Genomic DNA, 115,343 nt, shown 5'->3' on the forward strand with positions numbered 1-115,343 from the left:
AGGCATGCTCTCTCTCTTTTTCTTCCGGCGCTTTTTCACTCGCCAGTTTTATCTATGGAAATTGATTTCTATCATCAAGCTCTGTTTCATTTTTATAAAGGAACTGTACCTTGCCAATGTCAGTGTGATGAAATCAGTCTTATCTCCAAAACTGAATATCAGACCGGGTATTTTTGCTTTTAAAACTGAACTGACGAAGGACTGGGAAATCACCCTGCTTTCTCTGCTCATTACATTAACGCCGGGAACCTTGGTGATGGATATTTCAGATGACAAAACAATACTTTATATTCATGCAATGGATATCGAGGATGCGGAAAAAGCGATTTTTGACATTCGGGAGTCATTTGAAAAAGCCATACAGGAGGTGAGCCGGTGATGTTTACGCTGATCCTGCAAATCGCGCTCGGCATTATGGCAGTGTCTACCTTTTTGTATGTCATTCGTGTCATTAAAGGGCCGACTGTGCCTGACCGGGTGGTGGCTCTGGATGCAATCGGCATCAATCTGATCGCAATCACGGCGCTTGTCTCCATTTTGCTGAAAACAAGTGCGTTTTTGGATATTATTTTGCTGCTGGGGATTTTATCGTTTATCGGAACGATCGCATTTTCCAAGTTCCTGGAGAAAGGAGAGATTATCGAAAATGATCGAAATCGCTAAGGTTGTTGTGGCTGTATTCATTTTGCTGGGTGCTCTTATATGCCTCATTGCTTCATTTGGCGTACTTCGCCTTCCCGATGTGTTTACACGCGCTCATGCTGCTTCTAAAGGCTCAACATTAGGTGTCAATATGATTCTGCTCGGTGTCTTCTTCTATTTGTGGTTTGTGACGGGGGAGCTCTCCGCTAAAATCCTGCTTGGGATTCTCTTTATCTTTATTACGTCGCCTATCGGCGGGCACTTGATCTGCCGTGCTGCGTATAACTCCGGCGTCAAGCTTGATGAGAGAAGTGTGCAAGATGACTATAACGGAATCAGAAACTTTGTGATTAAACGAAAAGAGGATTCTTATTTATAAAAATAAGCAGCCGGACAGGCAGAGTTCCGGCTGTTTTTTTATTTCTTGATGACAGCCAGCGTGCATCTGGATATACAGATCAGCCTCTCTTGCTCGTCATATATGTGAATATGATAGACAATCGTCGTTCTGCCTATATGAACGGGCTCGGCTATCGCCTTTACCGTTCCTTCCTTTACAGATTTTAAATGGTTGGCGTTAATCTCCAAACCAACACAAGCTTGCGTTGTATGATCAATCAGGTTCTGTGCACCTGCGCTCGCCGCGGTTTCCGCCAGGGCCACTGAAGCGCCTCCATGCAAATATCCGAACGGCTGTACCGTCCGATGATCCACCGGCATGACCGCAACGCATCGTTCCGCTGTGTTTTCAACAATCTCAATACCAAGCGCTTCAAGCAATGTGTGCTTCATATCCATCTCTACACCCCCCAACATTTAAAGTACACCGTCTGATTTCGCAATCAAAACCGCTTCCGTCCGTGAACCGACATTCAGCTTATTGAAAATCGATGTCAAGCTGTATTCAATGGACCGCTTGCTTAAATGAAGGGCATCTGCGATTTCTTGGTTTGTAAATCCCTTTTCAACTTCTTGAAGAATCAGGCATTCTCTAGGTGTGAGCACATCTTGTTCTTTTTGAGAGGAAGGAGCCGGCTTTGTTTTTTGCTGAGTCATCAGCTGTTTAAAGTAAGCAAAATCGACTAAAATTTCTCCGTTGAGTACGTGGTATATGTATTGGGTGATCTTTTCTTTAGATTCCGTTTTGCTGATGGCACCGTGCAGACCCGCACGAATCGCTTCCTCGAAATAATCCTCGACCTCATAACCGGTATACACGATAATTTTACAATGAGGATTCTCTTGTAAAATCTGTTTAGAAAGCTCCATCCCATTGACCTCGCCGCCTAGATTCAGATCCATTAAAATGAGATCATATGACGAGAAATCATGCTGCTTGATAAACTGTTCGCTCGGTTCAGGACTGAGACAATCAACAGACAAATTCGAATCCGTTTCCAAAATTGTCTTGGTGCCTTCCATGACAGCCGGATGGTCATCAATCACTAGTATCTTTTTCATGTTTTCCTCCCTTTTACTCACTCTTTTCCATTTTATAAAAAAGACTTGGCCTGTGCCAAGTCGTTTCCGTTATAAATCCATTACAATTCGATTTCAATATCAGCCTTAAAGCCCTTTCCTTCACTTGTTTCAATCCGAAGGCGCCCATCTAAAGCCCTGACTCTCTCCTTAATGCCAGAAAGCCCCATGCTCATGGAATGCTCAGTATTCTTTTCCTGATCAAACCCAACGCCATCGTCCTCATAATGAAGAACGATTTTGTTTTGAATACTGATGAGCATAATCAGCACATCCGTCGCCTGAGAGTGCTTGACCGCATTAGACAGAAACTCTTGAATGATCCGGTACAAATTCAGCTGCGAATCCAGATCAAGGGAAGCCGTAAATCTCCCGGTATTTAAACGGATATGAAACGGAACCCGCTCCTGCTGCTGCGCCACCAGCTTCGACAGCGCCTTCACCAATCCAAGATCATACAGAAGCTGCGGCCGCAGCTCATGACACGTCTCCCTCGTCATCGAAATCACATCAGACATCTGCTCATTCATCTGTACAAGCTTGTCCTGCACCTCTTCACGGCACGGATTATCATCCTTCTTGAAATCACCCAAAAACAGCTCACACTGGCGTTTTAAGGAAATCAAATCCTGAAGAACCGAATCGTGGAGATCGCGGGCGAGATCAGAGCGTTGTTTTTCCTCGATCGTATACATGAGTTTTTTGAGCCATACGGGGTTGGATTCTTGTTGTTTTATTTCTTCTAAATGACTCATCAGTTCTTCGATTTTCATGACGTTTTCGATCGATACGTTTGTATAAAAAGCCAAAGTTTTCAGCCAAGAAAGTTCTTCGAGTGTGAGACGAGGCGTATTCATTTTAGATAAACAAAGGATCACAAATGATTTACCACCGCGTTCACCAATCTTCATGACAAAACCTTTATTAAATTCAACGATTTTCCCTATTTCGGATGTTACTTTTCTAAATTCTTTTTCATAGACTTTTTCAAATGAATTTTGATTAAGTTCTTCATAGAGTTTAATACTTCCATCAACTGAAACCTCATAAATATGGGCTCGGCTTACAAGCGAAACCTCAAGTATCTTGGTTTTCAGTTCCTCAAATACTTGGGTCAAAGAAGTTGAATCTCTAATCAACTGCGTAAATTTATATATACTGTCTTGATAATTGAATTTTTCCGAAACCCTTTTTAATCTAAATCTGAAATCAAGTACTTCTTTATAATAAAAGACCGCCACCATAATAATATACATAAGAATCGCCAGTCTGAAATAATAGAAATCTCCAGCTGGATTTCCTATTAACTCGAATACCGTAACTAAAATAATTGTGGGCGTTAATGCTAATATTCCATAATATTTTAACCTACTTAAAATAAAATCCACATTATAAATTTTATTTGTCATAAATTGATAAACCAAAGAAAATGGTATTAGGAACATAAATGAAGCAGCTACAAAAGAAGAAATCCCATCAGTGCTTAAGAATACATAAGGTATTATATATAAAAACAAAAACGGCGAAAAAGATAAGATATTAATTATGGTAAGAACTTTTATAATATGTGCTTGTTCAGTATCCTTACTTTTAATTAAAATAGATCCAAAATATACGCTCACGATTATAAATGAAATAAAGAACGAAAGTAAATTTATTTTAGGCACATAATGTCTAAAGAAAAGTTGAGTTCGCAACAATTCAAAAACTAGATTTAGTACTGGAATTGCATATAATATAAAAACTTTTTTGTTGAATAACACAGTGCCTAGTTCTTTAAAATACTGATACAAGAAAAGAAGATAATTAAACATTACAGAAGTTAAAGTGAATACCATTATACATCTGCTTAACCAATCTCCCTTTGCAGATCCACCCGCACTTAAGTATGCTAAAGAAGCAGATAACAAGAAAATGATTAAAATCAAAGCAGAGAGTAGTTTTTTCGATTCATTTATTTTTAGAATGAAGAAACAACAAAATAGACAGGCTATATAAAATATTAATGGGATCACAAAAGTAGTAAAATTCCCATCATTCATTAAATCAGGCTTAATTTTAACCTTTTCTCCATCTCTCTCGACGACTATAGAACTCACATGGTTTGAATTATATTTTTGAACTTCAAGAGGACGCTTAACTTTATGATTATTGATACTTTTGATGACGTCCCCTTTTTGTATGCCTGAGTAATAAGCCGTAGAAAATTCCTCAATATTTGTTATTACAACTTCATTGTCTTGATTTTCAGCTACTGCTGCACCAACTAAAAGTTTACTCGAACTTATATACGTTAAATAAGTTACATAGACTAAACTAACTAAAATCAAAAAAATTGAAACTTTGTTGTACCATGCCTTCATTTATTAAAGCCTCACGAAGGAACCCAATTACCATTAGTATAAATTTGCAGCCCTCTAAAGGCATCAACTATACTTTTCAATTGATCCTTATCTATATTTAATAAAGAGGCTCTGCCTTCCATGACCTCATCTAAAACTTCTGGATTTTTTACTAAGTATCCGACTATTTCCTGCATATAAATCCTCCTTTATTTTATGATTCCTGTTATTAATTTTTTTATTTTATTCTCTTGCAATTCTAATCTAGCAATTTCTTTCTTTAGTTTTTGTAATGACAAGTGTTTCATTACAAGTAAATATTGCACTACGCCTGCCTCAGTTAATTTTTCTTTTATTTGTTTGGAATTCAATGATAAGAACAACTCAGTATTTTCATACCAACTCAAGATTTCTGCAGAAGCTGCATTAAAACGTTTATTTAAGTATAAGTATGCCAATGTGTTTTTCTTCTGAATAAAATCGTTATTTAGATAATATAAACCTCGGTAATCATTTTCGATTTGTGCAATAATCCCAAGTTCATAAGAATAAGAAGCTACAATGGGATGGTATTTGCCTGTTGCCAGCATTACTCCCATTACACAGGGCAATGCCGTTAGCGCTCCTGATTTATTTTTGATCATTTCAAGACAGGCTTCTTCAGTTTGCGGCGCATTCACAATATCATCATGCTGGCCTTGAATTGATTGTAACGCAAAATTCAATATCTCTTGTGAAAATTCTGGTTCATGACTAGCTTGACACATCACTTGTATACTTAGGGTGTAAAGAGCTGTAACTGCATTTAAAGCGATTGACGAGTCAATCTTCATCCAGACAGCACTTCCATTATCTTGATCCTCTAAGTCATCATAAATATCGAATGAGAGTATAAGCAATTCAATTCCGGCAGCTAGCAATTCGATTGCTTTTTGGTCCTGACCGTTAAAAGCTAAATAATGATGAAGAGCCAAATCGGCAAACTCAAACGTATCCTTAGACTCAATAAAATTCTGAAGATATCGTTCCAAGTCCTGATTCATTATTTTTTGGCTTACAATCTCCTTCATTTTCTCCTTGATCCGGACAGAATCTAAACATATCTGCTCAATAACGACTTCCCCCCTCCCATTCCATTTTACTAAATGGGACATTTAAAGGACAGCAGGTTTTTCGTTTTTTAACAATCATATAATACTTTATCCATTTATTGTATCGGTAGAACGAAAAAAAGACTTGTTTCCAAGTCTTTTTCACGAAATTTTCATTGCATAATTGTATTTATCGAGTTGATCAATGCTTTTGTTAATGTTTCGTAATGAATCTGTCGTTTCTTTAATATCAAGTTCGAGTCGGAATAACAATTGTTTTACTTCTTCAAGTTTCTTTTCCATCGTTTCCACACTCCTTTTTTTGAAAGATCAATGAATTGTGTATGGTGAACGAGTCCTAGGTATTTGATCTGTTACTAATAGTGTATCTGCTTTCGGCTCATTTTTCACCGAAAAGTATGCAAAAAGATCCTGCGTGACACCGCAAATATCAATAGGTCCTTATACTCAAAGGAATCACAACAAGAACGGGACTATCTTTCTATGCGAAAGAGCGTTTATATGTGCTCAAATTGAGAAAGATTCTTAATTCCCTTGATTTTAACGTGTTTCGCATTTTTACTAAGTAAGACTATAGTCCTTCATACCGTATTTTCAAAATTGAATATGCGATTCTTGGCGTTTCCTGACCGACAAACACCGAAAAAGACCGCAACGCTAAAGTTGTGGCCTTTTCGCTTTGTCATATTCGGCAATTAGGGATCTATACATATAGAAACATCCTTTTTTTTGTGAGGTGCTCCCATGAGATATCGTTATCCCTGGTTTTACGTGTATCCGTATGAGGTACGCCGTCCGCCCGTTCCTGCCAACAATATTGATACCTTTATCCGTTCAGCGAAGCAGGCCGCAGGGATATTTGCGGATGCCCAGCTCGTTCTCGGCCGCATTGCGGGCTCGCGGGAGCTCTCGCGCCGCATTCTGACCGCAGCCGAGCAGTCCGATAAACAAACCATCAAGCGCCTGATCAAACAAATGGGCGTCCGGCATGAAGTGGATACGGTCTTTAATCCCGACGGCATCTATATCAGTCTTATCGGAACGCAAAGCCGAATGATTCTTGCTTTGCGGTGGTCAGAGGACCGCAATCATTTTGCGTCCATAAGATTATGACACCATTCCAGAGCCTCAAGATAACATTCATACGCTTCTTCTTTGTCGAGTTGATTGCCTAATTCCGAGCAAGTGTCCCAGTTGTTGCTTTCAATTAATTTCACAAGCTCAAGCATTTGGTAGTAGTCGTTTTGATGGCCTAATAATGCTTGCCCGACTTCATCTTTTAAAGGCAATTCTTGAACAATTTCCTCTATTTCTCTATGCAGGAGGGTGTCTATGAGAGAAAACATTCCGATCAGCATATAAGAAGCAGGCTGCGGCCGGGATGTCTTTCTCGCCAGCAGTTCGCAAAGCTTTGCTCTTATCAAAGAAATCTTAATGATTTCGTGCTTGCTGGAATGCCCTTTCCTGCTTAAATCCTTAAAGGAAAGAATATATATCCACCGTTTGATTTCATTAAATCCCAACAGCATAATGGCCTGTTGAATGCTTTCAATTTTCTGGCTCAAACGGCTGTGGGATGAGTTTAAAAATTTTAAAATCTGATAGGACAGTGATAAATCCCAAATCCCGCTCTATGTACTCTGTCACACGCTTTATGTTAGGCTGCTCTTTACTCAGTTCGTTAAGCAGTTCATAGTAAGAATAGAAATGAGTCGATAGGTCATGCCCGCTGATGATGCGCGGCTCGCTGAAAAAGTAGCCTTGGAATAATTGAAAGCCGTCTTGGACCGCCTGTTTATATTCTTTTCGGGTCTCTACTTTTTCCGCTAAAAAAATCAGGCCGCGGCAGCCGTAGGTTTGCAAAATTGTTCTGCGTTCCATTCGTGTTGTTTTGAGAAAATCAATTTTCAATATATCAATATAGCTCATGAGTTTTTCCAGTAAGTCCTCATCTTGCGGGTTTATTGCATAAAAATCATCAAGCGCCAGCATATACCCCATTTTTTTCAATTCTTTGCATCTAGAAATGAGGGCCGGCGTGATCGGTATATCTTCAAGGATTTCAATGACAAGCTGTTTCGGATTGAAGGAGGTGGGAAGATTCGAAAACATCAGGCTTTCCGTAAAATTAACAAAACAGCGTTTCCCTTCCGTCAGCTTCTCAATTCCGATGTTTAAAAAGCTGTTGATCACCAAATCTGTTGTTGCCTGATCGCCGTCTTTAGCGCTATACACGTTCTCTTCGCTTTCTCTATACAGCAGTTCATAAGCAACAACCTGTTCTTTTCTATTAAAAATAGGCTGTCTTGCAACAAACACCCTCATTGATTTATCCCCCTTACAATACGCGCGGCTTTCACCCCTAAGTATATCAAATAATTTGACGAAAATTGTCTAAACATGAAAAATAATATATACATAAAGAAAACTGGCCCCTCGCGAACGAAAGGCCAGTTTTTCTTTATTCTTCCTCAAGCTCTTCTTCAATTCTGCTTTTCACTTCGTGGATCCGCTGCATTTTATTGCTCCAGCAGTCCTCGCTTAAATCAACCGGGTATTCCTCCGGCTTGCTGATTCTCTTATATTCCTCCCAAAGCAGGCTGAGGTTATCCTGCACATACTGCTGTATGTCTGAAATCTCAGGGTTTTGGTAGCAAAGAATACCCTTCTCAAAAATCAGCTCATGAAGATCCTTCGCATAAAAATTCGTGACAAATTTGCTGATGAATGTATGAACCGGGTGGAACATTCTGAGCCGCTTCTGATCATTCACCTGCTCATCATAAAGCGCAATATAGTCGCCTTCAGAATGATGGTTGGACTGATTAATAATGCGGTAGACTTTCTTTCTGCCCGGTGTCGTCACTTTTTCAGGATTGGACGAAATTTTGATCGTGTCAACCATTTTCCCATCTTCTTCAATGGCAACGAGTTTATAAACTGCGCCGAGAGCCGGCTGGTCATAGGCAGTGATCAGCTTCGTACCGACACCCCAGACATCAATGCGCGCTCCCTGAGCCTTTAAATTCATAATGGTGTGCTCATCCAAATCGCTTGAAGCAATCACCTTCGCATCTGTAAATCCTGCTTCATCAAGCATTTTCCGGGCTTTTTTTGACAGGTACGCCAAATCGCCGCTGTCCAGACGGATGCCAATGAAATTAATGCGGTCGCCGAATTCCTTGGCAACCCTAATCGCGTTCGGCATGCCTGAACGAAGCGTGTCATACGTGTCAACTAAGAAAACGCAATCCTTATGTGTTTCCGCGTATTTTTTGAAAGCTGTATATTCATCGCGGTAAGCCTGCACAAGCGCATGCGCATGTGTGCCGGAAACCGGGATATTAAAGCGCTTTCCGGCTCTTACATTGCTTGTCGCGCTAAAGCCGCCGATTAAGGCTGCTCTTGCTCCCCACATGGCCGCATCCATTTCGTGCGCCCGTCTTGTTCCGAATTCAAGCGCAACTTCATCACCAATGACGCCTTTAATCCGGGCAGCCTTTGTTGCGATTAATGTTTGATAGTTCACAATGTTGAGCAAAGCTGTTTCAATCAGCTGCGCTTCTACCAGGGGTGCCTCCACCCTCATAATCGGCTCATTGTTAAAAACGAGCTCTCCTTCTTTCATGGAGTAAAGTGAACCTGTAAAAGATAAGCCGCGCAAATATTCAATAAAATCTTCATGATACCCGAGTTCATCCTGTAAATAACTCAAATCGCTATCCGTAAACTTGAAATTTTCCAAGTATTCAATGGCTTTTTCCAAGCCCGCAAATACGGCATAGCCATTTTCAAACGGAAGCCTTCTGAAAAACAGCTCAAAAATCGCTTTCTTTTCATGAATGCCGTCTCTCCAGTACGTTTCCGCCATATTGATCTGATAAAGGTCTGTATGTAATGACAGGCTGTCATCTTTAAATCCGTACTCTAACACTGTTTTTCCCCTTCCTTACTCTGCCACTTGCGCTCCGATGCTGTTTGCAAAATGGGAAAGAGCCCATGCGTGCCCCTCCTGATTAAAGCTGGCTACAGCTTGTTTATGCACAACAATCCGAAAACCTTTGTTATATGCGTCAACAGCTGTATGCAACACACAAATATCTGTGCAGACACCGGCAAGGTGCAGTTCGCCAATCTGCCGCTCTCTGAGTTTGAGCTCTAAATCAGTTCCCGCAAAAGCAGAATATCTCGTTTTTTCCATGTAGTAAACATTAGGCTCATGTTCATGTTTCTGATATAGAGACAAAAGCTTTCCGTACAGATCTTTTCCTTCCGTGCCTTTTATATTATGCGGAGGAAAAAGACGGGTTTCAGGGTGATATTGATCCCCTTCATCATGAGAATCTACTGCTAATACGACGTAATCACCGTTTGTGAAGAATTCTTCAGTTAAATTGACGATCGCCTCTTCAATCATTCTGCCGGGCTCCCCGCAGGTCAATTTTCCGTCACTCGCCACAAAATCATTCGTATAATCAATACAAATAAGTGCTTTTTTCATAGCCGGCCTCCCCGCCATCAGTATGAGAACATTATATCTTATCTCCAGTTGTAAGTGAATTGCCATGAACAAAAAGACAAACGGTCCGTTTGTCTCTTAAGATTTCAGCACTGACCGATTATAAATGTCGTCCTGAATATATATCAATTCACGATTCACAGCGATGTCAGCCGCAATAACGAGGCCTAAAGGCGTATGAAACTGAAGATCAGATACAATCTTGAAGGGCACTCCGTACCGGTTCGCCATTTGGATATAAGGAGAGTAAGACTGATACTGAAGCTCTCCATTAACCAAAAGGGTGACGTCATGGCTGTTTTTCAGCTCGTGCTCCGCCTCTTTATACGGTTTACTTCTAAGCACCTGTCCTTTCGTCAGTGCCAAAACGACTCTTTCTCTTAAAGAGCCTAAAAACAAATGGCGCTCGTCAGGCTTTGTCTCCAAAGGCCCATACATTCCTTGCTGCAAATAGAGATCCATTTTATCTTCACTCAAAAGCCTGTCCTCCCGTCTTGTTTGTCTTCATTATCACCTGATCAGGCAGGAGCTAAACTTTCAAGCGCCGCTTACATTTCTGTTACCCAATGAATGATTTTTTTGGCCAGCTCACCAGCAGGGGTTTCCTCTGTATGCCGGCGCAACGACGCTTCCAGCCGTTCAGGCAGAGTTGCTTTATCTTCTTCATAGGAAATGATCGTGCTCCACTCCAGCTGCGGTACCGCTACAAGCGTGCGCAGTTCTTTTCTGTTTTCATGCAGATACACGTCCATGATCATTCCGGTTTGCGTATTGATATTTGCTTTTCTGATTTTCATAACATGACCTCTCTATTTAAAGACTACCCATATTATACAATAAAAAAGCAACAGCCTCTTGTGAAAAGGCTGTTACCCGTTAAACGAAACTGTTTCATCAGTGATATCGGCATCTTTGAAGAGAGTTTTACTCGTTTGGTTGTTAATCTTCACAAAATCACCAAGCTGAAATGTGCCTGACCCCGCCCCTGAATGAGCGACGCTTTTGGGCGAAATCGCAAATACGTCTCCAAAGCTTGCCGCGGCATTACCCGTAACTGACATGATATAAATCGGCCCCACAATTGCAGGCATTTCCCCACCTCCGCATTGATTTACAGCATCATATGCAAGGAGCCGATAATGGTGCCCGCCTATTCAGCTGGCTTTGCGTTTTCCTCGAGTCGTGACCGCTGGCGCAGCTTGATCAAGCGGACAATATTCAGGAAGAACGCCTTCACTACCGCATAAACCGGCACCGCTAAAATCATGCCGAGAATTCCGCCGAAGCTTCCCGCTCCGATTAATAGCAAAATAATCGTAAGCGGATGGGTATTCAGCCGCTTTCCGATCACAAGAGGAGACAGCAGGTTTCCGTCCAGCTGCTGAACGATGACGACCACAATAATCGCAAACAGCGCTTTGGCCGGCGAGTCCATAAAACCGACAATGACAGCCGGCGCGGCACCGAGAAAAGGCCCGACATAGGGAATGATATTGGTAATCGCCATGACAATCCCAAGAATCAGGGCATACGGCAGTCCGGCAATTAAATAGCCGATAAAACACGCTGTTCCGACAAAAAGACAGATTAACAGCTGCCCCTGGAAATATGCCGCAAGCGTATCGGATAAATCTTTAAAAATCTTTAAGCCTTCTGTCCGATAAGAAGCCGGTAGAATTTTTACTGCCAAATGCGGAAAGCGGTGTCCGTCTTTCAGCATGTAAAAAAGGATAAATGGAACAGTAATAATAACAAGCGTGATGTTTGTCACGACACCAAACACCGCAGATAAACTGGACGTGATATTTTGCGGCAGGTTTTGGAGAAAACTTGTCAATGACTGTTCAATTTTTGATATCGATACATAATCCTGGTTCATCATCCAGGTAAACCATTGAGAATGGGACAAATCCTTTGTCAGCGCCTGAATCTGTTTTATATAATCAGGAAGGTTGTTAAACAGCCCTGTCACCTGTGAGGTGATGATAGGTCCGACTGACGCTGAAATAAAGGCAAGCAAACCGATAAACAGTAAATAGATCAATAGAATCGATAATGTCCGCGGAATTTTTTTCTCAAGCAGGCGGACGACCGGATTAAATATGAAATACAAAATTCCCGCAATCAGCATCGGGAAAAACAATGTCGAGATAAAAACAATAAACGGCTGAAATACAAATGAAACTTTTGTTGCTACAAAAATAATCAGCAAAACAAATAAAATCTGCAATGTCCAAAAATGGACTTTTGATTTCAACAAGCTTTGTTCCTCCTAGTTTTTCTTTGTCTGTCAGATAAAAGAACTTATACCCCATCATTGTAACAAAAATGAACTCATATCAGAACTCTTAATATAATGAAAGGAGTGTTGGTGATGAAGGCCGTGACATACGATACAGATTCAGAACTGGCTTATATCTATGTTCTTCCTCCGAAAAAGAACAGGAATGTACGGACTGAGGAGCTCAGAGTCAATGATTGTCTCCTGCTGGATATCAGCCATGACGGCAAAATCGCCGGATTCGAATGTTTTGGTGAGGCAGCACACCTCTGTGCCCCATTTGCCGGGAAATCCCGGCTGTATGTAAAAGATTCAGACGGTTATCATTTTCGGGTCTGCCAGCATGCTTCAGTCCGTTCCTGCTATACGGTGTACGGTGTCACTTTCTGTTTTTCAGATGGTGACTATCAGGAATTTGCCGGCTTTGACCTTGATGGAACAATGTATCTTAGTGCGTTTTTACAGCGCTTAACTGAAAAATAGGACGTCCCGGTGTACGCCTATTTTTCATGCGCAAGCACTGTTAGACCCGCTCACTGTAATCTGGGGTGACGGAAATCATGTGCTGGATTCTGATCAAACAAACAGAATTTCGGGCTCCTTCAATTGTGATATGGTCAGGTTTTACATCGATCAGTCTGCCTCTGACCGTATCTCGTACTGTCTGTATAACGAACCTCGAGCCGATGAGCTTTTTAATAGTCTGATAGACATAAGGATCGACTAAAGAGACCAGTTGCGGACTACCTTGGTTGACCATACTTTTATCCCCTTTGTGTGTTTTATCTCAGCTTATGCCGCGCTTATGGATAATGACACAGGCTTACCTGATAAAACAAAGGGGTGCGGAGATTTTAGGAGAATACGTTTGGAAGCGGGTGTAAAGGAAGTATCGATGAAGCGGAGACAGCGAAGAAAGCTGGGCGCTGTTCCGTACTTATACAGGCTTTATCACGGATGCCTGGGCTTGGTCGATTAATTGGTCCAGCTTTTCTATTTTTTTTCGTGCGGTTGAAGGATCAATTTGGCGGTAATGATGGTGGCCGCCCGGCTCTTCATCCAGTTCGTCCGCTTTTTTGACAATCTGCTGCAGCGTGTTTTTATCTAATTCGCCTTCAGGCAAATAGGAATCTGTATGAAGCAAAATGGCTAGTGCAATCTCTTTTGCCGCTTTCGGTTCCTCGCCAAGCCGAATCAGAAGCTTATGCGCCCGTTCCGCCCCTTTAATGGCATGAATGTCATTTCTTTTGTATTTCTCATAATCCCACTTTCCGTCTGTATACCATTCATAATGGCCAATGTCATGAAGCAGTGCCGCTTTTGCTGCTAAATCAGGATTAATGTCAGCCTTCACAGACAGCCTGTATGCATGATAAGCGCAGGCAATCGCATGTGCCACGCCGGAACGCTGAAGATATTTTTGTGCAATTGGATGGGTGAAAACATCCATTAATGTAACCTTTCTCATGGAAACCCCTCCTTTAGATATTTTTAGAATCCTAACATAATTTGCAGAGAAACTCAATTCTTATGTCACATCATTTTGATCTTCTTATCATCATTGTTATACCCTAAAAGCAACGTTTCAGTCAGTATATGCGGCTGTTCAATAAAATGCGCTGGCTGTAGCCTTTTGTATAAAAAAAAGAGCAGAAAATATCTGCTCTACAAAAACTCTTTAATATCATAAATGCGGCCGTTTTCCGTCCCTTTTTCTAGTAAAGAAAGCAGCGTGCCGGCAATAAAGTCCGGACTGCGAAGGCTTCCTGTTTCATTTAATTTCCGGAATCGTTCAATGTGGTGGAAATCCTTTTTCGATGAAGAACGGATGACGGCCTGCATCTCAGTGTCCATCACTCCAGGTGAGAACGAAATCATGCTCACCGGCAGCTCTTCATCCTCCTGTTCAAATCCGAATGTCCTCGTAAACATGTCGAGCCCGGCTTTTGAACTGCAATACGCGCTCCATCCCTTATATGGATTTTTGGCGGCTCCTGAAGTAATGTTGACAACCGTCTTTTTGCCGCTGTATGAAGCAAACCGTTTTGTAAACAGCTGACTCAAAAGCACGGGCGCAGTCAGGTTCAGCTGATAATGGCGCTGAAGCTCGTCAAGAGACGCTTCGCCGGCACGTTTGATCGGCGTTACCATTCCGGCGTTATTAATAAGGGTAATACCAGAATAACGATCTGAATCGATGGATGAGAGCAATGTTTCAAATTGCTGTTCAGCTTCTTCGAGATTGATGAGGTCTATTTGATGCTGCGTTAGTTTTTTGTGAGAGACATCCGTTTTCGTTCTGGATAAGGCATGGACTTCATGCCCCTTTTCTAAAGCCTGTAATGCAATGGCTTGACCCAGCCCTTTTGACGCTCCGGTGATGATATAAAGTTCCATTGGAAACCTCCTTTTCCGTTATTATTGTACGGCACCGCTTTTACACAACACAAGCACGCGGCCTACGCCTTCTTGTTTTCCTGCGCTGTGACTTTTGGGATGAGGAACACGATGCCTGCAATTCCGAACAGGATCAGTACGACATAGATCATCGGCAGCAGCAATGATGATGTTTCTTGTTCATCTTCTGTTTCCGTTGATGATGTCTTTGTTATTGGTTTTTCTGCAAATGTAATTCCAAGCTGTTTCGACTGGGCCGCAATCGTGTTGGAATCCTCGGCATTTGTTGATGTAAACAAATCTTTTATCAGCTCGGCGTCCTTGTCCTTCGGTTTATCAAAAGTGATATCCTTTTGTTCCTCAGGCAGTTCTGTTTTTTCTTCATAGTAGGTATCTTCATGCAAATAATTCGTATCGATTTCGATGTCTTTTTTCTCATACTGGTTTGGCGCGACATCTGTATTTTCTTCAGTTTGGGCAGCCGCTGCAGAGGGTATGAAAAGGGAAAAGGAGAGCATACAAATCATGATCCCCTTTTCCATGCTGCGATCACGCTTCATACGTTTCATCGCTTTCTGCTGTGTGTTCAGCCATCAGCCGGATAATCAGCGGCAGAGCCGCGGCAATCACCGTAATGATCAGCAGAACTGTTATTCCCATTGTAAACAAGTGCCCAGTACCGTACTGGATGTCGATATATACTTTCGAAACCGGATCTTCAAATGTAAAGTTCGGCATGATCAAATCAATAAGCGGTGCGACATAGAATAGAATCATTGCCGCTGAAGCAACCCAGCCAGGGATTGATCCGAATCTGAATGCCGTCCGGATGAAGGCAGAGCTTGCGACCAGCAATAGAATCGTAAACACCGACCACTTAATCGTCTGATCGTCCGGCAATGAATAAATATTCAAGCCGAACAAGCTGATCATAAGTCCGACAAGGATATTCAGAATTCCGAATAACGCTCCTTTGACGAGAAGCGGTGCGTTTTGGTAATACGAGCTGAAATAGCCGATTAACAGACTGCTGATCAACACAATGACAAGGATGACAACCGGAGGTACCGTCTGAATTTTTTCTTCCGGAACCTCTCCGCTGATTTTAAGCGGATTCGCTAAGTAATCATATACATAGCCATTGTTTTGCCCGTCTACTAATGTATTTCCGAGTATGCCGTATACGTCATTTCGCACGAGTTTCGTGGAGGCTACATTTTTCCCCCAGTTGTTGTTTAAGGTGTCGGCTTTCGCTTGAACATCATTGACGCTTTGCTGCATGTTGGTTGTGTAATCAATGATGCCTGACTGGCGATCAGACAATGAACCCATCATGTCTGACATTTGCAGCACTTCCTGGCCGACCGTATCTTGGACACTCAGTGCCATGGTGCCAGACAGCCCATCGTTGCTGAACGTCGCAGATTCCTGTGTTGCGCCCGTTACAAGCTGTTCTGACGCTTTTGCGGCACTTTCAGAGATTTTCGTCAGTTCGTCGAGAACACCTGCTTGAGAGTCACGGATAAAGCCGCTGTAGTCGTCCGCAAATTTGGTCATGCCGTCGATGAAGCTGTTAATATCCTCATCTGTTTGCATCGTGTTGTTTTTGAGAGCTTCCCAGCTGGCTGATTCTTCCGGCTTGATGGCTAGGACTGATTTGACGTTGCTATCTTGTTCTTGGATGACTTCTCCGCTTAAGATAGACATAGAACCGATATCGAGGGAGTCATTAAGCGCTGCCTCGTACAAATATAAATAATTGTAGTATCTCATTAAATTAGAAATATTCTCTGTACTGATTTTGCTTGCAAAGAAAGGCTTTAATTTTTCTCCTCGGCCTGAATCCCCTTTATTCAGTAAGGTTTGTATTATCCTTTCTTCCATTTTATATATCAGACTATAAGAGGCATCAAGTTCCCTATTGAGATCATTCAACTTCCTTGACAAGTTTTTAATTTGGTTATTTAAATCTTTAACTGTACCCTCTAGTTCTTTAATTTCCTCATTTAGCTCTTTAATACGTTTGTCAAGCTTAGTGTTATGATCCTGTTCTTTCTCTTGAAGTTGCTTCTCAATATTCTGGATTTTTTCGGCAGCTTCATTCAGACGTTTCTTGGCTTTTGAAATATCTGTTTCATTTTCATCATCAGCATCGTGTGATCCATCATTTTCATTTGAACTGTCGTTTTCATCAGCGAGTTGAATCAGACGGAGAGCAGTTTTAGATGCTGATGTGGTTTCCGCATTTGCACCTTGATCATTAGTTTCCACTGAAGGAACTTGCTGATTTTGGTCTGTTTTTTCATTGGTTTGATCATCATCTTGGGACCCATTATCTGAAGAGCCACTATCTTGACTTTCATCTGATGATCCATTTTCTCCGTTTTCGGGCTGGTCGTCAGTTGTTGGATTCTCAGCACTAGGATTTTCACCATTTGTTGGTTCTTCGCCTCCCGGCGTTGTTGGGTCTACGTGTTCAGGCTCTTTTAATCCTTCAGAGATGTCTTTGATTTCAACTGCAACATCTTTAAGTTCGTCACGTTGCTGTTCTAAATCCAGCTCTATATCTTCAGTTGTGACTTCTTTCTCCTTATCCCGATCATCTGTTTCATCTGAATTGTCTACATTAGACTCATCCTGTGTGTTATCGGGTTGTAAAGTAGGACGCAGCTGCGCAATATTGTATTGCAATTGATTTAAATTTTCGTTTTTAACTGCTTCATATTGATTTTTATATCGTGCCAGAAAAGTTTTGAACATGTCATTTTCAATTTTTTTCATGCCCATTTCCTGAAGTGGAACTTGACCTTCCCTTGTTTTCTCGGTGTTCTCCAAGGCTAGACTTGTCAGATTAAACTGTGTCTTCGCTTGGCCGATCCCGGTTGCCAATCCGCTCATGCGTTCGCTGAACTGATTCGCCTTTTGCTGTGCCTGGATGGAATCCAGACCTGTCCGGATTTGCTGCTGTGTTGAATCCTGGGCTGCCAAAAGCAGCTTTTTCTGATTCTCTTGATATTCTTTGTACCTTTCAACTGTATCAATGAATTCTTTCAGCGTGTTTTTGGCTTCCTCCGCCGTAGAAGCTTTTTCTTTTGTCGTGCCTTGCGCTTCATTCATTGATTTCTTCAGCTCATCGATTAAGTCTTTTTGCTGTTTGATTTCACCTGCTAAATCATTAGAGCTTGGTTTGTAAAAGTTGTACATGACATTCTGGAATTCAGATTCTTTATTGACGATCTTGTCAAATTCTCCTCTGATGTTGTCCACTTTTTGCGAAACAAAGTTCCAGTATAAGGCCGACATTTTTTTGTTCATTGTCTTTTGGGCATCCTCAAGCTCCCGCTGAACTTTTTCTTTGTTAACCGCATTCAGGTTATCTTGAATGCTGAATTCGAGCGTTGCTTTTTGAGGATGGTCTTTGTCATAGCTCAAAATGTTTTTTGAGAAGTCTGAGGGAATGTAGACAATCGCATCGTATTTCTTTGAAGCGAGACCGGTCTCGGCCGCGCTTCGGTTTACGACCGTCCACGAGTAATCAGGACGTTCACCCAGAACGGCCGCTACTTCCTTGCCGAACTGGGCGGATTTGTCCTCTTCATCAGACTTTACCTCATCACTCAATACGCCTGTGTCTTCATTCACCACCGCGATTTGCCGGGTGGAATTGACTGCTTTTTTCGTTGGGTCGTCTCCGATAAATCGGAAAAACAACACCGGCAGCAGCAAAATGATGATGACGGCGGATATTAACTTGATCAAGCTTTTTCGTTGTTCTGTCATCTAGCACTCTCCCTTTCAGCAGAACATAAAGGAATTTGAACTTTTTGCTCCTTCCCGTTTTCCACAACATATCCGAAGCCCGGCTGAATCTCCGGCTCCTGTCTTTGGTACGGGAGAGGAATGACATTTTGCTCAGACTTTTTCATCAGCAGAATCGCGTGGCGGATTTGCTTCATCTCAGTCGTCAAGGAGTCATAGCCTTTTGAGAATTCGCTGTGGTTACCACCCGGGATAAAACTGAAGCCAAGATGAGCGTATGATTTCATGAAGTTAGCGAGACGGTCTTGTATTCTCGTATCAATCGTCTGCTGGAATCTCGTTATCCCGTCAATCATCAGCACCACTTGTGAGAATCGAAGATTTTGCGCGTCTCCTTGGCGGACGGCTTCTACATACATGGCTTCTCTTGTTTTGAAAATGTCTTCTGCTGTTTCAATCCACTGCTCAATATCTTCTTTCGTTTCCAAATATGAAACATCTGATTCCTTCGCATAATGAGATAAGCCGCGATCAATCGAGTCAAACAGGCCGATCATTTCGGTTTCATCATCAATCAGATGTTCGAGCATGACTTTTAGGACGTTTGTTTTCCCGCGCTGAGTCTGGCCTAAAATCAGGCAGTGCTTATGCTTGCCCAAATCAAAATAGACTGGGCTGACTGTTTCTTCATGAAGTCCGATCGGTACAGATAAAGGCTTGCGTTCCAGCTTGAAGCGGAGAGACAATTCTCTCGTAGACAAGCTCTCAGGCAGCATCGGAATCGGTGCCGGCTGCTCCATTGAAGCAAATCGCCCTTGAAGTTTCTGTACGTCTGATTTCAGCTCGTTGAACATGCCGATATCATCATCGGCGTCAACAGGCAGGAACATTTGCGCGAAATAAAGCTCTTCCTTTTGAATGATGACGCGTCCCGGAATCGGCTCAAGATTGAATTTCGGACGGCCGTAAATGGAATATCCTTCTGATTGATCCATGAGATAATGGACAACCTTTGTTTTCAAGTTATTTAACAATGACTGGCGGACAGCATTCACCCGCGTTGCTGTCAGCATAAAGTAGATACCCAAGCTTTGTCCGTCTCTGGAAAGCTGGACAAATTCCGATTCAAGCTCATGCATCTCATCCTTGACAATGTCAAAGTTGTCAATGGTGATAAAAATGAACGGAAGCTCTTCTTCGCTCAGCGCATTGTACATTTTGATGTGGCTGATTTCTTTTTCCCGGAACAAACGTTTACGGCGGTCAATTTCTTCTTTGATGCGAATCATGAACTTTTCAATTTTTCTTGACTGGTCCATCAGGAAGTAATCCGCGGTATGCGGGAGCTTCGCTAATGGCAGCAGCGTTCCGTTTCCGAAATCAAAGATATAGACATGAAGCTCTTCAGGTGTGTATACGTCCGCAAAACTCATCAGGAACGTTGCGGCTGCAATCGATTTTCCGTAGCCCGAAGAGCCGAAGATGCCGATATTTCCATCTTCCATCATCTTATAAGCAATTGGCGCCTGTCTTTGCAGATCAGGTTCATCGACATACGCAAAGTGGAAATGGTCTTTTTCGTTTGAAGGGAAAAGAGTGCGCGGAATACGTTCCGCAAGCGGCGGCAGCCAAGGGCTTGGCAGCTTCTCGATTCCCATTTCATCTTGGATGCGTTCAATTTCGTCAACTACAGCTTCGATTTCGGTTTGAACGTCTTTTTTCGCGTTATCTTCGGTATCAACCTCAGAAAGCGGGATCAGACCCGTATCTGTGACAATCGCGATTTCATCCTCAGTACCGTAGACTTCCTCTAAGTAAGGCGCCCCGCTCCATGCAGATTGGAACAGCTCATACACTTCATTGTTTCCGACCTGCAAATAGCCGCGGCCTGTTACGGTAATGTTTGCGGCATCGCTGTTTTTCAAAATTTCTTTACTGTCGGTGGCATCCTGGACCTTGAGCGCTACTTTAAAGCGCGAGTTACTCCAGATCTGGTCGTCGATGATGCCGCCTGGCTTCTGTGTCGCCAAAATCAAATGAACGCCGAGGCTTCGTCCGATACGCGCGGCACTGACAAGCTCCCTGATAAAATCAGGCTCCTCGCTTTTCAGCTCGGCAAACTCATCAGAGATTAAGAACAAGTGAGGCATCGCCACTTCTGCTTTCCCTTGCTTGTACAGCTTTGTATAGTCATTGATGTGATTGACTTGATACTGGTCAAACAGGCGCTGCCTTTTTTTCAGCTCGCTTTTAATGGAAGCAAGCGCACGCATACTGAAGTTTTTGCTTCCTTCAATATTTGTGATCGTGCCGAGGAGGTGGGGAATGTTGCGGAACGGCTGCGCCATTCCTCCGCCTTTATAGTCAATTAGTAAGAAAGCCGCTTCATGCGGATGAAAATGCACTGCAAGTGACAAGATGTAGGTCTGGAGAAATTCACTTTTCCCTGATCCCGTTGTCCCCGCAAGCAAGCCGTGCGGACCGTGTGCTTTTTCGTGAAGGTTCAGATACACAATGTCATCTTTCCCTTTATAGCCGATCGGCACTGACAGCGACTTCGACGATTCACTTGTCAGCCATCTTTGCTGAATGCCGATTTCTTTTACTTCCTTCGCATGAAAAAGCTCCAGGAACGATACCGTTTCCGGAATGGAATTCGTAATGCCGACCTGGTGGTTCAGCGTCCGCAGTGTGCGTGAAAACCGTTCGTTGTCCTCACGCTGATGATGATCGAGACGGAACGGAATTCTTACCGCTTTTTTCTTTTGTATTAAAATGTCGCCTTCATGCTCATTAATGTAGCGGACAAGAGTCGTAATGTTTTCCGACAAGCTTTCCTTTGTTTCCGCAGCGACAATTGTCGAGATGCCCAGATGCTCATGCTGTCCTTCTAAATATTCGAGAATGACATGCTCAGAGATCAGCTGCTGATTCGTGATGACAAATACAAAATGCGGTTTGAACTGCAGTTTTTCTTTGTCATCTTCGAGATCACGCTCTCTGATCAATTCGTAAAGTGAAGACAGAAGCTGATCTCGGGTTTGCTCATTATAAATAAATCCTTTTGCATAAATATGGGGCATTTGAAATTGCGGAAGCCACTTCATCCACTCCCAGTCTTTATACTCTTCTTCATGAAAAATAAATACAAAACGCAAATCGTGATAGCTGTTAAAGAACGACAGCTGTCCGATCAGCTGGTGAATCTCATTTTTCACAATTTGCGATTTACCGACAAGCCCCATCGGACCTTCTGCCAAATCGACCGTCACCGGCGCATTGCGGATATCTTTATAGACGCGCTGCATGTGCTGCGATTTCTCCATGAGGTCATCGATATCACGATTCGCCAAGTCTCCGCCGCTCATATTGATTTCATAGCTTGACGGAACTGTTCCCGTCCCAAGCCGCAGCTGGAGATAATCCTTGCTTTCAAGTGATTTTTCCCAGATCCGGTCACTGATTTCACTTGTTAAGTATTTCATTTGTTCAAATGAAGGAAAGTGAAATTCAAGAACCTGCTTTTGCTTTTCAGCAAGTGCCTGAAGCTCTTTCCGCTTATTGTCTAAGTAAAGCTTATATACACGCTCCCGTTTTTCCTCGCGTTTTTTCCGCTGGTTTTTATCCCGGAAATATTGCACTGTCGAGGTAATGAGAGTCATCATAAACATCGCCAAAGAAACGAGTATAAATATGCCGCGCGGCTGGATGATGGCAACTACGCCCATCACGATCAGCATCACAAGCGGAGGCAGGATGACGAGCCACAGCCCTCTGTTGGTTTGATCGCTCTCCTGAGAGGGAAAACTGAAAGAAACGCGGTCATCCGGCAGATCGTATACCATCCGCGGCGTTCTTCTGTACTGCGGATATTTTTTCTGCATCTCTGTACTCGGTTTGACCGTTTCTGTTAACGCTGTTTCAAACTGGGCATAATGAACAATTTCTAAAAGGTCTTGTTCCGTCACCCTCATTTGCGTGAAGTTCCAGAATATTTCATCCCCCGGCTTGAGCGGCGTATTGGCGTTGATTTTCTCTCCGTTCAAGAAGATCGTTCCGCTTTCAGGGCGGACCGACCAGCTGCCGCCTGCACGAAGCAAAGAAAACGTGCTTTGTTCTGCAAATGCAAAATCTTGCGGATTCAGATAAATATCTGCATTCGTTTTTTCTGAGGAACATACAATTTCATCCCGATTTCCCGTAAAATAAACGGATTTCTCAGGTTCACTGCCCGTCAATATCAAGCGTATATCCTGCTGATCCGTTTGGAGAGTAAATGATATATCCGTCTCAATTGTGCCGAGACAATCATTTCCCAGGAAAACTTCGTATTGGCCGCCGGATTCCTTTCTTTTAAGAGAAACCACGCCGCTATTAAATGGAATGGTGCTGATCGTAACAGAATCCTTCACATCAGGCCCTATGGTCACCGGATGAGACGACGGGAGGTTAGACAGATTTAATTTTTGAACGTTATTTTGGTAAAAAACCCATAATAGACTCAAATGGCGAACCCCCTTACGGCCGAATGGCAGCATGCGATGACCTGCGCTTCATGTCTCACGTTATTTGTCATCTTTTTTCTCATCTTTCTTTTCTGTTTCTTTTTTCTCGTCTTCTTTTTTCTTCTGTTCTTCTTTTTTCGCTTTTTCCTCGGCTGCGGCTTTTTCTTCTGCCGCTTTCTCTTCTGCTTGTTTTTCTTCGTCTGTTTGTGTCTGTTCTTCGCTTGTATCGACTAACGATGTTTCAGAATTAGACTGTTTATTTTCTTGACGTTCTTTTTGGGCTTTTTCAAGCTCACTATTTACTGAGTCAAGTTCTTTTTGTATGTCTTCATCATTTGTATCCTCAGATAAAAGCTGCTGTTTATATTTAGCTAGGGCAAAGTAAATATAATCATTGTATTCAAGCTTACGGCCGATACTGATCGCTTCTTTGTATTCTCCTCGACCATAATCAATCCAATATAAGAAATGCTGAGGGTCTGATTGAAGGGTGACTAAATTATTTTCTATATTTTTGGTTTTTGCACTCCCCAGGTTTTCGACCTCAACATAGGACGTCGCCAGCTGATACTGCACCGATTCAGGCAGGCTTTCCGCATCGTACTTGGACAGTGTGCTGATGACTTCACTGTACTGCTTGTTTAAGAACGCACGGTTGCTGTCCACTATCGCCTGGTGCTTTGGCTGCGCGAAAAATAAGGCGTACATCGAATAAATAAGTGCCGGTACAAGCAAAACAATGAGCCCCAGGCCGATATATCGCTGGATGTTCCACTTCTTTCTCGGGATATGTATGTATGTTTTTGCTTTGGCTTCGAGCTCATCAATATGGGTTTGAATCAGCTCGAGCAAATCATCATAGGATTCAGCATCTAATATCGCCTTTGCCTCTGCGGAGAACGTCAGCGTTTCATTGAATTTCAGGTAGTCTTCAAACGCAAAAGCGCCGTCAACTGCCAAAGCCGCTGCCGCTTTCAGCTCCTGCCATACTCTTTCCTCATCACGCTCGTAAGGAGGAATGCTTTCTTTTACTCCATAATGGAGAAAATAAGGCGTAAGCCCTTTATCGAATACAATGTTTTCAGGAGCGACAATCAAATTCAGCCTCGACAGATTGTGCTGCTGTACGGCTTGAACAAGCTGATAGGCAAACTGCCATTTACTTTTTTTATCCTTAGCTTTCATGAAGCGGAATGCTTTATAGGAGGAGGGAGGTTGGATTGTGATGATTACTTCATCATCCGTCACATCGATTTCTTTATGAAAAAATGGATTTATATCTTTGATCACGTTAGCTTCAAGACCGTCGAGAAGCTTTATTTTTTCCCGTTGAAAGGTAAATGTATAGCCGGCATCTGTTTTCTCGGCAACAGCTTCTAATTGGTTTTCTAAATATGATTTTTGTTCACCTGACATTCAACCAGATCCTTTCATAATATTTCAAGCCGGTCTCCGTTTGTAATGCCGCAATCAGACAGCTTGCATTCTCCGGAAAACACCTTATCCTTGTTCACCACTCTGATCCAGTGCCCTTCGCGCGGAGGCATAGATACGCTTTGGGCCTGCCAAGCAATATCAATTACTTTTTTCACCGGGTGGTAATCTGACAATCTGAGATCAAAGACACTGCCGTTATAATGTTTCAAATCTATTGTAATATCAATATACATTTAGGATCACCCTTACATAGAAAGAGCGCCGTCTTCTTTTGAATCAGGCGCTCCTTCCCTTTCATACTGTTATCCGCGGATTTGATTTGCGATGTCTTGGTCAGTAGACTCAAGTGTATTTGCTGTTTGATCAAGCTGCTGATTCACATCTTGAAGCAAATCTGACATTTTGATAAATGAAGGTTTGAGCTGCTCGTATTGATCTGCGAACGCTTCGCTTGAAGCACCTTCCCACATGCTTTTCAAATCAGAGATCATTCGGTTTAAACGATCAACCTGATTTAATACTTCTTGGCTTTCAACGCCGTATTGCTTCGCCATCGCTCTTAGCTCTTCGGGTGTGACACGAATTAATCCTGCCATATTCCTCATTACCTCCTGTGCCATCAGCCTAAATATGGGCTAATTCACTTATTTTTAGAACGTCATTATTATAAAAACAGTTTTTCGGCATAGTCAAACAAATATGTTTTAATTTTACAAAATGAGTCCAATGGTTTACCCCGAATCACTTAAAAATGACATATACTGTAAAGTAAATAGGTTTATTTTCTTAATCTTCTCTTCATTCTCCGAATAATCCAAAAGACCCAAATAACTCCCCAACTCCCAAAAAAAACCTTTCAGAAAATTTGATGCTACAGCACCATTTCTGAAAGGTTCAGTTTTTTCTTTCCTTAATTAGTCTTGCCTCCGATGACTTTCTTAGAAGATTAATAGGATAAGCTGTCGTATTATATGAGGCATACACTGTCCTGCAAAAAGGCGATTACACCGCCAAATGTATATAGAACGTTTCTCTCATGAAATTGTTTTTTTGCTTCTGTTCTTTGTTGTTGATTTTCACAAACAACAACAATCATAATAAAAGGAAGGGGATGAGATGTCAAAGAGAAATCAAGCACGAAAAGTAGGGAGATTTATGACCATGCCGAATGATCCGTTTAAATATAGTTTTGACAGACTTGAAGATGTGGCTGATCATATCAGCGACGTTCTGCGGTGCCCGATCACCATAGAGGATGTTAACCACAAGCTGCTTGCCTACAGTACACACAGCGACTGCACAGACCCTGCCCGGACGTCTACCATTATTGGCAGAAGGGTACCGGAAAAGGTGATTAACAAGTTGTGGAAAGATGGGACAATTCCAGCTCTCTTAAAAACGGACCAGCCGATCAGAGTCAAGCAAATTGATGAAGTCGGGCTGAGCAATCGCGTCGCTATTTCGATTTGGAAAAACAAGCAAGTACTTGGCTTCATATGGGCGCTTGAGATCCAAAAAACATTGTCCGATGAAGATCTGCTGACATTGCAAATGGCAGCAAAAGCAGTGAAAAACAAGCTTCTCAAACTTCAAATCAGAAAAACGAAAAATGAAGAACGCAGCCAAGAATTTTTCTGGAAAATGCTGACCGGACACATCCATCAGGAGGATGATATGGCGGATGGGTTCCATAAGCTTGGAATGGCCGCTCCTTCAGAGTTTTCCGTTATGATCATCCGCATAAATGGCGAGCTGACTGAAAAAATCGAACAGCAGCTGCAATATTTACAGGAAACGACCCAGCAGGTTTACGTGCTGCTGGCGACCGTAGATTCCAATGAACTTATTATATTAACCTCACCCAAAACAGATCATCCTTTTCAAGATTTAAAACAGTTTGCTTTAAGTACGCAAAAACAGCTGAAGGAGCGGTATAAAATAGAAGACGTTTCTATCGCTTTTGGCGGAATATACAACTCTATTTCTTTTGTCTCCCGCTCCTATCAGGAAGCATTGTCCGTCTTAAAAACGAAGGAACGGTTCGCTGAAGAGACCAAACATCTTTTCAGCTTTTCTGAGTTAGGCATTTATCAATACTTAGATGTCTTAAATGAAAAACGGAAACAGGCGGGCCATTATAATTACTCGCTTTCCAAACTGGAACAATATGACCGGGATCACCAGTCAAATCTGGTAGAGACGCTAGAGCGCTTTATTGAAGCGGACAGCAACGTGAATACCGCTTCCAAGCTGTTAAATATACACGTTAATACGTTGAATTACCGACTCAAGCGGATCAGCCAGATCGCTGAAATTGATTTGAAAAATGTGAATCAAAAATTCACCATCTATTTAGATATCAAACTTCGGCACATGGATTTGTGAAATTTCACAAATCCATGTTTTTTTATTTTCTTAATCAAACAAAGAATTTTCCAAAATATCAAGCTACACTAAAAATATCACAGATACAGGAGGAGACAGATATGATCATAGGGGTTCCTAAAGAGATAAAAAACAATGAAAACCGTGTCGCATTAACACCCGGGGGCGTTTCTCAGCTCATTTCAAACGGCCACCGGGTGCTGGTTGAAACAGGCGCGGGCCTTGGAAGCGGATTTGAAAATGAAGCCTATGAGTCAGCAGGAGCGGAAATCATTGCTGATCCGAAACAGGTCTGGGACGCCGAAATGGTCATGAAGGTAAAAGAACCGCTGCCGGAAGAATATGTTTATTTCCGCAAAGGACTTGTGCTGTTTACGTACCTTCATTTAGCAGCTGAGCCTGAGCTTGCACAGGCCTTGAAGGATAAAGGAGTAACTGCCATCGCATATGAAACGGTCAGTGAAGGCCGGACATTGCCTCTTCTGACACCTATGTCAGAGGTTGCGGGCAGAATGGCGGCGCAAATCGGCGCTCAATTCTTAGAAAAGCCTAAAGGCGGAAAAGGCATTCTGCTTGCCGGGGTGCCTGGCGTTTCCCGCGGAAAAGTAACAATTATCGGAGGAGGCGTTGTCGGCACAAACGCGGCCAAAATGGCTGTCGGACTCGGTGCAGATGTGACGATCATTGACTTAAACGCAGACCGCTTGCGCCAGCTTGATGACATCTTCGGCCATCAGATTAAAACGTTAATTTCTAATCCGGTCAATATTGCTGATGCTGTGGCGGAAGCGGATCTCCTCATTTGCGCGGTATTAATTCCGGGTGCTAAAGCTCCGACTCTTGTCACTGAGGAAATGGTAAAACAAATGAAACCCGGTTCAGTCATTGTTGATGTAGCGATCGACCAAGGCGGCATCGTCGAAACTGTCGACCATATCACAACACATGATCAGCCAACATATGAAAAGCACGGGGTTGTGCATTATGCTGTAGCGAACATGCCGGGTGCTGTCCCTCGTACATCAACAATCGCCCTGACTAACGTTACTGTTCCATACGCGCTGCAAATCGCGAACAAAGGGGCAGTAAAAGCGCTCACAGACAATGCGGCACTGAGAGCGGGTTTAAACACCGCAAACGGACACGTGACCTATGAAGCTGTAGCAAGAGATCTAGGCTATGAGTATGTTCCTGCCGAAAAAGCTTTACAGGATGAATCATCTGTGGCGGGTGCTTAATTCACAATGAGCTTGCAGAAAGATTTCTGCAGGCTTTTTTATTTTTTAAAAGGAAAAAAGAGACCATTTCACGAATTATGACTATGAAGTTGATCATAAAGGAGGATTCATATGGCTGTTCAGCAATATGGCGTGTTAAAAGGCATAGTCTTAGACATGAAGCGGGAAACAGATGATGACAGTCCTCATTTCCAAGTCAAAATGCTCGGTGAAGAGAATACGTATTACAGGTGCGCCATCAATGTGATGTCCAGTTCTGAGGAATCTGAAGTATTGTATTTGGCTGACGATCAGTTTGATTCGGGCTCAATTACCATCCTTCCGAACATGCCGTATGGATATACAAGGATCAATGAAGCAAACCGTGAAGTGGCACTGGATTATGTGCGGGGCAATTTGTTTGACCCGCGGGAAATGAAGCCTTTGCCTCATGAAATCACAGGACCTGATAATGATTTAAATGATTTTATTGAAACCTATATGAAGAAAGCACAAGATGAGAAAGCGCCGGTTTATATATTCGGTTCAAAATTCGGCCCTGAACAGGCTGCAGATAAAATATTCGGCTTTACCCCGACTAACGGAATGCACAATATCCATATGAATCAAGGGAATGCAATGGATACGCGCTGGAAAAAAGACAACGGCTCTTGGCATGACGGGGGTATTCTGATTCAGTTTGCAGATCAGTGGGCCGCTGTGTTTTTAGCGTTTTTATCCCAATCTTGGTGTACCGATGAAAACGGAAACCCGGTCAGAGATTGTGATCATACCCAAACGTCTGCGTAAGATTAGAAAAAGAGACTGCGGCGAGCAGTCTCTTTTTGATACGATTACACATTTTCAACAGTCTTTAGGCTGTTTGGCCTCATATCGCTCCAATGCGATTGGATATAGTCCAAACAAGCTTCACGCCCTTTTTGCTCATGAACGACTGTCCAGCCGCTCGGCACATCTATAAAACCGGGCCATAGGGAATATTGGCCTTCTTCATTGATCAGCACCAAATACGTGCCATCCGCATTTTCAAAAGGATTTGCCACTCTATTTCTCCTCCCTTATTTATTCAACTCTTCCAATTTGACAGCGAGAACCTTGCCGATTTGAGCCAGAGGTTCCGGCTGACATAAATCTTTATGACGGCAGTCGATGTCGATTTGTTCAATCTGTCCGTTAATATAAGGCTTCCACGAGTCAGGTTCAATCGGGTCAAACCATTCAGGAATGATTGTTGATCTGAAAAACAAAACATTTCCACGGAAGGTTTTCGGCTTATAGGAACCTAAAATGCCGACAGAATTGACATACGTATTCTTCAAATTTAAAATGACCGTTTCATCCAGGCTCGCAAGCGCACTGCCGTCACGGCGAAGAATCTCAATCGCCGCTTCAAAATCTAGCGGTTTTTCCCCTAAGCTGTCTGGATCATACCCGCCTAACGCCAGAAGGGCAATAAGCGCTTCCTCATCATCCGGTGCCTCTTTTATAGGAAGGAAGTGGTTCGGATAGGCGTCCAGCATCACCAACAGGGATACTTCTTCTCCTTGATTTTGCAGCTGGGTAGCCATCGCTTGAACGACATTCCCGCCCAGGGACCAGCCCAGCAGATGGTACGGGCCTTTTGGCTGGACCGTTCGGATTTGTTTAATGTAATCGGCAGCCATGTCATCAAGTTGTTTCGGAAGCTCCTCGCGCTGCCCGATTCCCCGTGCCTGCAAGCCGTAGATCGGATAATCTGTTCCTATATTGGTCATCAAACCGGCATAACACCAGCTGAGCCCCCCTGCCGGATGAACACAGAATAAAGGAGGCTTGTCTCCGCTTGTTCGGAGCGGCAGCAGAACGTCAAGAGCGCTTTGGCTTGATCCCATTTCAAGTCTTTCAGCGAGCCCGGCTACAGTAGGTGCTTCGAACAAGTTGCCGATGCTGAGTTCAACGCCGAGCGCTTCACGAATGCGGCTCATGAGCTGTACAGCAAGCAAGGAATGTCCGCCTAAATCAAAGAAACGGTCATCAATGCCGACACGCGGCAAGTGAAGCACCTCCATAAAGAGGTCACAGAGAATTTCTTCCTGCGGCGTTCTCGGTCCTCGTCCTGTCACTGCCGCTGCGAAATCCGGAGCGGGCAGTGCTTTACGATCAAGCTTTCCATTCGGTGTCAGCGGCAATTCTTTCATCGTCACAAAGGCAGCAGGCACCATGTAATCCGGCAGTCTCTCCGCAGCATATTTGCGCAGTTCCGCCGTATCAAATGTTTCTTCCGAAGGGATGACATAAGCTGCTAACCGTTTATCTCCCGGCTGATCCTCACGAACGATCACTGCCGCATCTTCAAGCTGCGGATGCTGAACAAGCGCGGCTTCAATTTCTCCCAATTCAATCCGGAATCCCCGAATTTTCACTTGATGGTCTGCACGGCCGACATAGTCGAGAGAACCGTCAGCGCGGAGGCGGGCCACATCCCCAGTGCGGTACATCCGGGTGCCTGGAGGACCGAACGGATCAGCTATGAAGCGTTCAGATGTTAAACCAGGCCGGCCTAGATAACCTCGTGCTAACCCCGCTCCTGATACATACAGCTCTCCGGCAACACCCGGCGGAACCGGCTGCAGGCGTTCATCCAGCACGTATACACCAAGATCGGGAATGCCGCAGCCGATCAAGCTGTTTGCCCGTAAAGCTGCCATGCTTCGGTCTAATTCGATATAGCTCACATGCACCGTCGTTTCTGTAATCCCATACATATTGATAAGCTGCGGTCTATTTTCAGGGTGGCGGTTGTACCAATCCTCTAAACGGCTGAGTTCAAGCGCTTCTCCGCCAAAAATGACATAGCGCAGACTGAGTGCCTGTCCGAGATCCGGCTGTTCCCGTTCCGCCTGCATAAACTGATAGAAAGCAGACGGTGTCTGGTTCAGAACAGTCACCCCCTCTTTGACAAGCAGGCGCAAAAACGCTTCTGGCGATCTGCTGACGTGGTGAGGTACGATCACAAGACGTCCGCCATGCAGCAGAGGACCCCAGATCTCCCACACCGAAAAATCAAACGCATAGGAATGGAACATGGTCCAGATATCGTCTGAGCTGAAACGGAACCAGTGCTCAGTCGCTGCAAATAAACGTGTTACATTTTGGTGAGGAATCATTACACCTTTTGGAACACCTGTTGAGCCGGATGTATAAATGACATACGCCGTATTCAAAGGCGAAAGCGGCTGAGTCCTGTCCTTATTTTTTGGATTCTCTGCAGGGTACGTGTTTAGTTTCTCTGCCAGCTCGGGATCATCCAGCACGATTTTCGGCACGTTTTCAACTGGCGGAATGTGATCTGCTGCTTTAGTGTTCGTCATGATAAACGCAGGCTGGGCATCTTTTAGCATAAAAGCAATTCGATCAGCCGGATAATCCGGATCAAGAGGGAGATAAGCTGCCCCGGCCTTTAGCACCGCCAATAGGCCGACAGCCATTTCCAACGATCGGGGCAGTGCCAATGCCACAAATTGCTCCGGCCCGACACCTTCACTAATCAGCATTCGGGCAAGCCGGTTTGCTCTTTCATTCAGCTCTGCATAGCTCAGTTCCTGATTTTCATATACAACGGCAATGGCATCAGGACGTAAAGCAGCCTGCTTCTCAAATTGCTCTGGCAAACATGCGGGCGGAATCTTTTCAGATACACTTTGCCAATCAGTCACCATGCTGCTGCGTTCCTCTGGTGCAAGAATATCCAGATTTCCGATTTGCTCGTCAGGATCAGACTCGGCAGCCTCCAACAGGCGCATCAATCGGTCAGCAAGAGCCTGAGCAGTTTCCCGCTTGAAAAGATCAGTGCTGTATTCAAGCAGTCCTTCCATCCCGTTTGGTGTCCCGTCAGCAAGGCGATCTTCACTGATTTCCAGCGTCAAATCAAACTTGGCAGAACCGACACTGTTGATTCGCAGGCTGCTCTCCATATCAGGAAGATGCAGTTCAGCGTCCGGTGTGTTTTGGAACGCAAGCATGATTTGGAATAAAGGATGCGTCGCACGCGAACGAGCCGGATTGAGCACCTCTACAAGTCTCTCAAACGGCAGATCCTGATTGTCATAGGCGGCCAGATTCACTTTCCGTACTCTGTCTAGAAGCTCACGAAAGCTTGGGTCACCGGACGTATCAGTTCTGAGCACCAATGTATTAATAAACAGCCCTACAAGATCGCCCAGCGCATCATCATTCCGTCCCGCGATCGGACTGCCGATCGGAATGTCGGTGCCCGCCCCGAGCCTTGTCAATAAAGCGGCGAGACCGGATTGAAGCACCATAAACAGGCTCACCCTATTTGTGCGAGCCAGCTCCTGCAATCGCTTGTGAAACTCGGGCTCAATACGAAAATGAATCGTATCTCCATCATGACTCGGCTCAGCCGGACGTGAATAATCGGTTGGCAGTTCAAGCTGATCAGGCAGGTTTTTCAAGGTTTCTTTCCAGAAAGCAAGCTGACCGGCAATCAAGCTGTTTGGATTATCCTCATTTCCAAGCAGTTCTTGCTGCCAGAGCGCATAGTCTGCATACTGCACAGCAAGAGGCGCCCATTCGGGAGGTCGTCCGTGGCAGCGAGCCGCATAAGCCGTCCCAAGGTCTCGGGTCAGCGGTGTTAAGGACCAGCCGTCTCCGACAATATGATGGACGAGAAGAAGCAGCACGTACTCGTCAGGACCGATCACAAAAAGCTCGGCACGAAAAGCAGGTTCAGCTGCAAGATCAAAGCTGTAGCGTACAGCTTCGGCAAGCCGATCAGAAAGCTCCTTCTCAGCAATTTCAGTAACATGTAACTCAGGATGGGCTTGATCGGCATCTAAAATATGCTGATAGGATGTCCCCTGTGATTCAGGGAAGATCGTCCGAAGGCTTTCATGACGGCAGACGAGGTCATAAAGTGCCGCTTTCAGCAATCCTTGATCCAACTCACCTGACAAACGGACAGCAACCGGAATATTATAAGTAGGACTCGGTCCTTCCAGACAATGCAGGAACCATAGCCGGCGCTGGGCAAATGATAGCGGGATCTTTTCAGGCCGCTCAGCTCTCTGCAAAGCGGGACGTGCACTCTGCGCCAAATCAAGATGGGCAGCGAGTCCGGCTACTGTCGGTTCGTCAAAGAGCTTGGCGATACCAAGTTCGGCTCCCATTACCTCGCGAATGCGGCTCATCAGACGGGCTGCAAGAAGAGAATGGCCCCCAAGCTCGAAGAAACTGTCATCGATACCGACGCGTGCCAAACCGAGAACCTCTGCAAACAAGTCACACAATATCTCTTCCTGAGGAGTCCGCGGGGACCGATCACTGACAGATGTGCTGAAGTCTGGTGCCGGCAGTGCTTTCCGGTCAAGCTTGCCATTAGGTGTTAATGGCAGCTCGTCCATCTCCACAAACGCCGCCGGTACCATATAATCAGGAAGACTAGCCCCCATATAACGACGAAGCTCTGCAGTATCAATAGCACCATCAGCGACTACATAAGCCGCCAATCGTTTGTCTCCCGGCTGATCTTCCCGTACGACAACCGAGGCCTGTTCAATGTGCGGATGATTGGCAAGCACGGCATCAATTTCTCCAAGTTCAATTCGGAATCCGCGAATTTTGATTTGATGATCCGCCCGCCCGATATAATCCAAAGACCCATCGGCACGCCAGCGGGCCTGGTCTCCGGTCCGATACATCCTAGTTCCCGGCGGTCCGTATGGATCTGCAACGAAGCGCTCCGCCGTTAAATCAGGGCGATGGAAATAACCTCTGGCCAAGCCGGTGCCTGCAATATAAAGCTCTCCGACAACGCCCGGCGGCACCGGCTGCAATCCATTATCAAGCACATACACCTGCGTGTTCCAAATCGGTTTCCCAATCGGAGGAACGCCCTGCAGCCCTTCTTCAAGAAAAGCTGCTGCAGACCAAATCGTTGTTTCAGTGGGACCGTATAAGTTCGTGACTGAACAATGAAGGTCTTGAAGCGCCTGCAAAAGACCGCTCGGCAGCGCCTCGCCTCCTACAAGCACTCTAAGCCCCCGAAGTTTCTCAGGTTCACTCGTTACCAAAGCGTGCCACAGTGTCGGTGTCGCCTGCATGATGTTAATATCGAAATTTTCAATCATTTGAGCTAATGCCTGCGGCTCACGGATCGTTTCTTTCTTTGCGATCACAATTTGCGCTCCGCTAATCAGCGGAAGATATAACTCCAATGCTGAAATATCAAAAGCGACAGTCGTCACAGCCAACAGCCTGTCTTCTTCTCCTAGAGAAAATGCCTCCTGCATGGACAGCAGAAAATTGCTTAAGCTTTTCTGTGTCACAACGACTCCCTTCGGTCTTCCTGTTGATCCTGAGGTATAGATGATATACGCGGGATGGTCAAGAGAAACCGATACATCCGGATTTTCCGGCGAATAGCGTTTTATAATCTCCTGTGTAACAGCCTGATCAAGCACAAGCTCCGGTACAGCCAGGTTATCAGGCAGACTGGCTGCTATTTCCTCAGTCGTTATGATGCATGAAGGTTTCGCATCCTCCAGCATGTAAGAAATGCGGTCGGCTGGAAACTCCGGATCAAGGGGGAGATACGCCGCACCAGTCTTGAGCACACCAAGCATTGAGGCCACCATCTCAGGGGAACGCGGCAGCGCCAAAGCGACAAACTGCTCCGGACCAATCCCTTTTTCGATCAACAGACGCGCGAGGCGGTTTGCCTCTTCATTGAGCTTTCGATAGTTGACTTGAATGTCATCACACATGAGAGCGATACGTTCTGGCGTAAGAACTGCCTGCTTTTCGAACATGTCCTGAAGGCTGACCAGCTTCTCGGATTTTGCTGTCTCATTCCATTTAGAAATGACTTTTTCTTTCTCCTCTGGCAACAGAAGCTCCATTTGCCCAATCAGCATGTCCTCTCCGGCAGAAGCCGTTTGCAGCAGCTGCAGGATACGCTGCTGATGAAGCTTAATATCAGACTCACTGTATACCTCGGGATTCGCATCAACATCAATTCGCAGCCCGCTGCCGTCTGTTCTGTCATATACATTGATTGATAGATCATCAACAGGACCGGCTGAAAGATTATGCGTTGTGCCCCGGGCGCCGGCAAAGTCGAGACCGTAATCAAACGGCATAAGATTGATTTGAGGGCCAAATAATCTATGATTTTCTCCTATCAATTTCAGATCGCGCCGAAGCTCTTCATGGCGATACTTATGATGTCGCCGAATGCTGCGGATTTCCCGGGAAATTTGCTGAATCAGTTCAGAAAAGCTCATCGAAGAGCTTACCGTCAGCCGGAGCGGGAGAAGGTTCATCACCATAGCCGGTACATTCAGTGACGCGGACCCTATCCGACCCATCATGGGCAGGCCGAGCACAACATCCTCAGAGCCGGTCATACGGTGCACATAAACAGCTGACACCGCAATCATGACTTCATGCCAGCTTCCTGAGAAATAGCGCGACGCTTCTTTTAACGCTTTTACATCAGACGGAGGCAGATATGCAGTATGACGAAGAAAACTGTTAGATGTTCTTGGCGCCCGATCAGCCAAGCTCACAACTTCAGGTGCATCTGCAAAACGGTCCAGCCAGAATTGACGATCCATCTCATACTGCTCTGATCCGCGATAATCTGTATCCTCCTCCAAAATGGCCTTGAGAGACCCAAAGGAACGGCTTTTAGCTGTTTGTCCTTTTATAAGCGCAGTATATGTACTTGCCACACGCTGGGCTATCAGGGAAAAACCGAAGCCGTCGATCGCTATATGGTGAATGCGCTGATACCAAAAGAAACGATCAGGCCCGGCAATAAACAGAGCTTCATTGAACAAAGGGTCATACCCTAAATCAACCGGCTTTGCTAAATCAGCTTTCATCCAGTTTAATGCTGTTTTTTCCGGATCAGGCTCAGAGCTGACGTCAATGACGTGCAGCTGTACATCCGGAGACGGGTTTATCATCTGCCAAGGCCCGTCCATATTTTCACCGAAGCGGACATGCAGCGATTCCGCTTCCTTGGTCACGTGCCGCAAAGCTTCTTCAAAAAGAGCAATATTGATTGGTCCATTGATTTCTATATATTCCGCTGTATTGTAGATTGGATTGTCCGGATCAAGCTGCTGAGCAAACCATATGCCAGTTTGCGCCCCGGTCAAAGAATATTGAAGATCTTTTGTATCAGGCATCCGTTTGTTTACCCTCCTTTTATAAATAATCCGCGTTTGGCAGCACTTGCTGGCTGCGGGTTGTGAGCAATTTTTGCCATTCTTCGATCGTTGGGCGTTCAGCCAATTCCACGAAAGTCACCTCTGCCCCTTCACGGCGCCATTGTTCCACCAATGTCATGATCCTTACCGAATCAAGACCACGATCGAGCAAATCCTCTTGATCTGTGATGTCTTCCGATGTTTCTTGTAGAAGCTCAGCAATTTGTTTACGGATATTCTCACATGTAAACACATTCTTTTTGCCAGTGTTTGCTGACGTTTTTTGAACGTCTGCCGGCGCATTCTGCAGCTGATCAAGAAGACTGTCAGTCATCACGGTAAACGCACAGCGTCCAGCCGCATAGTCCAGCGCCATTTGATGTTTTTCTAATGAAAAATCAGCAACTGCATCTCCCACAAAAAAGGCTTTAATATCCTCCATAAATGCTTCACATGCTGTAACAAGACAGCCGATATGGGCGTAAATTCCTGTAATGATCAGCTGATCGCGTCCCTCTTTGCGCATCATTTCAAGCAGATTCGTTCTCTTAAACGCGCTGTATCTCCATTTTGTCAGCACAAGATCATCATCCTCCGGTGCCAGCTCGGTTATAATTTTCTCCTCATAAGGACCGCTGTTTAATCCCGGGCCCCAAAAGTCTGTCAGCAGCGCACGGTCATCCGGATTTTGGCTTCCCGGCTGTGCGGTATAGACAACAGGAATCCCAAAATGAACACATTGATTCTTCAGCTTTCGTATATTCGCTGAAAGCTCTGTTACCGGAGACGCTCCCGCTGTGAAAGCATCGACAAAATAGTTTTGCATATCGTGTATTAATAGGACCGCCCGATTTGGATCAGGCACCCATGAGACTTTGTTTTGCGGCATATCAGACGCTGTCGGCATTTGATACGGCTGAATGGCAGGTATAGCCATATGAACACTTCCTCTCAAATTGTTGATTTATTTTTTTGACCCTGCAAGAAGTTTCTCGGAAATGGCTTCACGAAGAGCCTTTTTGCTTACCTTTCCTACCCCTGTCTGCGGAAAGGATTCGACAAATTCAACTCGGTCAGGGATTTTATATGCCGCCAGTCCGCGCTCTCTCAAAAATGCTTTAAGCTCTGCGGCTTTTGGGGCTTCATCCCGGGGAATAATGAACACACAAGATCTTTCGCCAAGAAATTGATCAGGCATGGAGACCATTGCTGCATCATGGACAGCCGGATGCGCCAGCAGATGATTTTCTACCTCTTCAGCCGCAACCTTTTCTCCTCCACGGTTAATTTGATCCTTCGCCCGGCCTTCAACGACAATATAACCGTCTCGTGTCAGCCTGACGATATCACCCGTACGGTAAAAACCGTCCTCAGTAAATGAAGCGGCGTTATGCTCTTCTGCCTTATAGTAACCGCGAATTGTATACGGTCCCCGCGTCAGCAGATGGCCTGTTTCACCAGGTTTTACGTCGCGATCATGATCATCCCAAACACGCACTTCATCATATGGAGACATCGGTTTTCCTTGGGTGTTGACAATGATCTCCTCAGGATCATCCAATCTCGTATAATTGACGAGACCCTCTGCCATTCCGAACACCTGCTGCAGCGTGCAGCCGAAAACAGCTTTTACCCTGCGCGCGGCTTCAGCACTAAACTTGGCACCGCCGACCTGCAGCACTTGAAGGCTGGATAAATCATCACGGCGTGAGGATGCCGCATCCATCCATACCATCGCAAGAGGCGGAACAAGAGCGGTTATCGTGACCTTTTCCCGTTCAATTAAAGGAAATGCGTCATCTGGACTTGGAGAAGGAGATAATACCACTCTTCCTCCAGCGTATAATACGCCGAGAACGCCAGGTGAGCTCAGCGGATAATTGTGTGCCATCGGCAGCGCGGCCAAGTACACCGTGCTGTGGTCGAGCCAGCAGACCTCCACACTCCGCTTCAGGCTGTATATGTAGTCATCGTGGGTCCTCGGAATCAGTTTCGATAGCCCGGTGCTCCCGCCAGAAAGCTGGAGGAACGCCACATCCGAAGATTTGACTTCAGGCAGTTTTACAGGTTCTGTATGCAAATCCTCCAGCGGCAAAAATTCCTCTGCCTCACCTGCGACAATGACGTGTTTCAAAGTCGGCAGCTTGCTTTGAACTTGTCTGGCAAGCGTACGGTAGTCAAAACCGGAATAAGCGTCGGGAATGATATATGCAGCCGCTTCAGCAAACTCGCAAAAATATGTAATTTCACTGCTTCGATGAGAAGGCAGTGCGAAGACTGGAAGCGCCCCCAGACGGAATAGCGCGAAAATAACTTCAAAAAACTCTTTGATATTTGGCAGCTGCACCACGACACGATCCATCTGTTGAATGCCGAGCTTCTGAAATCCGGCAGCCAAACGATCAACCCTTGTGTCAAGCTCTTGATAGCTCCAATGGGTGTTCCCGCATGTAATCGCAATGCGGTCGCCATATTTGGCTGCCCGGTCTCTTAACAAATCTCCAAACGTCTCGCCGGCCCAGCAGCCATTCTTTCGATAGGTCTCAGCTAACTCATCAGGCCAAGGAGTAAATCCTTTCAGCATGTTGCATCCCTCCAGCAATTCATTCTGTTCATATGTGATCCACGCCCATTGCCCGCAGCATTGTCCGAAACTTTGCGGACGTCTCCTGAAGCTCGTCCTCGGGCTTTGAACCGGCCACAACACCAGCTCCAGCATACAGGCGGAGTGAGCGTTCTTCTGCTTCTGCACAACGGATGGTCACGATCCATTCTCCGTCACCGGCATCGTCACACCATCCGACCATGCCGGTAAAGAAACCGCGGTCAAATGGTTCAATGCTGTGAATCGCTTCTCTTGCAAGATCAGTCGGTGTTCCGCAGACTGCTGGCGTCGGGTGGAGAGCCGCCGCCAATTCAAGTGCGGTTACAGACGGGTCGGAAAGCTCTCCCTTAATCACGCTGGACAGGTGCCACATCGTTTCCGTTTTGATCAGTGAAGGCTTCTCCGGAACCTCCAGCGTCCGGCAGAAAGGTCTCAGCGCTGCCGCAACCGCGTCAGCGACAACCGCGTGCTCATGAAGATCCTTTGCGGAAGAAAGCAATTCAGCTGCCCGGCGCTGGTCTTCAACAGGATCATTACTGCGCGGCCTTGAGCCGGCTAATGGGTTGGAAACGACCTGTGTTCCCATCCTTGAAACGAGAAGCTCCGGACTTGCTCCGAGCAATGTTCGGCGGGGAGACGTTTCCTCCTGACTGGACACGTCTGCGGCAAACGTGTAGCCATGCGAGTTATGCTGAGCCAGATGGCGAAGCAATTCATCCGTCTGAATCGGTTCAGGCGATGTCAAATGCAGCGATCTGGACAGGACGATTTTGCTGAGTGTTCCATCGGCAATGCGTGTCAGCCCTTGTTCAACACCATTTTTATAATCCTCAGGTTCAGGAACAGGCTTTATGTGGTATGTATGCCCAGCCTGCTGTTCCTTTTCCTCATGATCAAATTGAAGCGGTCCTGACCAGCGCACTTCTTCAGGTACAACGAGCCGCGCTGCTTTTACTTGATCAAAAGGAACGGCCCCGACAACAAGCGGCCGGCTTTGCCCTGATTGTTTTGCCTGACGTAACGCCTCTGCAATTCGGCCAGAAAGGGTTTCCATTTGGTTTTGCCCGTCTGCCTCCGGTACGATTTCACATATGCCTTTCGCTAACAGTACACGATGAGGAGACGCTAAGAAAAAGGCGCCCGGCTGATATTCATGAAGCAAATGCTCCGCTTTTGTTTCTGTTATAACGTTTTGATCCAACATTCTCATGAACCTCCTTTAAATTCAGTTACACGCCTAAGGTCGCGCCGCCATCTACGCATAAATTATGCATCGTAATATGCCCTGCCTGGCCAGAAACCAAAAAGAGCACCGCATCCGCAATATCCGAAGGCTTGGCTAGTTTTTTGAGCGGAATCCCTGTTTTAAATGTCTCAAGTGATCCTTTTATGACTTGCTCCGCTCCATTCTCGTCGGCCCATAATGACCACTGCATGTCTGTTTCCGTTGATCCGGGAGATACAATGTTGCAGCGAATATTGTATTCTGCAAGCTCAAGGCCAAGGCATTTCGTAAACATCACAGCCGCAGCCTTTGAAGACGCATATGCCGCCATAGATGTTCTTGGTACACCGGCAGCATTCGATCCGACTGTTACAATCGAACCCGATCTTCGGTCCATCATATATTTGCTGACTGAACGCGAGGCGTTAAATACGCCAGTCGAATTCACTGAGAACGTCGCCTCCCATTCCTCATCGCTAAGCGAATGGATCAGTCCCGGGCGAAGGACACCCGCTACATTCACTAAAATATCAATCGGCCCCATTTCACGTTCGATGCGCGCCGTGATCTCGTCAATCGCCGCGCTGTCTCTCACATCCGCAGGAAAAGCTTCTGCATGGCGGCCTTCTGCTTTGAGGCTGCTCACAACCTTTTCCAGCTTTTCAGGATTATAATCAACTGCCGCAATATGTGCGCCTTGACTGGCAAGCGTCCGCGCAACAGCTTCGCCTATTCCTTGGGCAGCCCCTGTTATAAAAGCAATTTTTCCCTCTAAACCCTTTGCATTCATATCATCAATTCCTTTCTTCGCTCCAATGCCGGACAGACATCCAGCGAAAAAGACTGCTGCGCCTTGAAAAACGCAATCCATTGATAATGATTATCATTATCAATTATAAAAATAATCATATCCAAATGTCATGTGACAGTCAAATATAATTTCAGTGACAAATATCTTTTTAAAGGCAAGGCTGAGTATGTCTCAGCCCATTGATAGATGCGGTCCGTCAGGGTGAAGCGCAAAACGCAGCGCCCGGCTGACCAAAACAGGAAGAACTGAAATATGTCCTTCTCCTGAAAACTCGCAAAATTCTGCCCGTATGCCTTGTTCAGATAAAACGGCCAGCCGCTTATAAAGCTCCCTCGCATTGTCGTTCATCCGGCTTTTATGATGCTGCTCCAATTCCCCTGCGGCAAGCAGGATATTGATAGGCTGATTGTTTTTCTTGGTGAGGGAGGCGAAATGGTCCGCTTTCTCGAGAATAAATGGTTTATTCCAATGAATGGACGGACTTCCCGCGATATACGTTTGAAACGCATCGGGCTTTGTTAGCAACACCTGCAGCACGAAAAGCCCTCCGAGCGAATGGCCAAAGATTGTTTGTCTTTTTTTATCAATCTGGTAATCTCGTTCTATCTCCGGTTTTAAATCCTCTTCAATAAATCTGAAAAAGCCCTCCGCTCCGCCATGCTCCGGCCATTCTCTGCCGTCGGGCCTTTCCGGCAGCTTCGATTGGGCTGTTGGCATTGTAAAATCCCGGTGGCGTGCTGAAGAGAACGGCTCCGCTGTCTCATAGCCAATGCCGACGATCACTGCAGGGATCACCCCGGTTTTTTCGGGTCGGCGTCCCTGTATTCGAACGGCTTCCGTCATCGTTCCGAAGACAGAATTGGCATCCAGCAGATAAATCACAGGATAACCAGCGGGTGGCGGCGGCGTACTAGGTTTCGAGATAAAAATGTGATAGGTACGGTTTTCATTGCGTGAAGACATCATACGCACTTCCGTACCAGGAATCGTAAATACGTTTGATGTCCCGCCATTTGTCCGGTCTATTGTTTGCTCTTTCATGCAGTACGACATTCCTCTCTTTAAACTAAACCGCAATGTATGATAATGATTTTCACTATCAACTAGACACCTCAAATAATAGGTTTTCTTCCAAAGAAAGTCAACTTTTTCCCGAATAAAAAAGGCACCTTGATCAAATAAGGTACCTGCAGACTATCAATATGGAAGTAAAAACCCAATAAAGATGCGGATTGTCCTATTTGAAATAGAACCTTAATCCCATGTAAACCTTTGATTTTGCCAAGGGTCGCCTCTCATGTGATAGCCATTCCGCTCCCAAAAGCCAGGGTGATTTTCTTTCGTAAATTGGATGCCGCGCAGCCACTTGGCGCTTTTCCAAAAATACAGATGCGGAAATACACCCCGCAGCGGAAAGCCGTGTTCAGGGGTTAAAGGTTCGCCATTATGCGCATAAGCCAGAAGGGAAGTTTCCGCTAAGAAATCATCAAGCGGCAGATTGGTCGTCCAGCCCTCTTCAGCATGTAAAATGACGTAGCCCGCTTCTTCTTTTACACCCGCTTTTTCCGCTATATCACAAGCCCGCACGCCTTGCCACACATTATCAAGCCTTGACCATCCCGTGACACAATGAATGTCATTTTTCGATTCATACCGTGGAAAGGCTTTGACATCTTCAAAGCTTAGCAGCATCGGATGGTCAACCAAACCGTATACTTGAAGATTCCATTTCGTCATATCTTCGTAATATGGGACATCTCCGGTATGAAGCACAGGAAATGAAGTGGTGACGTTTTGATTTGGCGGCACTCTTCCAGATTGATCGGACTGTCTTGTTTTTCCGAAATACATATGGGCCTCCTTTTTGTTAACCTAATTTAAAATCATGTTGACAATCTTTTTGTTCTTTATTACTCTATGATTGTGTATGTCAACCTAAGGGGGAACAACGATGAAACAACGTAAACTTCGTGCGGGAGATATGGCGCTGATTGGCATGTTCGCCGCACTTATGGCTGTCGGGGCCAACATTACATCAGTAGCACCCTTTTTACAAGTAGCCGGCATTCCGCTTTCGATGCAGCCGTTTTTCTGTCTCTTGGCAGCTTTGCTTCTTGGCAGCAAACGAGCAGCGATTGCCATGATTGTATATGCACTTGTGGGATTGGCCGGAGCGCCTGTGTTTGCTCAATTTTCAGCAGGCTTCGCACCGTTTGCAGGGAAAAGCGGCGGGTTTATTTTCTCATACATCCCGGCAGCCTTTGCAGCGGGATGGTTTTTAGAACGAAACATTCAGCCAAGTAAAATTCGATTTCTCATTGCTTCACTTATCGGAACGGCGATCATGTATCTCATCGGCACTACCTATATGTATCTTGCACTGAAGCTGTGGATTCATACGCCAGTGAGCTACGGCACGGCTTGGGGCTTTATGATTTGGTTTATGGTAAAAGATACAGCGCTGGCTGTGATACTGTCGTTTATCGCACCAGCAATCTACCGCTCTATTCATAAAGCAACCGGCTTTAACAGAAATCACATATCATCTACGTAAAAAACCGTTCTATTGGACGGTTTTTTTATCATAACGAGAAAAGGCTCCCCAGTAAAGGGGAGCCTTTTTCCTATAAAACAAGCGCTGCAATCCAGCCAAAGATGACAAGCGGAATATTATAAAATATAAATGTCGGCACACAAGTATCCCAAATGTGGTGATGCTGGCCGTCCGCACTCAAACCTGAAGTCGGTCCAAGCGTACTGTCACTGGCAGGTGAACCGGCATCGCCAAGCGCAGCAGCAGCCCCGATAATCGCAATCGTTGCCATCGGGCTGAATCCTAGCTGCATGCATAGAGGCACAAAGATGGTTGTGATAACAGGAATCGTCGCAAAAGAAGATCCGATTCCCATTGTAATTAATAAGCCGACAATGAGCATCAGCAATGCGCCCAAGGACTGACTGTGTCCGATAAAACCGGCTGACGTTTTGACCAGTGACTCGACATCTCCGGTTTTCGTTAATACGTTTGAAAACCCGGCTGCAACAAGCATGACAAAGCCGATAAAGGCCATTAAAACCATTCCATCAGTAATCAGTGAGTCCGCTTCATCACGCTTCATCACACCGCTGACAAACAGAACAATCAGACCAGCGAGCGCCCCCATAATCATTCCTTCCACTCCCAAAGTCTGAGATAAGTAAAGCTGGACGCCGAGTGACACAACAATGGCTAGAACCGCGATACCAATACTTTTTCTCGTATATGGCGATGCTTCTGCACCTGAAATGTCTTTTGTTTCATATTGTTTCGGTTTACGGTATACGATCACTGATAAAATAAGGCCGACAACCATACCTGCAACTGGAATAATCAGTGCGTACGGAATGTCAGCAAGCGGAACGTTTAACCCGGCATCCGCCATATTGTCCTTCAGCATGCCTTGGAAGATTTGGCCGAAACCGACCGGAAGCAAAATATAAGGAGCCGTTAAGCCAAATGTAATTACACACGCAATCAGACGGCGGTCCATTTCAAGTTCATTAAAGATTTTCAAAAGCGGCGGAATCAGCACCGGGATAAACGCGATGTGAACCGGAACGACGTTTTGCGAAAAACAAGATACAATTAAAATAATCAGCACAATCAGCACCTTAGACAGTGCTTTTTTTCGAGAATCTTCTTTATTTCCGATTAATTTAACGGAGGCTTCCACCATTGCGTCCGGAAGACCTGTTTTCGTCAAAGCGGCGGCAAACGCGCCAAGCATGGCATAGCTGACTGCAACGGTGGCATTTCCGCCGAGACCGTCTGTGAAAGCTTTAACCGTTTCGCCAAGACCGAGCCCGCCTGTTAACCCGCCGGCCAAGGCGCCTATAATTAATGCGATAACAATATTGACACGCAGCAGGCTTAATACAAGCATAAGCAGGACTGCGATGACGACTGCATTCATGATGATACCCCTCCAAAAATCCTTTAGTTTGCTAATGTAGTAGATAAATAAAGTACGAACGTATCGTATCATAACCGATCCACTTTAGTCAACTAAAGATTCCAGAAGAAAAAAATCCCTGCCGCATCATACAGCAGGGATTTTTCATTACTCGTTTTTATCTTCTTCCAATGTAAATCGCTCCGCAAGTGTAGCCAGTGTTCTTGCCATAACGCCAGTAGCCCCGGCCGGCCCGAAGCAGGTTGCTTTATTGGCAGTCGCTGTTCCTGCAATATCAAGGTGAACCCAAGGTGTTGACTCAGCGAATTCACCAAGAAACGTTCCTGCCATAATCGCATGTCCCTCGCGTCCCGGTGAATTGTTGAGATCCGCCATTTGGCTGCTTTTCACGCGTTTTTTATCCTTCTCTGTTATCGGCAGCTGCCAGATTGCCTCGCCGCACTCTTGTGCAGCATCAGCTACCTGCTGGTAAAAGCTTTGATCATTTGTCATTGCACCGGTTGTTTCTGTTCCTAATGCCACAACGACGCCGCCGGTAAGCGTAGCTACATCGACAAGAACCGACGCGCCATGCTGTTTCGCGTATGTAATGCCATCTGCAAGCACTAGCCTTCCTTCAGCATCCGTATTAAGGATTTCTATTGTTTTTCCGCTTAAAGATACGATCACGTCATCCGGCTTCATGGCCCCGCCGGAGATCATATTATCGGTTGATGGAATAACGCACAGCACGTTTTGCTCAGGACGAAGCTCTCCGATCGTTTCCATAGCCCCGAGAACCGCAGCTGCTCCTCCCATATCTGATTTCATGCCGACAATTCCAGATTTCGTTTTAATGGAGTAGCCGCCTGTGTCAAAGGTAATTCCTTTCCCGACTAGTCCGACGACGTCTTCCCATTCCTTTTTGCCCTGATATTTCAACACAATCATTTTCGGCGGTTCGGTGGAGCCTTGGTTTACCGCAAGTATTCCGCCCATACCGAGCTCTTCCATCTCTGATTTCTCCAATATTTCACACTCAAAATCATATTTCGCCGCAAGCTCTTCAGCATACGAAGCGAGGTCAGTCGCTGCCAGCATGTTTCCCGGCATATTCACAAGCGTTCTAGCCGAATTTGTCCCTTGTCCGTATGCCTGGCCGACGCGAAGCCCGGCCTGCACTTCCTGTGTATCTTCATCTGTTACAACATACACGGCTTCAATTTGTTTGTCAGGCTCATTTGATTTGTGCTTATAATCCTGCACCTCATAGGAAGCAAGCAGGCAGCTCTCAGCTAAAGCATGCGCGGCATCGGCTGGAGGCACGTCTTCCGAAATAAACGTATCAAGCAGAACAGCAGTTTCTTGTTTTCGATCTTTATGAATGGCTTGAAAAACATGAGCAAAACGTTCCTTCGCCTGTTCAAACGAATAATTTGCTTCTCTCCCCAGACCAACGAAATAAATCCGTTTCATACCCGCAGAAGATGGAGGGAATACTTTTGATACTTGATTCGGTTTCGCAGAGACATCACCCTCTTTTAAAAGCTGTGTCAGATGGCCTTCGAGCATTTCATCAATTTCCAACGCTTTTCCTGTCAGCTGGCTTTTTTGAAAAAGCCCGACCACAAGGGTTTCTGTATGCTCTGATTGTTGAACCGCATAAAACATGAGGCTTACACTCCTAACGTAATGGGTATTTGTAATGAACAATGGTATAATAGGAAAAACATTCTTTCCACTATACTTATTTTAACAAACAACAGTCTAAGACTTGCTTTTTTCTTTTGAAACACGAAGGATTTTTCAAATAGAAAGGATGTCGCCGATGGAACTTTTAACGAATTTTCCTTTATTATCAAGCCTGGCCGCAATTATTTTTGCTCAGGTCATCAAAGTGCCCATACAGTTTATCGTGTCCAGAAAACTGGACTGGTCGCTGGTCACAAGCACAGGCGGCATGCCCAGCTCTCACTCCGCAGCGGTCACTGCACTTTCAACAGGCGTAGCCTTGGAGCATGGATTAGACTCCTCACTCTTTGCGGTTTCCGCCATTTTCGCCGTCATAACCATGTTTGACGCAACTGGCGTCAGACGTCATGCCGGTGAGCAGGCAACAGTCATTAATAAGCTTGTCATTGATTTTAACCGTTTCGTAAATGAAGCGAAGGACTTCCCTAAGGCTGCAGAGAAAGAAAAGCAAAAAAAGCTGAAAGAACTTCTCGGACATCAGCCGATCGAAGTCTTTTTCGGAGGACTAACAGGTATTTTACTGACATTGGTACTCGCTTACTTTTTCATGTAAAAAAACGCTCCTGCTTTCGCTGGAGCGTTTTATTCTTTCACAGTTTTATATTGATTTCTGAACACTTGCAAAGATTTTGTTTCATTGAGCTTCTCAAGCTCATCCTCGGTAATCTTTCCCGTTCCCTTTTTAATCACATATACATCAAGGGTTTTTTTGCCCCATTCATTGTATACATCTTTGACGGTTTCAAAGTACAGATCAAGGCGGTTTCCCTTAATTGCCGATCCTGTGTCAGCTACAACGCCGAGACCGTAGTTCGGAATGAATAAGATCGTGCCAATCGGAAATACGGACGGGTCAGCAGCAACCGTGGAATATAAATCCCTTTTCACTTTCACACCGGAATATGTAAGCCCGTATAATGGATCACCGGGATTTTTGCCCGTCGACTCAGCTCCTGCTGTGTAGCCTGTTGCTGTTACTCTTTGGACTGGATATTCATCCCAATCAAATGCCTCTTCTAACGGTTTAGTTTTATCCTCAGCCGCGGACGTGGTTTGTGTTTGTTTCTGCTGCAATGCTTTTAATGTCAGTCCTGCATGCTTCAAGTGCTTTTCCTGATGTTCCTGCACCCATTTTGACAAGTCCTTCGCTTCAATTCCTGACACTGATAAAAATGTCGTGCCAAATGCAAGCAGAAATAAACAGGTCATCAGCAAACGTCTGATCATATTCACATCATTCACCTCTCCTCCGAATCATTGTTCCCAAGTGGAGAGAGCATTATTCAAAATGATGAATGAGCTGAACGCATAAAAAAAGCTTTCTTTAGAAGAAAGCGGCATTTAAAACATTTGATATCCTCTTTTTCTGAGCATGTTGATCGCTATACCGGACACGATGGCGCCGGCCAAACCGCTGACTAAAATCAGCACATCAGCAGCCGCTAATGATAAGACACGATGAAACAGACTGGCAAAGGATTCTCCCGGCGACTGGACATAGCTGATCAGCTTTTCTTTGCTGATAATGAAAAGGCATACAATTGGATAAATCACAGCCATAATCCAAGACATTCTCAGCAGCATGTTTAATAAGAAACCGATTCCAAAAAACAAGACAAAAAACAAAACAATTGAGATGATTACGACTGGCAGACTAATCAACCTATTCCACCCCCCTGCGTTGTTTTTAGTGTAACGCGGGGGCTGAAATAAAGTCAACGGCTGGAAAAAGAATGACTGTCTTTTCCTGTCCCCTGGCAAGACGGACAAGTCTCTGAACCGCCGAGAATCAATTGAAAATATCCTTTTCCTGAACAAAATGGGCATGCATGTGAAGCGGTTGTCGTTGCAGTTTTCATCTAATCATCACCCTTTTTTTCTTAATTTTCTGATAATATACCATATCAAGCTGTCAACAATAAAGTCAGATCATGTGACAAATCTTTTGATGTAAGCGGAAACATACTTGTTTTCCTCTCGTTCTCTTTTTATTTTGGCGTTTTTTAATAAAGAAAACCCGCTTCCGCGGGTTTTTAGAAAAACTTGAACTTGCCTTTTTTCAGTGTCAGTCCGAGTCCGCCAATCATAAACAGCGAGCGGTTATCAATGACTTTTTTCATAAACGAAGCAGGCGTGCCTTTCAGCTTTCTGCCATAAACAACCCCAACCGCGTTATGCTCGCCAAGAGAAGCCACTGTTCCCTTAATGTCCGGCTTGAATTCCTCAAGCTCTCCGCCTTTAATAAGCCTGCCAAGGTTTTTAGCGACCGTTATGCCCTGCTGCATTGCAATTTGCGCAGTCGGCGGATACGGGCGCTCTGTATCTTCATTCATAAACAGCGAGCTGTCGCCGAGAATAAAGACATTGTCATGTCCCGGGGCGCGGAGATCAGGATTGACTTTGACTCGGCCGCGCATATTCTCAAAACCGGCTTCCTCCACAATCGGATGACCGCGGACACCTGCCGCCCATACAACGGTTTGCGATTTGATCTGCTCTGGTTCCTCATCTTTTTTGCCGACTCTGACTCCTTCTGGTGTACATTCTTGTACAGCCGTGCCGATCTTGAACTCAACTCCGTTTTCCTCAAGATAATGTACGGCGTAATCAACAAGTTCCGGATCAAAGCCCGGCAAAACGGTCGGCGCTGCTTCCACACAAATGATGCGGACAAGGCTTCTGTCAACGTCATATTCCTTACAGAGCTCGGGCACGCGAGCAGCCAGTTCGCCAAGAAATTCAATTCCCGTAAATCCGGCACCACCAACAACGATCGTTAACCTGTCCGGCCGTTTTTCCGCTTCCGTATTGTAAGTCGCAAACTGCAGCTCAATATGTTCCCGTAGCAGTCGCGACGTGTTGATGTTGGCAATCGGAAACGCATATTCTTTTAAGCCTTTAATGCCGAACGTTTCAGGCACGGCGCCGAGCCCGATGACTAAATAATCGTACTGCAGTTCTCCATTCGCAAGCACAACTTTTTTCTCATCAATTTTGATTGCCTTTACGGTATCCTGTACAAAATTCACCCGTGTCTGGTTGATTACATCTTTTATCTGATAACGGCAGCGGTCATGATGGAGCGTACCCGCGCTCGCTTCATGCATCCATGTCGTTTCATAATGATAATTGTGTTTATTTACAAGCGTAATGTCAGCATCATTCGGCCCGACATACTTCGTCAGCCTTGTCACCGTCATCAATCCGCCATATCCTGCACCTAAAATCACGATTTTGGGCTTATTCAATGCCATCACATCCACCTTCTCTTTTTTTGCTTTTGTTAGACCCATAATAAAATCATCATTTGTGTTAGCTTCAGCTTATTGGCGGGATTTTATGAAATATATTGAAAAGTTTTTTGTGAAGTCCTTACCCGTAGCACTATTATCATGTTTATCCGGCTGGCCCAAGAAACATTCAGAAAAAGATCATTTCATTTGGTTATTATCGTAGCGGCCTGCGGAAATATTTTCAAGAACGGATGGGCACGTTAGATCCTTACGATTTTTTCTGCTGACTCGTCAATTTGAACGGCAATATGGTATAATTAATAACAATTTTCATTTAGGAGGCAATTTTCGTATGCGAGAGGATACAAAGGTTTATGATATTACAATTATAGGCGGGGGACCGGTCGGCTTATTCACCGCTTTTTACGGCGGGATGAGACAGGCAAGCGTCAAAATTATCGAAAGCCTGCCTCAGCTCGGCGGACAGCTTAGCGCCCTATACCCTGAGAAGTATATATATGATGTAGCGGGATTCCCGAAAATCCGTGCGCAAGAGCTTATCAATAACCTAAAAGAGCAAATGGCAAAATTCGACCAAACCATTTGTCTGGAGCAAGCGGTTGAATCTGTTGAGAAACAAGCGGACGGCGTGTTTAAGCTTGTAACAAATGAAGAAACCCACTACTCTAAAACGGTCATCATCACTGCAGGAAACGGCGCATTCAAACCGAGAAAGCTGGAACTTGAAAATGCCGAGCAGTATGAAGGCAAAAACCTCCATTACTTCGTTGATGATCTGCAAAAATTTGCCGGCAGACGCGTTGCGATCCTTGGCGGTGGAGATTCCGCGGTTGACTGGGCGCTTATGCTTGAGCCGATCGCAAAAGAAGTATCGATCATTCACCGCCGCGACAAGTTCCGTGCGCACGAGCACAGTGTGGAAAACCTTCATGCGTCGAAGGTTAATGTCCTGACACCATTCGTCCCTGCGGAGCTGATCGGCGAAGACAAAATCGAACAGCTAGTGCTTGAAGAAGTGAAAGGCGACCGCAAAGAGATTTTAGAAATTGATGACTTAATCGTCAACTACGGTTTCGTTTCATCTCTTGGACCGATCAAAAACTGGGGCCTGGACATCGAGAAAAATTCCATTGTCGTGAAATCAACAATGGAAACAAATATCGAAGGCTTCTTTGCAGCAGGTGACATTTGTACATATGAAGGAAAAGTCAACCTGATTGCCAGCGGCTTCGGTGAGGCACCGACAGCAGTGAACAACGCCAAGGCTTACATGGACCCGAAAGCCCGCGTACAGCCTCTTCACTCAACAAGTCTTTTTGAAAATAAATAATAAAAAAGGAGCTTGTGTCTGCGACACAGCTCCTTTTTTATTTGAAGATATTTATATAATTCAATGCAGTTCCTACAACCAGCGCAATCACAAGGGCTGCGACTACCCAGATCATTGCCATAATAATGCGGTCCTGAATCTTTTGGGACTTCGGTGTTTTTTCTTCGTTTTGGGCCATCTTATTCGCTCCTTTCCCATGTCCATGCCATAAAGAAAGCCTGGTGCTGAACGACCAAGCTTTGCTGAACGTATATCATTCGCGTTTTGATCCGCTCTCTAAGACCATTCGTTAAAACTATGATACCTAAACTCACCCTGCATGACAAGCTTCGGCACTTGCACCACACCTGCCAGCAAATCATAATGTTTGACATCCTAAATAAAACAGAGTACATTATAGAAGGCGAACATTTCATATATTATACTTTTAAATATTCGTTTTTAGGAGTGAAAACCATGGAAAACGTATTTGATTACGAAGATATTCAGCTAATTCCTGCAAAATGCATTGTAAATAGCCGTTCAGAATGTGATACATCCGTACGTTTAGGCGGACGTACATTTAAATTGCCCGTCGTCCCTGCCAATATGCAGACGATTATAGATGAAAAACTAGCGATTTCATTAGCCGAAAATGGCTACTTTTATGTGATGCACCGATTTGAACCTGAAAATCGGATTGATTTTATTAAAGATATGAACGCACGCGGGTTATTCTCTTCTATCAGCGTGGGCGTCAAAGATGAGGAGTATGAATTTGTCCGCCAGCTGGCAGAAGAAAATCTGACTCCTGAATACGTGACAATTGACATTGCTCACGGGCACTCAAATGCTGTCATTGAAATGATCCAGCACCTTAAAAAACATTTGCCGGACAGCTTTGTTATTGCTGGCAACGTCGGAACGCCAGAAGCAGTCAGAGAGCTTGAAAATGCGGGAGCGGATGCCACTAAAGTCGGCATCGGACCGGGAAAAGTATGTATTACGAAAATCAAAACCGGCTTCGGCACAGGCGGCTGGCAATTAGCAGCGCTGCGCTGGTGTGCCAAGGCTGCCAGCAAACCGATTATCGCGGATGGCGGCATCCGCACCCATGGTGACATCGCAAAATCAATCCGATTCGGCGCAACGATGGTCATGATCGGTTCACTATTTGCCGGACACGAAGAATCGCCAGGCCAAACGATCGAAAAAGACGGAAAGCTTTACAAGGAGTACTTCGGCTCAGCCTCTGAATTCCAAAAAGGCGAAAAGAAAAATGTCGAAGGCAAAAAAATGCATGTGGAGCATAAAGGCTCAATCAAGGATACACTGATTGAAATGGAGCAGGATCTTCAATCTTCTATTTCTTATGCAGGCGGAACAAAGCTTGACGCCATCCGCAATGTGGATTATGTGATTGTGAAGAATTCCATTTTTAATGGGGATAAATATTAATCATAAAAAAACGCCAAGTCAGCGGTTCTCCGCTTGAGTTGGCGTTTTCTGCTACTTCTTCAGCAAAGTAAGCTTATATTTGCTTTTTGAATTTATTTTCCATCAGTTCTGCCATTTGTTTTGCATTTGGATTTTCTTCATTTTGCAACTGTTCAATGATGTTCATATAATCCGTTTCATTTCGGTTCTGGCTTAATTTATATGCCGCTTGAATGTCTTCCACCTTAATCTTAAATCCAACGATACCTTTCAATTCACGTTCTAAGAGTTTTGGAGAAAGCTTATCCCATAAAACAGGATTGTCACGATGTTTTTCGTATTTCTCCAGCATGATTGTTAATTCTTCTGCTAATTCATCTTTCTCTAACATACTTGCTTTTCCATACATGTGGACAGCCTGATAATTCCACGTCGGAACATTTTCGCGCGAATACCAGGAAGAAGAAATATAAGCGTGCGGTCCCTGAAACATCACAAGCACATCTTCACAGGCTTCAAACGTTCTCCACTGAGGATTTCCATAAGCGAAATGCCCCGTAATATAGTAATGATCGTCTTTTTTATTGAATCCTAACGGCAAATGTGTGGCAATTGGTTTTCCTTGTTCTGTTGTGACAACCGTACCAAAGGAGTTTTCTTGTACAAAATTCCAAATTTCTTCAGCATTTGTGACCTTAAAATATTTTGGAATATACATCATCATCCACCCTTCGAAAAATGTTATATGAGTGTTTTAGCCATGATTAAATCCGTTTGCTCTTCATCACCCATATAAAAAGAGTGGGCGCCGGTCTGAACAAACCCCATTTTCTTATAAAAGGCGATGGCATTTTCATTTTTTTCCCACACACCTAGCCAAATGTTCTTTTTATTACGTTCCAGCGCAATTTCTATCGCTTTATTCAGCAGATGTTTGCCAAGCCCATGTTTTTGAAAGCTGTTCTTTATATAAATTCTCTCGATTTCAAGTGATTCAGCACCCATTTCTTCAGACTGAGCATCATCGATATTGACTTTTACATATCCAGCGATTTCATGATCAAAGTAAATAAAAAAGAATTGCGAAGACATATTGGATAACTCTTTTTCCAGCTGCTCAGTGTTAAATGCGCTTTCTAAATAGGCTTTCATATTTTCAGGTGAGTTCTGTTCCTTAAAAGTGTCATTGAATGTTTCAATACTCAATTGTTGAAGTGTTTGTAAATCTTCCCGGCTGCATTTTTTCATTTTTACACTCATTGTTCGGATTCAGCCCCTTTATTTTAAATTCAATTGTCTAGTGTCCCTTTTATATATTTAAACACGGAACAGATACTGGCCTTGTTACCAGTCCAAAAATCTTCTTCATCACCAACTCCCTATCATGTTTTTGTTGTAAATGCAATAAAATATACTCCGCATTAAATATAGCGTAACTTTGCTGTATTTACAACAAAAATCAAACAACAAAGCAGCGTTTCTCTTGCCGAAGTCCCCGGAACTCTCTGCATCATTTCCCCATAATAAAAACGCCTCCCTTAACGATGATTTATCGCTAAGAAAAGCGTCATTAATAGTTGCTATCCGTTTTTAGTGCCTAGCACTCTTCAGGCTTGCCTGCATTCGTTGCTGTTCTGAACGAAGAACCGCAGCCGCATGAAGCGATGGCGTTTGGATTGTCGATGGTGAAGCCGCCGCCGAGCATGGATTGTTTATAATCAATCACGGTGCCGTTCATGATGTCAAGGCTTTCTTTGTCAACTAGAACAGTGATGCCGTGCTGATCAAACACACTGTCTGATTCACTCTTTTCATGCTCAAAGCCCATGCCGTAAGAAAGTCCGCTGCAGCCGCCGCCTTTGACGCCTACACGCAGAAACGCGTTTTCTTCTTCATGCTCTTTCATCATATCTTTTATATGCAAAGCTGCTGCTTCTGTAATTGTTACCGGGTTGCTCATCATTGTGAACCTCCTTTTAAAAACCGGTTGCTGTCTTTTATTATAAACATGATCGTTCCAATTCTCAAACAAGGTGTTTTACAAGAAATAGACACCCTCACAAACGGTTTCAGCCGGCCCTGTCATCATTACATGGCCGTTATCTTTCCAGTTTATCACCAAATCCCCGCCTGCTAAATGCACCGTGATGTCTTGATTTCGCTTTGATACGCCGTTTAATACAGATGCGACCGCCGCTGCACATGCTCCTGTCCCGCATGCCTGAGTAATCCCTGATCCCCGTTCCCAGACGCGGAAATGCAATTCTTGTTCATTCACGGTTTCAACGAATTCCACATTGATGCCTTCCGGAAATCTCGGATCTTTCTCAATCACCGGCCCCAGTGTCGTTAAGGGTGCCTGTTCAATGTCTGCGATCGGAAAAACGATATGCGGATTTCCCATTGAAACGGCAGTGCCTGTTAGTTCTACTTCACCAAATGCCATCGTTTCATTGATTGTGTGCTCTTCCCCGCCGTCAAGCATCGGAAGCTCGGATTTTGTCAAGCGCGGTTCGCCCATATCGACAGTGACCACATTCACTTTTCCGTTTTCGACTTGAACCTCCGCTTTTACAAGCCCGGAGAGAGTTTCAATCAGAAAAGATGTTTCCTCAACCAGCTTATGCTCATATGCGTATTTTGCGACGCAGCGCAGGCCGTTGCCGCAGTTTTTCCCTTCAGACCCGTCATTATTAAAAATCCGCATTTTAACAGGCGCTTGGTCTGATGGGCATATCAGGATCATTCCGTCGGATCCGATCCCTGTATAAACAGAAGAAACCTGAATTGCAATCTCTGACAGTTTTTCTTCTGGAAGCTGTTCTTCAAATTGATTCACATAAATATAACTGTTTCCCAGGCCGTGCATTTTGGTAAATCGAAATGAGTTCATAGGTGCCTCCAACTTTTTTTCTTTTTCTTAGTATAAAAGCTATTATAAGCGGACACAATACAATTATCCCCCGTTTTTCATACATAAAAGCTCCTTGCACTGACGCAAGGAGCTTTTATCGTTTATATAAACATGCCGGCAATGGCTGCGCTGAGCAGATTGGCTAATGTTCCTGCAAGAACAGCCTTCAGGCCGAGACGTGCGATATCTGAACGGCGGCTGGGCGCTAAACCGCCAAGCGTACCAAGCATAATCGCAATTGATGAAAAATTGGCGAATCCGCATAACGCGAAACTGATAATGGTAGCAGTTTTCTTAGAAAACTCGCCGATGTGCGGACCGAAGTTAGAATAAGCGACAAACTCATTCAGCACCAATTTCTGGCCGATATAGCTTCCCGCCTGCAATGCTTCATGCCAAGGCACGCCAATCAAAAAGGCGATAGGAGAAAACACATAGCCGAGAATGGATTCTAATGTTACGCCTTTTAAACCGAACAAGCCGAAAGCCCCGCCGAGAATACCGTTTACTACAGCGATTAACGCAACAAATGCAAGCAGCATCGCCCCAACGTTTAACGCAATTTGCAGTCCTGTTGACGCTCCCTTTGCCGCTGCGTCAATGACATTGGCTGCGCCTTCGCCTTCATCCATTTTGAAATCGCTTTTTACGGTTTGCGTTTTTTCCGTTTCGGGTATAATCAATTTACCAAAGACTAGTCCAGCTGGAGCAGCCATAAAGCTGGCCGCCAGCAAGTATTCAATCGGAATACCGAGAAGCGCGTACCCAAACAAGGTAGATCCCGCTACTGCCGATAGACCGCTCGTCATAATCGTAAACAACTCAGAGCGCGTCAGCCCGGCAATCAGGGGTTTGATCACTAACGGAGATTCTGATTGTCCCACAAAAATATTGGCAGCAGCCGCCAGAGATTCCGTTTTGCTTGTTCCAAGGAGCTTCGACAATCCGCCGCCAATGACACGGAAAACGAGCTGCATGATTTTCAAATGATATAAAACTGCAATCAGTGCTGAGAAGAAAATGATAACGGGCAGTACACTTAATGCAAATGCCGGACTGTCTCCGACCTTTAGAAGCGGTCCAAAAATAAAACTGATGCCTTCATTCGCATAGTCAATCAGAAGCTGTACACGGCTTGAAAACCATAAAAAAACAGCGCGTCCCGCTTCCCATTTCAACACGATGTATCCAAACGCCACCTGTGTGCATAAACCAACGATGACGGTTCTTATCTTAATATTGCTTTTCTTTTCTGAAAATAAAAACGCGATAGCAATGATCGCAACTGCGCCCAGCAGCCCCCACAGAACATTCATGAATACTCGTACACCTCTTAAATTTTATTTAAAAAAATATCTTTTATACGATAACAATAATATTTTTTGATGTCTACACATTTTTTTAGTTCTTTTGTACGGCAAAATAAAAAAGGGCCTGTCCAGGCCCTTTTCTTTAAAACATTGGATTTTCTTCAATAAAGGTATATATATTCTCAACAAGCTCAGCAGGCGTTTCACCCATGACGACTTCTCCGTTTACCAGAGCGAAAAGCGATTCCATGCATGTCCCGCAGTAGCTTAAGCAGCCATATTCAAGGACATCAAGGTTGGGATCCTTCTCCAAAATCGCCCGGGCTTCCTGAGAGCCGTGAGCCAGATTGCTGACACAAAATTCAATCATTGGATTCATGCGGTTTCACCTCACATATGTCCATTATCGCGAATTTTTCACTATTCGTCAAAGACAACGGATGATTCAAAATTTATTATCGTAACATATTATTTCTCAAATAACGTTTTACTAATTTGTGTTTTCAGGCTAAATTGTAGGTTATTTTGAAACTATTATTGTGATTTTAGATCAAATTCGATATAATTCTAGATGTTATTTTACATAGTTCGTATTTTCTTCAATGTATCTATCATACTCTTCGGATTAAAGGGGAATTCAAATGAAAAAATTGGTCTTGATCGGCGGAGGTTACGGGAACATGCGTGTTCTTCATCGCTTATTGCCAAACCAGCTGCCTGATGATGTTTCAATCACGTTAATTGACAGAAATCCTTATCACTGCTTGAAAACAGAATATTATGCCCTTGCCGCAGGTACAATTTCTGACCATCATATCAGAGTGTCATTCCCAGAGCACCCTCGACTGGATGTCCAATACGGTGATATCACATCAATTGATATTGTACAAAAACAAGTGCTGTTCCAAGATCGTGAACCGATTTCTTACGATGACGCCGTAATCGGGCTCGGCTGTGAGGATAAATATCACAACGTGCCGGGAGCGCCTGAATTCACCTACAGTATTCAAACCATTGATCAGTCCCGCGAAACCTACCAAAAGCTGAATAATCTGAGCGCTAATGCCACCGTCGCCATTGTCGGAGCGGGCTTAAGCGGCGTTGAGCTTGCAAGTGAATTGAGAGAAAGCCGTGATGACCTGAACATTATTTTGTTCGACCGCGGTAATCTCATTTTATCAAGCTTTCCCGAGCGTTTAAGCAAATATGTGCAAAAATGGTTCGAAGAGCACGGTGTCCGCATTATTAACAGGGCAAATATCACAAAAGTAGAAGAAGGCGTTGTGTATAACCACGATGATCCGATTTCTGCAGACGCCATCGTGTGGACAGCCGGCATCCAGCCAAACAAAGTCGTCAGAGACTTAGATGTGGAGAAGGACGCACAAGGGCGTATTGTATTAACGCCACATCACAATCTTCCAGGTGATGAACATCTGTACGTTGTCGGCGATTGCGCCAGCCTTCCTCATGCACCGAGCGCCCAGCTGGCAGAGGCTCAAGCAGAGCAGATTGTCCAAATCTTGCAAAAACGCTGGAATGGAGAAGCCCTGCCTGAATCAATGCCTCAGTTTAAGCTTAAAGGCGTCCTCGGTTCACTCGGAAAAAAAGCCGGCTTCGGGCTTGTTGCTGACCGTCCGCTGATCGGCCGTGTTCCGCGTATGCTGAAATCCGGCTTGCTGTGGATGTATAAACACCATAACGGTTAATGATAGAGAAGAACCGCTGATCAAGTCAGCGGTTTTCTGTATACCCATGCTTCTCCATTTCCTCATAAACGTCTTTTAATTTTGGATTGCCTTCACCGACAATTTTGTCTTCTACGAGCACAAGCGGATAAAAATACTCGTCATTTCTGATTTTTTCCGCAAGCTCTTTCGCATGTTCATTGTCAGGCGGCTCATGAATATCGATGTACTGCATCTCAAAAGGCTGATTTGGATATTTTCTTTTCAGCGCAGCCTCAAGCCACTCGTATGTATCCTTGGCTGTCGGCATATTGACACAGCTCGCACAAACGGTTTCTGCCCCGTACACGCTTAGCATGACTGGTTTCATCACTTGTAAACGCCCCCTTCTCCTAGTCCTTTCTTTTAAGTATACAGAGCCAAAGGGCGTTTTTATAGAAAAAAACCGTTTTTGTGTTGAAGTCTGAATGTGCTATAATAGGGAGAGCAACTTTGCAAACCAAACAATAGATTTTTATTGTTACACTGAATATAATGGTTTTATGACGACGAAAGGAGCGAATGTCATGACTGAAGTTGAAATGAAAGAACAGGTGCAGGAAGTACTGGACAAACTTCGTCCGTTTTTACTTCGTGACGGCGGTGACTGTGAGCTTGTAGACGTAGATGAAGGTATCGTTAAGCTTCGCCTTCTAGGCGCATGCGGCAGCTGCCCAAGTTCAACAATTACGCTGAAAGCCGGAATTGAGCGCGCTCTTCTAGAAGAAGTGCCGGGTGTCGTTGAAGTAGAACAAGTCTTTTAATAAAGCAGCCAGGCGGATATTTGATCAGCCTGGCTTTTTTTATTAGAGATATTGGTCAAACCATGAGCTGATATAATTCAGGCGCTTGATCCGCTGTCTTGGGTGTCCGGTGCGTGACAAATTGTGCGATGCATTCGGAAACCGGACAAGCATGGTTTCCTTGCCCATTTTTTTCAGAGCGATAAACAGCTGCTCCGCCTGCTCGATCGGGCATCGGTCATCCCGCTCGCCATGCAGAATCAAAAGCGGTGTCTCCACGTTTGCTGCGTATTTTAAAGGAGACCGGTCCCAGAGCTTTTCTGTGTCCTCAAACATGTCATGCTCAAGCTGCCAGTCTGTAAAGAAATAGCCGATATCACTGACGCCGTGAAAGCTGATCCAGTTTGATATCGAGCGCTGGGTAACGGCAGCTTTAAAGCGGTTCGTCTGCCCGACGATCCAGTTGGTCATAAAACCTCCGTAGCTTCCGCCCGTGACACCGAGCCGCTTAGGATCAATATGCGGATCTCGCTTGATAGCCTCATCCACAGCTTGCATCACATCGTCATAATCCTTTCCTCCATAATCCCCTCTGACCGCATTTACAAATTCCTGCCCGTAGCCGTGGCTTCCTCTCGGATTGATATAAACGACCGCGTATCCTTTCGCCGCCAGCACCTGAAACTCATGAAAATATGTATGTCCGTACATCATATGCGGACCGCCGTGTATGTTGAGAATAAGTGGATATGTTGTCTCACCTTCCATTTGTGCAGGCTTCATCAGCCAGCCGTTCACCGTCACGCCGTCTTCTGTAGCATATTGAATCTCTTCAGGTATTGATATCATATGCTCACTGACAAACTTGTCATTCGCGCCAGTCAGCTGTTTCTCTTCCTGTCCAAGCGGGATACTGTAAAGCTCACTCGGTCTGTCCGGCTTAGTCACACTGGCAATAAAGTGCTGTTCATCAGGTGAAAGAGAAAAGCTATTAATGTATTCTTTTTCCAGACGAATCGGATATACAAGGCCTTCAATCGAAATATAATAGATGCCCGTATTGCCTTGATCTGTGCCGATGACATAAAACCCTTGGCTGTCCTTTGTCCAAATCGGGCGCTGTTCAGCACCACCGATCAATGAATCTCCAATCAGCGCATCCGCTAAATGAACGTCCAGCATCTCAGTCAGACATGTGAGGCGGCCTTGTTCGATATCATAGAGCCACGCCTTTGAGAGCGTTGCATTCTTATATTCCTTTTCATTTCCAAGCAAAGCAAGATACCTTCCGTCTGGTGAAAATGAACTAGATCCGAATGAGCCGCGATGAGGTGTAACCTGCTTAAGATCTCCAGACTCCAGTGACATCATGTAAACATCATGCGGCTTGCTGGCATCATCTGTTTCAGTTAAATTAGCTGAGAAAACAAGCCATTTGCCGTCAGGAGAAAAAGCAGGATCACCATGATCAGCTTTGTGATTTGTCAGCTCCTTCATCTCACCCGACTTTACGCTGACAAGCACAAGCTGGGCATACGCGCCTCTCGTCAGCCCTTTGCCGTCCCGTTTGTAGGAGAGGCTTTGCACCTCAACAGGTTCATAGCTGTCTTGCTCTGTTTTTTCTCGGTCATCAATGCTTTCTCCCTCTCCTAAACTGACAGTGACCAGAATCGATTCGCCATCCGGGGACCATATTGGCTTTGACACGCCATATGGGATATCAGTCAGTTTTCTTGCTTCTCCGCCTTCAGCGCTCATGATATAAAGCTGTGCCGCATCGCCTTCTCGATCAGAAATAAAGGCTAGCGTACGCCCGTCCGGAGACCACCTTGGGTCGGTGCTTCGCTTTTCTCCATGTGTCCAAGGAACAGATCCACCCGTTTTCGTTTCATAGATCCATATATTTGATGTATACGAATCTTTCTCTTGATTTACTTGTGATTTTACATATGCGGCACGGGTGCCGTCTGGGGCGTATTGAGGATCGGTCACAGAGACAATCGCTGTGATGTCTTCTGCGGTTATCAGCTTTTTCATATTCATCTCCTCCTTTTTACATGTATTTCGTTTTTCTAAATAAAAACTCCTTTATCTCCAGCAAAAAAAAGCGCCCTCCGCTGACGCTGAGGGACGCTTGGCATGATCTATACACTTTTTACTTGATATAAAGGATTTCGCTCTATTATACTTCCCTCTTTCGGAACGGTCAAAGCGTCTACTTCACAATGAGGGAAATGAAGCGCGAGCTGTTCTTTTAGCTCTTCTCCCTTTCCTTTTTCGGTCATGACGAGAATCGTTGGGCCTGCTCCGCTGAGAGCCGTTCCATATGCGCCCTTCATCTCGGCGACGTGCTCTACTTTTGACAGCTCAGGCACAAGCATCGCCCGGTACGGCTGATGGAACATATCCTTCTTCATGATTTTCCCGACAAGCGGCCAATCCTTCGACATGATCGCAGCAATGAGGATATTGCTGACAGCACTTGCTTTTACGGCATCGGCATATGGAAACTCCTTCGGAAGCACGTCTCTCGCGTCTCTTGTCAGCACTTCATAAAAAGGAATGACAACGACTACGTCAATGTCAGCATTCGGGACGCGGATCATTTGGGTCTCGTCATCCTCATGCAGGCCGATCACAAGTCCGCCGACGAGAGAAGCGCCAGCATTGTCCGGGTGTCCTTCTTCTAGACTGGCTAAATGCAGCTTGTCCGCTTCAGACAGCTTTAAGCCGCATAATTCATCAGCCAGTTCAATGGCCGCTACAATCGCCGCGGCGCTGCTGCCAAGGCCGCGTGCAAGCGGGATGTCGCTCCACACCTTCACATGGACAGGAGGCATTTCTTTTCCGTACAAATCTGCGGTCCGTTTAGCCACTTGATAGATCAGGTTATCTGTACCCGCCGGAATTCCGGCGACTGTTTCTGTTTCAGCTTCAAAAGACCATTTGTCGCTTTCAAAGACGGTCAGCTTCAAATATCTGCTGAGCGCCATTCCGACTGAATCAAAGCCGGGGCCTAGGTTAGCTGTGCTTCCGGGAACAGTGACAGAGAACAGCATGTCGGCTTCGTTCATACACGGGCCGCTCCTTTTACATATTCAAGGATGCTGTCTTCATCAGTCGGCAATGTGACAGGCTTGATTTCTGAAATGTCGACCGCTGTGTTCGGATCTTTCAGTCCGTTTCCTGTTAACACAGCTACGACCTTGCTGCCTTTCGGAATTTCTCCGGATTTCACCTGTTTCAGCACTCCTGCGATAGACGCGCAAGAACCCGGTTCTGCAAACACGCCTTCTACACGGGCGATCAACTGATATGCGTGAAGGATTTCATCATCAGTGACTTCGTCAATTTTCCCATTGGATTCCTTGGCTGCCTTTACAGCTTTGTCCCAGCTTGCCGGGTTTCCGATACGAATGGCTGTCGCTATTGTTTCAGGATTTTCAATCACTTCATTGCGCACGATTGCCGCCGCACCCTCAGCTTCAAAGCCGCGCATTTTCGGAAGGCCTGTGCCGTTTTTCTCATGATATTCCTTGAAGCCCTTCCAGTACGCAGTGATGTTTCCAGCGTTTCCGACCGGGATCGCTAAAACATCAGGCGCTTCCCCCAGCTGTTCGCACACTTCGAAGGCAGCAGTTTTTTGGCCTTCAATGCGGTAAGGGTTGACTGAGTTGACAAGGGCAATCGGTGATTTCTCACAGATGGAACGGACAATTTTAAGCGCATCGTCAAAGTTTCCGTCAATTGCGATAATCTCGGCTCCGTACATGACAGCTTGAGCGAGTTTTCCAAATGCAATTTTTCCATTCGGGATGATGACAATGCATTTCATGTTAGCACGGGCTGCATATGCTGCCGCAGCAGCGGAAGTGTTACCTGTTGACGCGCACATAATCGTGTCATTGCCTTCTTCTTTGGCCTTGGCCACAGCCATAACCATTCCGCGATCTTTAAATGATCCCGTAGGATTGACGCCTTCCGTTTTGACATGAAGCTCAATTCCGAGCTGCTCAGACAGCTTAGGCAGGTGAATAAGAGGTGTGTTTCCTTCATGTAAAGTTAGCGCCGGTGTTTGATCTGTTACAGGTAAAAATTCTTTATATTGATGGATAAGTCCTTTCCACATTAGCTCCAACCGTTCCCTTCTACACGATATGTGCTTTTGACTTCTTGAACGACTTCCAAATCATTTAGGTTTTGCAAAATATCACTGAAATCAGCTTCTGATGTATGATGTGTGACAATTACGATTTCAGCTAACTCATCATGGCCTTTAATTGGCAGCTGAAGGATTTTTTCAAAGCTCACGCCCCGCTCTGAGAACACAGATGTAATTTTCGAGAATGAACCAACCTCATCTTTTACATGAATTCTTAAAAACTGCTGTGCATAAATGTCAGACGGCGATTTCATGTTTTTCTCATATTGCGGTCCGACAAAGCTGTTGCCGGTTACACCGAGGCGCATATTTTTCATGACAGCGACGAGGTCAGAAACAACGGATGTCGCTGTCGGCATGCTTCCGGCTCCCGGCCCGTAGAACATCGTCTCACCGACAGCCTCGCCGTATACATAAACAGCGTTAAACTCATTATGAACAGCAGAAAGCGGATGGTGGTCAGGAAGCAGTGTCGGCTGTACGCTGACCTCGATTTTGCTGCCGTCACGCTGAGCAATCCCGATCAGCTTCATTGTATAGCCGAGGCGTTTGCTGAAGCTGATGTCCTCGTCTGTAATTTGGGAGATCCCCTTTACTTTGACGTCTTCCAAATCCACGTTCATCGAGAAGCCGAGGCGCGCCAATATCGCCATTTTCCGTGCGGCGTCAAGCCCTTCCACGTCAGAAGTCGGATCAGCTTCGGCAAAACCGAGATCCTGCGCTTCCTTGAGCACTTCCTCGTATGGGCTTTTCTCTTTGATCATTTTTGTTAAGATAAAGTTTGTTGTGCCGTTCACAATTCCCATCATTTTTGTAATTCGATCAGATGAGAGGCCTTCCTCTAACGTGCGCAGAATCGGAATCCCGCCGGCAACACTGGCTTCAAAGTAGATATCGCATCCATTTTCCTTCGCTTCAGCAAGCAGCTCGGAGCCGTACACAGCCATTAAGTCCTTGTTTGCTGTGACAACATGCTTTTTCGATCTCAGCGCGTCGACCAAATATTGTTTTGTCTGCTCAACGCCGCCGATCACCTCGATGACGACATCAACATCTGGATCATCAATGACATCATACACTTCTGTTGTAAGCACTTCTTTCGGCAAATCTACTTCTCTCTTTTTCTCTACATCTTTTACAAGCACTTTTTTTATCGTAACCGGACAGCCGACCTGATGCATAAGCTTATCCTGATGGTCTTGAATAATTTTAACGACACCGCTTCCGACGGTACCTAAACCTAAAAGCCCTACACGAATCGCTTTCAAAAAAACTCCACCTTTCTTTTGATTGTCCTCTTGAAAAAGACAATTGTTAACTCAACACAGACATATAAGTTACAAACATTATATAAGCCCGCTCCTATTTTGACAAGACAGCATTAGGCTGAATTTTGCGAATGTAAACGCTTAACGCATTGATATGACAAGATTCTTTATTTTCTAATTATTTTTGTCAGATTTTCTCCTCACCCTGAGCTGCCTTTGCCGAGCCAGCTGACGCGTGGAACAAACAGCTTCTGCGCCCTCATATTCATGAATTCCTGCGCTGTATTGAGAAATTGTTCATAACGCCCACAGTCATTAAGAATGAAGTCAAGCTGTTCTTCAAAATAATGCTTTTCTGATTCTGATGACATGTAATAGCTTTCCACGATTTCAAAATAATGAAGCGGGAAAAGCAGACGGCTGTATAAAAGGCGTTTCGAAAACGAAGACAGCGGTGTGACTTGCTCGTATTCCTGTAAAAAGAGAAAGCCCTGCTGATTAAAATCTTGTCTGTGATGCAAAAAAGTATGCCTCATATATTCAGCCAAATCACGGGAAGCGTGGTCAAACACCCAATCGGCCGGAATCCTGATCAATGATTCCGGTGACCATGTATGCCTTTCCATCCGCTGATGGCATATCGTTCCTGAATCAGCGGCTTGGGGCTTGTCATCCAGCTCAGTGTCCACTAAATATTGTATCGCGTTTTCTGACAGTCCTAAATAATAGGGAAATGATTCGATCATTTTTTTATCGAATGGCTCATGCGGAGGGGTCTGAACCTTTCTCTGCCAAAATGCTTCCAGCTGATCAATTCGTTTTCCCCACAGATCCTTCCACTGGCCGATTCTTCCGGCTGCCTTCACCTCATACGGATATCCTCGGCCTTTTCGGTGAAATTCCGCAAGCTCCGCTCCAATGGAGAACGCCCTGTTTGAATAAGGGGGGGCCGCCTTCAGCAGAGCGTACGTTTTTCCATCATGTTCAAATGTCAGCTCACCTTCTTTTGTAAAGATAAAAACTGAAACGTATGGGTCACTTTGTTCTTGTAAATACTGACTCATGTAATAAAGCTCCGCCAGCTCTGTATCTGAGAATTGGGAAACGGGGACAATCAGAAAGTATGAATTAGGCGTCTGAAAGCATTGATATGTGTGCTGGTACATGGAAAGCTGCCTGATGTGAATGCCGTATTTTTCTTTTATTGTACCTTTCACCAAGATCACCTGCCTGTTGAATTAGGGCTCATCACATCGTAGTCATACACAGCCGGAATTATGAATACATATTTTAATCCGAAGAAGGCGCAAGAAAAAGTCGTAAACTTCTCAAGCATTTTGTATAAACTAGTAAAAAAGATTGGGTGAAGCTGATGTCAGAAAACGAACAATTCAGTCAGATGGAAGCTAAAGCAAGAGCACGGATGAAGGAGCGCGGCGTTGAGGTATCAGACATTGCCGAGCTTGTCTTTTTTCTGCAGAAAAAATATCATCCGGATCTAACCATTGATGAATGCACGCTGAACGTCAATCGTGTTCTCGCAAAACGCGAGGTGCAAAACGCGATTTTAACGGGCATTGAATTGGATGTTCTTGCTGAGCAGAAAAAACTGTCTGAACCGCTGCAAACGATGCTGGAAATAGATGAAAGCCTATATGGAGTAGATGAAGTTCTGGCATTTTCCATTGTGAACATTTACGGATCGATCGGGTTTACGAACTACGGTTACATCGACAAAGAAAAACCCGGAATCCTTAAACGATTGAATGATAAATCAACCGGTGAATGCCATACTTTTTTAGATGACATCGTCGGAGCGATTTCCGCCGCGGCTTCAAGCAGACTTGCTCACCGCGCGCGGCATACAGAATAAGGGCACCCTTTTAGGGCGCCCTTTTTTCAAATGTATGGAATCCATTCAGTCAGAGAGTCAATGGCGTGAGTCGGTTTTTCCATATCGTCTGTTATATGTTCTCTTTTCGTTACGCCTGTGTGAACGAGCAGCGTATCCATACCCGCGTTAATGCCGGCCATAATATCAGTGGCGTAGTTGTCGCCGACCATGAGTGTTTCAGACATATCTGTGCCGAGAACGCGCATCGCCTGCTCCATAATAATTGATTCCGGCTTGCCGATAAATACAGGCTGTACACCTGTAGATACGGTTAACACTGATGTCAGTGAGCCGTTTCCCGGCAGAAGCCCTCTTTCAGTCGGAATCGCAATATCTCCGTTAGTGGAAATAAAGCGGGCGCCATTTCTGATTGCCAGGCAGCCGACAGCAAATTTTTCGTATGTAATGGAACGGTCGATGCCAACAACGACAAAGTCCGCGTTTTCTCCGCCAAATGTCAGGCCATTTTCTTCAATCGCCTGGCGGATTCCTTCCTCCCCAATCACATACACAGACGCGTCTTTTTTCTGCTGTGCAATGTGCTGGGCAGTTGCCATGCTGGTCGTGAAGACCTGCTCTTCTGTTGCCGGAATATCAAAAGACACGAGCTTGTCCGCTACCTGCTTCGGTGTGCGCGAAGAGTTGTTTGTCACGAAAAGATAAGGAACGCCGCGATCTTTCAGCGTTCTGACAAATTCACACGCTTCCTCGATTTTTTCCGTGCCATTGTACATCGTTCCGTCTAAATCAATTAAATACCCTTTATATGTTTTCATATCCAACACTCCTGTGGCTTTCCAGTTGTTATTTAAACGCAGAAACAGGTCCTAGCTCTGTTTCCAAATAGCTTCTGATCCGTTTCGGGAAGTCCTGAAGAGCTGTTTGATGCGCCTTGATCAGCCTGTAAAGCTCGCCGCTGTCAGCGAGCAGATACTGTTGAACCAACGTTTTGCGGTAGGCGATCAATTTTTTGAGCTCATCACCCTCTTTTTCCGTGACAACTTTCTCATCAACAAGTATATCCATAATGTCGTCATAGCTGCCCGGGTCCCGCATAATAAAGCCGTCAATCATGTCATTGCCTGTATCCAAAATGCATTCGATTAACAGATGGCCTATACGCTGAAGTGCCAATTCCCCGATTTCAGACTGCCAGTCTGTTTGTGAGTCAAATAGCGCCAGCTGGTGCTCGAAGAACCCTAGTGTTTTTTCGATTTTGCTTCTGTCAACAAAATACATGACAGCATCCCCTTTGTGTATATTTATTTTCTGATCCGTTTCAAGACAAAATACGCACAGCCGAAATTGCAGTATTCGTAAATATATTCATCTAATGTGCTGATTTTCGTTTCGAAGGTTGCCTTTTGATTCTGGTCGTCAAAGAAGCCCTTGAGCCTTAACTGACCGTATCCCCAGTCTCCCACAATATAATCGTATTTATTTAATATATCGGAGTAGCGGGCTTTAAAAGCCTCTTCGTTGAAGCCGTCTTTGAAATTGTGCACCAATTCAAATTCGGCATTTTGAATAAGAATCATGATCTCACCTCTTTTTCACTCATTCCTATCATAATTCATTGCCCCGTCCCCATCAATTGCTAAAGAATAAATCATGCGATTTGGCTACCCTACACATGAGGAGGGATTGATAAATGAAACGAACCGCTGTCAGCCTCTGCCTGCTGACCGGACTATTATCCGGGTGCGGAGGCGCAGGATTGGATAATGCACAAAATGTCCGGAATCAGACGCAGAATCAAACCAAACCCATTCATGTGTCGGACCGCAACGAGGCTTTTAACAGGCATAATGAGAACGAACAATTTGGCTATGTTCGCTATCAAAAAGAACAATTTGACGGAGACCAGCAGAAAACGCCGGTGATGAACCGGGAAGAAACCGCTCACATGATATCAAGTTTAACGGTTCAGCTCCCCCATATTCAAGATGCTGCGACATTGGTGACTGACCGAGAAGCGCTTGTCGTATACAAAACCGATTCTAAAAACCGGGAGCTGACCGCCGATCAGGTGAAAAAAACAGCGGCTTCCGTGATACCGCGATACTATCACGTGTATATTTCCGATAATCCAAACCATATGCAGTCCGTCGAAAATTACAGCAATCTCGGCTCTGGTTCAAGGGATATTAGAGAGATCATGTCGGGGACGATTCAAGAAATGAAAACCTCCCCGCAAGGAAGCCCTGTCTCAGAGAATGAAAATGCCAATGGAGAAACGCGCCAGGACATGAAAATCGATAGGAATGACAAAAACGCCAGATGATCTGGCGTTTTGGCATTATGCTTGGGCTTGACGCTTTTTAGATGCTTCGTTTACTTGTTCATCCGCATGGTAAGAGGAACGGACAAGCGGACCGGCTTCACAATGGCTGAAGCCTTTTTGCATCGCGATTTCTTTTAATTCTGCAAATTCATCAGGATGGTAGTATTTTTGGACTTTCAAGTGTTTCTTCGTCGGCTGCAGATATTGGCCGATTGCCATAATATCCACGTTGTTCGCCAAGAGGTCGTCCATTACTTCAATAATCTCTTCTTTTGTTTCGCCAAGCCCGATCATGATACTTGATTTTGTCGGAATGTCAGGCTGCATTTCCTTCGCACGGCGCAAAAATTCCAATGAACGGTCGTACGTCGCACGCGCACGGACTCTTGGCGTCAGGCGGCGAACCGTTTCGATATTGTGATTCAGGATGTCTGGGCGTGTATCCATTAAGGTTTTTAGGTTATCGTAGTTTCCGCCCATATCAGACGGCAGCACCTCAATTGTTGTGAACGGGCTTTTTCTGCGGATCGCACGGACAGTTTCCGCGAAAATGCCTGCCCCTCCATCTTTCTGATCGTCACGCGCAACAGCCGTAATAACCGCGTGCTTCAGATTCATAAGCGCGACTGAATCCGCTACGCGTTCCGGCTCTTGTAGGTCAAGCTCAGTTGGAAGGCCTGTTTTGACAGCACAGAAACGGCATGCTCTTGTACAAACAGAACCTAAAATCATAAATGTCGCTGTACGTCTGACAGCCCAGCATTCATGAATATTCGGACATTTTGCTTCTTCGCATACGGTATGAAGGTTGTTTTCCCGCATGAGTTTTTTGAGCCCTGTATAGTTTTCATTTGTATTTAATTTAATTTTAAGCCATTCGGGCTTTCTGAGGTGTTCGTCTTTCTTTGCCAATTCCCATCATCTCCAATATCCAATATACTCAATTTCTGACACGAAACATTCTGAAAACGAGAAAGGTGCAGATTTTAGTTCTGCAACAAAAATAATGTTTTTCTAACTAAAGAAAGTCTTTTCTTTAGACACTTTAACATAGGAAAAATTTCTCGACAAGGGAAGATGATTACTGACATTTTTAAGCCAGGTTGCCGCAAACTATGTGTATTCAATATGAAAGGAGATTATTTTGTGAAAGTTTTGTTATCCGCTCTTCTTCTCCTTTTGTTTGCATTTGAGCCTTCTGCGTCTGGAAAAAAACTTTCAGATCCAGTGCTGTCGAAACGGATGGAATTATATCATAAAATCGAAGCTGTGACGCAGATCCCTTGGTATGCGCTCGCCGCTGTTGATCAATACGAAGAAAACGTGCGGAGCAACCGGAAAGATCTGCCTGAAAAGGCGGGAATCATCAGCATCTATATACCCGATGATATCTGGAGCGGGCCTGAAAACCCGAATCCGAAAGACGATGCGCCGTTAAGCATTAAAGTGTTTGACGGAATCGGAATGGATGGCGATGGAGACGGGAAAGCCGAGGTCAGCAACGATGAAGATATCTTGTATACGTTCAGCCAATACTTACTGTCGTATGGCACAGATGAAGACAACATCCGGATCGGGCTTTGGAATTATTACCGGCGTGATCAGACAGTGGGGATTATATCTGAATTCATGAAGCTGTTTAAAGCCTACGGCCATATTGATCTGGGCGAGCATGCATTCCCGCTTCCGATCAGAACCGATTACAGCTACCGAAGCACGTGGGGAGATGCCCGCGGCTTCGGTGGAAGACGGATTCATGAAGGTACGGATATCTTTGCCCATTACGGCCTTCCTGTCAAATCCACATGTTACGGCGTAGTTGAAATGAAGGGCTGGAACCGCTTCGGAGGATGGAGAATCGGCATCAGGGACATTAACAATACGTATCATTATTTTGCCCATCTCAATGGGTTTGCCAAAGGGATTAAAACAGGACAAATCGTTGAGCCTGGCCAAGTGATCGGATCAGTCGGCAGCTCCGGATCCGGCCCGCCGGGAACCGCCGGGAAGTTCCCGCCGCATCTGCACTATGGCATGTACAAAGATAACGGAAGAACCGAATGGTCATTTGATCCATACCCGCATTTGAGGGCGTGGGAGCGATATGAATACCAAAAAAAGAAGTAACAAAAAGCCGCCTCTTCGACAGGCGGCTTATTTGCTGCTTTTTTCTTTTTTTGAATCAGCACCGTCTTCTTCTTTGCTGCTCGGGAGCTGGACAGAAGGCGTGACACCCGAGCCGCCGCTTCCATTATAAAACTGCGGCACTTCGCCCTGCACTGCTTTAATCGATACAGGAACATTATTTGTGACGACAGCGGTTTTGCTGGCAAATGGAATGATGACCTTCACTTTAATTTCGACAAAGATGCTGATATCAATAAGTGCGTTATTTATGCCATACGGCTTGATTTTGGTTTTGACATCTGTAAAAGCGTCACCGATTAAATTGAACCGGACCGGGATTTTCGGCCCGAGGTTTCCAAGAAGGCTGTTGCCGGTTACCTGTCCCAGCGGAATGTTGATCATAATGTTTTCACTGGCGCCGCTGTGTCCGGTATGGGTTTCCATCTCTTTCAAATGAGCCTGAAGCTGCTTTGTCACTTTTGTTTTCACACTGTTTACAACCTGTGTATTAAAATCGATTGTCGTTAAGTTTCCGTTTTCATCAGAATTCATTTGAAACATATCTTTCATATTTTCACTGTCAGACATATAGTCCTCAATCGAATCCTGGATCACCTCTGTCGCTATACGCTTCGTTTCCATCTCGCCGATGTCCATTAAAACAGGTTTGATCGAGCCATTGATCATCCAAAGGCTGACCGTTGTTGACAGGATAAAAAAAACAACGGACAGGAGCATCACGTAACGGAAAGGCAAAGGTCCTCTCTTGCGAAAAGGGCCGCGATATCTTGGCAAGAAAATCCCCCCTTACATATCACAATGTATGCTTGTAAGAGGGGACATAGTAATAGCCGGGGCCAATTTATTTTATTTCACCATTTTTAAAAGCGCTTCTCTGCCGCTCATACCGACTTTGATGCCAAGATCTTCCGCAGCGTACGTGACGGATTCTAAAGGTGCGTCTAACAGCTGGTCAATGGTGCGGACACCAACTGCGCGTCCCGCCACAATGCCGCGCTCCTTTAATTTTTCATTCAGCAGCGCCACATCAAGCGCACCGCACATAATGTATCCGTGATCATTGGCGACGGCCATAAAATTCGTTTTGGGAAGCTTTACTGTCACAGCTGTAAAAGGCTGTCCTTCTATCATGATCGGTGTCAGGTTTACCACGTCAACCACTCCCTTCATTCATCACTTTATGATGAAGGGCACAGCTTGTTGTGGGCTGACTGCCTTATTGTGCAAGCTTCCAAGCAAGCAGATCCCGCAAAAATTCCGGCATAAAATATTCTTTTTCTGCAGCGTCGCGAATCAACGGAAACAGTTTGCCGAGCGTAAACATATCAAGCACCGCAACGGAGTATTGTTTATGTTTTTCAATATCTTCCCCGTTCAGTGTGATCCGGGTGACGTGGGTGATCCCGTCATCGAGCCGTTTCGTTTCTACCTCAACGCCGGCATACACCATTTTCCCCATCACTTCTCCGCGGAAGCCAAGTCCTTTGATCCGGAGCTGCTCCATTTGTTCGGAAGCGGCATGGACAATGGTTTCCTTCAATTCTTCTCCCGTCAGGCGGACAGCCACCGGGTTGATCGGATGCGGACAGATGCGGTGCAGATCCAACTTTGTCACAGGACCTGCTTTTAGCGGACCGAGAATGACACCTGAATTGACCATACTGATGTCCGTCTCGCACCATTCCTTTAAGGCGTATGCCAAAAGCAAAGGCAGCTCTGATTCTTCAAACCACTTCACCTCAGCATCTTGTGCAAGCTCTGCAACGGCATCGGACAGTTTCTCCTCGGCTTCACGTTCTTTTTCATTGAGAAACGCTTTTGTTTCTGCGGATTCTCCTGTCCATTCCGCCATGTTCTGCACAGAAGCCGTTTTGCTGATGATGCTTTGCTGTACGCTGTCCACCGTGATTTCTACACAGCCGACATAATGCCCGTATTTCTCGGCGCTGGCCAGCAGTACCCCATTCACCACTTGTCCATCTTCAAGCAAATGATGGGTATGTGATTCGAGGATTACATCAATCTCAGGCACCGCTTCAGCCACTGCCTGATCATCAAGAATGCCTAAATGTGACAGCAGAACGATAATATCAGCCTGCCCTTTCACATCCAGAATGGTTTCCTTTATGCTTTCAAGAGCATCCGTTACTGTCCATCCCAGCTTGTCATATACAGGATAATACGGCACAGTTACACCTAAGAAAGCAATGGACATACCGTTTTTCAATGATTTGATATGGTAAGGCACCGCCCAGGACGGACGGTTTCCGTTTTTATCAAACAGGTTAGAGACGATGACAGGAAATTCAGCATGATCATATAAGGCAGCAAGCTCTTCATGCGGAAGCGTAATCCCTTCGTTATTGCCGATCGCCGCTCCATCAATGTGAAGGCGGTTTAAGAGATCGACATTCGCTTTTCCGAATGTCGCCTCTGTCACGAATTGAAAACGATCAAGATGATCGCCAATATCAAAAACGAGCGTCTCTTCGCCGTCTGACTGATGCTCTTTTCTTTTCTGCTCGATATAATCTACAATTTTCGGCCAATTTTCAAAATGGCTGTGCAAATCATTTGTATGATATAAGCGGAGCTTCTCCTTCATAATATCTCTCCCTAATCGTTCAGCTGAAAATGCCTTCATAAATGAGCTGGCAGCCGATCAAAATCAATACGATCCGCATGATCATAACGATCGTTTTCGTCTGCATTTTTCTGTTGATGGCGGCGCCAAGCTTTCCGCCGAACCAAGCGCCGGGCACAAGCGCGAGGGCGTACAGCCAATTGACGTGCCCGGAAATCATATGTGAAACAGACCCTGTCATAGAAGACAGGAAAATAATAAACATGGACGTTGCCACCGCAACCTTCGGCGGAAACAGAAATAACAGCATCATCGCCGGAACCATCAGTGATCCGCCGCCTATACCGAAAAGTCCGCCTAAAAAACCGACAACAAAGGCAATGGCAATACCCACAGAGGCCTGATATGAGTACGTATAAGGCTCACCGGCATCATCCTGAAATGTCCGGATAATTCCTTTGTGCGCTTTGTTGATTGGCCGGGCTTTCGCTTTCAGCATTAAGGATAATGAAATCAGAATCATAAAAATGCCAAACCAAACGGAAAACGAGTTTGAATTGAACAGCTTTGACACGTAAGCCCCGATCATGCTGCCGGGACCTGAACCGATAAAGAAAATGAGCCCGCTCTTATAATCAACTGTTTTATATTTAATATAAGCCAAAGTTGAAGAAAGGCCCGTAAAAATAATGACCAAAAGCGAAGTTCCAATCGCAACCTGCGGCGTCACATCCTGAAACAGCTGCGTCACTGTGCTTAAAAACATCAGAGACGGCACAATGACAATTCCGCCGCCAAGCCCGATCAGACTTCCTACCGTACCTGCGATTAATCCCAGTACGACCAAAATCACAAACGACATCAATAAAAACCTCTTTTCTAAAATAAATCGAGCTGTCTCGGAGCAAGTCCGCTGTACTCGATATCAAGCAGTTCAAGCATCTGCTTGCCGTTATCCGCGGCGTCACCGCCGGAATTGTTGTTGAACAGAACAAAAACATCCTTACATTGCTGCTGCAATTCATTCAGGTGCTTTTTCCAATCCTCCAGCTCCTGTTGGTTGTAGCGGTATAAGTACCTGACCTCCCGCCAGTTTTTCCCGCCATCAGGCTTCATCCAGCCCTGCTTGTTGCGTCCGTGAAATCTGACGAGCGTTTTGTTTTCATCGGTCGCGCGCAGCACAGTCGGAACGCTGCCTTCTCCGATTTGTGGTTCATCACAGACACTGTGAATCCAGCCTTCCGCTTTCATAAATGAAAGCGTCTGCTCATAAAATGGCGGCGAGAACCAGGAACGGTTTCTGAATTCAAGCGCGCAAGGAATATCTCCCATTTGGTGCTTGCACCATCTCAAATAGGCGACATTCTCCTTCTTGCAGTCAAACCACGGCGGAAATTGAAACAGCACCATGGCGAGCTTATTGCTATGTAAATATGGCGTTAAAGACACCTTAAACGCATCAAACATCTCCTCTTTTGAGTCAAAGGGAATTTCGCCGCGCTGATGCCCTGTCATGCCCTGATATGCTTTCACGATAAATTGGAAGGTTTCGGGCGTTTCCTTCACCCACTTTTCATTATTGCGCGCCGGCTGAATCGCGTAAAAACTCGCGTCTAATTCCACGATCGGAAAATGGGAGGAATAGGCCTGCAATTTTTTCTGGCTGGCCGTTTTCGGCGGATAGATGCTGTCATGATCCCCCCACCCCGTCAGTCCGATATAAATCACACTCATTCACCTCTCTTCCAGTTTATCACACGTGTTTTCAGGTTTCCTTGGAAATGCTGTTCATATGGCGGGAAAATGCAGAACGAAGATGCTGATATTGTTCCTCATTCGTATCTAAAAACGCCTCTTCTCTTGAGGAAGGAATATGCTGATATTCAATAGGCGCCTGAAACTGCTCACTCGTAAAATCGTACATCACACCATTGATGCTGTTGTAAAAATGCCAGCTCTCACCGACTTTTGTTTTGAAAATCGTGCCGCCGAAATGGTCTTGAATCACCAATGCCGTCACGCCGCATTGCCCGCATGACGGGCATTCTTCCGTCCATTTAGAGCTCGAATGACGCGACCAGGATTGCTTAAGTATGTATTTGACATGCTCCATTGCCTCCGCCTCCTTTAAAAAAAGATACCACGTTGATGAGATTTTAAAAACTAGAACGGAGGAAATCAAAAAACCCGGCGGTAAAATCCGCCGGGCTTACGAAGGAACGACCAGAGCTCCGTCAATTTCAGTGATTTTTTCCCCATCATTGTACACGCACCGGCCTTTGCTGTAAGTGGCCGAAATGCTGCAGGGAAATGTATGTCCTTCGTAAATGCTTTTTTTATGCTTTGCAAACATCGATTCTCTTGTAACAGTGTACGGCTCCATGCTGACGAGCACGAAATCTGCATCACACCCCGCCTCAAGCCGCCCTTTTTTCTGAAGGCCGAATCGTTTTGCAGGGGCCGCCGCTGTCCATTCTGCGATGGTTTCAAACGGAATCTGATGCTCAAGCGCCAGTTCCAGCATTCCTAATAAAGTGAACTGCCCGCCGCTGATTCCGCCCCATGATAAAAACATGTTATCCTCCCGCTTCAAGGATGGACGGCAGGGGGAATGGTCTGAGGAAACCATGTCAATGTCCCCGGCAATGAGCGTCTCGATCAGCGTCTCTTTTGATTGCCGCGACCGGAGCGGAGGCGCGCATTTTGCGACAGAGCCCCTTTGCCGTAAATCGTCATGGCTGAACAAGACATAATGCGGGCATGTTTCAACCGAAACATCAAGACCTTCCTGTTTCGCCTCTCTGATCAGCCGGACCGCTTTCGCCGTGCTGATATGGACAAAATGAACCGGACAGCCTGTCACCTTCGCATACTGAATCGTGCGATACACCGCTTCAACTTCTGCTTCCTCCGGGCGGGAGGCGGCGTACGCATCCGCATCCACCTTTCCTTTATTGGCCAAAACCATCTGCAAGTAGCTTGTGATCGCGTCGCTTTCCGCGTGGAGAGCGAGGATTTTTCCTGCAGCCGCGATTTCTGCCATGCCTTTGAGCAATGTCCGTTCATCAACAGAGCGGAACTCATCAGTGCCTGACTTTGATAAAAACGCTTTAAACCCGATCGCTCCCGCTTCAGCCATCGGACGGATGTCCTCGATATGGCCTGGCACAAGGCCGCCCCATAGCGCAAAATCCACGGCAGATTTTTGCCTGCCTAGCTCAGCTTTTGCGAGAAGATGCTCTGCCGTCACGGTTGATGGAATACAGTTGAGCGGCATATCAAAATAGGTGGTGCAACCGCCTGCGGCCATCATTTGAGAACCTGTTTCAAACCCCTCCCAATCCTCCCTGCCCGGTTCATTAAAATGAACATGGCAGTCTATCACACCAGGAAACACGTATTTCCCGTCTGCCTGGATGATTTCCGTCCCGCTTGCTTCAATGTCAGAACCTATCTCGGCAATGACACCGTTTTGAACTGCAATCTCAGCTTCTATAACGCCATCTGGCGTAACTGCCTTCGCACCTTTTATCACCATATCGTAAGCCATATTGATCCCCCCATGTCAGGATGACGATTTTTCATGTCAGTTTATGTAACACAACCAGTTCTATTTTCAACAGTTTACTGCTACTATGATCGTATTACATCAGCAAAACCGCTAGAATTCCTATTGAAAATTATTCACCTTAACCAATGTTTTTATAGAAAAGGAGAATGCGCTATGAATATTTTTGATGTGATGAAAATACCGGCTTTTGAAAACGCCAATTTAATCGCTGGAAAAGCAGGAGGGGAAAGAGAGGTTCAGCATGTCAATATGATGGACGCTCCGGATATCGCAGACTTTTTGCATAAGAATGAATTGCTCGTCACCACCGCCTATCACCTGAAGGATCACCCGCATCAATTATCTGAACTGATTCGGCAAATGGCAAAACGCGGCTGCGCGGGCCTCGGCATTAAAACAAAGCGCTATCTGGAAGATATCCCGAAGGAAATCATCGAACTGGCCGATTCATATGCGTTTCCGATCATTGAACTTCCAGAACACATCCGCCTCGGCGATATTGTAAATGCCACACTCAGCCACATTCTCGATATGCGTTCTAACGAGCTGCAGCAAGCCATTTACGCGCACAAAAAATTCACAAACCACATTATGAGCGGCAAGGGGCTGCAATCCCTCCTTAAAAAGGTGTCAGACCTCCTTCAGCTTCCCGTGCTGCTGCTTGACCAGCATGCCAAAATGCTGTCCGCGTCTCATCAGATTTCAGTTGAGACTGAAAAGCTGAAAGGCACCCTGAATACCGTATCCGGGCCGTTTTTCACTTGTTTCTCTACAATCTCAGATCAGAAAACATATTCTGTCCTGCCTATTTATAATCACGAAAAAAACTGCGGCTACCTGCTGATACCGGACATGGTCCAGGCCGGCGATAAAGGATTGATCCTCACGATTGAACAAGCGGCCAACGTCATTTCCTTTGAACTGCTGAAGGAAAATGCGCTGAAGCAGTTCAGCCGGCGGGCTCGCAATGAGTTTTTCAACAATTTTATTGAACGGTCCTTTTCTTCAGATGACGAAATCAAAAACCGGGCGAAAGAATTCAAGCTGCGCTGGGATCAAAAATACATGTGCATTGCCGGCAAACTCGATCGGAATGATGAATCAATCAGTTTTACAGAAAATCAGCTCGCTTCCGACAGCGTATTCGAATTTCTTGAAGGTGAACTATCAGCCTTCCCGTTTCCGCCTCACTTCTTTATGAAAGGAAATGTCGGCATTATTCTAATCGAGGCGACAGACAGCTGGAGTGAAATGCACGCCTCGGTGATCAGCTTTTTAGAACAGTTTCAAACACAGGTCAGCGCTCAATTTAAACGAACCGTGTCCTTTGGCATCAGCAATATCTGCCAAAAGCTCATTGATGTTCCCGACGCTTTCACAGAAGCTTCTGATGCTCTGCAATCGGGGCATTTGTCAAGAAGCACCGCATTTATCCAGGTGTATCACGCCAAAGATGTGCCTGAGCTTCTGCGCTTGCTCCCAGTTGAGGATTTGAAGAAATTTTACAACTCCACGCTTCAGAGCCTCGCTGAAAAACAGCAGGAGGATCAAAGCCTGCTTCATACGCTTTCCGTCTATTTAGAGACACACTGCCAAATTTCAGAGACGGCAAAGCGTCTGTACGTTCATCGCAATACGGTCATATACCGCCTTGAAAAATGCGAAGAGCTTCTGGGTAAAAGCTTAAAAGATCCTGAAACAACGATGCGTTTGCGGCTTGCCTTACGTATGCAGCGGCTGATCAGCTAATGTTTGTTACATTTTCTTACAAAATGAATCATTTTTCGTCACTTTCAGCAATCACACTTGTCTTTTTCAGCTACTGTATCCAATGACACCCCTCGATCGGCACGATATCATGTTACTAAAGTTCACATACAGGGAGGGACTATAGTGAAAAAAAGATCGTTTAAGGTGTTTACGCTTAGCCTGCAGCATGTGCTCGCCATGTATGCAGGTGCGATTTTGGTGCCCCTGCTTGTCGGCAGGGCGCTGAATGTAACAACTGAACAGCTGTCCTACCTATTGGCGATTGACCTGTTAACATGCGGCGTCGCGACGCTTTTGCAAACCTTGCGCGGAGCATACATCGGCATCGGGCTTCCCGTCATGCTTGGCAGTTCATTTGTGGCCGTCACCCCGATGATTGCAATCGGCAGCAATTACGGCATTCACGCGATTTATGGTTCCATCATCGCGGCCGGTGTGTTCATCTTTTTGTTTGCGCGTTTTTTCGGCAAGCTGACTGTGTTATTTCCTCCTGTCGTAACAGGTACCGTTGTGACCTTGATCGGCCTTTCACTTGTTCCGACAGGTGTGAAAAATATGGCTGGCGGCGAAAAAATAAACGGCAGCGCCAACCCCGAATACGGTTCGCTCGAAAACCTTCTTCTCTCTGTCGGTGTCCTTGTTCTGATCTTAGTCCTCAACCGCTTTCTCAAAGGATTTGCCCGAACACTGTCCGTTCTGATCGGCATCGCCGCCGGAACAGCGGCAGCAGCGATCATGGGCAAAGTCAGCTTTTCTTCTGTTACAGAAGCACCGTTCTTCCAAATCCCGAAGCCTTTTTACTTCGGAGCCCCCACGTTTGAAATCGGTCCGATCTTAACGATGCTGATCGTCGGAATCGTCATTATTGTGGAATCAACCGGCGTTTTTTACGCAATCGGAAAGATATGCGGCAGACCTTTAACTGAAAAAGATCTCGTCAAAGGCTATCGAGCGGAAGGAATCGCCATTCTCATCGGCGGGCTGTTCAATGCCTTTCCTTATAATACCTTTGCGCAAAACGCCGGCTTATTGCAGCTGACCAAAGTGAAAACAAGAAACATCGTCGTTACCGCAGGCTGTATCCTTGTCTGTCTCGGGCTGATTCCGAAGATTGCCGCCCTTGCATCTGCCGTTCCTGCTGCTGTACTTGGCGGCGCGACCGTCGTCATGTTCGGCATGGTGATTGCCTCCGGCGTCAAAATGCTCAGCACAGCGGATCTCAAAAATCAATACCACCTTCTGACCATCGCATGCTCAATCGCACTTGGCATCGGCGCCAGCACGGTCCCCAGGATTTTTGCTGAATTCCCCGCTCCGATCCGGATTCTGGTCAGTGACGGCACCATCACTGGCAGCCTGACCGCCATCTTTTTGAATCTATTTTTCAGCTTGCGCGACAAAAAAGAATTAACAGCACAGCAAACAGAACTTCCGGTATTAGAACGTACACTCGTATTAGAAAAAGAGGTGTAAAAAAGATGAAGGAACAACACAATGCCTTACAGCTGATGATGCTGGGGCTTCAGCACATGCTTGCCATGTATGCGGGAGCCATTCTCGTTCCGCTGATCGTCGGAGCGGCGATCGGGCTGAATGCGGGGCAGCTGACGTATTTAATCGCGATTGATTTGTTTATGTGCGGGGCGGCAACTCTTTTGCAGCTCTGGAGAAACCGATATTTCGGCATCGGCCTTCCCGTTGTGCTCGGATGTACGTTTACCGCAGTCGGCCCGATGATTTCCATCGGCAGCACTTACGGTGTCCCAGCGATATATGGTGCCATTATCGCCGCAGGACTGATTGTCGTCTTAGCCGCGGGCTTCTTCGGGAAGCTTGTCCGTTTTTTTCCGCCTGTCGTAACCGGATCAGTCGTCATGATCATCGGCATCAGCCTGATTCCAACGGCAATGAATAACCTGGCCGGAGGTGAAGGAAGCAAAGAATTCGGCTCACTCGACAACGTGCTCCTCGGGTTTGGCGTCACAGCTTTTATCTTATTGCTATTTTATTTCTTTAAAGGCTTTATCCGCTCCATAGCGATTTTACTCGGTCTTATCGCAGGAACAGCGGCTGCATATTTGATGGGAAAGGTCGATTTTTCTGAGGTCTTGGAAGCGTCTTGGCTTCATGTTCCGTCTCTGTTTTATTTCGGACCGCCAACCTTTGAGCTGCCGGCTGTTGTCACGATGCTTCTCGTTGCGATTGTCAGCCTCGTTGAATCGACAGGCGTTTATTTTGCCCTCGCTGATATCACAAACCGCAGGCTGTCGGGGAAGGATCTGGAAAAGGGCTACCGGGCAGAAGGCCTTGCGATTTTGCTGGGCGGCTTATTTAACGCGTTTCCCTATACAGCTTTCTCGCAGAATGTCGGCATCGTTCAGCTCTCAAAGATGAAAAGTGTCAACGTCATCGCCATCACAGGAATCATACTGGTCGCGATCGGCCTGGTTCCAAAAGCAGCGGCCCTGACAACAGTGATCCCCACCCCAGTTCTCGGCGGCGCAATGATCGTCATGTTCGGCATGGTCATTTCTTACGGGATCAAAATGCTATCCAGCGTTGACCTTGATTCGCAAGGCAACTTGCTGATTATCGCCTCTTCCGTCAGCTTGGGGCTTGGCGCTACAACAGTTCCCGCGTTGTTTTCATCTCTTCCGGGCGCGGCCTCTGTCTTGGCAGGAAGCGGAATTGTGATCGGCAGTTTGACGGCCATTGCACTGCACGCTTTTTTTCAAACCAAACAGCCGAATGGCGCAGACATAAAAACGTAAAGGAAGATGCCAATGTTCACAATGGATGACCTGAACCAAATGGACACACAAACACTGACAGGCACACTTGGTTCTATTTTTGAACACTCTTCATGGATTGCGGAGAGATCCGCAGCACTACGGCCGTTTTCGTCCCTTTCTGATCTTCACCGCAAAATGACTGGCATAGTAAAAGCCGCGGATCGCGAGACACAGCTTGATTTAATCAAAAAGCATCCCCGGCTCGGAACAAAGAAAACAATGAGCGATGACTCGGTACGAGAGCAGCAGAACGCGGGGCTCAGCAAATTAGAACAGCAGGAATACGAGGAGTTTCTCATGCTGAATGAACACTATTATGATCGCTTCGGCTTTCCTTTTATTTTAGCGGTGAAGGGAAAGACGAAACAGGACATTCACCAAGCCCTGCTGGCAAGGCTTGAGAGCGAACGAGAAACGGAGTTCCAGCAGGCCCTTATAGAAATTTACCGAATCGCCCGCTTTCGTCTGGCTGACATCATCACTGAAAAAGGAGAGACGCAAATGAAAAGAACTATGTCTTATGGCAAAGGAAATGTATTTGCATACCGAACGTTTTTAAAACCGCTCACTGGAGTGAAGCAAATCCCAGAATCATCTTTTGCCGGGAGAAGCAATACCGTTGTCGGCGTTGATGTGACATGCGAAATTGGCGGAGAAGCCTTCCTGCCATCATTTACAGACGGAGACAATACTCTCGTCGTGGCAACGGATTCAATGAAAAACTTTATCCAGCGCCATCTCGCATCCTATGAAGGAACGACAACCGAGGGGTTCCTACACTATGTAGCTCACCGATTTTTAGATACCTATTCTCATATGGACAAGATCACTCTGACTGGCGAAGACATTCCGTTTGAAGCAATGCCTGCATACGAGGAGAAAGAGCTCAGCACAAGCCGCCTCGTCTTCAGAAGATCGCGTAATGAACGAAGCCGCTCTGTGCTGAAAGCAGAACGAAGCGGGAATACCATAACGATTACAGAGCAATACAGCGAAATCATGGATCTTCAGCTCGTCAAGGTGAGCGGCAACTCCTTCGTCGGCTTCATCCGGGACGAATATACGACTCTTCCCGAAGACGGCAACCGCCCGCTGTTTGTCTATTTAAACATCAGCTGGCAATATGAAAATACAAATGACGCATACGCTTCTGATCCAGCCCGCTACGTCGCGGCTGAACAAGTCCGCGACTTGGCAAGCACCGTTTTTCACGAGCTCGAAACCCCTTCAATCCAAAACTTAATCTATCATATCGGCTGCAGAATATTAGCAAGGTTCCCGCAGCTCACTGATGTCAGCTTCCAATCTCAAAATCACACGTGGGATGCGGTTGTCGAAGAAATCCCGGGCTCACAAGGAAAAGTCTACACCGAACCACGCCCGCCATACGGTTTCCAACATTTTACCGTGACAAGAGAAGACGCCGAGAAAGAAAAACAGAAAGCCGCTGAAAAATGTCGGAGCCTGAAAGCCTGATGGGAAAACTGACAACCCATATTTTAGATTTAACCAGCGGCAAACCAGCGGCGAACGTAAAAATTGAAGTGAAGCGGCTGGGCGAAAGTATTTTGAAAGAGGTTTACACTAACAATGACGGCAGAGCCAATGTCCCTCTGCTGGCTGGTGAAGAGCTGGTGTCCGGAGAGTATGTGATGGAATTTCATGCAGGAGACTATTTTGCGAATAAAAACGTGAATACGATCGACCAGCCGTTTTTAACCATCGTCACCGTCCGTTTTCAGCTTGCAGATCCAGATGCACATTATCATATCCCGCTCTTGCTGTCGCCGTTTGGTTATCAGGTGTATAGGGGGAGTTAAGAAGGAAGCCCGCCGGTGAGGCGGGCTTCTATTTGCACTTCAATAAACTTTTGATCCTAGGACAGTACTTGCAGTGATCCCACGCTTAGTGAAACAACAGCTTGAATAAACATTCACCAATATTTTTCAGGATAATTGCCTACGAGAAAAATATCCTGTAGTCCTTTCATTTATAAATCGGGTTTCAAACTAATAAGTCAGCTCTTAGAAGCCGAGCTCCCTTTTCCAATCCAATAAACAGACCGCGTTTTTCTCGAAAAATTACTCTGAAAACAATTGCTGCGGTTTTAATAGTTTTGATAATGCGTTCTCTCTTACACCTTTAGACAAAATATTCATTTTTTCTTTTTTAGACTTAAATCTATGTCGAAAATGATCGTTTGGCATATCTTATACTATCTCCACTAAAGGAGGTGACATTATGGGATTCTACAATTCTGGTGGATACAATGGAAACTCTGGTTACTCAAACGGTTTCGGGAGCTCCTTCGCTTTGATCGTGGTGCTATTCATTTTGTTGATCATTGTTGGAGCAGCTATCTTTAATTATTAAGTTTAACTTTCCTTGCCTCCGCCGTATCCAACACCTCCCTGTCCGACAGACGCCATAAGAAGTTTTTATGGCGTCTTTGCTATGTGATTCACTAATCATTTTCTAATCCAGAAGCTGTCAAGTTCTACGAGATTTATCGTGTGTTTTCCCACAACGCTTCTGCGTCTTGATCGCGCTGTCTGACTGAGGCTAAAAAAGTCCGGCTCTTAAAAGCCGGACTCCAGACTACCCCCGTTCAACTCTCTTCTAATCCTGCAAGCTGACCGCATAATCCCGCCATACCCGGTACACCGGCACAAGTTCCCCGCCAGCCCTTCTTCTATATCTTTGTCAGAAGGTTGAGGGGTTTCCCGAAACAGTGCTTTAAGCGCAATTATCATTCCTGGGGTACAGTAGCCGCATTGGAAGCCTCCTTCTTCCATAAAAGCGGTTTGGCAGATATCCAGTTCCTCTTGTTGTACGCCCTCGATTGTTGTAATGGAGTGGCCGTCCACTTGATAAGCCATGGTCATACACGCATTGGCCAGTTTTCCGTCGATTAAAATAGAGCAGGCTCCGCAGCGGCCGATTCCGCAGGACACCTTTGTCCCGGTCAGCTGAAATTCCTTTCTAAGCAAGTCACTCAGATGTGTCGTAGGAATGGCAGCAACCTCCCACTCCTGCCCATTCACGGTCATCCGGAACTGTTCCTTTTTTACAGGAAATGGCCCGGCCTCTTTTACGTCCATTGCTTCAGCCCCTTTCTGTCGATCGCTTCAAGCAGCTCTTCTCTTGAAATTGGCAGCTTGTTTATCCAGCATCCGACCGCATCATGTACTGCCTTTACAATCGCCGGAGTGATGGCGATTGTTCCGATTTCGCCAACACCGCGCGGTCCATATGCATCACCCTTCATTAGTTCTTCTATTGCGATCACCTTCATGTCAGGAACGTCTTTGACTCCAGGGATCAAATAGTGATCTAGATTTTCTGCGGCATAACGGCCGTCCGTCATTTTCGCTTCCTCCATCAGCGTATAGCCGAGTGCCATGGCAGCGCCGCCTTCAATTTGACCTCGATATCCCTGCGGACTGACAACCGGACCTGCCGCAATAGCGTGCTCACAATCTATCAATTTGACATCGCCTGTTAACAGATCTACCTCCACCTCAACGGCAGCCGCTCCAAATGAGTAGAGGAAATGGCCGCCCACCACAGGGTCAGGCGTTGTTGGAAAGTCAAAGGCCGTTTCCTCTGCCAAAGGGCCTTTTTCAGCCAGCTCCTTATACGTAACTACGAGCGCCTTTGTGTTTTTGTCACGCAAGCCTGCAGCGCCGGGAATAAGGTTTTCCGCTGAACAGCCGCTCCATTCTGCCGCCCGTTTTTTCAACTGAGATAGAAACGGCTTCTTCAAACGCTGGATCGCGTGCCACACCATGCTTGTGCCGCGGGATGCTGTGGAGGAGCCTGACTTCGGCACTTTTGCGGTATCCCCAATAACAATGGAAATATCCTCTGCGGCACAACCTAACTCCTCCATGACAATCTGTTCAATCGCTGCTAGAATCCCCTGTCCGCATTCTTCAAATCCAAACGAAGCAGTGATTTTGCCTTCACTCGAAAGAGACAAACGGCCTCCTGCCGCATCCATTCGGCCAAACCCCAGCCCGCCGCCGTGCATTGTAATTGCCGCTCCCGTGCCTCTTTGCAGATACCCGCAGTTCCGGCTGGTTCTTGTAAGAATGGGAGATTTAGATATGGCATTCAACACCTGTGCCGCTCCGTCAGTCGGTGCAATCCGATGCTCAAGAGGCCCCAAGTCATGCGGTTTTCTGATATTTTTTCTTCTCAGCTCCAGCGGGTCGATGCCGAGCATGCCGCTGAGACGATCGAGATGGGTTTCGAGTGCAAATGTGATTTGGTTGCCGCCAAAGCCTCGAAATTCCCCCGCCACCCCGTTGTTCGTAAATACTGATATTCCTTCAGTCCGGATATTCGGAATACGGTACGGCCCCGCGGCATGCTCGACAGAAAAATCTAGAACGGCAGGTCCAAGCGTGGCGTAAGCGCCTGTGTCCGCCACAATTTTCACGTCGTGCGCCAATAGATTTCCCGAATGATCTGCACCCGTTTTTATCGTAATCTTCATCGGATGGCGCTTAATGCCAGAACGTACAGATTCCTTTCGTGTCTGATGGATTTTGACAGGGCGTCCGCTTTTCAGGGCCAAAAGCGCAGCATACGGCTGAATATTCAGCTCATCCTTCCCTCCGAACGAGCCGCCCATCGGACTTGACACAATCCTGATCTTCTCTTCAGGAATGTCAAAAATACGGGCAAGCTGGAAACGGTCTTTATAGCCGTGCTGAGTTCCTGCATACATCGTAAAACCCCCGTCGTCTTCCGGAACGGCTACGCCTCCCTCCGTTTCCATATACGTATGCATCTGCCGCGGCAGCTCATAGGTTTCTTCAAGGACTGTATCAGATGCTTGAAACCCTTCTTCCACATCGCCGTTTGAAAAAAATGTGCGGTGCAGGATATTCCCGTCCTCATGCAGTCTTTGCGCATTCGGCCGAAGCGCTTTTTCTGGTGAATCTATGACTTCCAGCTCTTTATACTCAACTCGAATCAGCTCCAGCGCCGCTTCCGCGATTTCCTCCGTTTCCGCAGCAACTGCGGCGATCGCATCCCCGACATACCGCACCCTGTCCTCACATAAAACCGGCTGATCAGGGATGACAATGCCAAATCGGTTTAAGCCAGGAACGTCTTTATGCGTGACGATGGCTTGCACGCCTTCCATTTTCTCAGCTTTTATGGTGCAAACCGACACAATCTCTGCATGAGGATAAGCACTTCTCAGCACCTTGCCATACAGCATTCCCAGAAAGCTGAGATCGGTCATATATTTCAATTCCCCTGTGACCTTATCCCTTCCATCCGGCCTGACTCTTGACGGTTTGTTGATGATCATTTATTCCCCTCCCTCAGCCATCAGCTCTGCCATGATGACGTTGGCAGCGGCTTTTTTTCTGTATGCCGCTGACATAAAAGCATCTGAGGAAAACGGCAGCTCATGGATAAGTGTTTTGTACAGCTCATGCGAGTCCCACCCTGGTGCCATCCATTTCGCTTCGCTGTCCAATAATCTCCTAGGGGTGATATCGGCATGGCCAGCGGCGAGGCGAATGCCGCCGTCTTTCAAAAAACGTCCAGCTGCAACAGCAGCCGCTCCTGTAAAAGCCTGGCGCCTCCCAAGCTTGTGATAAAATACACGCTCTCCCTCCGCCCGCGGGATGATGACACGCGTGACGATAGCCGTTCTAAAGTCTTCCTCACTGAGCCAAGCGCCAAGCGGCAGCCTGATTAGCTCCTTTTGATATACGATAAGCTCAGCACCAAGCACAAGCAGAAGCGGAATGAAATCACCGATTTTACTCGCTATGTTGCCGCCAATCGTGGCACGGCTGCGGATCCCCGGTGCAGCGACAGCGGAAGCAGCGTCACTGAAACAGCCAAGCGCTCTCTTGATCAAAGGGTTCTTTCTGCATTCATTCAGTGATGTGAGCGCCCCGATCGACACGTGGGTGTCACTGGCGCTGATCCCTCGCATCTCGTCAATCCCTTCAAGGCTGACAAGGTGCTGTTTCGGCAGAGTTCCTTTGTCCCACTGAAGCTGAAGCAGCGTGCTTCCCGATGCGGCACACACATCCGGAGCAAGCTTCTCTAAAAGCGAATAGGCCTCATCAAGCGCTGTCGGCCTCCATAATTGAATATTCATCCTTGCTTTTGTCACTTGGCCGTTCAAGCCATCGCCCTCCTTACCATGTCATATTCCTCGGGTGTATCAATATCGTCCAACTCGCCGCTATCCTTTGCCTCCAAAACCGCTCCTGCTCCAAGCTGTCCGCTTTTCAGGAGCCTGCGAGCCCCTTCATCTCCCTTTAACCCCTTTACATAAGGAAAACATGTCGACGAGAAGTAGATTGGCGGGGTGAACGCCCCTAAAAACGATGACACGGCAAATGACTCAGGGGCCAGTGCCACAAGGGCATTGAGATGATCGACGGAAAGCTGAGGCTGGTCGGCTAACAAAATGACAACGCCGTCCGCCCCCATGCTTTCTGCTTTTCTCACCCCGCTGCCGACTGAATGCCCCTGACCCTTTTCTGCGTCTTGGCAAACGTGCAGGCTCCAGCGTTTTTGAAAAGGCGGAGCGTGATACGGCGCTCCTATCCACTCAAGGGAGGCATGTTCTGTCCGCTCGACGACCAGCACGTGATCAAGGCGGGACGACAGAGCAGTTTTCAAGGAAAGTGAGCCGATGTTTTCTCCTTTTAGCGGCAAAGCCAGCTTGTTTTGGCCCATTCTTCTGCTTTTGCCGGCAGCGAGAAACACGCCGATCAGATAGGGGTTTCTCATACAACCGCCACCCGTTTTCTTGTTTGAATAATTTCTGCAACTACACTTACCGCAATTTCCTCTGGACCTTCCGCACCGATTTTCAGCCCGACCGGACTGTAAAAGTGAGACGGAGGATGTTTTCCGTTCAGCAGCCGTTTCGTGCGGTTTGCCGAACCCAACAGTCCAATATAATGGAGGTTTTGAGAAAATAAGAAGTTGATGATCGTTTGATCGTGCTGATAATGATGGGTTGCCACAACAGCTGCATCATGCGGAAAAAATTGAAATTTGCTAAGCATTTGTTCCGGAAAAGCGGTAATCAGCTGATCCGCTTTTGGAAAAAGAGAGGATGTACAATAAGCGGGCCGCCAATCCGTCACAATAACAGAAAACCCTGTGTCAGCCGCCAAATTGGCCAGCGGTACAGTATCCGGTCCCGCCCCAAACAGAATGAGGCGCGGCTTCGGTTCAATTCGCTGAATAAACATGTTAGTGGGTCGATCGAAATGCGGTAAATGAAGCGTTGAAACAGTACGTTGAATAGCTTGCAGAGGCGCGTCCGGCCAGTTGCCAAAATGCCCGTTCTCCATCAGAAATAAATAATGGGAGGATCCAATCTTTGTAACGGAAGTGACAGCTTTGCCTGATTGAAGGCAGTCCCTCACTTTCTCATAGTGCCGCCTTTTTCCCTGAGTGATTCGCTCTGCATGAACATGAATAATGCCATTGCACCCGGCTCCCATGCCCCAAGAAAGATCGTCCTCCGACCGCATGTCGTAGGGAATCAGCGTTGATGTGAGCTGATCGCCCAGCGCACTGATTCTTTGTAATACATCTTCTTCCACACACCCGCCGCTCAGCAAGCCAATCCGTCTGCCATTTTTCTTAAAGAGCATAGAGGCGCCTGCTTTTCGATACGCGGAGCCTTCCACTTGAACAATTGTCGCCAGTACAGCCTCCTCCTGGTCTTCCAGGAGCGCATCTAACATCGTGTGAAAATTCCCCAATGCCGCATCCTCCTCTCGAAAATTGCCGTGAGAAACAACTAGTTCAGCGTGATTTTATAGGTAACTTGTATAAAGAATAGACGATGGAAGAAAAAATGACTCATGATTTGTCAGAAAATGAAACACATAGAAAGAGGATTTGTAAAAAGAGTCAAACGAAGAAAATTAGATTGGAGAAAACACGAAATCATATCTAAAAAGCTTGCGGAGTTCCGCAAGCTTTTCTTTACACCGCTGCCTGGCGGCCAGCGTTTTCATACACATCCAGCGCTGCTTGGAGCGCTTTTCCTGCTTCGATTCCTGCGTTATGTCTGAGAAGCACAGCCTCTAACCCGGCAAGCACGAATAGGACGTTTTCTTTTCTGCAGCTGTACCCCATCGTGCCGATCCTCCAGATCTTCCCTGCAAGCGGGCCGAATGAGCTGGCGATTTCAATGCCGAATTGTGCCAGCAGCATGTCACGGACAGACTCGCCGTCAATGCCGCCGGGAATTTCGACACAGGTGACAACAGGCATTTTGCAGCTGTCATCTCCAAACAATCTTAGGCCCATTGCCTTTATCCCTGCTGCTAATGCGGCTTCATGGTGCCGATGCCGCTCGAAACGCGTCTCAAGACCTTCTTCAAGCACCAGTCTGACTCCCTCACGTAAGGCGTACAGCATCGTCGTCGCTTCTGTATGATGATTGAGCCGTCTTTCGCTCCAATAATCCTCAAGCTGGCTCAAATCAAAGTAGTTGCTTGTAATTGGCCGATTTCCCGAAAGTGCTGCCCTGTCAGCTTGTGTCGCAATCCCGCGTTCCACCTTTTTGCGAGCTGCAATCACGTCCGCCACCCGCTCATTATATGTAATCGGCGCCATTCCTGAAGGCACAGACAAACATTTTTGCGTTCCGCCGATGGCAGCGTCAATCTTCCATTCATCGACTTTAACCTCGCAGCCCCCAATCGTTGCGACTGCATCGACGATAAACAATGCATCCTCGGTGCGGCAGGCTTCGCCGATGGCTTTCAGCGGGTGAATCCGTCCTGTCGATGTTTCTCCATGCACCATGGCCACAATTTTCGGCTTCACTTTTTTTATCTCCCGTATGATGTCCTCCGGGTCAAAAACCGTTCCCCATTCGCACTCCAGCATATGAACATTTGCCCCATATCGCTCGGCGATTTCAGTCAGCAAATAACCGAAACGGCCGTAAATGGGAATGAGCACATCATCTTCCGGCTCTATCACACTAGCCAGCACTGCTTCAATTCCCGCCCGTGAAGTGCCGTCAATCGGGTATGCCCAGCGGTTTTTTGTTTGGAACAGCTCCCGAAGCATCTCCATCGTTTCATTCATAATACCTGTAAACGCCGGATCAAATTGGCCGACAACCGGGGTGCTCATTACTCTTAATACACGCGGATCAACCTCAACAGGCCCCGGCGTCATAATCGTTCTTAACGGGGTGCATAATTCTCTTCTGCCTGACACAGCCATTCCTCCTTTATCAGTAAGCCAGTTTGTATAATAAATCAGTCAGTGCGCGGACGCCGATCTCAAGCTGTCTGGCTGACGTATATTCCTTCGGTGAGTGGCTGACGCCGCCTCGGCTCGGCACAAACAGCATACAAGCAGGATAGCGCCTTCCGATCATTTGCGCGTCATGCCCTGCTCCGCTCACCATTTCCTCACAGCTGAAGCCGTTTTCTAATGCTGTTTCAAAAGCCGCAGCCTTCAACCTTTCGTCCATCGGCACAGGCTCTATCCGCATATATTCATCAATCACGGCGCGAATTCCTTTTTGATGGCAAATGCCGTTGATCAAAGCAACCATGTCTTGATGAAACTGCTCCAGCACATGCTGATGCTGATGGCGAATATCGATTGAAAACTGGACGCGGCCCGGTATGACATTGGCTACATTGGGCTCTGCCGTTATTTTTCCGCATGTCAGACGGAGCTCATCCGGCAGCTCCTCCGACCGCAGCAACAGCTCATGAATGATACGGCTGCTGGCTGCGAGCGGGTCCTTGCGCCATTTCATGGAGGTGGTTCCCGCATGATTGCATTCCCCCTCCAGCGTGACGAGATAGCGCCTCTGCCCCGCAATGCTTGTCACAATCCCGAGATCCCGTCCTGACATTTCCAATGTCTGTCCCTGTTCAATATGGAGCTCAACAAAAGCGCTGATATCTGTCCGATATGCTGCCTGAAACACACCTTTGCCAAAACCGTTCTCATGCATCGCATGTTGCAGCGAGACTCCTGATTCGTCTCTTGGCTCTGCTCCATCCTGTAATGAAAAAACACCCGTCATATTCCCTGATCCCCAATAGGTCATTGGAAAACGGCTGCCCTCCTCCTCACATAAGGATACCGCTTCGAGTGTTTTTTTCGGCGATCCATATGTCTCTTTGAGCCGCTTTATCGCAAGCATTGCCGCCAGAACACCATAGGCGCCGTCGTATTTCCCCCCATTGATGACAGTATCGATATGTGAACCGGTTACAATGACTTCATCCGGAGACTGGGTGCCCGAAAGCCTTCCAAACACATTGCCGACATCGTCGAATCTTGTGTCAAGCCCGAAAGAAGACATTTCCGTTTTCACAGCAAGCTGTGCGTCCATCCACTCTTTTGTGTATAAAAGCCTCGTTACGCCGCCATCCGCAGACGCACCGTATTGGGCGAGCCATTCAATATAATCTGTGATGCTGTTTTTTACTGAAAGCTTCTGCTTTTCCATGTACTCCCCCCTCTGGCCGCTATGGTGACTTCATTATAGAAGGAGGAACATGATAGTTCATTGACAGATTAACCAAAAAAACGTTTATTTTTTAGTCACAGTATCTATCCAGCAACCAGATTCACCCTACATGTCACAACTATTTTGATGTAAAGGTCAAAAGAAAACACGGTAAGGAAGAGAGCCAGCAAGAGCGAAAGAGAGGGTCAAGCTCAGCTTGCCAGAGAGGCGATGTTTGCGGAACGGATGAAAACGGAAATGCCGGCAGCTCGCAAAAACAGGACCTAAAGATATGGGAACAGGAGATTTCCGCCTCCTCCAAAGGGACTAATTTACAATTTTAATGAAAAATATACAAAATGACACTTCTATCCTTTATTTCAATTTTAGATAATAGACATGATCTGATAAAAGGAGGGCAAGTGATGACAAAAAAAGCATGGTTTCTGCCGCTCGTCTGTGTATTACTGATTTCCGGATGGCTTGCGCCGGCAGCTTCAGCAAGCGCGCAAACCGAATTAAGCCTCAATGACCGATTGGCGTCTTCCCCTTCAGGAACAGGGAGCCTTCTCTCATTAGCCGCCCCCGCTGCACCCTATGCTGACACAGATACCTATTATGAAGGGGCTGAAGGTAAAACAGGAGACTCGCTAAAAAGCACCCTGCACCGTATTATCAGCGGACACACGATGCTGTCCTACAGCGAAGTGTGGAACGCGCTGAAAGAAACGGATGAAGACCCGAGAAATCCGAATAACGTCATCCTGCTCTATACGAATGAATCGCGGTCCAAAAACCTGAACGGCGGCAATGTCGGCGATTGGAACCGCGAGCATGTCTGGGCGAAATCCCATGGCGATTTTGGTACGAGCAAGGGACCTGGTACTGATATTCATCATTTGCGCCCAGCCGATGTTCAAGTTAACAGCGCCAGAGGAAATATGGATTTTGACAATGGCGGCACTGAATATGCGAAGGCACCCGGAAATTATTATGACGGCGATTCATGGGAGCCCCGCGATGATGTGAAAGGCGATGTTGCCCGCATGCTGTTTTACATGGCTGTCCGTTACGAGGGTGATGACGGCTATCCTGATCTTGAGCTTAATGATAAGACAGGCAACGGCTCAGCTCCTTATCATGGCAAACAATCTGTCCTGCTCGAATGGAATAAGCAGGATCCGGTTGACGACCGCGAGCGGAAAAGAAATGAAATCATTTATGAAAAATATCAGCACAACCGCAATCCATTTATCGACCACCCTGAATGGGCGGATGAGATTTGGCCGTAAGAAAAAGGTGCTCCTTTTGAGGAGCACCTTTTTCTAATACACAGCCTCTTCCGTTTCCGCATCGAAAAAGACGACGTGGTCCATTTTCACTGAGAGCTGGATTGAATCGCCTGCATCGATTCGCGTGTTTCCGTCCAGACGGACCTTGAGCCGCTCATCCCCAGCCATGACATGCACTATGAGCTCCGAGCCCAAATTTTCATTCACTTCCACCTTCGCTTGAAACACTGAATCAAACAACTGGTCATTTCCTGTCATTTGTGTGATGTGCTCCGGCCGTACACCGGCAATCATCTGTTCTCCGGCATATCCCTTTTCCTTCAGCCGCTTTGCTTTTTCTTCAGGAATATGAAGCCGGATCGAAGAATTTGTGAAAAACAGCTCGCCATGCTGCTGTTCTATGATGCCTTTCAAAAAGTTCATCCCAGGAGAGCCAATGAAGCCTGCGACAAACAAATTGGCCGGGTAATGATAAATGTCATGAGGTTTCGCCACTTGCTGGATTTCCCCTTCATTCATGACGACAATCCGATCTCCCATTGTCATTGCTTCGGTCTGGTCATGCGTGACATAAATGATCGTTGCCTCTAATCGCTGGTGCAGCTTGCTGATTTCTGTCCGCATCGTCACTCTTAGTTTTGCATCCAGATTAGAAAGCGGCTCGTCCATTAAAAAGACCTTCGGCTCCCTCACAATCGACCTGCCAAGCGCCACCCTTTGCCGCTGCCCGCCGGAGAGCGCCTTCGGTTTTCTCTTCAGCAAATGTTCAATTTCTAAAATTCTAGCTGCCGCATGAACCCGCTCGGCAATTTCCTGTTTCGCCATCTTTCTGAGCTTTAATCCAAACGCCATATTATCAAAAACCGTCATATGCGGATAAAGCGCATAGTTCTGGAATACCATCGCAATATCACGTTCTTTCGGCGGAAGATCATTGACCCGCTCCCCATCAATAAGAAGATTTCCTTCAGAAATGCTTTCTAATCCAGCCACCATCCGCAGCGTTGTCGATTTTCCGCATCCTGACGGCCCCACCAGCACCAAAAGCTCCTTATCCTTTACATCTAAATCAAAGTCCTTCACGGTTAATTGTGAGTGATATGATTTTTTGACGTGTTCAAATGTTAATGAAGCCATCAGAAAAGTCCCCCTATCTTTTGACCCGTTATTTCGTCACTGGAAACAACTTGGTCTTTCTGTTATTTTTAGAGTAATCGGTTCCCATTTTTGCTATATTTCTAAAATAAAAAATGTAAATTTGTATTATAACGTCATAATACATTATAATATAAATAATAGGTTAAAAGGAGGCTACCCTTTGTTAAACAACGGAAGTTCTACACCTTTATACATTCAGCTAAAACAAATCATCACTGATGACATCAAAAAGGGCGTGTATTCCCCAACCGCCAAGCTGCCTACCGAAAACGAGCTTTGCACCAAGTATAACGTCAGCCGCATCACCGTCAGGAAAGCCATTCTCGATTTAGTCGAAGAAGGCTATCTGATCAGGCAGCAGGGAAAGGGAACGTTCGTTAAAAGCCCTAAATTAAAACGAGAGCTGATCGCTGTAAACGGCTACTCGGAATTTATGGAATCAACCGGCAAAAAACCGAAGCATCATGTGCTGTCCCATGACATCATTCCAGCGTCAAAACCCATCGCAGAAAAGCTTCAAATCCATCCCGAGAGCCCTGTCGTTGAATTAAAACGGATTTTATATAATGATGATCAGCCTCTCACCTTTGAAGTGACGCATTATCCGCTTGATTTGTTTCCCGGCATTGATACCTTTATTGCTGACGGCGTCTCCATGCATGATATTTTGAAACAGCAATACAAAGTTGTACCCACGCACAATACGAAGCTATTAAACGTTGTATATGCCCAACAGGAGGAAAGCAAATACCTGGATTGTGATATCGGGGATGCGCTGTTTGAAATTGATAAAACGGCTTTTACATCAAACGACCAGCCAATCTATTGCTCATTGTTTTTGATGCACACAAACCGTGTCACTTTTACCATCAACAGCCCCTACACATAACAGGCATAAAAAACGAGACACTGCTTATAGTATTCTCGTTTTTTCACTGCTTCCCCCGTCCTCCAAGCGATAAGGATAGCCATAGCCGAAAGCTCCGTACACACCGCATGTTTTCGCAGCCGTTTCGGCGGCCTGGCGCAAAGCGTACGTTATATCCTGCTTCACGCAAAAGGCAGTCAAAAAGCCTGCTATAAAAGAATCTCCCGCCCCAAGTGTATCTATTATATCAGCTTCCACAATCGGCTGATGATAGACTCGATCACCCGCAGACAGGATTGCTCCTTGGCCCCCTCGGGTCATACAAACCATTTTGGCTCCGTATCCATGAGCTGTTTTGGCAAGCTCACCGCATTCCGACTCACTCAAATCGCTTCCTGAAAAAAACGCATACGTCACATAAGGACAGACCCTCCTCAAATAATCATCCTCCCGATTGGTTGAAAAATCAAATGAGACAGGGACCAGCCCGCACAGCTGCGGAAGATCGTTCTCAAGCCTGCTGTACACGCTCGTATGCAGCAGATCATGCCCGCTGATAAAAGATACATCTTTCTCCTGAAACGCGAGGCGAAGCCGGGACTGAATGCCGCCTTTATTTGACCTGACAAAAATGCGGTCCCCCTGTTCATCAAGGGTGACAATCGCCATCCCGTTTTCTCCGTGCGCCTGGCGGATATAATCTGCATTGACCTGCTCCAGCTTGAGAACGTTCAACAGATGCGCCGCGGCTTCGTCATTGCCGACGATTCCGATATAGGAAGACTCATGCCCGAGCCGCTTGGCAAGCACAGCAACGTTTAAGGCATTTCCTCCCGGGTAGAATGTTTCTTGATCCTGGTAATAATCTACAACATTATCTCCAACCGCAATCAATTTCATAGTGCTTCCTCCTTTATCCTTTTACACTGCCGCTTGCAATCCCGCGGACAAAATATTTCTGCATCAATAAAAATAGAATAATAATCGGCGCGGCTGAAATCGTTAACCCCGCCAGCAGGACGCCCCAGTCTGTCTGCAGCGCGTCTCTGAACTGCATCAGCCCGGCTGGAATGGTCCGCAAATTCTCATCATCTATGAAAATAATCGCAAACATAAACTCATTCCATGTATGGTAAGCCGTCAAAATGCCGGATGTCACCAAAATTGGCACGCTCATTGGTAAGAAAATTCTGAAAAATACTCCAAAACTTGTACACCCATCCAAATAGGCCGCCTCCTCCAATTCTTTGGAAATAGAAAGAAAATAAGAGCGGATCAAAATGATGGTGAATGGGATCCGATAAGCCGCATACGGCAGGATTAACGCCCAATACGTATTGTACAGGCCAAGCGACTGAATAATAGAATAAAGCGGCACAAGACTGACCTGCGGCGTCAGCATCAATCCGCCAAGACATAGCACCAAAAAGAATCCTTTTCCTTTAAACTCAAACCGGGAAAGGCCATACGCTGCCCATGCACTGATAAAGACAGTGATCACACACGTCAGCGCCGTAACGATGACACTGTTCATAAAATAAGAAGAAATCCCCTGGTTCCAGGCGGAAACAAAATTTTCCGGATGCCACGAAGACGGCAGCGACCAGCTGTGCTCAAAAATATCGTCAGAGTTTTTAAAGGCGCTCATCACCATCCAGAGAAGCGGATAGGCAATCGCAATCAGATAAAGAAACAGAAAAACCCACACAGACGTTTCTCCGATATACCATTTTCGTCTAGGCTTATCTTTAACCTCAATGTGCTGGTCAGGCACAGGCTCCAATCTGAACGAATCTGTCTTCTTCTGAGGCAGCATCAGTTACTCCTCCTTTCCGGTTTTAAAGAACTTCATTTGCATGAGCGATAATGCAAGCGTAATGATTAACACGACAGTGGCAATCGCTGAGGCGTAGCCCATCATATCCTTTGTAAAGGCGCTTTTATATAAAAACGTGCTCAAGACTTCTGACGCGTTTCCCGGCCCGCCGCCTGTCAAAATGTACGGCTCATTAAAGACCGTAAAGGCCCCGGTCAGCGTCATGACCACCGCAACAAAAGACATCTCTTTCGTCTGGGGAACAGTAATATGAAAAAACTGCTGAATTTTACCCGCGCCGTCAAGCCGGGCCGCTTCATACAGTTCATCCGGTATTTTTTGAATCGACACGATGTACAGCATCGCAATATAACCGACAGATTGCCACTGGGACACAAAAATGACAGAAAGCATAGCTGTGCTGTCATCCCCGAGCCAGGCCCTCGTCAGCTGATCAAGACCGATGGCCTGAAGCAGCTGATTCAACAGCCCTGTCTCCGGATTGTAAATAAAATCAAACAAAAGCGCGATCACCGTCATTGAGATGACAACCGGCAAAAAGAAAACGGTACGAAAAAACGGCGACCATTTTCTGACCAGCTTATCCTCAAGCACCGCCGCCAAAATCAAACCTCCAAATACCTGGCATACAATTGAGATCACTGCATAAAGCACATTATTGGTAAGTGCCTGATAGAAGACAGGATCATGAAATAATTCAACATAGTTTTTTAAGCCGATAAACGTTTTTTCCGGAGAAAATGAGCTCCACTGAAACAGGCTGAGGAATACATTCTCAAAAATCGGGATATAAACGAAAAGTAAAAAAACGAGAGCGGGCACCAAAAACAAATAGGGGATTATTTTATTCTGATTGACCAAGGGTATCTCATCTCCTTTATAAAAAGAAAAGGTGCGAAGCTTCACCTTTTCTTTGATTTATTCAGCTGACGCCCTCACCTGCTTTGCTGCCTTTTGAACGGCTTTCATCACCTGCTGCGGTGTCATGTCGCCGCCAAGCATTTGCTGGACGCCTGTTAGGTACGCATCTGCGACTTCAACATCGACATCCATATCAAACCATGGAACCATTGATTTGGCATCAACAATATGCTGAACGGCTTCACGCTGAATAGCTGTTGCATTTTCTTCAGTAGCCGTACCTTGCACTGCACTGTATTTCCCGACATCTTTCACGAGCTTTTCGCCCATTTTTTTCGACGTCAAGAACTGCAAAAATTCCATTGCTTCCTTCGGATGTTTTGTTCTTGAGGAAATCATGAATCCTTCCGGCGCTCCCGTTAACGCTTCTGAAGATCCTTTCTGCCCGCTGATTTCAGGAAATGGGAACATCCCGAGATTAACCGGTTCAACCAGCTTGATTTCCGCTGTTTCCGCATATATCATCGCCGACTTTCCGCTCTTAAATTGCTGTCTCACATATTCGTGGTCGACGGAGTTTACATGTTTATTAAAGTAAGGCATCAGCTCTTGAAGCTTTTCAAGTGCTTTTACGTAGCCTTCATCAGTAAATTCACCCGTTTTGGCGTTATAGTCCTTGTCTCGCGTTTTTTCATCGACCATCCGCTGATTAAGCGTGCCGATATAGTGCGAGATTGTCCAAGTCGCCTTTGTTCCGAAGCTGATCGGTGTGTAGCCATGTTCTTTCAGCTTTTTTGACACATCGATTAATTCATCCCACGTCTTCGGGGGATCAAGATTCATCTTTTGGAAAATGTCTTTATTATAGAAGAATGATTTAGCGTCCATTTGCCACGGCACGCCATATTGCTTGTTTTCATAAGTAAATGGTGTAATTTGCGATTGAACGAGCTGTGATGACCAATCGGTGTCATTTTTGTAGTAGGACGAGAGATCAAGTGCTTTATTGCCTCTGATAAATTTAAAAGCAAACTCATCGCTCCAAGAGAAGTAAATGTCAGGAGGGCTGGTAGTTCCCAGCATGACCTTAATTTTATCTTTATAGGAGTCATTTAAAACGGCTTCAATTTGAATGTCGATATCTGGGTGATCTTTTTCAAATTCTTTTACAACCTCTTCAAAATAACTTTTTTCCGGCTCCTTTGGCCATCTGTGGAAAAATTTCAATGTCACCTTTCCGTCCGCTGAACTGCTTTGGCTCGAACAGCCTGCGATGGTGAGCATACTGACAGCTGCAATGATCAAGAACAACAACATTTTCTTCAAAGGGTTGGCCTCCTCTGGACATTAGACTATAATGTTATATAACATTATAGTCTAATGCATAATGGTTCTTCATTTTCAGATCAATACTCAACTTTCCACATGTATCTTCTATGAGATAAAGGATGATTTCTCGCCTCTGCCAGCTCGTCTGCATAGCTTCTCAGCACACGATTGAGAACGAGCGGAGCAAGATAGCCTTTAACTGAATCGTCAATTGCAGTGAAGTCGTAAGATGCAGCATCAAGCACAGTGAGCTTTTTGCCATACTTTTTCGAGAAGGTAAGCGCCCGCTCTTCAAGAGGTCTTGTTTCATCTAAACCGAGCAGGATGATAAACGGCACGGATTCATCAATAATTTCAAACGGTCCGTGAAAATATTCTCCGGCATGAATGGCGTGGGAATGAATCCATTGCATTTCCATGAGAATGCAGATGCTGTAGGAGTAAGCGACACCGTAGTTTGCACCGCTTGCCATGGTATAAATAATGCTTTCTTTTTCATGGGCTTTTGCAAATTGCTTGGCGTTGTCAGCTTCCTGCTTAAGGGCTTTTTCATATACAGCCTGCAATTGATCTAAGCCTTCAATTGCTTGTTGGAATTTCGTATTGTTTTCTAATACTTGCAGGGTTCCAAAAACGATTTGATACAAAACGCCATAGTTTGTATTGATCGCAAGCGCCTCATCACCCCAATCGTACTGGGCAACATATTGCGCTTCCTGCGCTAAAGGAGACTCCGGTTTAAACGTCATCGCAATCGTAAGTGCGCCCTTGCCCCTTGCAAACGCAGCAGCTTTGACTGTCTCCGGGGTATTTCCCGAATGCGAACACAAAATAACAAGAGACTTTTCACCAAGCTGAACAGGGTTGCGCTGAATAAATTCGTTGGCGCTGTAGAGGTCGGAGTTTATTGATTTTGACTCTCTGTCAAACACATACTTACTCGGATACATAATGGCAGAAGACCCTCCGCATGCGACAAAGAATACATGATCAATGGTTTTCCCTTTCAAATCCTGCAAGAAAGCTTGAACCTCACGATTTACTTTTGCTGTGGCCTGACTCAAATCCTTCACTCCCCGTTTTTATTATATAACGTTATATAACATTATATATTGTTATATTAAAGTCCGCGGGTAGGATTGTCAATATTATTTTCTGAAATTTCTCAATAATTTATTCGAATGACAGACAAAGGGTCTATATGCGAAAAAATGCCCAAATCAAAAGCCAGAACTTGACTTAAGCTCTGGCTTCGCTGTTCAATCCGCAGACTGACGTCTTATTTAAAAAATACCTTGTCTATATTGTACTTCGAGTGCTGTGTATTGATGATATATGTTTCGTAAATCTCTCTTTCCATTGGATCATCAACTACACATACCTCGATTTTATAGACTTCATCTCTGTGATGTTTGATCGGTGAAACAGTGTCTTCGAAATGCTTCTTAATTCTCTGTCTTAACTTTCTGGCTTTACCGACAAACAGCAGCTCGTCATGAATGTTGTAAAACATAAAAATGCCGCCTTTGTCCCTTGGGATCTGGTGAAAGTCGATGAATCCGTGAATCGGTTTTATCTTCGGCTCGTTATCATTAGCTGACTGCTGTCGTTCAGTGATGGTGACATTCGGTGCGGGTATATCAATTTTTATCAAAATCAGTTCACGTCCTCTTTTTCATTAAAGATAAATGCTAACACATACAGAAAAGAAAAGCTAGAACAGCTTTATTATATTTGTTTGTCATGCTCTTACTTATTATGCAAGTGCTCCGGCTGGATCATAAGGACTAAGGTCTAATTCTGTCTGCTTTCTGAGAACTAGCTTTGCGAGCTCTGCACCTAAGAACGGCCCCATCGTCAGTCCAGAAGCGCCCAAACCGTTAGCAGCGTACAGGCCTTGAACATTCGGCACAGCCCCTATGACCGGCAGAAAACCCGGTGTAAACGGCCTGAAGCCCACTCTTGTTTCAACAGCAGCCGCATCAGCAAGACCCGGTGCAACGGCTAACGCTTTGCTCAATACTTCGTGCTGGCCTCCGGCTGTCACACGAAGATCATCAAGACCGGCATCGTTTTCGTGTGTGGCGCCGGCTACAATTCTGCCGTTATCAAACGACAGAATGTACTGATCACTCGGCGGCATTACAACCGGCCACGATCCTGTATCTGCATCTGTCATTTCAAAATGCATAATCTGCGCTTTTTGAAATGACACTTGAAAATGAATGCCAAGAGGCTTCAATATCTCATTGGCCCATGCTCCCGCCGTCACAATGACCGCGTCAGCCGCAAACTGCTTTGTATCTGTTTGCACGCCGGTGACTGTTCCGTTTTCAAAAAGCAAGGACGCATTTCCTTTGATGACCGTTGCGCCGCGTTTCTCTGCAGCGCTTAAAAGCGACCGGCACAGCGCTCTTCCGTTCACACGGGCGGCACCGCTGATATGAACCGATTCATAGCCGTCAGCTAAAATCGGAAACAGCTTTTTCGTTTCACTTGCAGACAAGCGGGTAATGTCGCCGATTTCCGGCGCATCCTCCCGTCTCTTATACGCCCTTTCCTCCATTTTATCGAGTTTAGACGCGTCAGTATGAATGCTGATGGCACCGACACGTTTGTATCCTGTATCCGATTCACCGTCTTTTTCCAATTGATGGATTAAATCCTTATAGTACCGCGCTCCCCCCTTAGCAAGCTGGTACCAATCCTGATTACGGCGTTGCGAGAGCCATGGACAGACGATCCCCGCCGCCGCATCAGTCGCTTGTCCCGGCTCTTTCCGATCAATGACAGTAACGCGAGCGCCTGATTTTGCGAGATGATAAGCCGTCGACGCGCCCAGAATCCCTGCGCCGACGATGATGTACGATTTCATATGCAAACACCTTTTCTATTATAATGTCTATTCATTTTACCAAATAGAATGCTTTCCTTCGACCTTTTGCCCTAATGTGGAAAAACCGCGAAGTTCGTCCAATCTCTTTACTCTCCTATCGAATATCCTGTCACTATCAATAGAGAAAGGATGATACCATGAGCGAAAATCGTCATGAAAATGAAGAAAACAGACGCGATGCGGCAGTCGCAAAAGTCCAAAACAGCGGTAATGCAAAAGTCGTGGTCAGCGTGAACACAGATCAGGATCAGGCACAGGCTCAGACACAAGACGGGGAAGACTAATGAACGAAAACATCATTCCTCTTAACAGACATACTCAAGAGTTACCCACTACTGAATCTGTTATCAAAAATAGCGGCAACTCAGAGGTCCATATCGACATTCACATTGATACAATGCCAATTGCTTTTGCTATATTATGCTCTGCATTAGCCGCAAAGCAGATGACAAAAGAGGAATTCGATATGGCTTATACTCAATTGCGAGAGATGAACAGAGAAAATAACAGCAGATCATCTGTAAAGCAAATTATCAATCAGGAGACAGAAGAAGAGTAAAAAACCGCGGCCCCTCGGCCAGCGGTTTTTCTTCTGCATACAAAAAGGACGCGACTGAATCGGTTACTTCTGTACAATTTGAATAAGGTTACCGCATGTATCGTCGAAGACAGCTATTGTGACTTCGCCCATTTTTGTCGGTTCCATCGTAAACGTCACGCCTTTTTCCTTTAATCGGTTGTACTCTTTTTGAATATCTGCAACGCCAAACATTGTGGCCGGGAGGCCTTCGGAGAATATCTTCTTTTGATACTCCTTGGCGGCAGGATGTTCATTCGGTTCGAGTAAAAGCTCGGTTCCGTCTTGATCATCTGGAGAAACAAGCGTTATCCACCTGAATTTCCCCATGGGAACGTCTTCCTTTTTTATAAACCCAAGTTTTTCTGTATAAAACTCCAGTGCCATGTCTTGATCTTGTACAAATATACTGGTAACAACGATTTTCATACTGTTTTTCCCTCCTTCGATATGAATGAAGCATGGTACTATGCTAACAATCTGGCTACAAGCAAAACAACCCACACATTTATCAGAGGCCCTGTTCTGATTTTATAAAATTATTCTATCCATCCTTTGAGCAAATTTTTAAGTGGTTCGTTGTTGAATATAAGTACTCGATATTTTCCCTTTCGTTTTGATGTTACGAGTCCTGCATCCTCCAGTACAGAAAGGTGTTTAGCTATCGCCTGTCGCGTAATAGAAAGGTCGTACTTTGTAATAAGACGTATCGTAAGTTCATACAACGTCAGCTCGTTGCGTTCAGATAATTCGTCTAATATAAGCCGCCGAGTCGAATCGCCGAGTGCTTTGAATATAGCGTCTTTGTTCCAATTCATATATTGAGTATAAGCAACTCATTAGTTGCATGTCAAGCATAAGCAACTGTATGGTTGCGCGATATAGAAACTGAACCTATCCGGCGCAGCTCTGAAATATTCTAATCGATAAGGACTTAAAACCATCAAAATAACAGTGGATATGTCTCTGAAAAATAAAAGAAGACGAACTTCAAAAGTTCGTCTTCTACAATCAAATTCGGCACGCCGGCCATTTTAAAAACTATATCTAAACCCCTTGATAAACAAAGGAGTTTTCATCATTAACCGATAGAACCTTCCATTTCGAACTTAATCAAACGGTTCATTTCAACTGCGTATTCCATTGGAAGCTCTTTTGTGAATGGCTCGATAAAGCCCATTACGATCATTTCAGTTGCTTCTTCTTCAGAAATACCGCGGCTCATCAAGTAGAAGAGCTGCTCTTCAGATACTTTAGACACTTTCGCTTCGTGCTCCAATGAAATGTTATCATTTAAGATTTCATTGTAAGGAATTGTGTCTGAAGTTGATTTGTTATCCATAATGAGCGTATCGCACTCGATGTTAGAGCGGGCGCCTTCCGCTTTGCGTCCGAAGTGGACGATTCCGCGGTACGTTACTTTTCCGCCCTGTTTTGAAATCGATTTTGATACGATTGTAGATGATGTGTTTGGTGCAAGGTGAATCATTTTCGCACCTGCATCCTGATGCTGGCCTTTACCCGCAAGAGCGATAGAAAGCGTCATACCGCGCGCGCCTTCGCCTTTTAGGATACAAGCCGGATATTTCATTGTCAGCTTAGAACCGATGTTGCCGTCGATCCATTCCATTGTTGCGTTTTCTTCACAGACTGTACGCTTTGTTACAAGGTTGTAAACGTTGTTCGCCCAGTTTTGGATCGTTGTATAACGGCAGTAGCCGCCTTTTTTCACCATGATCTCAACGACCGCACTGTGAAGTGAGTTTGTTGTGTAAACAGGCGCAGTACAGCCTTCAACATAATGAACACTTGCTTCTTCGTCAACAATGATCAGTGTACGTTCGAACTGACCCATGTTCTCAGAGTTGATACGGAAGTAAGCTTGAAGCGGTGTTTCAACCTTCACGCCTTTAGGCACGTAGATGAAAGATCCGCCGGACCAAACAGCTGAGTTAAGCGCCGCAAACTTGTTATCAGTCGGCGGGATTACTTTTGCCCAGTGCTCACGGAAAATATCTTCATTCTCTTTCAGCGCGCTGTCAGTGTCTTTAAAGACGATGCCTTGCGCTTCAAGATCTTCTTTCATGTTGTGGTATACAACCTCAGATTCGTACTGAGCAGAAACACCCGCAAGGTATTTTTGTTCAGCTTCAGGAATACCGAGCTTGTCGAATGTTTGTTTAATTTCTTCAGGAACTTCATCCCAAGAACGCTCTGAACGCTCAGACGGTTTTACGTAGTACGTAATTTCGTCAAAGTTCAGTGAGTTTAAATCTCCGCCCCATTGAGGCATCGGCATGTTGTAGAAATGCTCAAGTGATTTCAAGCGGAAGTCAAGCATCCATTGAGGCTCTTCCTTCATGCGAGAAATTTCTTCTACGATTTCTTTTGTCAATCCGCGCTCTGAACGGAAAATGGAAACGTCCTTGTCGTGAAAACCATACTTGTATTCACCAATATCAGGCATTTTTTTAGCCATCCATTTTCACTCCAATCCTTTTAATTGCCGCCTTCTTCTTTCGCGACTCCTTTTTCAAGTGCTTTCCATGACAGGGTTGCACATTTGATACGGGCCGGGAATTTTGAAACGCCTTGAAGGGCTTCAATATCCCCGAGATCTATAGAATCGTCATACTCTTTCCCTTGCATCATATCCGAGAAAATCTTAGACATGGAAAGGGCAGTTTCAATATCTTTCCCTTTAATCGCCTGAGTCATCATCGAAGCGGATGCCATTGAAATGGAACAGCCTTCCCCTTCAAACTTCGCATCTTCCACGATGTCTCCGTCAAGCTTCATTGTCAGTCTGATGCGGTCGCCGCATGTCGGATTGTTCATATCCACGACAATGCTGTCATTCAAAACCCCTTTATTTCGCGGGTTTTTGTAATGATCCATAATCACCTGTCTGTACAATGTATCTAAGTTTGCATTAAAAGACATTTGTAAAATACTCCTTTGTCTTTTGAAGAGCTTCCACAAGCTTATCAATCTCTTCCTCTGTATTATACAGATAAAAGCTTGCTCTTGCAGTAGCAGTTACATCCAGCCATTTCATCAGCGGCTGCGCACAATGGTGGCCGGCTCTGACTGCGATTCCCTCCGCATCAAGCACAGTAGCCACATCGTGCGGATGAACATCATCAAGGTTAAATGTGACAAGCCCCGCACGCTCTTCCGGCCCGTATACCGTTACGCCGTCAAGCTGGCGGAAGCGTTCAAGCGCATAAGCTGCAAGCTTGTGCTCATGGCGGGAAATCTCATCAAGACCGATTTCTTCGAGAAAATCAATGGCGGCACCGAGGCCGATTGCTCCTGCAATAATCGGCGTACCCGCTTCGAATTTCCACGGAAGCTCTTTCCAAGTTGATTCATAAAGCCCGACAAAGTCGATCATTTCACCGCCGAATTCGGCAGGCTCCATGTTTTCCAGCAGGGCTTTCTTTCCGTACAGCACACCAACACCGGTAGGTCCGCACATTTTATGGGAAGAAAGCGCAAAAAAGTCGCAATCGAGATCCTGCACGTCAATTTTCATGTGTGGCGTGCTTTGTGCACCGTCCACCACAATGACAGCCCCATTGTCATGAGCGATTTTCGCCATTTCTTTAATCGGGTTGACCGTGCCGAGAACATTAGATACATGAGACACCGCAACAATTTTTGTGTTGCTTGTGACCGTTTCTCTGACGTCTTCTAAAGAAATCGTTCCGTCTTCCTGCAACGGAATATATTTTAATGTGGCGCCAGTTGCTTTTACAGCCTGCTGCCACGGAATGATATTCGCATGATGCTCCATGTAGGTGATGACCACTTCATCACCAGGTTTCAGGTTGGCGCGCGCATAGCTTAACGCCACCATATTCAGTGATGTGGTCGTGCCTTTTGTGAAAATAATCTCAGCCATTGACTTCGCGTTAATAAACTTGCGGACTTTTTCACGCGCTCCTTCATAACCATCTGTCGCTCTGGTTCCAAGTGTATGGACGCCCCGGTGAACATTGGAATTGTATTGGTTATAATACTTATCCAGTGTTTCAATGACAGCACGCGGCTTCTGGGAAGTCGCCGCGCTGTCGAGATAAACGAGATCATGTCCGTTCACTTGCTGATGAAGGATCGGGAACTGTTCACGAATATCTGTGATATTCATTACTTCACTTTCCTTTCGATAACAGAAACTAATTGTTTCTTAACGCCTTCAATCGGAAGTTCATTTACTACCGGTGCAAGGAATCCGTAAATGACTAAGCGTTCTGCTTCTTCTTTCGGAATTCCGCGGCTCATCAGGTAGTAAAGCTGAATAGGGTCCACACGGCCGACAGATGCCGCATGTCCTGCAGTTACATCGTCTTCGTCAATTAAAAGAATAGGGTTTGCGTCTCCGCGTGCTTTTTCGCTAAGCATCAGCACGCGTGATTCTTGCTCCGCATTCGCTTTAGAAGCGCCATGTTCGATTTTGCCGATTCCGTTAAAGATAGAAGAAGCGGAATCCTTCATCACACCGTGCTTCAAGATATAGCCTTCAGAAGCTTTACCGAAATGGATGATTTGTGTTGTGAAGTTTTCTGTTTGCTCTCCTCTTCCGACAACAACCGTTTTCGTATCGCCGTATGTGCCGTCACCGTAAAGGTTTGTTGTGTTTTCGGAAATCGTGTCGCCATCGTTCATCAGGCCGAGAGCCCACTCGATTTTGCTGTCGCGTCCGCGCGCAGCACCGCGGCGGTTCACATAAGTTGTCACACCGCTTGACAGATTATCCACCGCACCGTATGTCACGCTGGCATTATCACCTGTGATGACCTCACTGATAATATTGAAGACAGCGTCTTTCGGGTTTACAGTGCTGATGTAGTTTTCTACATATGTTACAGAGCTGTGGTCTTCAGCCACAATCAGCACGTGGTTGAATAGAGCTGTATCATTGCTTTCGTGGACATAAACAGCCTGAACCGGCGTCTCCACCTGAACATTTTTCGGAACATAAAGGAATGCTCCTCCGTTAACAAGAGCCGCGTGAAGTGCAGTTAACTTATGTTCGTCAACCTTCACGCCGTCCTTCATAAAGTATTTCTCCACCAAGTCGCTGTGCTCGCGTGCAGCAGTCAGAATATCAGTGAAGATGACGCCTTTGTCTTTCAATTCTTGAGAAAGAGAAAGATGTGCCGGCGTCTGGTCACGCTGTACGTATAATGTTTTATCTTCGTTTTCAATGTCGATCAGCGCTTTTACTTCATCAGTCAAATCTTCTAATGAAGAAAGCGGTTCGTTATCCACTGTATGCTTCGCGAAATTCGTGAAGTTCCAGTTTGTGATTTTTGTTTTGTCAGGTTTCGGCATCGGCAGATCCTCAGCTTGTTCAAGAGCCTGTAAGCGCAGGTTCTTCAGCCAGGCAGGTTCTTGGTGCTTTTCGGAAAAGCTTTTGAGATACTCCTGATCTACGGATAGTTTTGTACCTAGTGTCATATTAATCCCCCTAACGCTTACGCTTCTTGGCCAACAGTTTCGTCTTCAATGCCAAGTTCTTGTTTGATCCAGTCATAACCTTCTGCTTCAAGACGCTGTGCAAGCTCTGCACCGCCGGATTTTACAACGCGGCCTTGCATCATAACGTGAACAACATCCGGAGTGATGTAGTTTAACAGGCGCTGATAGTGAGTGATCATCAGGCAGCCGAAGTTTTCGCTGCGCATTTTGTTGATCCCTTTTGATACAACTTTCAAAGCGTCAATATCAAGGCCTGAGTCAATTTCATCAAGGATGGCGATTTTCGGTTCAATCATCATTAATTGAAGGATTTCGTTGCGTTTTTTCTCCCCGCCTGAGAAGCCTTCGTTAAGATAGCGCTGAGCCATTTCAGGGTCCATTTCAAGGAACTCCATGTTTTCGTCCATTTTGCGGATGAATTTCATGAGAGAAATTTCATCGCCTTCTTCTCTGCGCGCGTTGATTGCTGAGCGAAGGAAGTCGGCATTTGTCACACCGCTGATTTCACTTGGGTACTGCATTGCAAGGAATAAGCCTGCCTGCGCACGCTCGTCCACTTCCATCTCCAGTACATCTTTGCCGTCAAGCGTGATGCTGCCTTTTGTTACTTCATATTTAGGATGCCCCATAATAGCAGCTGATAAAGTGGATTTACCAGTTCCGTTCGGGCCCATTACTGCGTGGAATTCTCCACCTTTTATTTCAAGGTTTACACCCTTTAAGATCTCTTTCCCTTCGATTTCAACGTGAAGATCTTTGATCGTTAATGTTGAAGCAGCCATATCTATACCTCCAAAAATATATAATCATTATTCTCATTTTATTCTCATTCTAATTTTATAACAAATGAAAAGTAAATACAACTTTTTATCGTGCCTTGCACATTCCTCAAGTTTAACAAAGATCAGCACTTTATTAAAGCGATTGAAAAAGAAAAAGAGTGGATTCCCACCCTTTTTTAAAAGATTGATTTTCTCAATAAGCTCCCGCAGAAATCCGCTTGCTTTTTTCATAATCAAGCTCTCTCTGCCGCTCTACTTTCATTCTTGTTTCCAGCCGGCGTCCATATTCCTCGTATCCAATTCCGTGTGACAGCTGCATCGCTTTTTCCATTTCTGACGTATAATCGAGGTTCAGTCTGTCCTGGCTGCTGCAAATAATGAATCAATCCCTTCATATATTTGCTTTTTATTGTACCAGTGCTGCGTTGGATGCCGCAAAAACGATTTGGCGTGAAATAGCGGCAGATGAGACGAAAGCATCCTTTCAGAACAAATGAGAATGGTTTTTCGGAATATTCCTTCTCTTAATGCGTGGTGTTTCCGAATTCCTCAATGCACTGTTGAACGACTGTCACGCCTTGGCTGAAAGCTGCGCCGCCTCCAAATGCCGCTGCCACACTGACGGCTTCGAGAATGTTTTCTTCTGACGCTCCCTGATCAAGACAGCCTTTTGTATGATAGATCATGCAATATTCGTCCTGAGCATTGATGGCAATTCCGAGGGCGATCAGCTGTTTTTCTCTTTCAGTCAGAGAATTCCCGGCAAAGCACTGTTCAGTAAATTCGTTAAATTTTCTTCCCATCAGCGGCATCTTTTGTTCAAATGTGCCTAAACCATGTTTATATTGTTTTAACGCGTCCTGCATGCTTCCTCTGTCTTGATTCAAAGAAAATCCCTCCATCTGTTTAACATTCCTTTTTATTATGAACAGCTTTTAGGAAAATACGCGAAAAAAACCCCGGAATTCTCATCCGGGGTTTCAGTCTTATTCAGATACAGGAAGCACAGCTCCGTCGTATTTTTTCTCGATGAAGTCTTTGATCTTTTTAGAGTGAAGAACTTCCATCAGCGCTTTGATTTTTGCAGAATCTTCTTCGCCTTTTCTTACTGCGATGATGTTAGCGTATGGGTTGTTTTTCGTTGATTCTACTTCAATTGCGTCTTTTTTAGGATTTAATTTATTTTGGATCGCATAGTTTACATTGATGAAGACCGCGTCTCCTTCTTTGTTTTCATATGCTTTTGCCGTTAATTCAGGCGCTACTTTTTTGAATTCAAGGTTTTTCGGGTTTTTCTTAATGTCTTTCAATGTTGCGTCAACTGTTTCCACTTTAGAATCAAGAGTGATTAATCCAGCGTTTTCAAGCATTGCAAGCATACGGCCTTGTTCAGCAACGTTGTTTGTCAGAATGATTGTCGCACCGTCTGGAAGGTCTTTCAGTGATTTGTATGTTTTAGAGTAAATACCGAATGGCTCTAAGTGAACAGCGCCGGCATTCACAAGTTTGTAATCTGTGTTTTCTTTCATTTCTTGCTCAAGGTAAGGAATGTGCTGGAAGTAGTTCGCGTCCACTTCTTTATCAGCTAAAGCTTTATTGTACATTTTGTAATCACTAAGCACTTTCACTTTCAGCGTATAGCCTTTTTCTTTCAGCAATGGTTCAGCTTCTTTTAAAATTTCCGCATGCGGTGTTTTTGTTGCCGCAACGACAATTTCTTTCTTGCCGGATTCAGCGCCGTTATTCGAACCGCAGGCAGCCATAACTCCTGCAAATACAAGCAGTAATGCACCCAAAAATAGCTTTTTCAATGTAAATCCTCCCTTATCGTTTGTCTATAATATTTGTTATTAGATCACCGATGATTTGAATAATAAACACGATGATTAAAATAAACACAGTAGCAACGAAGGTAACATCAGCGTTATTAGACTGATATCCTTCTACGTACGCAAGGTTTCCAAGGCCTCCTGAACCAATGGCTCCGGCAATTGCCGTTGAACCGATTAAAGCGATGGCTGTAACCGTAATGCCAGAAATAAGAGCAGGCATTGATTCCGGAATCAGCACTTTGAAAATAATCGTAGACGTTTTCGCGCCCATTGATTTAGCTGCTTCAATCACACCTTTATCCACCTCACGCAGCGCGATTTCAACAAGGCGCGCGTAAAATGGTGCCGAGCCGATTACCAGCGCCGGCAATGCGGCGTTTGGCCCTAAGATCGTGCCGACTAAAAATTTCGTAAAACCTAATAGTAAAATAATTAAAATAAGGAACGGAATCGATCTGAATATGTTAACAACGGCTGCAATCACTGAGTTGACCGCTTTATTCTGCCAGAGGCTTCCTTTGCTCGTCAGAAAGAGCAGCAAGCCGAGGATGACCCCGATGACAAAAGCAAACAGTAAAGAAATCAGCGTCATATAAAGTGTTTCATATGTCGCGTTCCATAATTCAGTTAAATCAACGTTCGGGAAGTATTTTTCAAACATTCGTGATCACCTCTGCTTTCACCTGTTTGTCATTAATGAATCGGATCACGTTTTGCACTTCTTCCTCGTCCCCGTCAATGTGGATGAACAGTGAACCGTAAGCCCCATCCTTCGTCTGCGAAATTTTCCCTTGCAGAATATTGACGCTGACATTGAAGTTTCTGATCATCTCTGTAATCAGAGGCTGTTCAGCTGACTCACCGACAAATGTGAGCTGAACCATTTTTCCTGATGCTGTATCATCAAGAAGGTGCTGAAGCGTCTCTTTCGTTTCTTCCGGCTCTGTCACCTGTTGAACAAATCGTTTTGTCATTTGTTCCTTTGGATTTTTGAAGACATCGAGAACCTCGCCTTCTTCGACCACCTTGCCGTTTTCCATGACGGCGACTCTGTTGCAGATTTTGCGTATGACATGCATTTCGTGCGTAATCAGCACAATCGTCAAACCGAGTCTTTCATTAATATCGGACAATAGATCCAGAATTGAATCTGTCGTTTGCGGATCTAATGCTGATGTCGCTTCGTCACAAAGAAGAACCTTCGGATTGTTTGCAAGCGCTCTGGCAATTCCGACACGCTGCTTCTGACCGCCGCTCAGCTGGGACGGATAAGATTTTTCTTTTCCTTCTAAACCTACCAGTTTAATCAGTTCATTGGCGCGCTTGATCCGCTCGCTCTTTTTCACCCCGGCAATTTCTAAAGGAAACATGATATTATCTCTGACAGTCCGCGACCAAAGCAAATTGAAATGCTGGAAAATCATACTGATCTCATGGCGTGCTTTTCTTAAACCGCGTCCATTTACTTCATTAATCTTGGTTCCCGCCACTTCCACGGTTCCTGAGGTTGGTTTCTCAAGGCCGTTCAGCAGACGGATTAAGGAACTCTTACCAGCTCCGCTATATCCTATAATTCCAAAAATCTCACCTTTTTTAATGGAAAGCGAGACGTTTTGGACAGCATTGACATCTCCATGTTTCGACTTGTAAACTTTTGAAACATCCTGAAGATTGATCAAAGCAATCACCTGCCTTAACACTATTCTAAGAAATCTTCCGGTTTTTTCTGCAAAAGAAAAGCCTTTCTGCACACTTGAGCAGAAAGGCTTATATAAAATGCCTTTCTCTCATCTTTCAAAGCTGAACGCTTCGTGTGAATTGGCACCATTTCAACAGTGTTGATGGTTGCCGGGCTTCATAGGGCACTTCCCTCCACCTCTCTTGATAAGAGAAATATATAGTCTTTTTCGTCCGGAAATTCTTAATGTAGAATAGCACGGCGAATGATTAAATGTCAATAAAATAAATGATGTCAACTTTTACTATTATAATAATTTATTATTTTTTAATTTTTTAAAATCCTCTGAAAAAATCCATTTGTCAGCCAGAGAATGGCTTCCAGCTTTAACAGGGCCCTGAATGACCCCTTTACTTTGAGGCTTCCGCTCTGAATAAGGTGCTGAAGGGAAATGTCTCCGTGCAATAAATCAATAATTTCCGTTTGGTTTCCGTAAAAGGTCAGGTTGGACGTTTGGGGCGGAGAAACTTTTTTCATTTCTCCCTGTTCGTTTATTGAGACGGTTAAGGCTTCTGCTTCTCCTTGGAAGGTAATGAGCAATGTTGAGGCATTCAAAAGGGGTTTTAAAAACAGATGCTGATACTCATCTTCTAAAACTTCCGCTTTCTCCATATGTACAACCTCCTATTTGTTGGTCATACATACACATTTCTCTCTTTGTCGCAAGAACCCCTTTATAAAACGAACGACAATTTCATTGGATATGCTGAGAAATATGTCATAAATGGGATGCGGAAGATGATTTTTGTTTGATCAGCTCATATAAATAAGAAACGGAATGAAATGCATATCCTCTTTCGACCATCTTTCCGCCTTTAAACAGCAGAAAACAAGGGACGCTTTCAATTTGATACGCTTTTGCGAATGTCGGAGAGTAATTGACATTGTTTTGATAGAAGGCGACATCCGGCAGCATTTCTTTCACCACTGTCAGCATTTTGCTTGCAAGCTGGCAGGTGCCGCAAAACGGAGTATATAAATATAGAAGGTACACATCATCTTCAATGTGATCAAGTTCGTGTTCTTGGAGTTCTTTCATGCTATACACCTCGGGACTTTCTTTCAAGAAAAATAGTATGGACATTCAGATTCGCACGCAGCAATACAGAAGCGATATGGTGCCTGGGCGCAGCCGCTACTTCCTTATAGGCTCTGTCGACATGGAGATGGCAGGCTTCATTAAATTCACGCTTCAGCTGTTTTCTCAATTTCTCACCTGATTCATCAGCATCAACTAATATATAGACGTCTTTATCATAAAGCTCGTCAGCCAATTCCTCGAGCCTCAGCTGGCTGATTGTTCCGTTTGTGCAGATAATGCGCATCGGTTCATTCAGGACGCTTTCGATTTTCTCTTTATCTGATTTCCCCTCGACAATCATAACCTTTTCCAGCTCATCCATCTTCATCTTGTTCACCTGCCGCGTCAAATTTGAAATGTTCAGATTGTAAAAGAAGGCAGTGAAATTCACCGCCAACATTAACACCAGCCGTTTTCGTAGTCACAATCTACATATTTTGCGTCGTCTCCAGAGACCACATCGGCTGTCTTATAAAATTTCTCATTTTCAAAGGAATAACCGGACTTAAGCTCATATTCATTCATGCTTGTCATTTGGCCGATCATCTCATTATCATGATATAACGAGAGCCGGCCATTTTGAAAGCGGCCTGTCACGTCATTGGTGACATCGAGCTTTTGTTTGTCGAAAGCCATATTGGACACCTCCCATAACGTTAGCGTGTCCAATTGCTTTTACGGCTATCCTGTTTTAGTCTTCTTGTGTCATCTCTTCGTATTGCTCTGCTGTCATCAGTTTTTCAATTTCAGAAGCGTCAGATGGCTCAACGACGATCATCCATGCTTTTTCGTACGGAGATTCGTTGACGAATTCCGGACTGTCATCAAGATCTTCGTTTACTTCCACAACCGTTCCGTTAATCGGTGCATAAAGCTCAGATACCGTTTTAACGGATTCAACACTGCCGAATGGCTCGTCCGCTTTGATTTCAGCGCCCACTTCAGGAAGTTCGACAAACACGATGTCGCCTAGTTCGGACTGGGCAAAATGCGTAATTCCGATTCTGGCTTTTTCTCCTTCAACTTTTACCCACTCGTGTTCTCCTGAGTAACGCAAATCTTTTGGTATGCTCAATTGAATCCCTCCATTTTTTACAGCACTACAATAAGAAGATACCACACTTTTCAAAAAAAATTTACATTAAGCCCAGTTTTCTTCAAATTGGTCTTCTTTAAATCCGACAGTCACTTTTTCGCCGTCTGTTGTAAGCGGGCGTTTAATTAGCATACCATCTGAAGCCAGCAGTTCGAGCTGTTCGTCCTCTGACATATGATACAGCTTTTCCTTGAGATTGAGCTCGCG

General features: G+C 45.5%; 119 protein-coding genes, 3 pseudogenes and 1 riboswitch (2 of these 123 only partly in view). Of the genes and pseudogenes, 29 read left to right on the forward strand and 93 right to left on the reverse strand.

Annotated features, from left to right (window positions below; genetic code table 11):
• The 3 genes in view from QF06_RS14150 to mnhG are tightly spaced (each overlapping or abutting the next) and all read left to right on the forward strand, a layout consistent with a single transcriptional unit that may run on beyond the window.
• Positions 1 to 379, forward strand: the 3' portion of a protein-coding gene (locus tag QF06_RS14150; protein WP_029318490.1) for a Na+/H+ antiporter subunit E. 98 nt of this gene lie to the left of the window's left edge; 379 of the gene's 477 nt are visible here — the last part of the coding sequence; its start codon lies beyond the left edge, outside the window; it ends in the stop codon at positions 377 to 379.
• Positions 379 to 663: a Na(+)/H(+) antiporter subunit F1 gene (locus tag QF06_RS14155; RefSeq protein WP_003228814.1), complete on the forward strand. Its 285-nt coding sequence runs from the start codon at positions 379 to 381 to the stop codon at positions 661 to 663. The genes QF06_RS14150 and QF06_RS14155 overlap by 1 nt, the downstream gene beginning before the upstream one ends.
• A complete protein-coding gene (gene mnhG, locus QF06_RS14160; protein ID WP_015714623.1) occupies positions 647 to 1,021 on the forward strand; it encodes a monovalent cation/H(+) antiporter subunit G in 375 nt (124 codons plus the stop codon). Before QF06_RS14155 ends, mnhG begins: the two co-directional genes overlap by 17 nt.
• A 38-nt stretch (positions 1,022 to 1,059) precedes the next feature.
• On the opposite strand, the gene QF06_RS14165 is transcribed toward mnhG, so the two are convergent.
• The 6 genes from QF06_RS14165 to degQ form a co-directional block, all read right to left on the reverse strand.
• The gene (locus tag QF06_RS14165) at positions 1,060 to 1,440 is read right to left on the reverse strand and encodes a hotdog fold thioesterase (RefSeq protein ID WP_003228810.1); all 381 of its coding nucleotides are present in this window, start codon (positions 1,438 to 1,440) and stop codon (positions 1,060 to 1,062) included.
• Between the two features lie 18 nt (positions 1,441 to 1,458).
• Positions 1,459 to 2,103, reverse strand: coding sequence for a two-component system response regulator ComA (comA, locus tag QF06_RS14170; protein WP_003220716.1), 645 nt, complete (start codon positions 2,101 to 2,103; stop codon positions 1,459 to 1,461).
• A gap of 80 nt (positions 2,104 to 2,183) precedes the next feature.
• A complete protein-coding gene (locus QF06_RS14175) occupies positions 2,184 to 4,484 on the reverse strand; it encodes a histidine kinase (protein WP_043940185.1) in 2,301 nt (766 codons plus the stop codon).
• Positions 4,485 to 4,495: 11 nt separating this feature from the next.
• A complete protein-coding gene (gene comX / locus QF06_RS14180) occupies positions 4,496 to 4,660 on the reverse strand; it encodes a competence pheromone ComX (RefSeq protein WP_015384519.1) in 165 nt (54 codons plus the stop codon).
• A gap of 12 nt (positions 4,661 to 4,672) precedes the next feature.
• Complete coding sequence (locus tag QF06_RS14185; RefSeq protein ID WP_041850585.1) at positions 4,673 to 5,533, reverse strand: polyprenyl synthetase family protein; 861 nt, start codon at positions 5,531 to 5,533, stop codon at positions 4,673 to 4,675.
• 183 nt (positions 5,534 to 5,716) lie between these two features.
• Complete coding sequence (gene degQ / locus QF06_RS14190) at positions 5,717 to 5,857, reverse strand: degradation enzyme regulation protein DegQ (protein WP_003220708.1); 141 nt, start codon at positions 5,855 to 5,857, stop codon at positions 5,717 to 5,719.
• 221 nt (positions 5,858 to 6,078) lie between these two features.
• On the opposite strand from degQ, the pseudogene QF06_RS22165 reads away from it, so the two are divergent.
• Both QF06_RS22165 and QF06_RS14195 read left to right on the forward strand, forming a co-directional pair.
• Positions 6,079 to 6,141 (forward strand): annotated as a pseudogene (locus QF06_RS22165) (hypothetical protein); the annotation flags it as partial.
• Positions 6,142 to 6,319: 178 nt separating this feature from the next.
• The gene (locus QF06_RS14195) at positions 6,320 to 6,688 is read left to right on the forward strand and encodes a YuzC family spore coat inner layer protein (protein ID WP_041850584.1); all 369 of its coding nucleotides are present in this window, start codon (positions 6,320 to 6,322) and stop codon (positions 6,686 to 6,688) included.
• Here QF06_RS14195 and pdeH read toward each other — a convergent pair.
• The 7 genes and pseudogenes from pdeH to QF06_RS14230 form a co-directional block, all read right to left on the reverse strand.
• Positions 6,664 to 7,900, reverse strand: a pseudogene (gene pdeH / locus QF06_RS14200) (cyclic di-GMP phosphodiesterase). The gene QF06_RS14195 and the pseudogene pdeH sit on opposite strands and share 25 nt — an antisense overlap.
• Before the next feature lie 136 nt (positions 7,901 to 8,036).
• Positions 8,037 to 9,509 (reverse strand): nicotinate phosphoribosyltransferase, encoded by a 1,473-nt coding sequence (locus tag QF06_RS14205; protein WP_003228788.1) that lies wholly within the window; start codon positions 9,507 to 9,509, stop codon positions 8,037 to 8,039.
• 15 nt (positions 9,510 to 9,524) lie between these two features.
• Positions 9,525 to 10,076, reverse strand: coding sequence for a cysteine hydrolase family protein (locus tag QF06_RS14210; RefSeq protein ID WP_043940186.1), 552 nt, complete (start codon positions 10,074 to 10,076; stop codon positions 9,525 to 9,527).
• Between the two features lie 96 nt (positions 10,077 to 10,172).
• Positions 10,173 to 10,571 carry a YueI family protein gene (locus QF06_RS14215; RefSeq protein ID WP_032726794.1) on the reverse strand — a complete coding sequence of 133 codons (399 nt, stop codon included), beginning with the start codon at positions 10,569 to 10,571 and terminating at the stop codon, positions 10,173 to 10,175.
• A 71-nt stretch (positions 10,572 to 10,642) separates the two neighbouring features.
• Complete coding sequence (locus QF06_RS14220) at positions 10,643 to 10,891, reverse strand: YueH family protein (protein ID WP_041850583.1); 249 nt, start codon at positions 10,889 to 10,891, stop codon at positions 10,643 to 10,645.
• A gap of 72 nt (positions 10,892 to 10,963) precedes the next feature.
• Positions 10,964 to 11,185: a spore germination protein gene (locus tag QF06_RS14225; RefSeq protein ID WP_014477839.1), complete on the reverse strand. Its 222-nt coding sequence runs from the start codon at positions 11,183 to 11,185 to the stop codon at positions 10,964 to 10,966.
• 59 nt (positions 11,186 to 11,244) lie between these two features.
• Positions 11,245 to 12,354: an AI-2E family transporter gene (locus QF06_RS14230; protein WP_014480712.1), complete on the reverse strand. Its 1,110-nt coding sequence runs from the start codon at positions 12,352 to 12,354 to the stop codon at positions 11,245 to 11,247.
• A 114-nt stretch (positions 12,355 to 12,468) separates the two neighbouring features.
• Between QF06_RS14230 and QF06_RS14235 the strand changes: the two genes are divergently transcribed.
• On the forward strand, positions 12,469 to 12,858 hold the full coding sequence (locus tag QF06_RS14235; RefSeq protein WP_041850582.1) for a DUF2283 domain-containing protein: 390 nt from the start codon (positions 12,469 to 12,471) through the stop codon (positions 12,856 to 12,858).
• 40 nt (positions 12,859 to 12,898) lie between these two features.
• Here the strand turns inward: QF06_RS14235 and QF06_RS14240 are convergent, their stop codons facing one another.
• The 9 genes from QF06_RS14240 to QF06_RS14280 all read right to left on the reverse strand — a co-directional run bounded on the left by QF06_RS14240 (position 12,899) and on the right by QF06_RS14280 (position 25,069).
• Positions 12,899 to 13,135, reverse strand: coding sequence for a YuzF family protein (locus QF06_RS14240; RefSeq protein ID WP_003220677.1), 237 nt, complete (start codon positions 13,133 to 13,135; stop codon positions 12,899 to 12,901).
• 177 nt (positions 13,136 to 13,312) lie between these two features.
• Complete coding sequence (locus tag QF06_RS14245; protein ID WP_003244444.1) at positions 13,313 to 13,843, reverse strand: HD domain-containing protein; 531 nt, start codon at positions 13,841 to 13,843, stop codon at positions 13,313 to 13,315.
• Positions 13,844 to 14,040: 197 nt separating this feature from the next.
• The gene (locus tag QF06_RS14250; RefSeq protein ID WP_041850581.1) at positions 14,041 to 14,772 is read right to left on the reverse strand and encodes a (S)-benzoin forming benzil reductase; all 732 of its coding nucleotides are present in this window, start codon (positions 14,770 to 14,772) and stop codon (positions 14,041 to 14,043) included.
• A gap of 62 nt (positions 14,773 to 14,834) precedes the next feature.
• The gene (gene essA / locus QF06_RS14255) at positions 14,835 to 15,290 is read right to left on the reverse strand and encodes a type VII secretion protein EssA (protein ID WP_076457684.1); all 456 of its coding nucleotides are present in this window, start codon (positions 15,288 to 15,290) and stop codon (positions 14,835 to 14,837) included.
• A gap of 31 nt (positions 15,291 to 15,321) precedes the next feature.
• On the reverse strand, positions 15,322 to 18,552 hold the full coding sequence (gene esaA, locus QF06_RS14260; RefSeq protein ID WP_041850580.1) for a type VII secretion protein EsaA: 3,231 nt from the start codon (positions 18,550 to 18,552) through the stop codon (positions 15,322 to 15,324).
• A complete protein-coding gene (essC, locus tag QF06_RS14265) occupies positions 18,549 to 23,036 on the reverse strand; it encodes a type VII secretion protein EssC (protein WP_041850579.1) in 4,488 nt (1,495 codons plus the stop codon). The genes esaA and essC overlap by 4 nt, the downstream gene beginning before the upstream one ends.
• 60 nt (positions 23,037 to 23,096) lie before the next feature.
• Entirely contained in the window at positions 23,097 to 24,452 is a 1,356-nt protein-coding gene (gene essB, locus QF06_RS14270) for a type VII secretion protein EssB (protein ID WP_003228765.1), read from the reverse strand.
• Between the two features lie 14 nt (positions 24,453 to 24,466).
• Complete coding sequence (yukD, locus tag QF06_RS14275; RefSeq protein WP_003228763.1) at positions 24,467 to 24,706, reverse strand: ESX secretion system protein YukD; 240 nt, start codon at positions 24,704 to 24,706, stop codon at positions 24,467 to 24,469.
• Positions 24,707 to 24,775: 69 nt separating this feature from the next.
• Complete coding sequence (locus QF06_RS14280; RefSeq protein WP_003220661.1) at positions 24,776 to 25,069, reverse strand: WXG100 family type VII secretion target; 294 nt, start codon at positions 25,067 to 25,069, stop codon at positions 24,776 to 24,778.
• A gap of 520 nt (positions 25,070 to 25,589) precedes the next feature.
• Between QF06_RS14280 and adeR the strand changes: the two genes are divergently transcribed.
• From adeR to QF06_RS14295, 3 genes are all read left to right on the forward strand, one after another.
• Positions 25,590 to 26,858: a sporulation transcriptional activator AdeR gene (gene adeR / locus QF06_RS14285; RefSeq protein WP_003228760.1), complete on the forward strand. Its 1,269-nt coding sequence runs from the start codon at positions 25,590 to 25,592 to the stop codon at positions 26,856 to 26,858.
• A 101-nt stretch (positions 26,859 to 26,959) separates the two neighbouring features.
• On the forward strand, positions 26,960 to 28,096 hold the full coding sequence (gene ald, locus QF06_RS14290) for an alanine dehydrogenase (RefSeq protein ID WP_029725879.1): 1,137 nt from the start codon (positions 26,960 to 26,962) through the stop codon (positions 28,094 to 28,096).
• A gap of 111 nt (positions 28,097 to 28,207) precedes the next feature.
• Positions 28,208 to 28,885 carry a YukJ family protein gene (locus tag QF06_RS14295; RefSeq protein WP_003228755.1) on the forward strand — a complete coding sequence of 226 codons (678 nt, stop codon included), beginning with the start codon at positions 28,208 to 28,210 and terminating at the stop codon, positions 28,883 to 28,885.
• Between the two features lie 44 nt (positions 28,886 to 28,929).
• Here QF06_RS14295 and QF06_RS14300 read toward each other — a convergent pair whose 3' ends face one another.
• The 8 genes from QF06_RS14300 to QF06_RS14335 all read right to left on the reverse strand — a co-directional run bounded on the left by QF06_RS14300 (position 28,930) and on the right by QF06_RS14335 (position 42,804).
• A complete protein-coding gene (locus QF06_RS14300; RefSeq protein ID WP_003228753.1) occupies positions 28,930 to 29,139 on the reverse strand; it encodes an MbtH family protein in 210 nt (69 codons plus the stop codon).
• A gap of 15 nt (positions 29,140 to 29,154) precedes the next feature.
• Complete coding sequence (gene dhbF, locus QF06_RS14305; protein WP_041850578.1) at positions 29,155 to 36,291, reverse strand: non-ribosomal peptide synthetase DhbF; 7,137 nt, start codon at positions 36,289 to 36,291, stop codon at positions 29,155 to 29,157.
• Positions 36,292 to 36,310: 19 nt separating this feature from the next.
• On the reverse strand, positions 36,311 to 37,249 hold the full coding sequence (locus QF06_RS14310) for an isochorismatase (protein WP_041850577.1): 939 nt from the start codon (positions 37,247 to 37,249) through the stop codon (positions 36,311 to 36,313).
• 27 nt (positions 37,250 to 37,276) lie between these two features.
• A complete protein-coding gene (locus QF06_RS14315) occupies positions 37,277 to 38,896 on the reverse strand; it encodes a (2,3-dihydroxybenzoyl)adenylate synthase (protein ID WP_043940187.1) in 1,620 nt (539 codons plus the stop codon).
• Positions 38,897 to 38,924: 28 nt separating this feature from the next.
• Positions 38,925 to 40,121: an isochorismate synthase DhbC gene (dhbC, locus tag QF06_RS14320; RefSeq protein ID WP_041850575.1), complete on the reverse strand. Its 1,197-nt coding sequence runs from the start codon at positions 40,119 to 40,121 to the stop codon at positions 38,925 to 38,927.
• A 25-nt stretch (positions 40,122 to 40,146) separates the two neighbouring features.
• Positions 40,147 to 40,932: a 2,3-dihydro-2,3-dihydroxybenzoate dehydrogenase gene (locus tag QF06_RS14325; protein ID WP_041850621.1), complete on the reverse strand. Its 786-nt coding sequence runs from the start codon at positions 40,930 to 40,932 to the stop codon at positions 40,147 to 40,149.
• 192 nt (positions 40,933 to 41,124) lie between these two features.
• The gene (gene besA, locus QF06_RS14330) at positions 41,125 to 41,994 is read right to left on the reverse strand and encodes a ferri-bacillibactin esterase BesA (RefSeq protein ID WP_041850574.1); all 870 of its coding nucleotides are present in this window, start codon (positions 41,992 to 41,994) and stop codon (positions 41,125 to 41,127) included.
• 213 nt (positions 41,995 to 42,207) lie between these two features.
• Positions 42,208 to 42,804: a sulfite oxidase-like oxidoreductase gene (locus QF06_RS14335; protein ID WP_003228739.1), complete on the reverse strand. Its 597-nt coding sequence runs from the start codon at positions 42,802 to 42,804 to the stop codon at positions 42,208 to 42,210.
• 100 nt (positions 42,805 to 42,904) lie between these two features.
• Between QF06_RS14335 and QF06_RS14340 the strand changes: the two genes are divergently transcribed.
• Positions 42,905 to 43,507, forward strand: a complete 603-nt coding sequence (locus QF06_RS14340) for a biotin transporter BioY (RefSeq protein WP_043940188.1) — start codon at positions 42,905 to 42,907, stop codon at positions 43,505 to 43,507.
• 70 nt (positions 43,508 to 43,577) lie between these two features.
• On the opposite strand, the gene QF06_RS14345 is transcribed toward QF06_RS14340, so the two are convergent.
• Positions 43,578 to 44,906, reverse strand: coding sequence for a Na+/H+ antiporter family protein (locus QF06_RS14345; RefSeq protein ID WP_003228736.1), 1,329 nt, complete (start codon positions 44,904 to 44,906; stop codon positions 43,578 to 43,580).
• Between the two features lie 147 nt (positions 44,907 to 45,053).
• The gene (locus QF06_RS14350; RefSeq protein ID WP_041850573.1) at positions 45,054 to 46,556 is read right to left on the reverse strand and encodes a leucyl aminopeptidase; all 1,503 of its coding nucleotides are present in this window, start codon (positions 46,554 to 46,556) and stop codon (positions 45,054 to 45,056) included.
• A 157-nt stretch (positions 46,557 to 46,713) separates the two neighbouring features.
• Between QF06_RS14350 and QF06_RS14355 the strand changes: the two genes are divergently transcribed.
• Positions 46,714 to 47,190: a divergent PAP2 family protein gene (locus QF06_RS14355; RefSeq protein WP_003244337.1), complete on the forward strand. Its 477-nt coding sequence runs from the start codon at positions 46,714 to 46,716 to the stop codon at positions 47,188 to 47,190.
• A 29-nt stretch (positions 47,191 to 47,219) separates the two neighbouring features.
• Here QF06_RS14355 and spsC read toward each other — a convergent pair whose 3' ends face one another.
• The 4 genes from spsC to QF06_RS14370 form a co-directional block, all read right to left on the reverse strand.
• Positions 47,220 to 47,864: a stationary phase survival protein SpsC gene (gene spsC, locus QF06_RS14360; protein ID WP_041850620.1), complete on the reverse strand. Its 645-nt coding sequence runs from the start codon at positions 47,862 to 47,864 to the stop codon at positions 47,220 to 47,222.
• Between the two features lie 114 nt (positions 47,865 to 47,978).
• Positions 47,979 to 48,299, reverse strand: coding sequence for a YuiB family protein (locus tag QF06_RS14365; protein ID WP_003243877.1), 321 nt, complete (start codon positions 48,297 to 48,299; stop codon positions 47,979 to 47,981).
• A 53-nt stretch (positions 48,300 to 48,352) separates the two neighbouring features.
• Positions 48,353 to 48,496 carry a YuiA family protein gene (locus QF06_RS21445; protein ID WP_003243733.1) on the reverse strand — a complete coding sequence of 48 codons (144 nt, stop codon included), beginning with the start codon at positions 48,494 to 48,496 and terminating at the stop codon, positions 48,353 to 48,355.
• Positions 48,497 to 48,670: 174 nt separating this feature from the next.
• Positions 48,671 to 49,891, reverse strand: coding sequence for an NAD(P)/FAD-dependent oxidoreductase (locus tag QF06_RS14370; RefSeq protein ID WP_038828079.1), 1,221 nt, complete (start codon positions 49,889 to 49,891; stop codon positions 48,671 to 48,673).
• A gap of 331 nt (positions 49,892 to 50,222) precedes the next feature.
• On the opposite strand from QF06_RS14370, the gene yumC reads away from it, so the two are divergent.
• Positions 50,223 to 51,221, forward strand: coding sequence for a ferredoxin--NADP reductase 2 (yumC, locus tag QF06_RS14375; protein ID WP_003220618.1), 999 nt, complete (start codon positions 50,223 to 50,225; stop codon positions 51,219 to 51,221).
• 37 nt (positions 51,222 to 51,258) lie between these two features.
• On the opposite strand, the gene QF06_RS21450 is transcribed toward yumC, so the two are convergent.
• Positions 51,259 to 51,399, reverse strand: a complete 141-nt coding sequence (locus tag QF06_RS21450; RefSeq protein WP_003228723.1) for a hypothetical protein — start codon at positions 51,397 to 51,399, stop codon at positions 51,259 to 51,261.
• A 278-nt stretch (positions 51,400 to 51,677) separates the two neighbouring features.
• Here QF06_RS21450 and guaC point away from each other — a divergent pair, with 278 nt between their 5' ends.
• Positions 51,678 to 52,658 carry a GMP reductase gene (guaC, locus tag QF06_RS14380; RefSeq protein WP_041850572.1) on the forward strand — a complete coding sequence of 327 codons (981 nt, stop codon included), beginning with the start codon at positions 51,678 to 51,680 and terminating at the stop codon, positions 52,656 to 52,658.
• A gap of 73 nt (positions 52,659 to 52,731) precedes the next feature.
• Here the strand turns inward: guaC and paiB are convergent, their stop codons facing one another.
• The 6 genes from paiB to QF06_RS14410 form a co-directional block, all read right to left on the reverse strand.
• A complete protein-coding gene (paiB, locus tag QF06_RS14385; RefSeq protein ID WP_014480733.1) occupies positions 52,732 to 53,355 on the reverse strand; it encodes a protease synthase/sporulation negative transcriptional regulator PaiB in 624 nt (207 codons plus the stop codon).
• Positions 53,356 to 53,378: 23 nt separating this feature from the next.
• Positions 53,379 to 53,897, reverse strand: coding sequence for a spermidine/spermine N(1)-acetyltransferase (paiA, locus tag QF06_RS14390; RefSeq protein ID WP_003244000.1), 519 nt, complete (start codon positions 53,895 to 53,897; stop codon positions 53,379 to 53,381).
• A 337-nt stretch (positions 53,898 to 54,234) separates the two neighbouring features.
• Positions 54,235 to 54,597 (reverse strand): HesB/IscA family protein, encoded by a 363-nt coding sequence (locus QF06_RS14395; protein WP_003244166.1) that lies wholly within the window; start codon positions 54,595 to 54,597, stop codon positions 54,235 to 54,237.
• Between the two features lie 78 nt (positions 54,598 to 54,675).
• Positions 54,676 to 55,530 (reverse strand): diaminopimelate epimerase, encoded by an 855-nt coding sequence (dapF, locus tag QF06_RS14400; RefSeq protein ID WP_003243745.1) that lies wholly within the window; start codon positions 55,528 to 55,530, stop codon positions 54,676 to 54,678.
• 122 nt (positions 55,531 to 55,652) lie between these two features.
• Positions 55,653 to 56,867 (reverse strand): NupC/NupG family nucleoside CNT transporter, encoded by a 1,215-nt coding sequence (locus QF06_RS14405; RefSeq protein ID WP_003228710.1) that lies wholly within the window; start codon positions 56,865 to 56,867, stop codon positions 55,653 to 55,655.
• Positions 56,868 to 57,003: 136 nt separating this feature from the next.
• Positions 57,004 to 57,240, reverse strand: a complete 237-nt coding sequence (locus QF06_RS14410) for a YuzB family protein (RefSeq protein ID WP_003222913.1) — start codon at positions 57,238 to 57,240, stop codon at positions 57,004 to 57,006.
• Between the two features lie 262 nt (positions 57,241 to 57,502).
• On the opposite strand from QF06_RS14410, the gene QF06_RS14415 reads away from it, so the two are divergent.
• Complete coding sequence (locus QF06_RS14415; protein ID WP_003228707.1) at positions 57,503 to 58,570, forward strand: NAD(P)/FAD-dependent oxidoreductase; 1,068 nt, start codon at positions 57,503 to 57,505, stop codon at positions 58,568 to 58,570.
• A gap of 25 nt (positions 58,571 to 58,595) precedes the next feature.
• On the opposite strand, the gene QF06_RS14420 is transcribed toward QF06_RS14415, so the two are convergent.
• Complete coding sequence (locus tag QF06_RS14420; protein WP_021480530.1) at positions 58,596 to 58,922, reverse strand: YuzD family protein; 327 nt, start codon at positions 58,920 to 58,922, stop codon at positions 58,596 to 58,598.
• Positions 58,923 to 59,016: 94 nt separating this feature from the next.
• On the opposite strand from QF06_RS14420, the gene QF06_RS14425 reads away from it, so the two are divergent.
• Entirely contained in the window at positions 59,017 to 59,352 is a 336-nt protein-coding gene (locus tag QF06_RS14425; protein WP_010886606.1) for a NifU family protein, read from the forward strand.
• Positions 59,353 to 59,394: 42 nt separating this feature from the next.
• Here the strand turns inward: QF06_RS14425 and QF06_RS14430 are convergent, their stop codons facing one another.
• The 5 genes from QF06_RS14430 to cotNH form a co-directional block, all read right to left on the reverse strand.
• The gene (locus tag QF06_RS14430; protein ID WP_041850571.1) at positions 59,395 to 61,368 is read right to left on the reverse strand and encodes a S9 family peptidase; all 1,974 of its coding nucleotides are present in this window, start codon (positions 61,366 to 61,368) and stop codon (positions 59,395 to 59,397) included.
• A gap of 107 nt (positions 61,369 to 61,475) precedes the next feature.
• A complete protein-coding gene (gene thrB, locus QF06_RS14435) occupies positions 61,476 to 62,405 on the reverse strand; it encodes a homoserine kinase (protein ID WP_003228699.1) in 930 nt (309 codons plus the stop codon).
• Entirely contained in the window at positions 62,402 to 63,460 is a 1,059-nt protein-coding gene (gene thrC / locus QF06_RS14440) for a threonine synthase (RefSeq protein WP_043940272.1), read from the reverse strand. Before thrC ends, thrB begins: the two co-directional genes overlap by 4 nt.
• On the reverse strand, positions 63,460 to 64,761 hold the full coding sequence (locus QF06_RS14445; protein ID WP_014665242.1) for a homoserine dehydrogenase: 1,302 nt from the start codon (positions 64,759 to 64,761) through the stop codon (positions 63,460 to 63,462). The genes thrC and QF06_RS14445 overlap by 1 nt, the downstream gene beginning before the upstream one ends.
• A 200-nt stretch (positions 64,762 to 64,961) precedes the next feature.
• Entirely contained in the window at positions 64,962 to 65,981 is a 1,020-nt protein-coding gene (cotNH, locus tag QF06_RS14450) for a spore coat-associated protein CotNH (protein WP_031315327.1), read from the reverse strand.
• Positions 65,982 to 66,133: 152 nt separating this feature from the next.
• Here cotNH and QF06_RS14455 point away from each other — a divergent pair, with 152 nt between their 5' ends.
• Positions 66,134 to 66,634 carry a phosphatidylglycerophosphatase A family protein gene (locus QF06_RS14455; RefSeq protein ID WP_003243814.1) on the forward strand — a complete coding sequence of 167 codons (501 nt, stop codon included), beginning with the start codon at positions 66,134 to 66,136 and terminating at the stop codon, positions 66,632 to 66,634.
• Between the two features lie 26 nt (positions 66,635 to 66,660).
• Here the strand turns inward: QF06_RS14455 and nucF are convergent, their stop codons facing one another.
• Genes nucF through QF06_RS14470 form a run of 3 tightly spaced genes read right to left on the reverse strand, consistent with a single transcriptional unit; the run spans position 66,661 to position 68,193 of the window.
• Entirely contained in the window at positions 66,661 to 67,431 is a 771-nt protein-coding gene (gene nucF, locus QF06_RS14460; RefSeq protein WP_021480535.1) for a 5' nucleotidase NucF, read from the reverse strand.
• 28 nt (positions 67,432 to 67,459) lie between these two features.
• On the reverse strand, positions 67,460 to 67,894 hold the full coding sequence (locus QF06_RS14465; protein ID WP_003228684.1) for a DUF86 domain-containing protein: 435 nt from the start codon (positions 67,892 to 67,894) through the stop codon (positions 67,460 to 67,462).
• A gap of 23 nt (positions 67,895 to 67,917) precedes the next feature.
• Positions 67,918 to 68,193, reverse strand: coding sequence for a YutD family protein (locus QF06_RS14470; protein ID WP_003228682.1), 276 nt, complete (start codon positions 68,191 to 68,193; stop codon positions 67,918 to 67,920).
• 113 nt (positions 68,194 to 68,306) lie between these two features.
• On the opposite strand from QF06_RS14470, the gene QF06_RS14475 reads away from it, so the two are divergent.
• Positions 68,307 to 68,939, forward strand: a complete 633-nt coding sequence (locus QF06_RS14475) for a YhcN/YlaJ family sporulation lipoprotein (protein WP_021480537.1) — start codon at positions 68,307 to 68,309, stop codon at positions 68,937 to 68,939.
• A 15-nt stretch (positions 68,940 to 68,954) separates the two neighbouring features.
• On the opposite strand, the gene lipA is transcribed toward QF06_RS14475, so the two are convergent.
• The gene (gene lipA / locus QF06_RS14480; protein WP_003222888.1) at positions 68,955 to 69,851 is read right to left on the reverse strand and encodes a lipoyl synthase; all 897 of its coding nucleotides are present in this window, start codon (positions 69,849 to 69,851) and stop codon (positions 68,955 to 68,957) included.
• A 234-nt stretch (positions 69,852 to 70,085) separates the two neighbouring features.
• On the opposite strand from lipA, the gene lytH reads away from it, so the two are divergent.
• Positions 70,086 to 71,066, forward strand: coding sequence for an L-Ala--D-Glu endopeptidase (gene lytH, locus QF06_RS14485; RefSeq protein WP_043940189.1), 981 nt, complete (start codon positions 70,086 to 70,088; stop codon positions 71,064 to 71,066).
• Between the two features lie 27 nt (positions 71,067 to 71,093).
• Here lytH and yunB read toward each other — a convergent pair whose 3' ends face one another.
• The 7 genes from yunB to QF06_RS14520 all read right to left on the reverse strand — a co-directional run bounded on the left by yunB (position 71,094) and on the right by QF06_RS14520 (position 77,221).
• Positions 71,094 to 71,861 carry a sporulation protein YunB gene (yunB, locus tag QF06_RS14490; RefSeq protein ID WP_015483652.1) on the reverse strand — a complete coding sequence of 256 codons (768 nt, stop codon included), beginning with the start codon at positions 71,859 to 71,861 and terminating at the stop codon, positions 71,094 to 71,096.
• A gap of 72 nt (positions 71,862 to 71,933) precedes the next feature.
• Complete coding sequence (locus QF06_RS14495) at positions 71,934 to 72,239, reverse strand: YunC family protein (RefSeq protein ID WP_019712942.1); 306 nt, start codon at positions 72,237 to 72,239, stop codon at positions 71,934 to 71,936.
• A gap of 64 nt (positions 72,240 to 72,303) precedes the next feature.
• Complete coding sequence (locus QF06_RS14500) at positions 72,304 to 73,692, reverse strand: bifunctional metallophosphatase/5'-nucleotidase (protein WP_021480539.1); 1,389 nt, start codon at positions 73,690 to 73,692, stop codon at positions 72,304 to 72,306.
• Between the two features lie 19 nt (positions 73,693 to 73,711).
• Entirely contained in the window at positions 73,712 to 74,533 is an 822-nt protein-coding gene (locus tag QF06_RS14505; protein ID WP_003228670.1) for a sulfite exporter TauE/SafE family protein, read from the reverse strand.
• Positions 74,534 to 74,550: 17 nt separating this feature from the next.
• Positions 74,551 to 75,399: a DUF72 domain-containing protein gene (locus QF06_RS14510; RefSeq protein WP_003243895.1), complete on the reverse strand. Its 849-nt coding sequence runs from the start codon at positions 75,397 to 75,399 to the stop codon at positions 74,551 to 74,553.
• 37 nt (positions 75,400 to 75,436) lie between these two features.
• On the reverse strand, positions 75,437 to 75,784 hold the full coding sequence (locus QF06_RS14515; protein ID WP_014480757.1) for a YunG family protein: 348 nt from the start codon (positions 75,782 to 75,784) through the stop codon (positions 75,437 to 75,439).
• A 96-nt stretch (positions 75,785 to 75,880) separates the two neighbouring features.
• Complete coding sequence (locus tag QF06_RS14520; protein ID WP_041850570.1) at positions 75,881 to 77,221, reverse strand: allantoinase; 1,341 nt, start codon at positions 77,219 to 77,221, stop codon at positions 75,881 to 75,883.
• A gap of 174 nt (positions 77,222 to 77,395) precedes the next feature.
• Here QF06_RS14520 and pucR point away from each other — a divergent pair, with 174 nt between their 5' ends.
• From pucR to yuzJ, 6 genes are all read left to right on the forward strand, one after another.
• Positions 77,396 to 78,991 (forward strand): purine catabolism transcriptional regulator PucR, encoded by a 1,596-nt coding sequence (pucR, locus tag QF06_RS14525; RefSeq protein ID WP_014477890.1) that lies wholly within the window; start codon positions 77,396 to 77,398, stop codon positions 78,989 to 78,991.
• Positions 78,992 to 79,135: 144 nt separating this feature from the next.
• Positions 79,136 to 80,485, forward strand: coding sequence for a uric acid permease PucJ (gene pucJ, locus QF06_RS14530; RefSeq protein ID WP_041850569.1), 1,350 nt, complete (start codon positions 79,136 to 79,138; stop codon positions 80,483 to 80,485).
• 5 nt (positions 80,486 to 80,490) lie between these two features.
• Entirely contained in the window at positions 80,491 to 81,783 is a 1,293-nt protein-coding gene (gene pucK / locus QF06_RS14535; protein ID WP_041850568.1) for a uric acid permease PucK, read from the forward strand.
• Between the two features lie 12 nt (positions 81,784 to 81,795).
• Positions 81,796 to 83,280: a factor-independent urate hydroxylase gene (gene pucL, locus QF06_RS14540; protein WP_043940190.1), complete on the forward strand. Its 1,485-nt coding sequence runs from the start codon at positions 81,796 to 81,798 to the stop codon at positions 83,278 to 83,280.
• On the forward strand, positions 83,280 to 83,624 hold the full coding sequence (gene uraH, locus QF06_RS14545) for a hydroxyisourate hydrolase (protein WP_015714658.1): 345 nt from the start codon (positions 83,280 to 83,282) through the stop codon (positions 83,622 to 83,624). Before pucL ends, uraH begins: the two co-directional genes overlap by 1 nt.
• A gap of 421 nt (positions 83,625 to 84,045) precedes the next feature.
• Positions 84,046 to 84,177 (forward strand): YhzE/YjcZ family sporulation protein YuzJ, encoded by a 132-nt coding sequence (gene yuzJ, locus QF06_RS21455; protein ID WP_038829787.1) that lies wholly within the window; start codon positions 84,046 to 84,048, stop codon positions 84,175 to 84,177.
• A gap of 206 nt (positions 84,178 to 84,383) precedes the next feature.
• Here yuzJ and pucE read toward each other — a convergent pair whose 3' ends face one another.
• The 7 genes from pucE to allC form a co-directional block, all read right to left on the reverse strand.
• Positions 84,384 to 84,905: a xanthine dehydrogenase subunit E gene (gene pucE, locus QF06_RS14555; protein WP_041850566.1), complete on the reverse strand. Its 522-nt coding sequence runs from the start codon at positions 84,903 to 84,905 to the stop codon at positions 84,384 to 84,386.
• Positions 84,896 to 87,133: a xanthine dehydrogenase subunit D gene (gene pucD, locus QF06_RS14560; protein ID WP_041850565.1), complete on the reverse strand. Its 2,238-nt coding sequence runs from the start codon at positions 87,131 to 87,133 to the stop codon at positions 84,896 to 84,898. The genes pucE and pucD overlap by 10 nt, the downstream gene beginning before the upstream one ends.
• Positions 87,134 to 87,967, reverse strand: a complete 834-nt coding sequence (gene pucC, locus QF06_RS14565) for a xanthine dehydrogenase subunit C (protein WP_038829784.1) — start codon at positions 87,965 to 87,967, stop codon at positions 87,134 to 87,136.
• Positions 87,964 to 88,581 carry a xanthine dehydrogenase accessory protein PucB gene (gene pucB, locus QF06_RS14570; protein ID WP_021480548.1) on the reverse strand — a complete coding sequence of 206 codons (618 nt, stop codon included), beginning with the start codon at positions 88,579 to 88,581 and terminating at the stop codon, positions 87,964 to 87,966. Before pucB ends, pucC begins: the two co-directional genes overlap by 4 nt.
• On the reverse strand, positions 88,578 to 89,570 hold the full coding sequence (locus QF06_RS14575; protein WP_041850564.1) for an XdhC family protein: 993 nt from the start codon (positions 89,568 to 89,570) through the stop codon (positions 88,578 to 88,580). Before QF06_RS14575 ends, pucB begins: the two co-directional genes overlap by 4 nt.
• A gap of 226 nt (positions 89,571 to 89,796) precedes the next feature.
• Positions 89,797 to 91,047, reverse strand: coding sequence for a (S)-ureidoglycine--glyoxylate transaminase (gene pucG / locus QF06_RS14580; RefSeq protein ID WP_003244520.1), 1,251 nt, complete (start codon positions 91,045 to 91,047; stop codon positions 89,797 to 89,799).
• A 16-nt stretch (positions 91,048 to 91,063) separates the two neighbouring features.
• Positions 91,064 to 92,302, reverse strand: coding sequence for an allantoate deiminase (allC, locus tag QF06_RS14585; RefSeq protein WP_041850563.1), 1,239 nt, complete (start codon positions 92,300 to 92,302; stop codon positions 91,064 to 91,066).
• Positions 92,303 to 92,526: 224 nt separating this feature from the next.
• Here allC and QF06_RS21905 point away from each other — a divergent pair.
• Together QF06_RS21905 and QF06_RS14590 are read left to right on the forward strand one after the other, a co-directional pair.
• Positions 92,527 to 92,646: pseudogene (locus tag QF06_RS21905) on the forward strand (hypothetical protein); the annotation flags it as partial.
• Positions 92,647 to 92,727: 81 nt separating this feature from the next.
• Entirely contained in the window at positions 92,728 to 93,594 is an 867-nt protein-coding gene (locus QF06_RS14590) for an endonuclease I family protein (protein ID WP_041850562.1), read from the forward strand.
• A gap of 33 nt (positions 93,595 to 93,627) precedes the next feature.
• Here the strand turns inward: QF06_RS14590 and QF06_RS14595 are convergent, their stop codons facing one another.
• Entirely contained in the window at positions 93,628 to 94,731 is a 1,104-nt protein-coding gene (locus QF06_RS14595; RefSeq protein ID WP_024572486.1) for an ABC transporter ATP-binding protein, read from the reverse strand.
• Between the two features lie 181 nt (positions 94,732 to 94,912).
• Between QF06_RS14595 and frlR the strand changes: the two genes are divergently transcribed.
• Complete coding sequence (frlR, locus tag QF06_RS14600; protein ID WP_014480777.1) at positions 94,913 to 95,641, forward strand: transcriptional regulator FrlR; 729 nt, start codon at positions 94,913 to 94,915, stop codon at positions 95,639 to 95,641.
• A 24-nt stretch (positions 95,642 to 95,665) separates the two neighbouring features.
• Here the strand turns inward: frlR and frlD are convergent, their stop codons facing one another.
• The 7 genes from frlD to QF06_RS14635 all read right to left on the reverse strand — a co-directional run bounded on the left by frlD (position 95,666) and on the right by QF06_RS14635 (position 102,522).
• Complete coding sequence (gene frlD / locus QF06_RS14605; RefSeq protein ID WP_003228626.1) at positions 95,666 to 96,520, reverse strand: fructosamine kinase FrlD; 855 nt, start codon at positions 96,518 to 96,520, stop codon at positions 95,666 to 95,668.
• A 13-nt stretch (positions 96,521 to 96,533) separates the two neighbouring features.
• Entirely contained in the window at positions 96,534 to 97,436 is a 903-nt protein-coding gene (locus QF06_RS14610; protein ID WP_003228625.1) for a carbohydrate ABC transporter permease, read from the reverse strand.
• 3 nt (positions 97,437 to 97,439) lie between these two features.
• Positions 97,440 to 98,318: a carbohydrate ABC transporter permease gene (locus QF06_RS14615; RefSeq protein WP_014477910.1), complete on the reverse strand. Its 879-nt coding sequence runs from the start codon at positions 98,316 to 98,318 to the stop codon at positions 97,440 to 97,442.
• Between the two features lie 57 nt (positions 98,319 to 98,375).
• The gene (locus QF06_RS14620; RefSeq protein WP_041850561.1) at positions 98,376 to 99,644 is read right to left on the reverse strand and encodes an ABC transporter substrate-binding protein; all 1,269 of its coding nucleotides are present in this window, start codon (positions 99,642 to 99,644) and stop codon (positions 98,376 to 98,378) included.
• Positions 99,645 to 99,724: 80 nt separating this feature from the next.
• Complete coding sequence (gene frlB / locus QF06_RS14625; protein WP_015251278.1) at positions 99,725 to 100,711, reverse strand: fructosamine deglycase FrlB; 987 nt, start codon at positions 100,709 to 100,711, stop codon at positions 99,725 to 99,727.
• Between the two features lie 215 nt (positions 100,712 to 100,926).
• The gene (locus tag QF06_RS14630) at positions 100,927 to 101,301 is read right to left on the reverse strand and encodes a nucleotide excision repair endonuclease (RefSeq protein WP_003228617.1); all 375 of its coding nucleotides are present in this window, start codon (positions 101,299 to 101,301) and stop codon (positions 100,927 to 100,929) included.
• A 102-nt stretch (positions 101,302 to 101,403) separates the two neighbouring features.
• On the reverse strand, positions 101,404 to 102,522 hold the full coding sequence (locus tag QF06_RS14635) for an NAD(P)/FAD-dependent oxidoreductase (protein WP_041850560.1): 1,119 nt from the start codon (positions 102,520 to 102,522) through the stop codon (positions 101,404 to 101,406).
• Between the two features lie 158 nt (positions 102,523 to 102,680).
• Here QF06_RS14635 and sspG point away from each other — a divergent pair, with 158 nt between their 5' ends.
• Positions 102,681 to 102,827 (forward strand): acid-soluble spore protein SspG, encoded by a 147-nt coding sequence (gene sspG / locus QF06_RS14640; protein ID WP_040081894.1) that lies wholly within the window; start codon positions 102,681 to 102,683, stop codon positions 102,825 to 102,827.
• Positions 102,827 to 103,102: a hypothetical protein gene (locus QF06_RS14645; RefSeq protein ID WP_041056018.1), complete on the forward strand. Its 276-nt coding sequence runs from the start codon at positions 102,827 to 102,829 to the stop codon at positions 103,100 to 103,102. The genes sspG and QF06_RS14645 overlap by 1 nt, the downstream gene beginning before the upstream one ends.
• Before the next feature lie 63 nt (positions 103,103 to 103,165).
• On the opposite strand, the gene glxB is transcribed toward QF06_RS14645, so the two are convergent.
• The 18 genes from glxB to QF06_RS14730 form a co-directional block, all read right to left on the reverse strand.
• Positions 103,166 to 103,549 (reverse strand): methylglyoxalase, encoded by a 384-nt coding sequence (gene glxB, locus QF06_RS14650; RefSeq protein ID WP_029318442.1) that lies wholly within the window; start codon positions 103,547 to 103,549, stop codon positions 103,166 to 103,168.
• Positions 103,550 to 103,659: 110 nt separating this feature from the next.
• The gene (locus tag QF06_RS14655) at positions 103,660 to 103,938 is read right to left on the reverse strand and encodes an ArsR/SmtB family transcription factor (protein ID WP_015251274.1); all 279 of its coding nucleotides are present in this window, start codon (positions 103,936 to 103,938) and stop codon (positions 103,660 to 103,662) included.
• Positions 103,939 to 104,201: 263 nt separating this feature from the next.
• Positions 104,202 to 105,599: a Fe-S cluster assembly protein SufB gene (sufB, locus tag QF06_RS14660; protein ID WP_041850559.1), complete on the reverse strand. Its 1,398-nt coding sequence runs from the start codon at positions 105,597 to 105,599 to the stop codon at positions 104,202 to 104,204.
• Between the two features lie 20 nt (positions 105,600 to 105,619).
• Positions 105,620 to 106,063, reverse strand: a complete 444-nt coding sequence (gene sufU, locus QF06_RS14665) for a Fe-S cluster assembly sulfur transfer protein SufU (protein WP_003222809.1) — start codon at positions 106,061 to 106,063, stop codon at positions 105,620 to 105,622.
• Positions 106,053 to 107,273, reverse strand: coding sequence for a cysteine desulfurase SufS (sufS, locus tag QF06_RS14670; RefSeq protein WP_003228604.1), 1,221 nt, complete (start codon positions 107,271 to 107,273; stop codon positions 106,053 to 106,055). Before sufS ends, sufU begins: the two co-directional genes overlap by 11 nt.
• The gene (gene sufD / locus QF06_RS14675; RefSeq protein ID WP_003228602.1) at positions 107,273 to 108,586 is read right to left on the reverse strand and encodes a Fe-S cluster assembly protein SufD; all 1,314 of its coding nucleotides are present in this window, start codon (positions 108,584 to 108,586) and stop codon (positions 107,273 to 107,275) included. The genes sufS and sufD overlap by 1 nt, the downstream gene beginning before the upstream one ends.
• A 17-nt stretch (positions 108,587 to 108,603) precedes the next feature.
• Positions 108,604 to 109,389 (reverse strand): Fe-S cluster assembly ATPase SufC, encoded by a 786-nt coding sequence (gene sufC / locus QF06_RS14680; protein ID WP_003151872.1) that lies wholly within the window; start codon positions 109,387 to 109,389, stop codon positions 108,604 to 108,606.
• A gap of 193 nt (positions 109,390 to 109,582) precedes the next feature.
• On the reverse strand, positions 109,583 to 109,720 hold the full coding sequence (locus tag QF06_RS21465; RefSeq protein WP_003228600.1) for a YuzK family famiily protein: 138 nt from the start codon (positions 109,718 to 109,720) through the stop codon (positions 109,583 to 109,585).
• A gap of 193 nt (positions 109,721 to 109,913) precedes the next feature.
• Entirely contained in the window at positions 109,914 to 110,291 is a 378-nt protein-coding gene (locus tag QF06_RS14685; RefSeq protein ID WP_003228596.1) for a carboxymuconolactone decarboxylase family protein, read from the reverse strand.
• An 84-nt stretch (positions 110,292 to 110,375) separates the two neighbouring features.
• The gene (gene metQ, locus QF06_RS14690; RefSeq protein WP_003228595.1) at positions 110,376 to 111,200 is read right to left on the reverse strand and encodes a methionine ABC transporter substrate-binding lipoprotein MetQ; all 825 of its coding nucleotides are present in this window, start codon (positions 111,198 to 111,200) and stop codon (positions 110,376 to 110,378) included.
• A gap of 13 nt (positions 111,201 to 111,213) precedes the next feature.
• Complete coding sequence (gene metP, locus QF06_RS14695) at positions 111,214 to 111,882, reverse strand: methionine ABC transporter permease MetP (RefSeq protein WP_003228593.1); 669 nt, start codon at positions 111,880 to 111,882, stop codon at positions 111,214 to 111,216.
• The gene (gene metN, locus QF06_RS14700; RefSeq protein ID WP_003242531.1) at positions 111,875 to 112,900 is read right to left on the reverse strand and encodes a methionine ABC transporter ATP-binding protein MetN; all 1,026 of its coding nucleotides are present in this window, start codon (positions 112,898 to 112,900) and stop codon (positions 111,875 to 111,877) included. The genes metP and metN overlap by 8 nt, the downstream gene beginning before the upstream one ends.
• Before the next feature lie 105 nt (positions 112,901 to 113,005).
• Positions 113,006 to 113,112, reverse strand: a riboswitch (SAM riboswitch).
• A gap of 114 nt (positions 113,113 to 113,226) precedes the next feature.
• On the reverse strand, positions 113,227 to 113,571 hold the full coding sequence (locus tag QF06_RS14705) for an SCP2 sterol-binding domain-containing protein (RefSeq protein WP_003228587.1): 345 nt from the start codon (positions 113,569 to 113,571) through the stop codon (positions 113,227 to 113,229).
• A 106-nt stretch (positions 113,572 to 113,677) separates the two neighbouring features.
• A complete protein-coding gene (locus tag QF06_RS14710) occupies positions 113,678 to 113,998 on the reverse strand; it encodes a thioredoxin family protein (protein ID WP_003228585.1) in 321 nt (106 codons plus the stop codon).
• 1 nt (position 113,999) lies between these two features.
• On the reverse strand, positions 114,000 to 114,362 hold the full coding sequence (locus tag QF06_RS14715) for a toprim domain-containing protein (RefSeq protein ID WP_003242679.1): 363 nt from the start codon (positions 114,360 to 114,362) through the stop codon (positions 114,000 to 114,002).
• A 77-nt stretch (positions 114,363 to 114,439) separates the two neighbouring features.
• On the reverse strand, positions 114,440 to 114,676 hold the full coding sequence (locus tag QF06_RS14720) for a YusG family protein (protein WP_003228581.1): 237 nt from the start codon (positions 114,674 to 114,676) through the stop codon (positions 114,440 to 114,442).
• Positions 114,677 to 114,731: 55 nt separating this feature from the next.
• On the reverse strand, positions 114,732 to 115,115 hold the full coding sequence (gcvH, locus tag QF06_RS14725) for a glycine cleavage system protein GcvH (protein ID WP_003222781.1): 384 nt from the start codon (positions 115,113 to 115,115) through the stop codon (positions 114,732 to 114,734).
• 66 nt (positions 115,116 to 115,181) lie between these two features.
• Positions 115,182 to 115,343, reverse strand: the 3' end of a protein-coding gene (locus QF06_RS14730) for an arsenate reductase family protein (RefSeq protein ID WP_003222779.1). 195 nt of this gene lie beyond the right edge of the window; the window shows 162 of its 357 coding nt (coding positions 196-357); its start codon lies off the right edge, out of view; its stop codon occupies positions 115,182 to 115,184.

Origin of the sequence: Bacillus sp. YP1 (assembly GCF_000877815.1) — a bacterium.
In the GTDB taxonomy this organism is placed as follows: Bacteria; Bacillota; Bacilli; order Bacillales; family Bacillaceae; genus Bacillus; species Bacillus subtilis.

Bases quoted from the DNA above. Each gene is read 5' to 3' on its own strand.
- QF06_RS14315 (WP_043940187.1), bottom strand. From the start codon at position 38,896: ATGCTGAAAGGATTTACTCCTTGGCCTGATGAGTTAGCTGAGACCTAT.
- QF06_RS14185 (WP_041850585.1), bottom strand. From the start codon at position 5,533: ATGAAGGAGATTGTAAGCCAAAAAATAATGAATCAGGACTTGGAACGA.
- pucB (WP_021480548.1), bottom strand. From the start codon at position 88,581: ATGAGAAACCCCTATCTGATCGGCGTGTTTCTCGCTGCCGGCAAAAGC.
- QF06_RS14610 (WP_003228625.1), bottom strand. From the start codon at position 97,436: ATGCTGCCTCAGAAGAAGACAGATTCGTTCAGATTGGAGCCTGTGCCT.
- QF06_RS14235 (WP_041850582.1), top strand. From the start codon at position 12,469: ATGAAGGCCGTGACATACGATACAGATTCAGAACTGGCTTATATCTAT.
- QF06_RS21465 (WP_003228600.1), bottom strand. From the start codon at position 109,720: ATGGAAAAAGCGATGCAGCTGTCACACGGAATTGGATACGAGGAATAT.
- QF06_RS14165 (WP_003228810.1), bottom strand. From the start codon at position 1,440: ATGGATATGAAGCACACATTGCTTGAAGCGCTTGGTATTGAGATTGTT.
- sufS (WP_003228604.1), bottom strand. From the start codon at position 107,273: ATGAATATCACAGATATTCGTGAACAGTTCCCGATCCTTCATCAGCAA.
- QF06_RS14335 (WP_003228739.1), bottom strand. From the start codon at position 42,804: ATGTATTTCGGAAAAACAAGACAGTCCGATCAATCTGGAAGAGTGCCG.
- QF06_RS14345 (WP_003228736.1), bottom strand. From the start codon at position 44,906: ATGAATGCAGTCGTCATCGCAGTCCTGCTTATGCTTGTATTAAGCCTG.
- QF06_RS14430 (WP_041850571.1), bottom strand. From the start codon at position 61,368: ATGAAAAAGCTGATAACCGCAGAAGACATCACAGCGATTGTCTCTGTG.
- sufD (WP_003228602.1), bottom strand. From the start codon at position 108,586: ATGACACTAGGTACAAAACTATCCGTAGATCAGGAGTATCTCAAAAGC.
- yukD (WP_003228763.1), bottom strand. From the start codon at position 24,706: ATGTATATTGATATTACAATAGATTTGAAACATTATAACGGCAGTGTC.
- QF06_RS14515 (WP_014480757.1), bottom strand. From the start codon at position 75,784: ATGGAGCATGTCAAATACATACTTAAGCAATCCTGGTCGCGTCATTCG.
- sufB (WP_041850559.1), bottom strand. From the start codon at position 105,599: ATGGCTAAAAAAATGCCTGATATTGGTGAATACAAGTATGGTTTTCAC.
- nucF (WP_021480535.1), bottom strand. From the start codon at position 67,431: ATGAAAACATATAAAGGGTATTTAATTGATTTAGACGGAACGATGTAC.
- QF06_RS14395 (WP_003244166.1), bottom strand. From the start codon at position 54,597: ATGAGCAACCCGGTAACAATTACAGAAGCAGCAGCTTTGCATATAAAA.
- QF06_RS14465 (WP_003228684.1), bottom strand. From the start codon at position 67,894: ATGTATTTTGTTGACAGAAGCAAAATCGAAAAAACACTAGGGTTCTTC.
- QF06_RS14220 (WP_041850583.1), bottom strand. From the start codon at position 10,891: ATGAAAATCAGAAAAGCAAATATCAATACGCAAACCGGAATGATCATG.
- sufC (WP_003151872.1), bottom strand. From the start codon at position 109,389: ATGGCTGCTTCAACATTAACGATCAAAGATCTTCACGTTGAAATCGAA.
- QF06_RS14175 (WP_043940185.1), bottom strand. From the start codon at position 4,484: ATGAAGGCATGGTACAACAAAGTTTCAATTTTTTTGATTTTAGTTAGT.
- QF06_RS14250 (WP_041850581.1), bottom strand. From the start codon at position 14,772: ATGGAACTTTATATCATCACCGGAGCGTCAAAAGGGCTGGGTCAAGCC.
- QF06_RS14595 (WP_024572486.1), bottom strand. From the start codon at position 94,731: ATGGCTTCATTAACATTTGAACACGTCAAAAAATCATATCACTCACAA.
- QF06_RS14310 (WP_041850577.1), bottom strand. From the start codon at position 37,249: ATGGCTATACCTGCCATTCAGCCGTATCAAATGCCGACAGCGTCTGAT.
- adeR (WP_003228760.1), top strand. From the start codon at position 25,590: ATGTCAAAGAGAAATCAAGCACGAAAAGTAGGGAGATTTATGACCATG.
- QF06_RS14590 (WP_041850562.1), top strand. From the start codon at position 92,728: ATGACAAAAAAAGCATGGTTTCTGCCGCTCGTCTGTGTATTACTGATT.
- pucE (WP_041850566.1), bottom strand. From the start codon at position 84,905: ATGGACGTAAAAGAGGCCGGGCCATTTCCTGTAAAAAAGGAACAGTTC.
- QF06_RS14520 (WP_041850570.1), bottom strand. From the start codon at position 77,221: ATGGCTTACGATATGGTGATAAAAGGTGCGAAGGCAGTTACGCCAGAT.
- QF06_RS14350 (WP_041850573.1), bottom strand. From the start codon at position 46,556: ATGTTTTATGCGGTTCAACAATCAGAGCATACAGAAACCCTTGTGGTC.
- glxB (WP_029318442.1), bottom strand. From the start codon at position 103,549: ATGAAAATCGTTGTTACCAGTATATTTGTACAAGATCAAGACATGGCA.
- QF06_RS14245 (WP_003244444.1), bottom strand. From the start codon at position 13,843: ATGAGAAAGGTTACATTAATGGATGTTTTCACCCATCCAATTGCACAA.
- comX (WP_015384519.1), bottom strand. From the start codon at position 4,660: ATGCAGGAAATAGTCGGATACTTAGTAAAAAATCCAGAAGTTTTAGAT.
- QF06_RS14655 (WP_015251274.1), bottom strand. From the start codon at position 103,938: ATGAATTGGAACAAAGACGCTATATTCAAAGCACTCGGCGATTCGACT.
- QF06_RS14370 (WP_038828079.1), bottom strand. From the start codon at position 49,891: ATGGCATTGAATAAGCCCAAAATCGTGATTTTAGGTGCAGGATATGGC.
- QF06_RS14195 (WP_041850584.1), top strand. From the start codon at position 6,320: ATGAGATATCGTTATCCCTGGTTTTACGTGTATCCGTATGAGGTACGC.
- degQ (WP_003220708.1), bottom strand. From the start codon at position 5,857: ATGGAAAAGAAACTTGAAGAAGTAAAACAATTGTTATTCCGACTCGAA.
- dapF (WP_003243745.1), bottom strand. From the start codon at position 55,530: ATGAACTCATTTCGATTTACCAAAATGCACGGCCTGGGAAACAGTTAT.
- QF06_RS14425 (WP_010886606.1), top strand. From the start codon at position 59,017: ATGTGCTATAATAGGGAGAGCAACTTTGCAAACCAAACAATAGATTTT.
- QF06_RS14475 (WP_021480537.1), top strand. From the start codon at position 68,307: ATGAAACGAACCGCTGTCAGCCTCTGCCTGCTGACCGGACTATTATCC.
- yuzJ (WP_038829787.1), top strand. From the start codon at position 84,046: ATGGGATTCTACAATTCTGGTGGATACAATGGAAACTCTGGTTACTCA.
- QF06_RS21450 (WP_003228723.1), bottom strand. From the start codon at position 51,399: ATGGCCCAAAACGAAGAAAAAACACCGAAGTCCCAAAAGATTCAGGAC.
- QF06_RS14685 (WP_003228596.1), bottom strand. From the start codon at position 110,291: ATGGAGGGATTTTCTTTGAATCAAGACAGAGGAAGCATGCAGGACGCG.
- QF06_RS14710 (WP_003228585.1), bottom strand. From the start codon at position 113,998: ATGAAAGAACTCCAAGAACACGAACTTGATCACATTGAAGATGATGTG.
- dhbF (WP_041850578.1), bottom strand. From the start codon at position 36,291: ATGCCTGATACAAAAGATCTTCAATATTCTTTGACCGGGGCGCAAACT.
- thrC (WP_043940272.1), bottom strand. From the start codon at position 63,460: ATGTGGAAAGGACTTATCCATCAATATAAAGAATTTTTACCTGTAACA.
- dhbC (WP_041850575.1), bottom strand. From the start codon at position 40,121: ATGTTGGATCAAAACGTTATAACAGAAACAAAAGCGGAGCATTTGCTT.
- ald (WP_029725879.1), top strand. From the start codon at position 26,960: ATGATCATAGGGGTTCCTAAAGAGATAAAAAACAATGAAAACCGTGTC.
- QF06_RS14240 (WP_003220677.1), bottom strand. From the start codon at position 13,135: ATGGTCAACCAAGGTAGTCCGCAACTGGTCTCTTTAGTCGATCCTTAT.
- pucK (WP_041850568.1), top strand. From the start codon at position 80,491: ATGAAGGAACAACACAATGCCTTACAGCTGATGATGCTGGGGCTTCAG.
- pucL (WP_043940190.1), top strand. From the start codon at position 81,796: ATGTTCACAATGGATGACCTGAACCAAATGGACACACAAACACTGACA.
- spsC (WP_041850620.1), bottom strand. From the start codon at position 47,864: ATGATCAGACGTTTGCTGATGACCTGTTTATTTCTGCTTGCATTTGGC.
- pucD (WP_041850565.1), bottom strand. From the start codon at position 87,133: ATGATCATCAACAAACCGTCAAGAGTCAGGCCGGATGGAAGGGATAAG.
- essA (WP_076457684.1), bottom strand. From the start codon at position 15,290: ATGCTCTCCTTTTCCCTTTTCATACCCTCTGCAGCGGCTGCCCAAACT.
- QF06_RS14715 (WP_003242679.1), bottom strand. From the start codon at position 114,362: ATGGATGAGCTGGAAAAGGTTATGATTGTCGAGGGGAAATCAGATAAA.
- besA (WP_041850574.1), bottom strand. From the start codon at position 41,994: ATGAAAGAGCAAACAATAGACCGGACAAATGGCGGGACATCAAACGTA.
- sspG (WP_040081894.1), top strand. From the start codon at position 102,681: ATGAGCGAAAATCGTCATGAAAATGAAGAAAACAGACGCGATGCGGCA.
- QF06_RS14340 (WP_043940188.1), top strand. From the start codon at position 42,905: ATGAAACAACGTAAACTTCGTGCGGGAGATATGGCGCTGATTGGCATG.
- QF06_RS14705 (WP_003228587.1), bottom strand. From the start codon at position 113,571: ATGGAGAAAGCGGAAGTTTTAGAAGATGAGTATCAGCATCTGTTTTTA.
- metP (WP_003228593.1), bottom strand. From the start codon at position 111,882: ATGTTTGAAAAATACTTCCCGAACGTTGATTTAACTGAATTATGGAAC.
- thrB (WP_003228699.1), bottom strand. From the start codon at position 62,405: ATGAACGAAGCCGACATGCTGTTCTCTGTCACTGTTCCCGGAAGCACA.
- QF06_RS14280 (WP_003220661.1), bottom strand. From the start codon at position 25,069: ATGGCAGGATTAATTCGTGTCACACCCGAAGAGCTAAGAGCGATGGCG.
- mnhG (WP_015714623.1), top strand. From the start codon at position 647: ATGATCGAAATCGCTAAGGTTGTTGTGGCTGTATTCATTTTGCTGGGT.
- QF06_RS14295 (WP_003228755.1), top strand. From the start codon at position 28,208: ATGGCTGTTCAGCAATATGGCGTGTTAAAAGGCATAGTCTTAGACATG.
- pucR (WP_014477890.1), top strand. From the start codon at position 77,396: ATGAATATTTTTGATGTGATGAAAATACCGGCTTTTGAAAACGCCAAT.
- QF06_RS14500 (WP_021480539.1), bottom strand. From the start codon at position 73,692: ATGAAGGAGAAGCTCCGCTTATATCATACAAATGATTTGCACAGCCAT.
- QF06_RS14155 (WP_003228814.1), top strand. From the start codon at position 379: ATGTTTACGCTGATCCTGCAAATCGCGCTCGGCATTATGGCAGTGTCT.
- QF06_RS14415 (WP_003228707.1), top strand. From the start codon at position 57,503: ATGAAAAAATTGGTCTTGATCGGCGGAGGTTACGGGAACATGCGTGTT.
- QF06_RS14410 (WP_003222913.1), bottom strand. From the start codon at position 57,240: ATGAATCCAATGATTGAATTTTGTGTCAGCAATCTGGCTCACGGCTCT.
- QF06_RS21445 (WP_003243733.1), bottom strand. From the start codon at position 48,496: ATGAAAACTGCAACGACAACCGCTTCACATGCATGCCCATTTTGTTCA.
- QF06_RS14405 (WP_003228710.1), bottom strand. From the start codon at position 56,867: ATGAATGTTCTGTGGGGGCTGCTGGGCGCAGTTGCGATCATTGCTATC.
- sufU (WP_003222809.1), bottom strand. From the start codon at position 106,063: ATGTCTTTTAATGCAAACTTAGATACATTGTACAGACAGGTGATTATG.
- essB (WP_003228765.1), bottom strand. From the start codon at position 24,452: ATGTCAGGTGAACAAAAATCATATTTAGAAAACCAATTAGAAGCTGTT.
- QF06_RS14210 (WP_043940186.1), bottom strand. From the start codon at position 10,076: ATGAAAAAAGCACTTATTTGTATTGATTATACGAATGATTTTGTGGCG.
- QF06_RS14505 (WP_003228670.1), bottom strand. From the start codon at position 74,533: ATGTCGTTTGTGATTTTGGTCGTACTGGGATTAATCGCAGGTACGGTA.
- comA (WP_003220716.1), bottom strand. From the start codon at position 2,103: ATGAAAAAGATACTAGTGATTGATGACCATCCGGCTGTCATGGAAGGC.
- QF06_RS14635 (WP_041850560.1), bottom strand. From the start codon at position 102,522: ATGAAATCGTACATCATCGTCGGCGCAGGGATTCTGGGCGCGTCGACG.
- QF06_RS14325 (WP_041850621.1), bottom strand. From the start codon at position 40,932: ATGAATGCAAAGGGTTTAGAGGGAAAAATTGCTTTTATAACAGGGGCT.
- esaA (WP_041850580.1), bottom strand. From the start codon at position 18,552: ATGACAGAACAACGAAAAAGCTTGATCAAGTTAATATCCGCCGTCATC.
- QF06_RS14470 (WP_003228682.1), bottom strand. From the start codon at position 68,193: ATGATTCTTATTCAAAATGCCGAATTTGAATTGGTGCACAATTTCAAA.
- guaC (WP_041850572.1), top strand. From the start codon at position 51,678: ATGGAAAACGTATTTGATTACGAAGATATTCAGCTAATTCCTGCAAAA.
- QF06_RS14455 (WP_003243814.1), top strand. From the start codon at position 66,134: ATGTCAGAAAACGAACAATTCAGTCAGATGGAAGCTAAAGCAAGAGCA.
- frlD (WP_003228626.1), bottom strand. From the start codon at position 96,520: ATGAAATTGATTGCGGTTGGAGATAATGTTGTAGATTATTACCAGGAT.
- paiA (WP_003244000.1), bottom strand. From the start codon at position 53,897: ATGAGTGTAAAAATGAAAAAATGCAGCCGGGAAGATTTACAAACACTT.
- QF06_RS14355 (WP_003244337.1), top strand. From the start codon at position 46,714: ATGGAACTTTTAACGAATTTTCCTTTATTATCAAGCCTGGCCGCAATT.
- yumC (WP_003220618.1), top strand. From the start codon at position 50,223: ATGCGAGAGGATACAAAGGTTTATGATATTACAATTATAGGCGGGGGA.
- QF06_RS14225 (WP_014477839.1), bottom strand. From the start codon at position 11,185: ATGCCTGCAATTGTGGGGCCGATTTATATCATGTCAGTTACGGGTAAT.
- QF06_RS14645 (WP_041056018.1), top strand. From the start codon at position 102,827: ATGAACGAAAACATCATTCCTCTTAACAGACATACTCAAGAGTTACCC.
- QF06_RS14720 (WP_003228581.1), bottom strand. From the start codon at position 114,676: ATGGCTTTCGACAAACAAAAGCTCGATGTCACCAATGACGTGACAGGC.
- paiB (WP_014480733.1), bottom strand. From the start codon at position 53,355: ATGTATATTCCAAAATATTTTAAGGTCACAAATGCTGAAGAAATTTGG.
- uraH (WP_015714658.1), top strand. From the start codon at position 83,280: ATGGGAAAACTGACAACCCATATTTTAGATTTAACCAGCGGCAAACCA.
- allC (WP_041850563.1), bottom strand. From the start codon at position 92,302: ATGGAAAAGCAGAAGCTTTCAGTAAAAAACAGCATCACAGATTATATT.